The organism is Pseudomonas sp. BP6, from assembly GCF_017875935.1.
GTDB classification, from domain to species: Bacteria; Pseudomonadota; Gammaproteobacteria; order Pseudomonadales; family Pseudomonadaceae; genus Aquipseudomonas; species Aquipseudomonas putida_Y.
Genome location: NZ_JAGINI010000001.1, coordinates 3819626 through 3932596 on the forward strand (window position 1 = coordinate 3819626; position 112971 = coordinate 3932596).

Consider the following 112971-nt stretch of genomic DNA (forward strand, 5'->3'; position numbering starts at 1 on the left):
GTGCGCTTCGACGTAAGAAGTGGCCGACCGTGTTCAGTAGGTTGCGCGTGCGAAGGGTTGCGGCACGAAGCCGATCAGCCCAGCACAACCACGCAATGAGGCGGAGCTACGCCGCCTACGACGCCACTGACAGGTGGTGGGGAGTGACAGATCATGACCGGCTGCTGGCTACCACGCACGACCATGCCCGCGACTGGCGCGATGGCAAAGCGTGTGGTGGAAGGAATGGCAGGCATGACAGCGGTCTTTGAAGAAGTGAATGTTCTGGAATATAGCGAGTGATTCTTCGCGGCACAAGCCTGCTTTCACAGGTTCTGCTCATCCTTCAAGGAGGGTGATGCACTTGTGGAAGCGGGCTTGGCCCCGCGAAGAGGCCCGAACAGACTACAAAAAATCAGAACAACCAGCGATACAGCAGATACGCCACCACCGCCGCCAGTACCGGCCGTAGCACGCGGTAAGCCTTGGGGTTGGCGCGCTTGAACTGCTTCACATGGCTGCTGATCCTGTTGCTGAAGCGCTTGCTCCAGGCGTACGCCTGGTTGATCCCGCCCACGCGCTCTTCGTCAGTGTTCTGCGGCGCGGTGGCGCGGCCGAGGAAGGCACTGACCTTACGGTTGATGCGCGTCATCAGCGGGCTACTCAGCGGGCGCTCGATGTCGCAGAACAGGATCACGCGGGTTACGTCGGTTTCGTTCTTGACCCAGTGCACGTAGGTTTCGTCGAACATCACGTCTTCGCCATCACGCCAGGCGTACTGCTCACCGTCCACGTAGATGCGGCATGCGTCGGAGTTCGGCGTGGACAACCCCAGGTGGTAGCGCAGCGAGCCTGCGAACGGGTCACGGTGCGGGTTCAGGTGGCTGCCGCCGGGCAGCAGGGCAAACATTGCGCCCTTGACATTGGGGATGCTGCTGACCAGCTCGACGGTGCGCGGGCACAGGGTTTGCGCCGAAGGCAGCGGTTTGTCGTACCACTTCAGGTAAAAGCGCTTCCAGCCCTTCTTGAAGAACGAACCAAAGCCGGCGTCGTTATCCTTCTCGGCGGCACGGATATAGCCTTCGTCGAACAGGCGCATGGCCTCTTCGCGGATTTCCTGCCAGTTGTCCTTCAGCACGTCCAGCTCCGGGAAGCGCTGACGGTCCAGATAGGGCTTGGACGGCACGCCGGAAAACAGGTACATCAACGCGTTGTAGGGGGCGAACAGCGCCGAATGGTTGACGAACTGGCGCAACACCGGCAGGCGGGCCTTGCCGCGCAGGTGCACGAACAGCACGCTGCCGAAAAACACCAGCAAGACACCCGCCTTGGCTGCAAAGGAAAAGGTCATGCTTTCACTCCTTGGGGAAGAGCCAGGGCTGCGCTGCCTGCTCTCCAGAAAATCATCCTGCCATCATAAACCGATCCCGCCGCGGTAAAAACAACCCGGGCGGGATCGCATTCATGAAGATTCTGCAATAAACCCGGCCGCCGATTGTTGCGCCGGGTCAGCGGCAAGGCCGGTTACTGTTGGTTTTCCTGCTCGCTGAACATGTCGCTGAACAGCATGCTCGACAAATATCGCTCGCCCGAATCGGGCAGGATTACGACGATGGTCTTACCCTGCATTTCCGGTTTCTCGGCCAGGCGCACCGCCGCCGCCATTGCCGCACCGCAGGAAATACCACAAAGGATGCCCTCTTCCTGCATCAGGCGAATAGCCATGGCCTTGGCCGCTTCGTCGGTCACCGTCTCCACTTGGTCGACGATCGAAAGGTCGAGGTTTTTCGGCACGAAGCCGGCGCCGATACCCTGGATTTTGTGCGGGCTTGGCTTGAGCTCTTCGCCGGCCAGGGTCTGGCTGATCAGTGGCGATGCCACGGGTTCCACTGCCACCGAAATGATGGCCTTGCCTTGGGTATGCTTGATGTAACGCGACACGCCGGTGATGGTGCCGCCAGTGCCCACGCCCGCCACCAGCACGTCGATGGCGCCGTCAGTGTCGCTCCAGATCTCCGGGCCGGTGGTTTTTTCATGAATGGCCGGGTTGGCCGGGTTTTCGAACTGGCCCGGCAGGAAGTACTGGTCCGGCGCGGAGGCGACGATTTCGTTGGCCTTCTCGATGGCGCCCTTCATGCCCTTGGCCGGATCGGTCAGCACCAGCTCGGCGCCCAGTGCCTTCAGCACCTTGCGGCGCTCCAGGCTCATCGAGGCGGGCATGGTCAGTATCAGTTTGTAGCCGCGGGCGGCGGCGACGAAGGCCAGGCCGATACCGGTGTTGCCCGAGGTGGGCTCGACGATGGTCATGCCCGGTTTGAGCTTGCCGCTGCTCTCGGCGTCCCAGACCATGTTCGCGCCAATGCGGCATTTGACCGAATACCCCGGGTTGCGCCCTTCGATCTTGGCGAGGATGGTCACGCCGCGTGGGGCGATGCGGTTGATCTGCACCAGCGGCGTGTTACCGATGGAGTGGGCATTGTCTGCAAAGATACGGCTCATGGCAGGGGTCCTTGGCATGAAAAAGCAGGGAAATGCCTCAAGGGTAAGCCTGCGGCAGTGGCCCGTAAAGCCTGTTCGAACTCAGCTGGGCACGTTGCGGTCAACCGCACATCCCGCCTTGGAGACCGCCTCATGAAAGCCCGCTATCGCTGGCCGCTGGTCGGCCTGGCCAGCCTGACCGTGCTGCTGGTGGCGCTGCACCTGGCCCTGCCCTACCTGGTGCGCGACTACCTCAACGACAAGCTGGCCGACATGGGTGACTACCGCGGCCAGGTGGCCGATGTGGACCTGGCCTGGTGGCGCGGTGCGTATCAGATCAATGGGCTGAAGGTCGTCAAGACCACCGGCAAGGTGCCAGTACCGCTTCTCGACGCCCCACTGATCGACCTTTCGGTGAGCTGGCGCTCGTTGTGGTACGACAAGGCAGTGGTGGCCGAGGTGACCTTCGTGCGCCCCGAGCTGAATTTTGTCGACGGTGGTAGCAAACAGGCATCGCAGACCGGCCAAGGTACCGACTGGCGCCAACAGCTGGAAAAACTCCTGCCCATCACCCTCAACGAAGTGCGTATCGACAACGGCGTGCTGACGTTCCGTAACTTCAATTCCAAACCACCGGTCGACCTCAAGGCCACCCGGTTGAATGCCAGCATCCACAACTTGACCAATGTGCGCGACCAGAAAGGCCGTCGCGATGCCAGTTTCGAAGGTACGGCGCTCATCGCGGGTGATGCGAAGGTAGAAAGCCGTGCCACCTTCGACCCGTTCAGTGATTTCGATGACTTCGAATTCAGGCTTCGCGCCACCGGCATCGAGCTGCGCAAACTGAATGACTTTGCCAGCGCCTACGGCAAATTCGACTTCAATGCCGGGCACGGTGACGTGGTCATCGAGGCCCAGGCAGAAAACGGCCGGCTGAACGGCTATATAAAACCGTTGCTGCGCGATGTCGACGTGTTCGACTGGCAACAGGACGTCGAGGAAAAGGACAAGGGCTTCTTCCGCTCGGTGTGGGAGGCCCTGGTGGGGGCGACCGAGACGGTGCTGAAAAACCAGCCGAAAAACCAGTTCGCCACCCGGGTGGAACTCAGCGGCAGTGTGCGCCAACAGGATATCAGTGCCTTCGAGGCGTTCTTGCAGATCCTGCGCAACGGGTTTATCCAGGCGTTCAATGCACGCTACGAGCAGCCAGCGCCGAAGTCTGACTGAGAGAACGTGACGGGGCATTCAGGGACTGAATGCCCGGTCTGCGTTTGCAGCCGCCTGGCCCCGCGTTATAGTCGGAAACAAATCCAGATTATGTGCTGCCTGTTCGGGCCTCTTCGCGGGTAAACCCGCTCCTACAACCCCGTAGGAGCGGGTTTACCCGCGAGGAGGCCCGCAAAGCCCTGAATAGAGGACACCCCCCCATGAAGTTCGAAGGCACCCGCGACTACGTCGCCACAGACGACCTGAAACTGGCGGTAAACGCGGCCATTACCCTCGAACGCCCGCTGTTGGTCAAGGGCGAACCAGGCACCGGCAAAACCATGCTCGCCGAGCAGCTGGCAGCCTCGTTCGGTGCGCGCCTGATCACCTGGCACATCAAGTCCACCACCAAGGCCCACCAGGGGCTGTACGAGTACGACGCAGTCAGCCGCCTGCGTGATTCGCAGCTGGGCGTGGACAAGGTGCACGATGTGCGCAACTACCTGAAAAAGGGCAAACTCTGGGAGGCCTTCGAGGCCGACGAGCGGGTCATCCTGCTGATCGACGAAATCGACAAGGCCGATATCGAATTCCCCAACGACCTGCTGCAAGAACTCGACAAGATGGAGTTCTACGTCTATGAAATCGACGAGACCATCAAGGCCAGACAGCGTCCGATCATCATCATTACCTCGAACAACGAAAAAGAGCTGCCGGATGCCTTCCTGCGCCGCTGCTTCTTCCACTACATCGCCTTCCCCGACCGCACTACCCTGCAGCAGATTGTCGACGTGCACTACCCGAACATCAGCCAGTCGCTGGTCAGCGAGGCGCTGGATGTGTTCTTCGATGTGCGCAAGGTGCCGGGCCTGAAGAAAAAGCCGTCCACCTCCGAGCTGGTCGACTGGCTCAAGCTGCTGATGGCCGACAACATCGGTGAAGCGGTGCTGCGCGAACGCGACCCGACCAAGGCCATCCCACCGCTGGCCGGTGCGCTGGTGAAAAACGAGCAGGATGTACAACTGCTCGAGCGCCTGGCCTTCATGAGCCGGCGCGGCAACCGCTGACAGGAGCAGGGCCATGCTGCTCAATCTGTTCAATGAGATGCGTGCGGCCAAGGTGCCGGTTTCGGTGCGTGAGCTGCTCGACCTGCACCAGGCTTTGCAAAAGCGCGTGGTGTTTGCCGACATGGACGAGTTCTACTACCTCGCCCGCGCCATCCTGGTGAAGGACGAACGCCACTTCGACAAGTTCGACCGTGCCTTCGCCGCCTATTTCAAGGGCCTGGAAAACCTCGACCGGCACATCGAGGCGCTGATTCCTGAAGACTGGCTGCGCAAAGAGTTCGAGCGCTCGCTGACTGACGAAGAGCGCGCGCAGATCCAGTCGCTGGGCGGCCTGGACAAGCTTATCGAGGCATTCAAGAAACGCCTCGAAGAGCAAAAGGAGCGCCACGCTGGCGGCAACAAGTGGATTGGTACCGGCGGTACCAGCCCATTCGGCTCGGGCGGCTTCAATCCCGAGGGCATCCGCGTCGGTGACGCCGGCAAGCGTCAGGGCAAGGCGGTAAAAGTCTGGGACCAACGCGAGTACAAGAACCTCGACGACCAGGTCGAGCTGGGCACCCGCAACATCAAGCTGGCGCTGCGTCGGCTGCGCAAGTTCGCCCGCGAAGGCGCCGCCGAAGAGCTCGACATCGACGGCACCATCGACCACACCGCACGGGATGCCGGGTTGCTGAACATCCAGATGCGCCCTGAACGGCGCAACACCGTGAAGCTGCTGTTGCTGTTCGACATTGGCGGTTCGATGGATGCGCACGTCAAAGTCTGCGAAGAGCTGTTCTCGGCCTGCAAGACCGAGTTCAAGCACCTGGAGTATTACTACTTCCACAATTGCGTTTATGAGTCGGTGTGGAAGAACAACCTGCGCCGCACGTCCGAACGTTTTTCCACCTTCGACCTGCTGCACAAGTATGGCGATGACTACAAGGTGGTGTTCGTCGGTGACGCGGCCATGGCGCCCTACGAGATCACCCAGCCGGGTGGCAGCGTGGAGCACTGGAACGAAGAAGCCGGGTATGTGTGGATCCAGCGCTTCATGGAAAAATTCAAGAAAATCATCTGGATCAACCCTTACCCCAAGCAGGCCTGGGAATACACCGCGTCGACCCATCTGGTGCGGGACCTGATCGAGGACAAGATGTATCCGCTGACCCTGCAAGGGTTGGAGGAAGGGATGCGCTACCTGTCCAAGTGAGGTTGCCTGTACCGGCCCTTTCGCGGGCTCGCCCGCTCCCACAGGCCCCCACATTCACAACCCTCAAATGCAGTGCTATCCCTGTGGGAGCGGGCAAGCCCGCGAAAGGGCCAGCAGCCTTACGACCAACGCCCCAGGTAAATCTGCTGCTCACGCCAGGCCTCGTCCTGCACCACCGCCCTGAACCGCACCACCGCCCCCGGCATGCACTGCGCCAGTTGCGCCAGCGCCAGCGGCGTCAGCGCGCCCAGCCGCGGGTACCCACCAATGGTCTGCCGGTCATTGAGCAACACGATCGGCTGGCCATCCGGCGGCACCTGCACCGCCCCCAGCGGGATCCCTTCGGAGATCATCGGCGCCCCTTGGTAGACCAGCTGCGGGCCCAACAACCGGATGCCCATGCGGTCAGCCCGGCTATCCAGTGTCCACTCCCGGTTGAATGCCTCGAACAGGCTGGTACCGCTGAATTCGCCGATCTGTGCGCCTATCACCAGATCGAGCACCGGCTTTTTGGCAAACTGCGGGCACAACGCTTGCGGCACTTCGCGCAGGGGTGCATTGCTACCGGTAAAAGCCAATGCCTGGTGTTTAGCCAGCGCAGCACCCTGACCATCGATGCCACCCAAGGCTTCACGTACCACGGTGGCACAACTGCCCAGCACATCCTTGCCCTGAAACCCTCCCGGTGCCGCCAGATACGCCCGCACACCCCGTTTTGGCTGCTTCAGGGTCAAGCGCTGCCCCTTGGCCAGGGCAAAACTGCGCCATGGCACCAGGGGCTGACCATCGACACACGCATCCAGGTCGGCACCGGCCAGGGCCAGCACGCAATCCTGTTCGGCCACTACGCAAAAACCACCCAGCGCCACCTCGACCACCGGCGCCCCCAACGGGTTGCCCAGCAGCCAGTTGGCCCAGTGCATCGCCACCCAGTCCAGCGCCCCGCCCTGGGTCACGCCCAAATGACGCACGCCAAAGCGCCCGGCATCCTGTAACTGGCACAACGGCGTACTGGCCTCGATCCTCAACAGCTTCATCCCTGCGCCTCCACATCACCACCCATGGTCAGGAACTCACTGCGCGAAACCGGCACGAAGCGCACCCGGTCACCGGGTTGCAAGAGGCTGTAACCCTCACGCTCACGGTCGAACAAACGCACCGGGGTGCGCCCAATCAGGTTCCAGCCACCCGGCGATACTGCCGGATACGCTGCCGTCTGGCGTTCGGCAATGCCCACGCTGCCCGCCGCCACGCGCTTGCGCGGGGTACTCAGACGAGGGCTGGCCAGGCGCTCGTCGACCAGGCCCATGAAGCCGAAACCGGGTGCGAAGCCCAGGGCAAACACCGGGTAAACACGTTCGCAGTGCAAGCGAACAATCTCGGCTTCACTCAAGCCGCTGCGGGCCGCCAGCACAGGCAGCTCAGGGCCGACACTGGCGTCGTACCACACCGGGATCTCGTGTCGGCGGCCGCCATTGCCGGTGTCAGGCTGCAAGCCGTCCAGCGCCTGAGCGATTCGCGCCCTCGCCTCGCCCGGCGGCAGGGCCGACTGCACCATCAGCGTGGTGTAGGACGGCACCAGGTCCAGCAGGTGCTCGCCGAACGCCGCGCTCAAGCGCCGGCTGGCGGCGAGCATCCATGGCATGTTGGCCTCATCGATACGGTCGAACAGGCGTACCATCAGGCTGTCGATGGCGACCACTTCGATTCGGGGCTTCATCACGCCTCCAGCCCATCGAGGGCCTGGCGAATCTGCCGCACCGCCGCCACCGAACTCTCGTTGTCGCCATGCACGCAGAGGGTGCGGGCGGCGAGCTGCAAGGCACTGCCATCGTCAGCCACCAGCGTTTCGCCTCGGGCCAGACGCACAGCCTGCTCCACCACCCGCGCCGGGTCGTGATGCACCGCGCCCGGCAGGCGCCGCGACAGCAGATGGCCGCTGGCGGTGTATGCGCGGTCTGCGAACGCCTCGAACCACAGCTGCACGCCCATTTCATCACCCAGTGCCTGGGCGGCTCGGTTGTCGGCGGTGGCCATCAGCATCAACGGCAGGTGGCTGTCATAGGCCGCTACGGCCTCCAGTACGGTACGCAGCTTGAACGGGTCGGCCATCATGTCGTTGTACAGCGCCCCATGGGGCTTCACATAGGCCACACGGCCACCCAGCACTTTGCAGATGCCATCCAGCGCACCGATCTGGTAATGCAGCAGGTCGCGGATTTCTTCCGGGCTGCAGGCCATGGAACGGCGGCCAAAGCCGACCAGGTCCGGGTAGGCCGGATGAGCGCCGATAGTCACCCCGTGCTCCAACGCCAACGCCACGGTGCGACGCATGATACCGGGGTCACCGGCATGGTAACCGCAGGCGATGTTGGCGCAATCGATGTAAGGCATGACTTCGGCATCCAGGCCCATGCGCCAGCTGCCGAAACTCTCGCCCATGTCGCAATTGAGTAGCAGGCGTTCCACCACGCGGTCTCCCTTGTCGTTGTGCATATACCTACCTTACCGCGCCTGCAGGTGTTTGCCGCGGGTTTCTGGCAGGCTCAGCGCCGCCAAGATCACAATGCCGTAGGACACAGCAGAGAACACACCGATACCCAGGCCCAGCGGAACATTCTGGCCGAGCATGCCGATCATCAACGGGAACAGCGCGGCGATGACCTTGCCGATGTTGTAGCAGAAGCCTTGCCCCGAACCCCGAATGCGCGTGGGGAACAGTTCGGTCAGAAATGCCCCCATGCCGCTGAAGATACCCGAGGCGAAGAAGCCCAACGGGAGGCCCAGCCACAGCATCACACCATCGCTGACCGGCATCTGCGTGTACAACAGCACAATGACGAAAGAGCCCACGGCGAACAGGATGAAGTTCTTCTTGCGCCCCAGCAGGTCGGACAGATAAGCGCTGACCACATAGCCCACGTACGAGCCGAGGATCACCATGGCCAGATAGCCACCCGTGCCCAGCACACTCAGGCCGCGTTCGTTCTTCAGGAAGGTTGGCAGCCACGAGGTGATGGCGTAGTAACCGCCGAGCGCGCCGGTGGTCAGCAGGGATGCCCGCACGGTGGTCCAGAGCATGCCCGGGGCGAAGATTTCGTAGAAGCGCGAAGGTGCCTCGGCGTTTTCCACTGCCTTGGCCTTGCGATATACCTCAGGGTCCTTGACCAGGCGGCGAACGAAGATCACGAAGATTGCCGGTACCAGCCCCAGCAGGAACAACGCACGCCAGGCCTGCTCTGCCGGCAGCCAAGAGAACAGCAGCGCATAGAGGATGGCTGTGAGGCCCCAGCCGATTGCCCAGCCGGACTGCACCATGCCCACCGCCTTGCCGCGGTCCTGGGCGCGGATCACCTCGCCGATCAACACCGCACCGGCGGTCCACTCGCCACCGAAGCCAAAGCCCATCAGGGTTCGGGCAATCAGCAGTTGCTCGTAGTTCTGAGCGAAGCCACACAGGAAAGTGAAGAAGGCGAACCACAATACCGTCAGTTGCAGGGTACGCACCCGGCCGATGCGGTCGGAGAGGATACCGGCCACCCAGCCTCCTGCAGCGGAGGCGATCAGCGTGCTGGTGTGGATCAAGCCGGCTTCGGTGGTGGTGAGCCCCCACAGCATGATCAGCGTAGGGATGACGAAGCTGAGCATCTGCGTGTCCATGCCGTCCAGGCCATAGCCGATCTTGCAGCTCCAGAAGGTACGTCGTTGCTGTTTGTCGATGTCGCGGTACCAGGCGAAAGGCCCGGACGAAGGGAAGGAACTGACCTGCTGCTGCGCGCCGGTGGGGTTCATGGATGCCTCGGCTTGTTGGTATTGTTTTATGGGCGACATAAAGCGTCGCGGCCTGGGCGCCATTGTTCAGAGGCCGCCTCGCCTTCGTCCAACGAAAAAAACCGCCGGTCTGGAACAAGAAAAACTGATCATGAACCTTCGCTTCCTCGAAACCTTCGTCTGGGTCGCCCGGCTCAAGAGCTTCCGCCTGACCGCAGAAAAGCTGTTCACCACCCAGGCTTCGGTATCCAGCCGTATTGCCGCACTGGAGGCTGACCTGGGCGTTAAGCTACTGCTGCGCGACTCCCGCGGGGTCAGCCTGACCCCGGAGGGCGGCAAGGTGCTGGAATACGCCGAACGCATGCTGGAAACCGCCAAGGCCATGAAGCAGTCGCTGGACAGCGACCGGGCCAAGGTCGGACGCATTCGCATCGGGGTGATGGACACTGTGATCCACACCTGGATGAGCGCACTGGTGGCGGAGTTGAGCGAGCGCTACCCGCAGGTGGAAATCGAACTGGTGGCCGACACCGCGCTGAACTTGCGCGAGCAGTTGCAGAAGGGTTTTCTTGACGTGATTTTGCAGACCGACTTGCTGCGCGAGCAATCGATCCGCAGTATCGACCTGGCGCGCTACCCAATGGGCTGGGTGGTGGCCGCAGGCGCCCACCAGCACAGGGACTATGCGTCGCTGGCCGAACTTGGGCGCGAGCGCATCATCACCTTCTCGAAGAATTCACGGCCGCACCAGGAGGTGCTGAGCTTGCTGCAGGCTGCGGGGGCAGAGGCGCCGCGGTTGAATTGCGTGAACTCGGTGGCGGCGATTACCCGGCTGTTGCGCGACGGTTTTGGCATTGGCGCGCTACCGCCGGCGCTGGTGGATGCCGAGTTGGGCCGGGGCGAGCTGGTGCTGCTGGAAGGGTTGCAGCCGCCGCCGAGCCTGGAGCTGGTGGTGGCGTGGCAGACCGGGGTGGTGCTGGTAGATGAGGTGGTTGGGGTTTGCCGGCAGGTGCTGGAGCGGTATGCGCGGGATGTGGGTGGGCAGCGGATCGTGCTGGTCTGAACGACGGTCTCTGCCTGTACCGGCCCTTTCGCGGGCTCGCCCGCTCCCACAGGAGTCATCACAGGCCTGGCGGGCCAGGTTGTACCTGTGGGAGCGGGCAAGCCCGCGAAAGGGCCGGTACAGGTACAGCAGAACTTAGCGCCAGCTCTCTTTCACCACCCTGCGCCGCCCGCCCAGGATCAGCCAGCCAATCCCCAACAACAGGCTTTCGACCACAAAGGCCAGCACAAAACCGGCACCCACACCCCAGCCAATCGCCTCGGGCACCAGCAGAATCTGGTAGCTGTAGCCATTGAGGGTTTCTTCGCGCAACTGCGGGTCGGCCTGCACCAGCACATGCCAGGTACGCTCGGCCCATGACCCTTGCAGCACCTGCCATTCGTTTTCCAGCAGTTCGTTGCGGATCATCAGGCTTTCGATGCTGTTGGCGTCACTGTTGAACACCGGATCGTCGCTGCTGCGGTAGTGCTGCAGCAGCGCCTGCAAGTCGCCCTTGAAAAAGCGCTCGGCCGTTTGCCGGAACCCATCGAGCGCCTCGCGCGATTCGAACAGGTGCGCCTCGACCCGCTGGCTATAGTCCTTGACCAGCCCCGGGACCTGGATACCGGCCAGCAGGCCGAAGGTGAACAACAGCAATCGCAGGTAACTTCTGAACATGCAGCGTCCTTAGCTCTGGCCGTGCGCCACGCACTCGCCGTGCCGCCACAGGGCCCACTGACCCGGCGCGTAGCGGTGCCAGGTCTCGTTCTCGGTCAAGGCCTCGGTGGCAATCACCGTGACCACGTCGTTGGGGGTGGTTTCGGTATGAAAATCGACGATCAGGTCGACATCCTTCAACCGTGCGGCACCAAATGGCGCTCGGCGGGTAATGTGCACCAGCTTGGTCGAGCAAAAACAGAACAGCCAGTCGCCATCGCTGAGCATGCAGTTGAATACGCCCTGACCACGGTAGCCGGCACAGGCTTCGACCAGCACTGGCAGTAGCTGTTCCACCGGCACCGGTTCGGGGAAGGCGCTGCGGATGCGGTTGAGCAGGTCGCAGAAGGCCGCTTCGCTATCGGTGTCGCCCACTGGCCGGTAGAAACTGGCCAGGCCCTTGAAGTCACCCAATTGGCCGTTGTGCGCGAAGCACCAGTTGCGGCCCCACATTTCCCGCACGAACGGGTGGGTATTGGACAGGCACACCCTGCCGACGTTGGCCTGACGGATATGACCGATCACCACTTCGCTTTTGATCGGGTAGCGCTGCACGAGGTTGGCCACTTCCGACTCGCTGCTCGCTGCCGGGTCCTGGAACAGGCGCAGACCACGACCTTCGTAAAAGCCTATACCCCAGCCGTCACGGTGCGGGCCGGTACGCCCGCCCCGCTGCATCAGGCCGGTGAAGCTGAAAACGATGTCGGTAGGGACATTGGCACTCATGCCCAGCAGTTCGCACACAGGCGTGTCTCCGTTTACAGACGAGGCTCGACCCGGCCTGCGCCACGCGCTGCGGCTGGCGGCAAGTCGTCACGGTACCGGTCGCTGCGCTCGGCAGCCAGCGGCGCCTGGGCGCCGAGCTGATCATCCTCGGCCAGCTGACGCCTGGCGGCGGCATCGGTCTGTTCACGGCGCGTGCGCGCGCGTTTTTCCAGCGGCCAGCGAAGCAGCACGAAGAGGAAGTACAGGGCAAAGGCGATCATGCCGTACATGGCGAAATCCGACACAGCGCGCCAGGCGTTATTGCCGACCTTGAAGGCAACATCCAGTGCGGTGATGGCGATTGCAGGGGCGAAACTGTCCTTGACCGGGTCGACGATGGTCGGGGTCAGCAGCAGCACCGCCAGCACCACCCGTAGCGGTTCGCGCAGCCAGCGCCACATCCAGCCGGTGAGCTTGAAGCCCACCAGCAGGCACCCTAAGGCGGCCACTGCGTAAAGGCCCCAGGCGAAGGTGTAGTCGTTCTCGGTCATGGTGTTCGTGCAAGCCAGGCAAAGAGATGCCTATGATAAACACTTTTCCGGGCGCAGACAGTGTTTGCCTGTGCCGGCGTCTTCGCGGGCAAACCCGCTCCTACCTCGGTGCGATCCCTGTAGGAGCGGGTTTACCCGCGAAGAGGCCGGCACAGGCAACTCCAATCAAGAGACCTTCAATGCCAACCAAGCCCCAACCCCCGATTGCCCAAGCCGACCAGGCCACCGACCCGTATGCCTGGCTGCAAAAGCGCGACACCCCCGAGGTACTCGCTTACCTGCACGCTGAAAACGCCTACCAGGAAGCCTGCCTGGCCGACCAGGCACCGTTGCGTGAGCAACTGTTCGAAGAGATCAAAGGCCGCATCCTGGAGACCGACCTGTCATTGCCGGCGCCCTGGGGCCCCTACCTGTACTACACCCGTACCACCGCCGGCGACGAATACCCGCGTCACTACCGCTGCCCACGCCCCGCCGACGACTCGAACACCGTCGATGAAAACCAGGAGCAGCTGCTGCTCGACCCCAACGTCCTGGCCAACGGCGGTTTCCTTTCCCTCGGCGCGTTCAGCGTCAGCCCCGACCACCGCCTGCTGGCCTACAGCCTCGACACCAGCGGCGACGAAATCCATACCCTGTACATCAAAGACCTGGCCAGTGACCGTGTCACTACCCTGCCCTTCGACGACTGCGACGGTAGCCTGACCTGGGCCAACGACAGCCAGACGTTATTCTTCGCTGAGCTGGACGACACCCACCGCCCATGGCGCCTGCGTCGCCACACCTTGGGTACCAACGCCGCGCAAACCGTGTTCGAAGAGCCGGACGGGCGTTTCTTCCTGCACTGCTACCGCACCAGTTCCGAGCGCCAGCTGGTGCTGCTGCTGAACAGCAAGACCACCAGTGAGGCCTGGGTACTGGACGCCGAAACCCCGCAGGCGCCGTTCACCTGCCTGGCGCCGCGCGTCGAAGGCCACGAATACTTCCCCGACCATGGCCAGCTCGACGGCGAGTGGCGCTGGTTCATCCGCACCAACCAGGATGGCATCAATTTCGCCCTGTACCACGCGCCAGTCGCGCCAGTACCTAGCCGCGAACAGTGGCAGGTGCTGGTGGCGCACCGCGACACGGTCATGCTCGAAGGCCTCAGCCTGAATAGCGGTGCCCTGACCCTGAGCCTGCGCGAAGGCGGCCTGCCAATCATCGAAGTACGCCCGCAGGGTTTGCCGGCCTACCGCGTCGAGCTGCCAGATGCCGCCTACAGCCTGTACGTGCAGGACAGCCTTGAGTTTGCCAGCACTCGCATACGCTTGCGCTACGAAGCGCTCAACCGCCCGGCCCAGGTGCGCCAACTGGCGTTGTCCACGGGCGCCCAGGTGGTGCTGAAACAAACCCCCGTGCTCGGTGCATTCGATGCCGATGACTATGTCAGTGAGCGCCTGTGGGCAACCGCGGCGGACGGCACCCAGGTGCCAATCAGCCTGGTACGCCGCCGCCAGGACCTGGGCAAGACCGTGCCACTGTACCTTTACGGTTATGGCGCCTATGGCGAAAGCCTCGACCCCTGGTTCTCGCATGCGCGCCTGAGCCTGCTGGAACGTGGCGTGGCCTTTGCCATCGCCCATGTGCGGGGTGGCGGTGAACTGGGGGAGGCCTGGTACCGCGCCGGCAAGCAGGAGCACAAGCACAACACCTTCAGCGACTTCATCGCCTGCGCCGAGCACCTGATCAGCCAAGGCGTGACTGCCGCCGATCGCCTGGCCATCAGTGGTGGCAGCGCCGGCGGCCTGCTGATCGGCACGGTGCTCAACCTGCGCCCGGAATTGTTCCGCTGCGCCATTGCCGAAGTGCCATTCGTCGACGTGCTCAACACCATGCTCGACCCGGAGCTGCCGCTAACCGTGACCGAGTACGACGAATGGGGCAACCCTGAGGAGCCGGAGGTGTATGAACGGATCAAGGCTTATGCGCCGTACGAGAACCTGAAAGCGCAGGCCTACCCGGCGATGCTGGTGGTGGCGGGCTACAACGACAGCCGCGTGCAGTATTGGGAAGCCGCCAAATGGGTGGCGAGGTTGCGCACGCTCAAGACCGACAGCAACCTGCTGCTGCTCAAGACCGAGATGGGGGCTGGGCACGGTGGGATGAGCGGGCGGTACCAAGGGTTGAAGGATGTGGCGCTGGAGTATGCGTTCGTGTTTGGCGAGCTAGGTATTGCCTAAACCCAGGTTTGAGCACCCGCGCGATCACTGTGGGAGCGGGCAAGCCCGCAAAAAATTCAATGCAGTGCCCTGGCACCGGCTGCGCCGGTGTTCGCGGGCAAGCCCGCTCCCACAGCGATCGCGCCAGCTTTTAGAAGTTGAGCAAGACAGTTGCTCACACATGATGGCGGCGCAGAGTGCTCATGCTCAATCATCCTGCGCCGGCGGCTTCGGCGGCTCCGGCCGCAACCCGGGCAATGGCTGGTCCTTCGGCGGGCCGGGCACTGGCATCGGCGGCAACAACGGCGCCCCCGGCTGACTGTCATAAGCCTTGGGCGGTGTACTCGGGGTTATCTGCGGGTATGGCGTGGGCGTGGGCGTACCCGGTGCACCAGGCACTGGCGTATTGAGTCGAGGTGGCGTGCTGGCAGCTTCTGCCAGAGGCAGGCCAGCCATCAACAGCGCGGCGAGGATCGCGTGAAACATCAGCAACCTCCTGTCGGGAACCTTGCTACAGGCTACGCCTAAATCAACGCTTTCGCCTGTCCGCCTGACCTGCAAGCGCGCTAGACTCAATGGCATAACCGTCACCTGCCTGATCAGAACAAAGGAAACACCATGAGCTCCACCTCTTCTGCCGCCGCTACCGCGCGCCTCGACCGCATCCTGGCCGATGCCAAGCGCGACAAGGAAATGGGCTACCGCGACAAGGCCCTGAGAATGTACCCGCACGTGTGCGGCCGCTGCGCCCGCGAGTTCGCCGGCAAGCGCCTGAGCGAACTGACCGTGCATCACCGTGACCACAACCACGACAACAATCCTCAGGACGGTTCCAACTGGGAGCTGCTGTGCCTGTACTGCCACGACAACGAGCACTCGCGCTACACCGACCAGCAGTACTTCAGCGAAGGCTCCACCAGCACCCCGAGCATTGCCAAGGCCACGCACAACCCGTTTGCCGGGCTGGCGGGCATGCTGAAGAAAGACTGACCATCGATTCGCCCCCCGCTGCTACCGGGCAGCCCGTATAATCGCGCTTTTTTTCGCGAAGGGCCCCGGTACGTGGCAAACAAACGATACAGCTGCATCGGCCTGTTCAACCCCAAGTCGGCAGAAAACGTCGGCTCTGTGATGCGCGCCGCGGGCTGCTATGGCGTCAATTCGGTGTTCTACACGGGCAAACGCTATGAGCGCGCGCGTGACTTCGTCACCGACACCAAACGTGTGCACTACGACATCCCGCTGATCGGCATCGACGACCTGCAGCGCATTATCCCGCTGGGCTGCACGCCCGTGGCGGTGGAACTGGTGGAGGGCGCACGGCCATTGCCGGACTACACCCATCCAGACCGTGCCATTTACATCTTCGGGCCAGAGGATGGCTCGTTGAGCGAAGAGGTGAGGGGATGGTGTGAAGAGACAATCTACATACCAACCGAGGGCTGCATGAACCTGGCGGCGACGGTGAATGTGGTGCTGTACGACCGATTGGCCAAGGGGCTGAATACCCGCTCGGGACCCAAGTTCAAATAAAAAGGCCGCCACTGCGGCAGCAGGACAGGCCTGCCAACACAGGACGGCCAGGTGCTGAGCTCCGTCAGAACAGCACCGAAACCGGGCGGAACATTGCCTCGACAAACCATGGGTTGTCGCGATCAACGTTGCCGACGATGGTCGGCTGCGCGCTCCCCTTCCTCGGTTTCGCCCCGTGAACAATGCTGAGTTTCTGCTCGGCGGTGTATTCCAGGTACGACTTTACACACCTGAAATGCGACTTGCTGAAGATGTCGCCTTGCCGATTGCCAGGGGCCAGGGAGGCCTAGTGCAGCACCTTGCTCTGCAGCACATCGGAACGCCGTCCCAGCACGTTCTCGCTGATCTGGACGAAGTCTTCGGTACTGACGCTGGGCAGGCGCATCAGCCCACGCACCACATCGTCCAACGAACGCCTGGCCTGGGTGTGAATGCGGATTTCCTTGTCCAGCGCCTGCAACAGCATCACGCCACGGGCCACCTGCGCCGGACTGGCGCGCTCACCCTTGAGCCGGTTGACCTTGGCGCCCTGCTTGCTCAGGCGCGCCTGCCAGACCTGATAGCGGTCGTCACTCATCCCGCCCGAGCGGCGCAGCAACTCGTTGGCGTAATAATCGGTCAGGCTCTCTACCAGCCAATCACTACCGTCACGCCCGTGAACCTGCGCGAACAGTTGCACCAGTTCGCGCAGCAACGGGCTACTGCCGTTCTCGCTGACCATGGGCCGGGCACTGTGCAGGTACAACGAGCCCTGTGCAGCCATAGCCCCTCGCCACATGCCGTCACGCGCCCCGACCAAGAGCAGCTTGGGCGGGTTGCGCGGGAACACAGCCTGTAGTTGTGGCCAGACGAATGTGAGCAAGGTCAGGCTGTCCATGCGTCGCATGCCCTGCCCCACCGGCGCGGCCACGGTCACTTCGGTTTCGCCCAGGCGAGCGCGGCGGCTGCCCAGGTCGCCGGCAAGCATCCAGCCGGTCGGGCGATCGAACAGGCGTGACACGTTGTCGATGCGAAACTTCTCCTTGCCGATGCGCGGCCAGGACGTTTCGATGCTCTTCCAGCCCTCGGGCAGGTCGAAAGCCAGGCGCGCCACCAGCTCGGTACCGTCCTGTTGGTCGAGGTGCGCAGGAGGTATCAGCTGGTCGCCGAGGAACAGTGCCCAGTGCGGGGTGATGCGTGATGAATAGGCGCCGCTGGCAAGCTTCTGGTCCAGCTGCACGCGGTAGCTGAGGCTGGTCTTGCCGGCCGCTGGTTGCCATACACCACGCTGGCCCTTCAGCTGCCATTGCCCATCAGCCTGGAAGCCGCTGTAAACCCCAGCCTTGCTCAGGTCGAAGTCCAGGCTGCGCACCACACTGCCTTCGGCCAATGTAACGCGCACTTCAGCCTGGCCACTGGCAGGCAGCAGGCGCACCTGGTAGTCGAGGTCGACCTTTTTCGCCCAGGCCGGCGAACTGGCCATCAGGCCCAACAGCAACAACAGCTGGCAACGCATACAGAAACTCCTTGTTTCCCCGAGGCAGGCCGCGCCGGTCAGCTGGCGCGGAAGATCAGGTGGTCTTCCCAGTCGTCTTCGTGCACATCGTGTTCACTGAGCATACGCCCCGACTGGGAAATGCGCTGTTCATGGACCTGTTGGCGATCGCCACAGACCAGGTGATGCCAATCCGGCAAGTCCTTGCCCTCACTGACCAGACGGTAACCGCAGGTACTCGGCAGCCACTTGAACTGGTCGGCCTTGCCCGGGGTAAGCTGGATGCAGTCCGGCACTTGGGCAAAGCGGCTGGGGTAGTCGCTGCACTGGCACGTATCCAGGTCCAGCAACTTGCAGGCGATGCGGGTGTAATAGACGCTGTTGTCGTCTTCGTCCTCGAGCTTCTGCAGGCAGCACAGGCCGCAGCCATCGCACAGCGACTCCCACTCTTGCTGGTTGAGTTGTTCGAGGGTCTTGCGCCGCCAGAACGGCGCGTTTTCAGCGATCATCACACAGGGTTCCTGCCTTCATCTTGGGGGCCACGGCGCGCAGCGGCGCCAGTCTAGAGCCTGGCCTTCGGCAAAGCCAGACCGCTTGTCAGTCGCGACGGCACGCAGTAGCGTGCGCTTTTCCCGTCCGTTTGCAGGAGCCGCCATGAGCGCCACCCCCCGCATTGCCGATTACGCCATCAGCGAGCAGTTCATCAACCGCTGGTCGCCACGCGCCTTCACCGCCGAGCCGATCAGCGAAGAAACCCTGTTGAGCTTCCTCGAAGCCGCCCGCTGGGCACCTTCGGCCTATAACTCGCAGCCTTGGCGCTTCCTTTATGCCCGCCGCGACACGCCGAACTGGGAGCGTTACCTGAGCCTGCTGGTTCCCTTCAATCGCAGCTGGGCGCAACAGGCGTCGGCGCTGGTACTGGTCATTTCGAAGACTACCTTCGCGGCCCCGGGCGCTACGGAAGAAAAACCGGCGCTATGGCACACCTTCGACACGGGCTCTGCCTGGGGGCACCTGGCCCTGCAGGCCAGCATCAGCGGCTGGCATACCCATGGCATGGCCGGCTTCGATCAGGACCTGGCACGTCAGGAACTGAAGATTCCCGAGGGTTACGTACTGCACGCCATGGTGGCGATCGGCAAGCTGGGGGACAAGGCCAGCCTGGACGAAGCGCTGCAGGCGCGTGAAGTGCCGAGCCCGCGCAAACCGCTGAGCGAGCTGGCTGCTGAAGGCGATTTCAGCCTGTAAGGTTTGTGTTGGCAGTGCTGGCCTCTTCGCGGGCAAGCCCGCTCCTGCGGGGGGGATCACCACCCTGAGCTGGAGCGGGTTTACCCGCGACGAGGCCGGTACAGGCCACAGCGATCAGTAGCCCCGGGCGAAATCGACTTCACCCCGCAACCCCTGCCCCGCTTCATAAGCCCGCACATTCTCGACAAACAAGCGCACCATCGCTGTCGGCGAGGTGGGTGCCGAACTGTGTCCGGTCAGCAACAAGCCCCACGCGCTCCAGAACGGGTGTTGCCTGGGCAGCGGCTCTTGCCGGCAGACATCGATCACCGCACCGGCCAGATGGCCTTCTTTCAGCGCCCCTACCAAGTCGGCATCGACCACTGCTACACCGCGTCCGGCATTGATGAACAAGGCCGAGGGCTGGAAGCACTTGAACAGCGCTGCGTCATACAGGTCATGAGTGGCGGGGGTATCCGGCAGCAGGTTTAGCACGTAGTCGACCTGGCCGACCATGCGCGGCAGGTCGGCCAGCGCCGCCACCTCGACGAACGGCGCCTGCTCACGGGCGCTGCTGGCGACCCCGTAAAGCTCTACACCAAACGGCTGCAGGAACTCGGCCACACGCTGACCAATGTCGCCTACACCCACAATGAGTGCCTTGCGCCCTTCCAGGCTGCGCCCCGGGTGGTCATCCCAACGCCGCTCGACCTGGCTGACCAGACGCGCCAGCACCTCACGCTCATGGCCTAGCATATAGGTGAGCATGTACTCGGCCATCACCTGACCGAAGATACCCACTGCCCGGCTCAGGCGGTAATCACGCGGTAGGCCATCGGCCAGCAACGGCGTGATACCGGCCCATGTCGACTGCATCCAGGCAGGCTTATGGCCTTGGCGCAGCAGACTTGCCAGCAAGTCCGGCTGGCCCAGCCACACCGGGCACTGCGGTGCCTGGCGGGCCAGTTCGGCAGAGTCGCCGCTGGTCAGAACTTCCACTTCAGGCGCGGCTGCGCGCAAAAGCTCGGCGTATCGAGCATGGTCATGCTCAGCAATCAGTACGCGCATGGTCAGACGGGGTCGTTACGGCGCAGCAGCTCTTCGGGCAGGTGCTCGATGTACTCATCTTCCAGCGGCGGCATCTGCAGGTGGTAGCCTTGGCTTTCGAGGTTCTCCAGCACCTTGCTGATGTCCTCGCGGGCCAGCTTGCGCTCAGGGCTGAGCACCAGGTCGAAAGCGTGCACGGGGGTGCCGAAGAACGGCAGCAGGCCTTCAGGCACGCGCTCCAGGCCGTCAGCCTTGAGCACGTACAGGTACATTTCGTTCTTGCGTGGGCTTTTGTAGATCGAGCAAATGCGTTTCATCGGGTTTCTCCGGCGCCTGCCAGGTTGTCCAGCAGGGCCTGGCCCATGCGCTCACGGCGCCAGCCGCGCAGCGAATCGGGCAGTTGATAAGGGCCATTGGGGTAACCGCTCTTGAGCAGCGCCTCCAGGGCTTTCTTGCGCAGCATCAGCTCGGGCGCAATCCCCAGGCGCTCGCCTTCGGCCTGGCCGATGGCACGCAACTGCTTGAGGAGGCCGGCAGCCTCGATCGGCAGCGGCTCGGGCAAGGGCGCTGGCCATTGCTCGGCCGGCAGGCTGGCGGCGCGCTTGATCAGCTGGATGAGGAACTCACCGTCCTGACGAATGGTGCGCGGGTGCATCTCGTCGATCTTGGCCAAGGCCGACAGGTTGTTCGGCTGGCTCTTGGCCATGGGCCACAGCGAGTGCTCCTTGAGGATACGATTGCGCGGGACATCGCGGTTGCGCGCCTCGCGCTCGCGCCAGGCGCACAGCTCACGCAGCACTGCCAGTTGTTGAGGCGCCAGCTTCCAGGCCAGCTTGACGTCGCGGTACAGGCTTTCGGGCTCGACTTCACGGCGCAACGCAGCCACCAGCTCGGCGCCGTCTTCCAGCACCCAGGCGTACTTGTCGTCACTCAGCCGCGGGCGCAGCACGGTGAACAGCTCGGCCAGGTGCACGGCGTCTTCGGCAGCGTAGCTGACCTGGGTTTCCGAGAGCGGGCGTTGCAGCCAGTCAGAGCGGGTTTCACCTTTGGGCAATTCGATGCCCAGCACTTCCTGCACCAGGCGCGAATAGCCCATGGAGAAGCCCAGGTTCAGGTAACCGGCGGCCAGCTGAGTGTCGAACAACGGCTGAGGCAGCTTGCCGGTCAGGCGCAGCAGTACTTCGAGGTCTTCGCTGCAGGCGTGCAGCACCTTGACCACACCGCTGTCTTCCAGCAGGTCGGCCAAGGGTTGCCAGTTGCCGATCAGCAGCGGGTCGATCAGGAAGGCACGTTGGCCGTCGCCGATCTGAATCAGCCCGGCTTTCGGGTAGAAGGTGTCGACCCGCATGAATTCGGTGTCGACGGCGACGAAGGGCAGCTGGTGCCAGTCGCGGCAGTGCTCGGCCAGGCTCTGGTCGTCACGGATCCAGTGAATTTCGATGGCCACAAGGCTCTCCCACTAACATTGGCGCGCAGTATATACGGCGAGGGCACTGCTGGTGAAACTGTCCAGCTTTCAGGGGGCAGTCCACCCTGTGGGAGCGGGCGCGCCCGCGAATGAAGGCAACACGGTGTATGGCCCGGGCTTACCCGCTCCAGGGATCACCCAAGCCTGCATGACACGCGACTGACTTCAGCGCTTGGCTGCCAGCCAGGGCCGGCAACCGGCGAACATGTCCAGCGACTGCTGGTAGAGCTCGGTGTGTACCTGCAACAGGCCAAGCATCGAGTGGAACAGATTGTCCTGGGACAACGGGGTATCGCTGAGCCGGGCCAGGCAGTCGTTGTCGATACCGAAGTCCTCCTTGTAGCTGTCGGAGAACCAGGTCAGCAGCGGCACATGCTTCTGCGGCTCGGGAGCGATGGCGTACGGCGTGCCGTGCAGGAACAGGTTGTACTCGCCCAGCGACTCGCCGTGGTCGGACAGGTAGATCATCGCGGTGTCGACCTTGTCTTGCTTGCTGCGCAGGGTATCGATCAGCGAGGCCAGCACCTTGTCGGTGTAGGCAAGGGTGTTGTCGTACCCGTTGATGATTTCCTCCTGGCTGCACTGGTTCAACGCGTTGCTCTGGCACACCGGGGTGAAGCGCTCGTCTTCACTGGGGTAGCGCTTGAAGTACTCGGGGCCGTGGCTACCCATCTGGTGCAGCACCAGCACGGTGTCCTTGTCGAGGTTGTCGATCAGCGCGTCCAGGCCTTGCAGCAGGATCTGGTCATGGCATTCGCCATTGGCGCACAGCTGCGGGTCCTTGAGGTTGCTGACATCGATGAACTGCACGCGATCGCAGGTGCCTTTGCAGCCCGACTGGTTGTCACGCCACTGCACGGCCAGGCCGGCACGCTGGAGAATGTCCAACAGCCCTTCACGGTTTTTCGCTACCCGGGCATCGTAGTCCCTGCGCTTCATGCCCGAGAACATGCAAGGCACCGAAACCGCCGTTTCCGTACCACACGAGTGCACGTCGGAAAACGCCAGCAGGCCCTGTTCCTTGGCGAGATTCGGCGTGGTATCGCGGTCATAGCCCAGCACGCCGAAATGGTCTGCCCGGGCACTTTCTCCGACCACCAGCACGGTCAACGACTTGCGCTCATGTTTTTGCCAGGCCGCATCACGCTTGGCATCTTCACCATAATGCTGGAACGGGCGCGAAGCCGTACCGACACGCTCGCTGACATAACCAATGGAAGCCCCGACGATATTGCTGGGGGTGAGCATCAGGCGCAGTTCATGGTGATTGCGAAACAGCGACGACAGCCCCTGATAATTGACCAACGCGACCGAGCCGATGGTCACTACACAGGCGCCACTGACCACCAACTTGCCCAGCAGTTCGCGGTGCCAGGGGCGGTAAGCGATCTTCGCCTTCCACAGCAGCACCGAAGGCAGCACGCCCAGCAGCAGGATATACGCGGCAAACTTGAACGACATCAAGTCGCGCACTTCCGCAATATTGGTTTCGGCCATATTACGAAACATGCCGGTATCAATAAGTACGCCGTACTGGTTCATGAAGTAAGCCACGCCCGCGCCACTCATGAACAACACAATAAGTACCGGCTTCAATACATACCGGAAGGCAAGTAACGTGAGGATCAGATTGAAGGCGAAGAGCATCAGCACGGCAAACGCCAGACTCAGCCATAACCCCGACAGGCCGGCAGGAACCACCGCCTGCAGGTGCTCCCAGAGGAACATGTTGAAGCCGATCAGCAGGTAAAGACTGGCCAGCAGCGTGACCCATTCAGTCCGCAGGGATTTGAAGTTGAGCATCAGCGTTCGCAATCAAGAGTGATTTTCACCCCCCAGGCCAGAAGGCACCGTGGGAAAGTTGGGTGAACTCTAGAAAGCACGTCATCAATTTTTTGTGAAAAAGACGGTAACAATTTCGTGAAGGTGCGTCTTTTACAAGTTATCGCAAAACCATTCAGCTGCCATTCAGCCTGGACAGCCGTCACCAGCCTGCGCAAAGACAGCTATCCTCAGTGATCAGAGCCTTACCGACAACCCTGACAGAGGTGAAGAAATGCCAGTTCCGCATGATCTGCTCGCTGACCTGCACGTTACCGCTGATGCATTCCAGGCGCTCATGGACAAGGATCAGGACCTGCACAAACTGCACAAGGAGTACAACGCCAAGGACAAGGAGGTGGTCGCCGCCGAAGGCAACGGAACCAACGACGAGGCCGTCAACCGCCTGCGCAAGGAAAGGTTGCTGATCAAGGACAAGATCGAACGGATCATTCATCCGCCCAAATCCTGACAGGCATCTATTGAATCCACCGGCCTCTTCGCGGGCAAGCCCGCTCCTATACCGATGCGCAGACCGTCGTAGGAGCGGGTTCACCCGCGAAAGGGCCGGGCCTGCTGGCCAATTTCCCTGGCCGTTCACCGTTGCCGCCGCCACCGTATTCGCGGGTAAACCCGCTCCTACACCGATGCGCAGTCCAGACCGTCGTAGGGGCGGGTTCACCCGCGAAAGGGCCGGGCCTGCTGGCCAAGGTCCCTGGCCGTTCACCGTTGTCGCCGCCACCGTATTCGCGGGTAAACCCGCTCCTACGCCAATGCGCAGACCGTCGTAGGAGCGGGTTCACCCGCGAAAGGGCCGGGCCTGCTGGCCAATGCCCCTGGCCGTTCACCGTTGCCGCCGCTACCGTATTCGCGGGTAAACCCGCACCTACGCCAATGCGCAGACCGTCGTAGGAGCGGGTTCACCCGCGAAAGGGCCGGGCCTGCTGGCCAAGGTCCCTGGCCGTTCACCGTTGTCGCCGCCACCGTATTCGCGGGTAAACCCGCTCCTACGCCAATGCGCAGACCGTCGTAGGAGCGGGTTCACCCGCGAAAGGGCCGGGCCTGCTGGCCAATGCCCCTGGCCGTTCATCGTTGTCGCCGCCACCGTATTCGCGGGTAAACCCGCTCCTACGCCAATGCGCAGACCGTCGTAGGAGCGGGTTTACCCGCGAAAGGGCCGGGCCTGCTGGCCAATGTCCCTGGCCGTTCACCGTTGCCGCCGCTACCGTATTCGCGGGTAAACCCGCGAAAGGGCCGGGCCTGCTGGCCAATGCCCCTGGCCGTTCACCGTTGCCGCCGCTACCGTATTCGCGGGTAAACCCGCTCCTACGCCAATGCGCAGACCGTCGTAGGAGCGGGTTTACCCGCGAAAGGGCCGGGCCTGCTGGCCAATGCCCCTGGCCGTTCACCGTTCTCGCCGCCACCGTATTCGCGGGTAAACCCGCTCCTACGCCAATGCGCAGACCGTCGTAGGAGCGGGTTTACCCGCGAAAGGGCCGGGCCTGCTGGCCAATGTCCCTGGCCGTTCACCGTTGCCGCCGCCACCGTATTCGCGGGTAAACCCGCTCCTACGCCAATGCGCAGACCGTCGTAGGAGCGGGTTCACCCGCGAAAGGGCCGGGCCTGCTGGCCAATGTCCCTGGCCGTTCACTGTTGCCGCCGCTACCGTATTCGCGGGTAAACCCGCTCCTGCGCAGACCGTCGTAGGAGCGGGTTCACCCGCGAAAGGGCCGGGCCTGCTGGCCAATGCCCCTGGCCGTTCACCGTTGCCGCCGCTACCGTATTCGCGGGTAAACCCGCTCCTGCGCAGACCGTCGTAGGAGCGGGTTCACCCGCGAAAGGGCCGGGCCTGCTGGCCAATGTCCCTGGCCGGTCATCGTTGTCGCCGCCACCGTATTCGCGGGTAAACCCGCTCCTACGCCAATGCGCAGACCGTCGTAGGAGCGGGTTCACCCGCGAAAGGGCCGGGCCTGCTGGCCAATGCCCCTGGCCGTTCACCGTTCTCGCCGCCACCGTATTCGCGGGTAAACCCGCTCCTACGCTCAATGCGCAGACCGTCGTAGGAGCGGGTTTACCCGCGAAAGGGCCGGGCCTGCTGGCCAATGTCCCTGGCCGTTCACCGTTGCCGCCGCCACCGTATTCGCGGGTAAACCCGCTCCTACGCCAATGCGCAGACCGTCGTAGGAGCGGGTTTACCCGCGAAAGGGCCGGGCCTGCTGGCCAATGTCCCTGGCCGTTCACCGTTCTCGCCGCTACCGTATTCGCGGGTAGACCCGCTCCTACGCCAATGCGCAGACCGTCGTAGGAGCGGGTTCACCCGCGAAAGGGCCGGGCCTGCTGGCCAATGCCCCTGGCCGTTCACCGTTGCCGCCGCTACCGTATTCGCGGGTAAACCCGCTCCTACATCGATGCGCAGACCGTCGTAGGAGCGGGTTTACCCGCGAAAGGGCCAGCAGCCCTCACACAGCAACCAGCGCTTTCAACGCCCCATCCAGGTCCTCGACCAGATCACGGTAGTCCTCGATACCTACCGACAACCGCAGCAGGTTCTCGCTGATCCCCATCACCCCTTTCTGCTCCGGGCTCAGCGAGCAGTGCGACATGCTCCAGGAATGGTTGATCATGCTCTCAACCCCGCCCAGCGAGTCTGCCAGCACAAAAATCTGCAGTGCCTCCACCAGGCGGTTGAGCGCGGCGCGGTCGCCCTTGACCTTCATCGCCACCACTGCCCCGCCACTGCGCATCTGGCGTTTGCACAGTTCATGCTGTGGGTGGCTTTCCAGCCCCGGGTAATAGACCTGCTCGACCTGCGCGTGGCCTTCCAGGAAGCGCGCCACCTTCAGGGCATTGGCGCACTGGCGCTCCATGCGCACATCCAGGGTCTTCAGGCCGCGCAGGGCCAGGTAGCAGTCGAACGGCCCCTGCACCGCACCAATCGCCATGCTGATGCGGCGCAGGCGTGCCAGCAGCGCGTCATTGGCGGCGACCACCACACCGCCGGTGAGGTCGGAGTGGCCACCGATGTACTTGCTGGCCGAGTGCATCACCAAGTCCACGCCCAAGGTAATCGGGCGCTGGTTCCACGGCGAGCAGAACGTGTTGTCGATGCAGGTAAGAATCCCCCGCGCCTTGGCCAGGCTGCACACCGCCTTGATGTCGACCAGGTGCAGCAACGGGTTGGTCGGCGATTCGATCCAGATCAGCTGGGTTTCCGGCTTGATCGCAGCCGCTACGGCTTCAAGGTCGTTGAGATCGACATAAGTGGTGGTCAGCCCCGAGGTGCGGCTGCGGTAATCTTCCATGATGCGGAATGTGCCACCGTACACGCCGTTCATCACCACCACGTGGGCATCCTTGGGCAGCAGCTCAAGCACGGTTGCGGTGGCATTCACTCCCGAGGCGCAGGCCACAGCGCCCACGCCTTCTTCCAGGGCAGCGACACAGGTTTCGTAGGCATGCCGGGTGGGGTTGCCGACGCGGCTATAGGAATATTCCGGCTTGTCATCCAGGCTGCGCTTGGTGAACGAACTGGCGGTGACGATGGCCGGGAAAATGGCGTTATCGGCAACGCTGAACTGCTCGCCGGCGTGAATGGTACGGGTGGCGAAATTGCGCGGCTTGTCGGACATGGTCAGGCCCATTGGCAGAATGAAAGCTGCAACTATCGCACAACCCAAATCGTCTGGCCTTGGGGTAATCTGTGAAATATTTTTCTGCACGGCCAGCGCACGATATGGACAGTTTCGACCAGCACATTCTTACCCTGCTACAGCGTGATGCCTCGATCTCGCTGAAGGACCTGGCCGAGGCCGTCAACCTGTCCACCACACCGTGCTGGAAGCGGGTCAAGCGCCTGGAGGAAGATGGTTATATCCTCGGCCGTGTCGCCCTGCTGGACCCCGAACGGCTGGGGTTGGGGCTTACCGTGTTCGTCCAGCTCAAGACCCAGCGCCACGACAGCGCCTGGCTGGAGCAGTTTGCCGCGACCGTGACCGGGTTCGAGGAAGTGATGGAGTGCTACCGCATGTCCGGGGACTGGGACTACATGCTGCGGGTGGTGGTGGGCGATATCGCCGCGTATGACCGGTTCTACAAAAAGCTGATTACCCGTACCGATGGGCTATCGAACATCACCTCCAGTTTTGCCATGGAGCAGATGAAGTACACCACGGCTTACCCGGTGCATCGCGCCTGACCGGTGCTGGATGCTTCGCGGACAAACCCGCAGGATCACCTCAACCTCAAGCGCTGAGGGGTCCCGTAGGAGCGGGTTCACCCGCGAAGAGGCCAGCACAGGCACCCCATCAATCCGAGGCCAACACCGCCGCAATGCGGTTCCCCGCCTTGGCTTTCTCAACCTTGATCGCCACAAATTTCGAGGTCGGGGTGTAGGTGCCCTCGCCATAACTTTCCAGCGGTACCAACGGGTTGGTTTCCGGGTAATACGCCGCCGCCTGTCCCTCGGGCACGTCATACGCCACCAGGCGGAAGCCCGACACCCGCCGCTCCACGCCATCCTCCCACAGCGACACCAGGTCCACCTGCTCACCCGGCTCGAAGCCCAGGCGACGGATGTCGGCCTCATTGACGAACACCACTTCACGCAGGCCGAACACCCCCCGATAGCGGTCGTCCAGGCCATACAGGGTGGTGTTGTACTGGTCATGCGAGCGCAGGGTCTGCAGGATCAGGTCGGGTTTGTCACCCCGGGCCAGCACCTTGGCATTGACCAACTCCTCGGGCAGCGCGTGGGGCATGAACCGGGCCTTGCCCGTGGCCGTTCGGAAGTTGCGATCGGCGGCGGTGTTACCCAGGTGGAAACCGCCCGGCTGCTGCAAGCGCTCATTGAAGCTGGCGAAACCAGGGATAACGTCTGCGATCATCTGACGAATACGGCTGTAGTCGGCCACCGCAAACTCCCAGTCTATCGGCTGGTTGCCCAGCGTAGCCTTGGCCATGCCGGCGATGATCCAGGGTTCCGAGCGCATATGCGGCGAGCGCGGGCGCAACTGGCCGTTGGAGATGTGCACCATGCTGAAGGTGTCCTCCACGGTCACGCCTTGCGGCCCTTCGGCCTGCAGGTCGATTTCGGTACGGCCCAGGCACGGCAGGATCAGCGCATCGCGGCCGGTGACCAGATGCGAGCGGTTGAGCTTGGTGGAAATCTGCACGGTCAACGCGCAATTCTGCAGCGCCGCGTGGGTGCGCGCGGTGTCCGGGGTGGCTTGGGCAAAGTTGCCGCCCAAGCCGATGAACACCTTGGCCCGCCCCTCTTCCATGGCTTTGATCGCCAACACCGCGTTGTGCCCATGGGTACGCGGCACACTGAACTGGAAGCGTTTTTCGATGGCATCGAGCAGCGCCGCCGACGGCTTCTCGTCGATACCCATGGTACGGTCACCCTGCACGTTGCTGTGGCCACGCACCGGCGACAGGCCTGCGCCGGGTTTGCCGACGTTGCCGCGCAGCAGCTGCAGGTTGACGATTTCCTGCACGGTCGGCACCGAATGGCGATGCTGGGTGACGCCCATGGCCCAGCACATGATGACCCGCTCGGCCTTGCGATACATGCGTGCGGCCAGCTCGATCTCGGCCAGGGTCAAGCCCGACTGCTTGACGATGTGCTCCCAGGACGTGGCGTCCACCGCCGCCAGGTAATCGTCGACGCCGCTGGTGTGCTCGGCGATGAAGGCATGGTCGAACACCGCCGGCTCGCCCTTGGCCTGCGCCTCGCGCTCCCATTGCAACAAGTACTTGGCAATACCGCGCATTGCCGCCATGTCCCCACCCAAGGCCGGGCGGAAGTAGGCGCTGGAGGTCGGCTCGGAGCCGTTGCTGAGCATTTCGAACGGGTGCTGCGGGTGCTGGAAGCGCTCGAGGCCACGCTCTTTCAACGGGTTGAAGCAGACTACCTGGGCACCACGCTTGACCGCTTCCCGCAGGGGTTCGAGCATGCGCGGGTGGTTGGTGCCGGGGTTCTGGCCGATGACGAAGATCGCGTCGGCCAGCTCCAGGTCGTGGAACACCACGGTGCCCTTGCCCACCCCAAGGGTTTCCGACATACCCGCGCCGCTGGCTTCGTGGCACATGTTCGAGCAATCAGGGAAGTTGTTGGTGCCGTAAGCGCGCACGAACAGCTGGTAGAGGAACGCCGCCTCGTTGCTGGCCCGGCCCGAGGTGTAGAACTCGGCCTCATCTGGCGACTCAAGCGCACGCAGATGCCTGGCGACCAGCTCGAAGGCCTCCTGCCAGGTGGTTTCGACATAGTGGTCGGTGGCGGCGTCGTAACGCATCGGGTGGGTGAGGCGGCCCTGGTATTCCAGCCAGTAGTCGGTCTGTTCCTTCAGCGCGCTGACGCTGTACCTGGCGAAGAATGCCGGGTCCACCGAACGGCCAGTGGCTTCCCAGTTGACCGCCTTGGCGCCGTTTTCGCAGAACTTGACCATGTCGCTTTCCGGCGACTCGCCCCAGGCACAGCCGGGGCAGTCGAAGCCGCCGTTCTGGTTGGTCTTGAGCATGGCCCGCAGGTTCTTGAAGGCGTTGTCGCTGCCCAGCCAGCTCTTGGTCACGCTTTTCAGCGCCCCCCAGCCGGCGGCGGCGCCCTTGTAGTCCCTGATGTGTTCGTCCTGGCTCATGCGATGAATCCTCACGCTTCGATGCTTTTTTCCAGCCTATGGAGCGTGGGGAGGCCGCGTCCAATCGAAAGATCTTACGGCGTGATAAGCGGTTTCGATCACGGGCCGCCAGATGCCATACCAAGCGATAGAGGCCATCGATCAACCGGTCAGGCAAAGCAATTTGACGGCCCTGCGGCCAGGTTATAGCTTGGAGTCATGTCCCAACCCATTCGAGTGCGAACGTGGAACAGAACAGCCGGGCCCTGATCGACGGCTTCAACCGGAAAATCGACTACCTGCGGATGTCGGTCACCGACCGTTGTGACTTCCGTTGCGTGTACTGCATGGCCGAAGACATGCAGTTTCTGCCGCGCCAGCAAATCCTCAGCCTCGAAGAACTGTTCCAGGTGGCCGAACGCTTCGTCGCTCTGGGCACCCGCAAGATCCGCCTGACGGGTGGCGAGCCACTGGTACGCCAGGGCATCGTCGACCTGTGCGGGCGCATCGCCGCCCTGCCCGGCCTGCGCGAGCTGTGCCTGACCAGCAACGGCTCGCAACTCGGGCGCCTGGCTCAGCCGCTGTTCGACGCCGGGGTGACACGTCTGAATATCAGCCTGGATAGCCTGGATGCCGACCGTTTCAAGCAACTGACCCGCACCGGCGACCTTGCCCAGGTAATCGCCGGTATCGACGCCGCACGCCAGGCGGGTTTCAAACGCACCAAACTCAACTGCGTGGTCCTCAAAGGCCGCAACGACCATGAACTGGTCGATCTGGTGCGCTTTGCCATCGAACGTGAACTGGACATCACCTTCATCGAGGAAATGCCGCTGGGGGTGATAAGCGAGCATGAACGTGGCGAATCGTTCTGCTCCAGCGATGAAGTACGGGCACGCCTGGCCGAGCAGTTCACGCTGATCGAATCGACCGAATCGTCCATGGGGCCGGCCCGTTACTGGCGCCTGGCCGAAGCCGCGAATACGCGGGTCGGCTTCATTTCACCGCACAGCCACAACTTCTGCGCCACCTGCAACCGCGTGCGCCTTACCGTCGAAGGCCGCCTGCTGCTGTGCCTGGGCAACGAACACTCGGTAGACCTCAAGCACGTGCTGCGCGCCCACCCTGGCAACCCCGAACGCCTGGAAAAGGCCATTCGCGACTCGCTGCACCTCAAGCCCTATCGCCATCATTTCGAAGTCGGTGGCGATGTGCAGATCCTGCGCTTCATGAACATGACCGGCGGCTGAGCAGCCGTCTCTGGATTTCCATGATCGTCCCCCCCTCCACCGATGTGTTGCGCGTGTTGTTCACCCTCAAGGGGTCGATCGTCAAACGCATTGCCCTGCGTTGCCTGATGGTGACACTGCTAGCCGCGCTGATCGTGCTGGTCGAGCGGCATTACCCGGCGTATTTCTACCCGGTCAGCGCCACGCCGTTCACCTTGCTGGGCCTGTCGTTGTCGATCTTCATGAGCTTTCGCAACAACGCGTGCTATGACCGTTGGTGGGAGGGGCGCAAGGCCTGGGGCAAACTGATTATCGAAACCCGCTCGTTCGTGCGGGAAAGCGTGGCGATTGCCGACGAAACACTGCGCACCGAACTGCTGCGCAACTTGTGTGGTTTCGCTCATGCACTCAATGCCCGGCTGCGTAACGAGGACGAACGGGCAGCTGCCAGACCGTGGCTGGCCCAGGCCGATGCGATCAGCCCGCACAATGTGTGCGACGGCATCCTGCGTGAAATCGGTGGACACTGTTCACGGTTGGCCGCGCAGCAACAGATCAGCGAATGGCGCTACCACCTGCTGGAACAACGTCTGGTGGGCCTGACCGAAGTGCAGGCCACCTGCGAGCGGATCAAGGGCACGCCTTTGCCGTTCCCCTACACGCTGCTGCTGCACCGTACCATCTACATTTTCTGCCTGCTGCTGCCGTTTGCCCTGGCCGAGCCGCTGGGCTGGCTTGCACCGCTGTTCACCACCATCGTGGGGTACACGTTCTTCGGGCTGGATGCGATCGGCAACGAGCTGGAAGACCCGTTCGGGCGCGATGAGAACGATCTGCCGACCGATGCCATGGTGCGGACGGTGGAGCGCGATGTGCTGGCCGGATTGGGGGAACAGCAACTGCCTCCCGCCTTGTTGCCGGTGGGGTATGTGTTGAGCTGACCGTGGGTGGTTGCCTGTTCTGGCCTCTTCGCGGGTAAACCCGCTCCTACATCGGCAACAGGTGTTTGACGAAGTTGCATGGCCGGTGCCGTGCATCCAGCTGCTCGGCCAGAATCCCTTCCCAGGCGGTGCGGCAGGCTCCGGTCGAGCCCGGCAGGCAACACACCAACGTGCGGTTGGACAACCCGGCCAACGCCCGGCTCTGCACGGTCGAGCTGCCAATATCGAGAATCGACAATGCCCGGAACAACTCGCCAAACCCATCGATACGCTTGTCCAGCAGGCACTCGACCGCTTCGGGTGTGCTGTCGCGCCCGGTAAAGCCGGTACCGCCGGTGATCAGCACCACCTGCACCTGTTCATCAGCAATCCAGCTGGCCACCTGAGCGCGGATCTTGTACAGGTCGTCCTTGAGCAGCGCTCGCGCCACCAGCCGGTGACCGACCTCGACCGAGCGGTTGGCCAGCAGCTCGCCGGAAGTATCGTTGTCGTAGGTACGGGTGTCGCTGACAGTCAGCACGGCGATGTTCAGCGGTACGAAGACCGCATCAAGTTGGACGCGCACAATGAAGCTCCTTGAAGGGCATTTTCACCACGCTAGAGGCATAGCCCCAGGTGCGTCCAATCGATATGGCGTACCGGCCGATCAATGACATCTATCGCAGACGTGGGTTATGGTCTGCACAATCAGACGCCAGGCACTTCCATGGACATCAAGCAGCTCAAGTTCCTCATCGCACTCGACCAGACCCGCCACTTCGGCCAGGCGGCGGCGCTGTGCCATATCACCCAGCCGACGCTGTCCATGCGCCTGCGCAACCTGGAGGATGAGCTGGACCTGGTGCTGGTCAAGCGTGGCCAGCGCTTCGAAGGCTTCACCGAGGCCGGCGAGCGCATCCTGGCCTGGGCCCGCACCCTGCTCGCGGCCCACGACGGCCTGCAGGCCGAGGCTGCAAGTTGCCGTGGCCAAGTGGTCGGCAGCCTGCGCCTGGGCACGGTGCCGCTGGCCAGCTTCAATCCCATGCACCTGCTGCTGCCCCTGCGCGAAAAATACCCCGAACTGCACTTTCAGCTTAGCTCGCTGAGTTCGGAACAGGTCCTCGACGGCCTGAGCCGCAACCAGCTCGACCTGGGTATCTGCTACCTGGACCAGGTCAATACCAGCTTCTTCGAAGTGATCGAACTCGGCACCACCACCATGGGCCTGCTGCACGACACGCGGCACTTCCAGTTCGCCAGCGACCGACTGCGCTGGGACGAGCTCGGCGACATTCCGCTGGGGCTGCTGAGCAAAGGCATGCACTACCGCCAGTCGCTGGACCTGAGCTTCCGTAGCCGTGGTCTTGAACCCAATGCGGTGCTTGAGAGCGACTCGAGCTTCCAGCTTATCCAGGCCATCAACACCGGCATATGCTGCGCGATCATGCCATTGGACTGCGGCCTGGAAGACCTCAGCGAGCACCTGCGAATCCTGCCAGTGGCCGACGCCGCCATCCTTAGCCCGGTCGGGCTGCTGCTGCGCCGCAGCGAGCCGCGCTCGGCGATTGCCGAGCAGTGCTTTGCCGAGGCGCGTGAGCTGTTTCAGGCAACCTGATCGGCGGTAGCCTGGCGGTACTGGCGCGGCGTGAAGCCGGTCAGTTGCTTGAACTGGCGGCTGAAGGCGCTGTGATCGGTGTAGCCGCAGCGCATCGCCACTTCAGTGATCGGCAGCGCCGAATGCAGCAGTCGGTGGGCGTGCTCCAGGCGTGCCTTGTGGATCATCTGCCGGGGCGTGAGGTGGAACACCCGCTTGCAGTAGCGCTCCAACTGAGCCACGGAGATACCAGCGATGCGGGTCAGCTCGCCCATGCTGATCGGCTGATGAAAATGCCGGCGGATGTGCTCGTCCACCGCAGCCAGGCGCTGATAGGCGGGGTGGCTGTCAGCAGCTGACTGCAAGTCGACCGAGATGCCGACCAGGCCGATGATTTCGCCGGCAGGGTTGTACAGCGGGCGCTTGTGGGTCAGGCACCAGCCGGGCTCACGGCTGCCGTAGAGGTGCAGCTCCAACTGGTCCTCCAGCACCAGACCTTCCTTGAGAACACGTCGATCCTGCTCGGTATAGCCGGGGCCAAACTGTGCCGGAAACACCTCGGCGCTGGTCTTGCCCAGCAGCGGTTGCAGGCGCTTGAGGCCACAGCGCTGGACCAGTGTGTTGTTGGCCAACGCATAGCGGGCGGCAGAATCCTTGATGAAGATCGCGGCGTTGGGGATGGCGTCGAGCATCGGCAGCAACAGCGATACACCGGCAAGCAGGGCCTCGAGGGTGGCGGGGCGGTGCTGGTCCAGGGACTGGTAGAGGGTTGCCAGGGGGGTGTCGGTCATCTGTCGGTTCTCTGCTGGCTGGGCCGGCCTCTTCGCGGGTGAACCCGCTCCTACAGGGCCCCCACAGATTTCGAATTCTGCGCCGTACCTGTAGGAGCGGGTTCACCCGCGAAAGGGCCGACACTAGCACTGCATCTCTCAAACCCTTATCCGGTATGGCTTTGAGCCTATCCCCCCGCTTTGCGCCTTACCACTTTTTTTCTGCAACTGTGCCGATTTCGTCATCCCCTCTGCAGAAAACCATCAAGAACCGCCGCCCCGACCAGTTCACTCTATGCCCCACGCAAGCCGCCCAAGTCCTACAAGAGCGCGGCCCCAAAAGCCGCATCTCGTGACATCAGACCTGCCTATCCAATAACCAACAAAAAGGCGAACCCATGTCAGGCAAATTCAAAAAACAGTTATCACTGCTGGACCTCACCTTCATCGGCCTAGGCGCCATCTTCGGCTCCGGTTGGCTGTTTGCCGCCAGCCATGTCTCGGCCATCGCCGGCCCGGCAGGCATCCTCTCCTGGTTCCTGGGCGGGTTCGCCGTACTGTTGCTGGGCATCGTCTACTGCGAGCTGGGCGCCGCCTTGCCCCGCGCCGGTGGCGTGGTGCGCTACCCGGTGTACTCGCACGGCCCGCTGTTGGGCTACCTGATGGGCTTCATCACCCTGATCGCCTTTTCCAGCCTGATCGCCATCGAAGTAGTCGCCTCACGCCAATACGCCGCCGCCTGGTTTCCCGGGCTGACCAAGGCCGGCTCCAGCGACCCGACCGTGCTCGGCTGGCTGGTGCAGTTCGCCTTGCTGGGGCTGTTCTTCTTCCTCAACTACCGCAGCGTGAAAACCTTCGCCAAGGCCAACAACCTGGTCAGCGTGTTCAAGTTCATCGTGCCGCTGCTGGTGATCGGCGTGCTGTTCACCTTCTTCAAACCGGAAAACTTCGAGGTCCAGGGCTTTGCCCCGTTCGGCCTGTCCGGGGTGGAAATGGCGGTATCCGCCGGTGGCATCATCTTCGCCTACCTGGGCCTGACGCCGATCATTTCGGTGGCCAGCGAGGTGAAGAACCCGCAACGCACCATCCCCATTGCACTGATCTTGTCGGTACTGCTGTCCACCGCCATCTACGCGCTGCTGCAACTGGCTTTCCTTGGCAGCGTGCCGACCGAAATGCTGGCCAACGGCTGGGCCAGCGTGACCAAGGAATTGGCCCTGCCCTACCGTGACATCGCCCTGGCCCTGGGTGTGGGCTGGCTCGCCTACCTGGTGGTGGCCGACGCAGTGATCTCGCCAAGCGGCTGCGGCAACATCTACATGAACGCCACCCCACGCGTGATCTATGGCTGGGCGCAGACCGGCACCTTCTTCAAGTACTTCACCCGCATCGATGCAGAGTCCGGCATCCCGCGCCCGGCCCTGTGGCTGACATTTGGCCTGTCGGTGTTCTGGACCCTGCCGTTCCCATCGTGGGAAGCGCTGATCAACGTGGTGTCCGCTGCCCTGGTGCTGAGCTACGCCGTGGCCCCGGTCAGCGTCGCCGCCCTGCGCCGCAATGCACCACACATGCCGCGTCCGTTCCGGGTCAAGGGCATGGCCGTGCTCGGCCCGCTGTCGTTCATCATCGCTGCCCTGATCGTGTACTGGTCTGGCTGGAAAACCGTGTCGTGGCTGCTGGCCCTGCAGATCGTGATGTTCGTGCTGTACCTGCTGTGCAGCCGTTTCGTACCCACCCAGCACCTTTCGCTGGCCCAGCAAGTTCGCTCGTCGGCGTGGCTGATCGGGTTCTATGCGGTGACCATCCTGCTGTCGTGGCTGGGCAGCTTCGGCGGCCTGGGGGTAATCGGCCACCCGCTCGACACCGTGGTCGTGGCCGCCTGCGCGCTGGGCATCTACTACTGGGGCGCCGCTACAGGCGTGCCTGCCCACCTGGTACGCCTGGAAGGCGACGACGAAAGCGAAGCCTGCGCTGAAACCTCTAACGGCCGCCCTGTTGCCGTCGCTTCCTGATCTTTTACGCAAGGGACAAGCCCATGAAACAGATTCACGTCATCGACTCCCACACTGGCGGCGAACCGACCCGCCTGGTGATGAAGGGCTTTCCGCAACTGCACGGCCGCAGCATGGCCGAACAGCGCGACGAACTGCGCGAACTGCACGACCGGTGGCGCCGCGCCTGCCTGCTGGAGCCACGCGGCAACGATGTGCTGGTTGGCGCACTGTACTGCCCGCCAGTGTCGGCCGATGCCACCTGCGGGGTGATCTTCTTCAACAACGCCGGTTACCTGAACATGTGCGGCCACGGCACCATCGGCCTGGTCGCCTCGCTACAGCACCTGGGCCTGATCACGCCGGGTGTGCACAAGATCGACACCCCGGTCGGCCAGGTCAGCGCCACCTTGCATGAAGATGGCGCCATCACCGTCGCCAACGTGCCCTCCTACCGCTACCGCCAGCATGTGGCGGTGGACGTGCCCGGCCATGGCGTGGTGCGCGGCGACATTGCCTGGGGCGGCAACTGGTTTTTCCTTGTGTCCGAACACGGCCAGAGGATCGAGCTGGATAACCGCGAAGTGCTGACCGAGTACACCTGGGCCATGCTCAAGGCCCTGGAAGCCCAGGGCGTCACCGGCGAAAACGGCGCGCCCATCGACCACATCGAGCTGTTCGCCGACGACTCCAAAGCCGACAGCCGCAACTTCGTGATGTGCCCCGGCAAGGCCTACGACCGCTCCCCATGCGGCACAGGCACCAGCGCCAAGCTGGCCTGCCTGGCTGCCGACGGCAAGCTAGCCGAAGGCCAGACCTGGGTGCAGGCCAGCATCACCGGCAGCCAGTTCCATGGCCGCTACGTGCGCGACGGCGAACGCATTCGCCCGTTCATCACCGGCCGCGCCTATATGACCGCCGACAGCACCCTGCTGATCGACGAACAAGACCCGTTCGCCTGGGGCATCTGACCCCGGTCTTTTCCCGACTGAACTTTGCCAGGAGTGACAACAATGAATGACAACATCTTCACCGGCACCATGCCCGCCCTGATGACCCCGTGCACCGCCGAGCGCAAACCGGACTTCGACGCCTTGGTGCGCAAGGGCCGCGAGCTGATCGAGGCCGGCATGAGCGCGGTGGTGTACTGCGGTTCGATGGGTGATTGGCCGCTGCTGACCGAGGCCGAGCGCCAGGAAGGCGTGGCGCGCCTGGTGGCGGCCGGCATCCCGACCATCGTCGGCACGGGCGCGGTGAACACCCGTGAGGCGGTTTCGCATGCTGCACACGCCGCCAAGGTTGGCGCCGCCGGCCTGATGGTCATCCCCCGCGTGCTCAGCCGCGGTGCTTCGCTGATCGCCCAGAAGCACCATTTCTCGGCCATCCTCGCTGCCGCACCGAAACTGCCGGCGGTGATCTACAACAGCCCTTACTACGGCTTTGCCACCCGCGCCGACCTGTTCTTCGAACTGCGCAGCGAGTTCCCCAACCTGATCGGCTTCAAGGAGTTCGGCGGTGGCGCCGACCTGCGCTACGCCGCCGAACACATTACCTCCAAGGATGACGATGTCACCCTGATGGTCGGCGTCGACACCCAGGTGGTGCATGGCTTCGTCAACTGCAACGCCACCGGCGCCATCACCGGTATCGGCAATGCGCTACCGCGCGAAGTGCTGCAACTGGTGAGCCTGAGCAAACAGGCGGCCAAAGGCGACGCCCGTGCCCGCCGCCTGGCGCGTGAGCTGGAAGCGGCGCTGGCGGTGCTGTCGTCGTTCGATGAGGGCTGCGACCTGGTGCTGTATTACAAGCACTTGATGGTGCTGAACGGCGACACCGAGTACAGCCTGCACTTCAACGAGACCGACGTCCTGACCGACGCTCAGCGCAACTATGCCGAACAGCAGTACGCGCTGTTCCGCAGCTGGTACGCCAGCTGGTCGGCTGAGCAGAACATCGCCTGAGCAGCCACTGCTCTACCTGTGGGAGCGGGCGTGCCCGCGAATCAGGCGACCCGGTGCATGGCACCGGCTTCGCCGGTGTTCGCGGGTGAACCCGCTCCTACAGGGGTCGTAATCCCCCCCATGCATCTGCATTAGATTTCCAAGGAGGCTCCATGACCCTCACAGGCAACCTGCTGATCGGCCAGAGGCCGGTAACCGGCAGCCGCGAAGCCATCCGTGCCATCGACCCAACCACCGGTCAGGCTCTGGAACCGACCTACCTCGGCGGCACAGGCGAACAGGTGGCCCAGGCCTGCGCGCTGGCCTGGGCGGCATTCGATACCTACCGCGAAACTTCGCTCGAACAACGAGCAGAGTTCCTTGAAGCCATCGCCATACAGATCGAGGCCCTAGGCGATGCCCTGATCGACCGCGCCGTGGCCGAAACCGGCCTGCCCAAGGCGCGCATTCAGGGCGAGCGTGGTCGTACCTGCACCCAGCTACGCACCTTTGCCCGTGTGGTGCGGGCCGGCGAATGGCTGGACGTGCGGGTCGACAGCGCCCTGCCTGAGCGCCAGCCCCTCCCCCGCGCTGATTTGCGCCAGCGCCAGGTGGCCCTGGGGCCAGTCGCCGTGTTCGGCGCCAGCAATTTCCCGCTGGCCTTCTCGGTGGCCGGTGGTGACACCGCGTCGGCATTGGCCGCTGGCTGCCCAGTGGTGGTCAAGGCCCACAGCGCCCACCCCGGCACCAGCGAGCTGGTCGGCCAGGCGGTGGCGCAAGCAGTGAAGCAGTGCGGCTTGCCAGCCGGTGTGTTCTCGCTGCTTTATGGCTCGGGCCGCGAAGTGGGCATTGCCCTGGTCAGCGACCCACGTATCAAGGCCGTTGGTTTCACCGGCTCGCGCAGCGGTGGCATGGCGTTGTGCCAAGCCGCCCAGGCGCGCCCGGAGCCCATCCCGGTGTATGCCGAAATGAGTTCAATCAACCCGGTGTTCCTGTTCGACGCTGCCCTGCAAGCCCGTGCCGAAGCACTGGCACAAGGTTTCGTCGCCTCGCTGACCCAGGGCGCCGGCCAGTTCTGCACCAACCCTGGCCTGGTAATCGCCCGGCAGGGGCCGGCATTGCAGCGGTTCATCACTGCAGCCGCCGGGTACGTGCAGCAGGCCTCCGCCCAAACCATGCTCACCCCCGGCATTTTCAGTGCCTACCAGGCCGGTATCGCAGCCCTGGCAGACAACCCCTGTGCCCAGGCCATCGCCAGTGGCCAAACCGGTCAGGGCCCCAACCAGTGCCAGGCACAGTTGTTCGTAACCCAGGCCGAAGCGTTTCTCGCCGACCCGGCGTTGCAGGCTGAAGTGTTCGGTGCAGCGTCGCTGGTCGTTGCCTGCACCGACGATGAGCAGGTCCGCCAGGTAGCCGAACAGCTGGAAGGTCAGCTGACCGCCACCCTGCAACTGGACGAGGCCGACATCGACAGCGCTCGCGCCCTGCTCCCCACCCTTGAGCGCAAGGCCGGGCGTATTCTGGTCAATGGCTGGCCGACCGGCGTCGAGGTGTGCGATGCCATGGTCCACGGCGGGCCGTTCCCGGCCACTTCCGATGCACGCACCACCTCGGTGGGTACGGCGGCGATCCTGCGATTCCTGCGCCCGGTTTGCTATCAGGACGTCCCCGATGCGCTGCTGCCGCAGGCATTGAAACACGGCAACCCGCTGCAGCTGCGGCGCCTGCTTGATGGTAAACGGGAAGACTGAGCATGGTCGAAACCGCTGAAACCGATATCGCCGTGGTGGGCGCCGGCATTGTCGGCGTCGCCTGTGCCCTGCAACTGGCCCGCCAGGGCCATCGGGTAACGCTGGTCGACCGCCAGGCGCCCGGCCTCGGCGCGTCCTTCGGCAATGCCGGGCACCTGGCAACCGAGCAAGTGTTCCCGATTGCCGACCTGTCGATCCTCAAGCGCCTGCCGCGCATGCTGCTCGACCCGATGGGCCCGCTGCGCCTGGACTGGAAATACCTGCCCAAGGCCATGCCGTGGTTCACGCGGCTGCTGCTAAACCTGCGCCCGGCGCCGTTCCAGCGCAGCGTGGCTGGCATCCGCACATTGAACGAAGGCAGCCTGGGCGCCTGGCACCGGCTGTTGAGCTCGATCGGACGCAGCGAATTGTTTCAAGAGGATGGTTCGTTGCTGGTGTTCGAGAAACCTGAGTCACGCCAGGCGCTGGAGGCGTTGCGCACACGCATGCAACAGCAGGCGGTGCCGGTGGACTTCTGGTCCGCCAAAACCGTGCGCGAAGCGGCGCCGCAGCTCAGCCCGTCACTGTTGGGCGGACTGTTCTTTCCACGCACCGGGCACTTCATCGACCCTTATCGGGTGGTGTGCGAATTGTTCGAAGCGGCCAAGGCCAGCGGGGTACGCTTTGTCCAGGCGCAGGTCGATGGCGGGCAGCTACACAGTGCCGGCGTGAGCCTTGCCAGCGACCAAGGCATGCTCAATGCCCGCCAGGTACTTGTCAGCTGTGGTGCGCACTCTGCGAAACTGACCGCCGCGCTGACAGGCAAGCGGGTGCCGCTGGATACAGAACGCGGCTACCACCTGATGTTGCCAGGTGAGCACCAACGCCTGCCGTTTGCCGTCACCTCGCTTGAGCGCAAGTTCATCATGACGCCCATGGCCGAAGGCTTGCGCCTGGCTGGCACTGTGGAGTTTGCCGGGCTTCAGGCACCGCCGAGCATGCAGCGGGCTTGGCAGTTGCACCGGTTGAGCAAGGGGTTGTTCCGTCACGACTTGAGCGTCGAAGGGGCAACGCCGTGGATGGGTTTCAGGCCTTCGTTGCCAGACTCATTGCCAGTAATCGACAGGGTGTGCAATGGGCGGGTGCTGTTGGCGTTTGGGCATCAGCACCTGGGGTTGACCCAGGCGGCGGTGACGGCGGAATGGGTGGGGCGGTTGGCTGAGCAGGCTGGTGGGCCTGAGATGGGTGCATACCGACTGGATCGGTTTTAGCCTTTACCGGCCTCTTCGCGGGCAAGCCCGCTCCCACAGAGAGGGTGCAGCATCTGACACCTGTGGTGTCTCTGTGGGGACGGGCTTGCCCGCGAATGGGCTGCAAAGCAGCCCCTCCAAGCCTCAGCGGTAACGCTCGAGCCAGTGCGCATACGGTGCCGGCAAGGTCCAGGAGGCTTTTTCCACCCCCAGTTCCTTGGCCGCAAAGTAAGCCCAGTGCGGGTCGGCCAGGTGCGCGCGCCCTACCGATACCAGATCCAGCTGGTTGGCCTGCAATGCGGCCTCCGCCAACTGTGGCGTACCAAAGCCCCACGCCGACGTCACGGGCAGCTTCGCTTCGCGGCGCACGCGCTCGGCAATCGGCCCCATGAACGCTGGCCCCCAGGGGATGTTGGTGTCGGGAATGGTGAAGCCGACACTCACGCTCAGCAGGTCGAGCCCACCGGCCTTGAAGCGGCGGGCCAGTTCGATCGACTCTTCCAGGGTCTGCTCATCGCGGCCATCGTACTCCAACACACCAAAGCGCGCGGTCAGCGGCAGGTTCTCCGGCCACACTTCGCGCACGGCGGCCAGTGTTTCCAGCAGGAAGCGGCTGCGGTTGTCGAAGCTGCCACCGTAGGCATCGGTGCGCTTGTTGGAGTGCTCGGAGAAGAAACTCTGGCCCAGGTAGCCATGGGCAAAGTGCAGTTCGATCCACTCGAAGCCGGCATCACGCGCACGGCGGGCGGCATCGACGAAGTCCTGCTTGACCCGGGCGATATCGTCCAGCGTCATTTCCCGTGGCACCTTCGGCAGGTGCGCGCCAAAGGCAATGGCAGACGGGGCAATGGTCTCCCAGCCACGTGCATCGTCGGCGGCAATGTGGTCGTCACCCTCCCACGGGCGGTTGGCGCTGGCCTTGCGCCCGGCGTGGGCGATCTGGATGCCCGGCACGGAACCGGCAGCCTTGATGGCCTGCACCACCGGTACGAACGCCTGAGCGTGGGCATCGCTCCAGATCCCGGCGCAACCGGGGGTGATACGCCCTTCCGGCGCCACAGCAGTGGCTTCGACCACCAGCAAGCCCGCACCACCACGGGCCAGCCCGGCCAGGTGCACATGGTGCCAGTCGTTGATCATGCCGTCTTCGGCCATGTATTGGCACATTGGCGGAATGGCAATGCGGTTACGCAGGGTGACGTCTTTGAGGGTGTAGGGCTCGAACAGTGCGGACATGGGAAACTCCGGGTTCATTTGATTACTGTTGTTCGATCATAATCGAACTATGGCAATTAATGAAACCCCCGTTATCATGTCAACCATGCGAGCCTATAAACATCCCAACCCCGAAGACCTTATCCTTGAACGCCTGCTCTATGCGCTCAGCGACCCCGTGCGCCTGGAAATCGTCCGTCACCTGGCCGGCGTGGCCGAGGCCAGCTGTGGCGAGCTGGACGGAGGCCGGCCGAAGTCGAGCATGTCCCACCACTTCCGTGTGTTGCGTGATGCAGGGCTGGTGCAAACCCGCAATGTCGGGACTACCCATATGAATTCGCTGCGTAGCGAGATGCTGGATAAGCGGTTCCCGGGGTTGCTGGAGTGCATACTGCGCCAGCAGTGATACCTGTGCAGGCCTCTTCGCGGGTGAACCCGCTCCTACCAGGGATGGCGATAAGCCTGAGGGTTGCGCTGTGCTTGGCAACAAAAAAGCCACGAGGTCTCCCCCGTGGCTTTCTTTCACAACAATGGCCGATTACAGCGCCATGTCATTCTCGGGCTTGCTCTCGACCGGCTTGCTTGCCGCGCCACCGAATTCAACGCTGGCGTCGATCACCGGCGGTTTCCCCAGCTGCAGCACTTCAGCGGTGTAGTTCCACTCTTTCTGGGTGGCCGCTGCCGAATCGTTCAGCTTGGTGCCGTAGCTGGGCACGATTTCCTTGATCTTGGCCTGCCACTCTGGGGTAGCGACCTTCTCCTTGAACACCGTTTCCAGCACGTGCAGCATGATCGGCGCAGCAGTCGAAGCACCCGGCGAGGCACCCAGCAGGCCCGCGATGGTGCGGTCTTCGGACGCCACCACTTCAGTGCCCAGCTTCAGCACGCCGCCCTTCTCGGCATCACGCTTGATGATCTGCACACGCTGACCGGCCTGCCACAGGCGCCATTCTTCTTTCTTGGCGTTCGGGAAGTAGGCGCGCAGGGCTTCGAAGCGATCATCGTCAGACAGCATCAGTTGGCCCGCGAGGTACTCGACCAGTGGGTACTGGTCGATACCGACTTTGGTCATCGGCCACACGTTGTGGGTGGTGGTGCTGCTCAGCAGGTCCAGGTACGAGCCATTCTTCAGGAACTTGGTCGAGAAGGTGGCGAACGGGCCAAACAGGATCACGCGCTTGCCATCCAGCACACGGGTGTCCAGGTGCGGGACCGACATGGGTGGCGCACCGGTCGAGGCGATACCATAGGCCTTGGCCATGTGCTGCATGGCCACGGTCGGGTTCTCGGTCACCAGGAACGAACCGCCCACCGGGAAGCCTGCGTATTCCTTGGCTTCCGGAATACCCGACTTCTGCAGCAGCTTCAGCGCGCCGCCGCCGGCACCGATGAACAGGAACTTGGCGTCGGTGGCCGACTCGGTGCCGTCCTTCAGGTTCTTGTATTCGACGTGCCAGGAGCCGTCCTTGTTGCGGGTGATGTCCTGCACTTCGCTGGACAGCTTCAGGTCGAAGCCTTTCTGGGTCTGCAGGTGGCCAACGAACTGGCGGGTGATCTCACCAAAGTTGACGTCGGTACCGATTGGCGTCCAGGTCACGGCCAGCTTCTGCTTCGGGTCCCGGCCTTCCATCATCAGCGGGACCCACTTGGCGATCTGCGCGTGGTCCTCGGAGTACTGCATCGGGCGGAACAGCGGGCTGGTCTGCAGTGCGTCGTAGCGTTTCTTGAGGAACTTGATGTTGTCATCGCCCCACACGAAGCTCATGTGCGGGGTGGTGTTGATGAACGAGTGCGGGTTCTTCAGTACGCCCTGGCGTACCTGCCACGACCAGAACTGGCGGGAAATCTGGAAGGCTTCGTTGATTTCGATGGCCTTGGAGATGTTGACGTTGCCGTCTTTGTCTTCCGGGGTGTAGTTCAGCTCGGCCAACGCGGAGTGGCCGGTACCGGCGTTGTTCCAGCCGTTGGAGCTTTCTTCGGCCACGCCATCCAGGCGCTCGACCATTTCCATCGACCAGCTTGGCTCCAGCTCGTGCAGCCACACGGCCAGGGTCGAACTCATGATGCCGCCGCCGACCAGCAGCACGTCTACTTTCTTGGTTTCTGCAGCGTGCGCTTGCATGACGCTTGCAGCGACCGCCAGACCCAGCAAGGTCTTGCCAGCTTTCTTGAACATTGATCATTTCCAGTCAGGAGAACAGAGTGAGGGCCTGTGGCTGGCCCCGGTAAAGCGTGTTCTTCAGCGCAGGCTTGTTGTTGATCATTGTTCAGCAGCCAGAGAACCAGAAAACGACTCGGCCTTTAGTCGAATTGACCGACAAGGCTGAATCGTTTTTCCGATTGTATCTGAAATGCCAGCACAAACAAATTGCAGGCCGGGGCGTCAAGGCGACCGGTTGCCCCAGCGGCAGAATGTCACGCTAAAAACAAAAACCCCCGACCATGTACATGACCGGGGGCCTTGGATCACGCCGCACGCGTCGCGATCAGGGTACCGCCAAGATTACTGCTGCTGAGGCAGTTTATCGATCGGGCCGCAGCCACCGATGATCTTGGAGATGGAAACCGAAGGGTGGAACAGGTAGTCGTAGGTGCAGTTTTTCGGTTGGTTGTAAACTTGGCCAGTGCAACCCGACAGCAGGGCAACACCCGATACGACAGCAACGGCTACGGTGGCCTTGAACAGCTTTTTCATTACTCAGTCCTTTAAATGAATCATCTTCGACCATCGTCTGATGGCGGCCGAATGATACAGAACCCAGGCAATGGATCCAAGTCACAAAGTGCAATGACTCGTTGCAGGCGAGCAACAAAAAGCCCAGCTGCGTAGGGCCCTTTAGAGTGCGAAACGAAGGCCATGAATATGGCGCCTATCACCAGCCCCCTTCAAAGCGCCGCCCTATGAACAGCCCAATCCCGACACCCAGTGCAATAATTGACAGAGTTACCGTTTTCAACCCTGACCCTCCATCTTCGCTGGCAAAGACGCCGAATGCCCCGCCCGCCGATACCAGCGCTAGCCATTTTTTGCCGGTGTACAGGAAAGTTCGTTCGAACTTCATTTCACGCATCCCTTCGTGACAACACCGAGAATTTTTCACGCACCGGGCTTGGATGCCAACCCGCTTTTCTAGCGGCCATTTTGGCAGCCGACGATTTAGCGCTGTGGCAACTTCGCAGTGTTCTATCAACGAATGCTCGGCGTCCTGCTCGTGCGGCGCAGAACCATGTCGAGACAGCCTTCTTGCAATTGCAGATGTAGGCACATTCACCGGCGGATCTGCGCACTTTTACTTCCGCACCTTCATGCCGACTCAAGGTCACCCAGCACACTTCCAGGCGGGCGCGCGCCCCGTGCATGAGCGACCTTGCGTTACGATGGGCCTCAACTTGCTTACATATCAAATGCTGACGGTAGAACGATCATGTCCCGAATGGTCACGTTGCGCGGGCGGGTGAGCATATACATCACCGCATCCGCGATGTCGTCGGGCTCGATCAGGCTGCCGCTCTCCTTGGCCTTGCGCAGGTTTTCTTCCGGCCAATCGGCCAGCAGGGCGCTGCTGACCGGGCCAGGCGAAACCGCCCCCACGCGGATACCATGGTGCTTTACCTGCCGCCGCACAGTCTGCACAAAGCCGTTGACCGCCCACTTGGAGGCCGAGTACACCGGTTCCCAGGGCACCGGGAAATGGCCAGCCACCGAACCGGTCACCACAATGTCACCCTGGCCGCGATCGATCATGTGCGGCAGCACATCATGCACGTTCCTGACCACGGCATTGATATTGAGATTCAGCATGCGGTCGATGGCTGCCATGTCGTTTTCAACGAACTCCCCGCCCACATAGCAGCCAGCATTGGCATGCAGGATATCGAGCTGGCCGGCAACTGCCAGGATACCCGGCATCAGGGTCGCGCAGCTGTCAGGGACGAGCAGATCGATCACCAACGGGATGGCAGCCTCACCCAACTGTTCACAGGCCTTGGCAAGCAATTGCTCGTCACGGTCAACCATAACCACCCTGGCCCCTGCTGCCACCATCGCAGTGGCGGTTGCCAGGCCTATTCCGGATGCAGCACCGGTCACGGCCGCCACTTTACCCTGCAGGTGCATTCCCATCAGGCATCTCCCCGCGCCCGCTCAAGGGCGCTGTTGTCATTATTATGTAGACGTTTACATGCAGCATCACATGCGTGCCGCCATATCTGATGCCAGGGTGCATAGATATGTCAACGTCTACATTTGCATCGAAATATGTAGGCATGTCTGGCCTGCGGGGTCAGAGCAGCAACTGGCCTTCGATTATCTGACTTTGTGGTGACAGCGAAGGGTCATCTATCTGGTCCAGCAACATGTTGATTGCTCCAATCCCCAGTTTCGCGCTGCTATGGCTGATGCAAGGGATAGGTTGGCCGTAGATTTCGGCATAGCGCACCTGGTCAATGCTGAACAGCGCAATGTCGTCGCGGCTCAAGCCCAATTCGCGCATTGCCTGCAGCGCGCCCAGGGTCATCAGCGCGTTCAGGCCGAAAATGACATCGGGCCACTTGCCGCTCTGCAGGTAGTTGCGCACCGCGTCCCGGGCCGGCGCCTGGACGAAGTCGCCGTGCACAACCTCCAGAACGGTCGGTTCTGGCCACTGTTCCAGTGCCCGACGGATCCCGGCAAGGCGCGACAAGGAGATATTGGAGCGTTGCGGCCCGGCCACTACCAGCAGCCGGCGCAAGCCCTGTGCAAGCAGCGCCCGAGCGCCCTGGTAACCACTTTGCTCGTTGTCCAGGTACACGCCGGCGAATGGGGCGCCAGTCAGCTGACGGTCGATCTGCACCACCGGAATCGACGACATCACCAGCTTGGGCAGGTAGCTTGGCTGGTAGGTATCATCATCGCTGATAGCCGACAGGATCAGCCCCGCCACCTGATAGCTGAGCAGCGTATCGATCGCCCGCGCCTCCAGCTCTTCGGAGCCATCGGTATCGAACAACATCAAGGTGTAGTCGCGCTTCTTCGCCTCGCGCGTGATCGCCTTGATGATTTCACCGTAAAACGGGTTCTCCAGGCTTGCCGTCACCAGGCCGACCAACCGGCTTTCACGGTTCTTGAGGTTGCGGGCAAAGGCATTGGGCACGTAGTTGAGCTCACGAGCCACTTTCAGTATCTGCTCTAACGTCTCCTTCTTGACCTTCTCCGGCTGGTTGAGCGCACGCGAGACCGTGACGGTGGTCATGTTCACACGCTTGGCGATGTCGGTGATGGTGGCTTTGACTGGTCTGGTCATGAACGCTCGGAAAGTGGCGAAGGCGCGGGTACGTTGATGACCGGATTTTCGCCGATTCGGGGCCAACCGACAAATCGCAGCAGATTGTAGGAGAAAAGATGCTGTGTTAGCTTCCGAAATGTAAACGTTAACATTGCACTGCCCAACGCTTGATCAGCCTGTCATTGCGCAAGATCCGGCTGATCTGCTTTTGCAATGCTGACAATCACCAAAACCCAACAGACCAACAACAAGGGTGTACGCATGGATTACGTGATCGGTGTCGACATCGGCACGCAGAGTACCAAGGCACTGCTGATGTCAACGCAGGGGGAAGTGCAGGCCCAGGCATCAGCCAGCTATCAGGTGGAGCAGCCCCGCCCGTTGTGGGCACAGCAATGGCCACAAGTATGGCTGGATGCGGTGTACGACACGGTGGCCGCCAGCGTCCGCCGAAGCCAGGTGCCAGCAGCCCGGGTCAAGGCCATTTGCATCAGCAGCCTCTACGGTGGCTCGGGCATCCCGGTAGACGCCGGCATCGAGCCTCTGCACCCCTGCCTGATCTGGATGGACCGGCGGGCTATCGCCGAGGCCGAATGGGTGCGTAGCCACCTGGACGTCGAACAACTGGCGCGCATCACCGGCAACGGCGTTGACAGCTATTACGGCTACACGAAGATGCTCTGGATCAAGCGCAACCTGCCAGAGGTCTGGAGCAGGACCCGCTACTTGCTGCCTCCCAACAGCTATGTGCAATACCATCTGACCGGCGAACTGGCGGTGGACCACAGTTCTGCAGGCAATATCGGTGGCATCTATGACCTGGCGGCACGCGCCTGGTCGCCCGACATGATGGAAGCACTGGGCATCGACCCCGCGCTCATGCCACAACGCCTGGTGGCGCCCGGGCAAATCATCGGCCACCTGCTTCCGGCGGCAGCGCAGCGGTTGGGGCTGCTGCCTGGCACGGCGGTGGTCGCTGGCGGTGTCGATGCGGCGATGGCAACGCTGGCAGCCGGGGTGGTTGCCCCGGGCAACCATGTGGCGATGCTGGGCACCAGCATGTGCTGGGGCTTTATCAAACAGCACAGCGATGCAAGCCCGGGCCTGATCAACATGCCTTATGTGCACGAAACCGCCACCACCACCTACAGCTTTGGCGGCGCAATTACTGCAGGCGCTGCAATCAGCTGGTTCCGTGAGCAGTTCTGTACCGAGGAAAAGCAGGCGGCGGCCCTGGCACCCGGCGTCGAGGTGCACCAGTTGATCGAACGGGAGGCTGCCAAGACTCCCGCAGGTGCAGAAGGCCTGCTGTTCTTGCCGTACCTCATGGGCGAGCGCACCCCCATCTGGGACGCCAGGGCTTCGGGTGCCTATGTAGGCCTGTCGCTGTTCCATCACAAGGCCCATCTGTACCGCGCGGTACTCGAAGGCCTGGCCTTTGCCTTGCGCCACAACATGCAACAAGGCGGTGATGCGGGGTGCAACCTTGACCCGCAACTGATCGTGGTAGGCGGTGGCACGGCATCAGACCTGTGGATGCAAATCATCGCCGATGTTACCGGGTATGACGTGTTCACCATCGAAGAGCAAGTGGAAGCACCTTTAGGCGGCGCCGTCCTCGCGGCCATGGCAATAGGCGCGGTCGAAAATGTCGAGGTCATCCGCCAGTGGCGCACCCTGCGCCTGAGGGCCCGACCAGACCCTGCGAACACAGCCTTGTATGACCAGATGTTTGCCCATTACTGCGCTTCCTATGACGCATTGAAACCGATCATGCATCGCCTGGCCGACCTGGCAAGGCAGCAGCCAGCACCTGCGCCTGCCACCCTGTCACGCACCGCCCAGCCACTTGCCGACTGAGATCAATCACAAGAGAGATGCCAACATGTCCACATGGCTTAGCCAGCTGAAGCAACACAGCACAGTGGTCGCCGACACCGGCGATGTCCAGGCGGTACGCCGTTTCGCGCCGCAGGATGCCACCACTAACCCTTCATTGGTGCTCAAGGCCATGAAGTCGGGCCAGTACGACACCTTGCTCGAAGACCTGTGCACCACTGCCGTCGCCTCCGGCTTGCCCACGCCGGAGGCGATCGAATATGTCTGTGACCGCCTGGTGGTAGCCTTGGGCTGCAGCTTGATGCAGTACGTCCCAGGCCGGGTATCGAGTGAGGTAGATGCAAGACTGTCGTTCGACACACAGGCAAGCATGATGAAAGCCCGGCGGTTGACCGCACTGTATGAGGCCGCCGGCGTCTCACGCGACCGCATCCTGATAAAGCTGGCGGCAACCTGGGAAGGTATCCGCGCGGCGGCTGAACTGGAGCGCGAGGGTATTCAGTGCAATCTGACGCTGATCTTCAGCCTGGCCCAGGCCCGCGCGTGTGCGGAAGCCGGGGTGTTCCTGATTTCGCCATTCGTGGGCCGGGTACTGGATTGGCATCGCCAGGCCCTGCCTGAAACAACGTTCATGCCAGCACAGGAGCCGGGGGTCGGGTTGGTCATGGCCTGTCAGCACTTCATGCGCCGCCACGGTTACGCCACATCGGTGATGGCGGCGAGCTTTCGCAACGTGGGTGAAATCGTTGCGCTGGCAGGATGCGATCGGCTGACGATCAGCCCGGCACTGCTTGAGGAGCTGGCTGCCACCGAGGGTAGTCTACCGGTTGCCCTCGTCGAAAACGCAGAATGCGAGACGCCGCCAGCACCACTGAGCGAGGCTGATTTTCGCTGGCAAATGAATGAGGACGCGATGGCGACCGAAAAGCTGGCTGAAGGGATACGCGGCTTCACCCACGATCAGCGGGCGCTGGAGGCACTTGTTGGGCAACGTTTCGGGGGATGAGGACGGGTGCTCACCCAGTTGCCTGAGCCAAACTGACAGCGGGGCTATGCCCTCGGCAATGTATGGTCGCCGAGGGCTTTGCTCATCAGCCATCAACCGTCAATTGGTTTCCAGCTGATATGCCTTGCTCACGAACAACGCCGCAAACAGGCTCTTGCCTTCCTTGAAGGTGTACTGCTCTTCGAACTTGCCCTCCTCGACCAACTTCTGCCCGATGGCACATTCCGAGTCACTGTGGTTCTTGCCCTTGGAGCCAAAATCACTGCTCCACGATGACAGCCCAACCTCCTGGCAAAAAGCTGCGAACTTCGCCTTGGGGACTTGCTGCTGGTAATCGCTGAAAGCCTCTTTCAGCGGTTTGAAGCCGCTGTAGCTCACCGAGTAGTTCTCGACCTTTGCCTTGCGCGCAAAACCACTCACTGTTTCGGCCAATACCGACTGGCCGGTGTAAGGGCTGTATGCCCCGATCAGCATGGCACTGAGCGCACTCTTGAGCAGGGTTTCGACATCGTCCAGCTCCGGCAGCGACTGGAAGTCGGCCTTGCGCACGATCTCACCTACCTTGGAGCCATCGTTACGGTGGGTCACGACAAACGCCATCGAGCCTTCACCGTCACTGGAGCGCTTGATGGTGAAGTCCAGGTCAACCGTGGTGCCAAAATCGCCCGTACTGCTGACCAGAAACGCGCCTGTCACCGGCTGGCGGACCGCCATGTTGCCCCCCCAGGCGAACCCCGACTCAGTGGCCCGGCCATTGGCGGTCAGCTCTGCACGTGGCTGGATCTCGTCGCTGACATCAGCCACCAGAACCACTTCGGCGCCCTTGCTGGCAACGTAGGGGTTGGCCATCTGCATGCCGAGCAGCTGGATGTGAATGGTACCGTCCTTGCTGTCACCGTCGTGAGACAGCTTCAGCGAATCGGCTTTCAGGTATATGCCGGCAACCTTACGGCTGACGTTGAGCTGGTACTTGGCCCAACCCGCCAGGCCTTCTTCCGTCGAACTGCCGCGGACCGATTCCATCAAGCCTGACAGGCCGCGCATGAACTGTTGGGCGCCATTGGTCTGCGCCGCAGCTACACGGATCTCGGGCTCGGCGACGGTCAGGTTGCCCGAGAACGCCGAGTAGGAAATGTCACCCTCAGACAGTACATCCTCAAGGAAGTAACGCTCCTTGAAGTCGTCGTAGTAGGCCAGCGCAGCCTTCTTGCCCGAGCTGGAGACCATTGCATAACCACCGCCGAGCACCAGCACCGCCGCGGCCACACCGCCAATCAGCAGCTGCTTCTTGTTCATCTGTTTGATCATGGTGTTTGCCTCACTGGACCATCGCGGAAGCGTTGTTCCAGTCGTTCACGTACTTTTGGGAGACCTCGGGGGTCCAGCTGAAATCGATACCGGCGTTGGGGAATTCCTTGGCCAGTACGGCACCGAACGACACGCGGTCAGCACAGTGGTCCTGCTTGCAAGCCTCGGGCTCACCCACGCTGTAGGCCCGGTAGGTAGGCACGGCACGGCCGTCGTCCAGCGGGTAGTACGGCGTGGCGTTGGCCACCTGGGTCACGTACCAGCCTTCGCTGTATTCCTCGTCAGCGACCAGACGGCCCTTGCTCGGGAAGTCGATGGTGTAGAAGTCGCCCTGCGTGCCGGTAACGTGCACCATCATCGGCGCCACGCTGGCCGAGGTCGCAGGGTTTTGCTGCTCCAATGGCGAAGCGAAGCGCACCTTGATGCCGGCCATTTGTGCCAGCGCCTCGGTTTCACGCCCCTTGAAGTCGCTCATGCCATCCTGCAACTGCTGGTAACGCTCCAGTACGCGGGTATGCACGCGGGCCAGTTCCTGTTGGCGCTGACGCTCTTCACGCACCCGCCGCTGCTCACGCTGAACCGCCCAGTTCGTACCCTCGCGCACATCGAAGAACAGGCCCTGACGGTTGATGCCGATGCGGTTGCGGGTAATCTTCTGCGCGTCATTGCCCCAGATGTTGTTCGAGATCGCCGACAGGTCCTTGACGATGAACAGAGTGGCCACATCAGTGGTGGTCGGCGAGGTGGTCTTGATCAGGTCGAAGATTTCCAGCGCGGCTTCCTTGTACTTGACCGCGTCCAGTGCAAACGACTCGTCCGGGGTGACCACCACGTAGTACGGGTCGCTGCCGAACGGGCGCAGTACGCCGTAGCTGGAACGGCTGAAGGTCAGGTACACCTTCATCTGCCGGCCGGGGATTTCGCCCACCAGGAACGCGGCTTGGTCAGCTTGCGCGGTGAGGTAGGAAACAGCCTTGTTCTTCACCGCAGGCTCGAGGTTCCTGATGAAGATCAGGCCGCTCGGGTGCGCGTAGACGCGGTTCCAGTTATCACCCCGGTAGGTGCCCACGGCCTTCCAGCTGATTTTTTCGAAGCTGCCTTCGCCAAAGCCGGAGGCCGGGCACGGCATGGCCGGGGTGGTGCCGAACGACAGGGTGTCGCCGTCGCCGATGATCGACTTGCTGAGCACCCATTTGCAGCCGGCGCCGTCTGTTACCTGCATCAGGTTGCGGTTTTCCAGGACCACCGAGCGGCCGAAGTCCGAGGTGGGGGCTGCTGCTACTGCTGTGGCAGGGGCCGGGGCTTTGGTGGCCGGCGCAGGGGCCGGTTCTGCAGCTACGGCTGGGGCAGGCGCGGGAGCCGGGGCAGCTTCTGCTTTCGCGGGTGCGGCTTCAACTACCGCCGGGGCTGGCTCAGCAGCAGGGGCTGAAGCCGCTGCAGCAGCAACCGGTGCTTCTGGCTGCACAGGTGTCGGCACTGGCGCAGGTGCTGCAGCCGGCGCAGGGCCAGCTGCGGCAGGCGCGGCCGCCAGGGTCACCAGCCCCAGGTTGCTGGCATTGCCCGAGCCGCTGGCGTACAGGTTGCCCTTGGCATCGACCGCCTTCCAGCTCACCTTGGCGGTCGAGCAGTCCTTGGCGAACACGAACGGCAGCTTGGTCAGCAGGCCCGACAGCAGTTCCTGGTTATCCCAGGCCGGGCGGGTAATGGTCAGGTCGACCTGGGGCTTGCACCAGGTGGTGGCATCCCCAGGCACTTCGACCTTGATGTTGTCTTTCTTGGAAAAGGCCAGCTCGTGGGCGAACGCCTGCGGTACCAGACCACAAGCGCCGATCACTGCCAGCGCGAGCGCGTGCTTTTTCATGGAGTTCCTCAGATCAGTTCCCAGGTGCCATTGGCTTGTTTGCAGAAGGTGTTCTGCTCTTGCTCAGTCTTGCCGCTTTGCGATTTCAGGCTGACGGTGACCGGGCGGCAGGCCGCTTCGGCGGCAACTGTCTGGGTCGGCAGCGACTGCACCGAGTCCAGGTCGAAGCCTTGGGTTTCCTTGCTGGCAGCAACGTCCAGCTCGTCCAGGTTGACGGCTGGCGTTACGCGCTTGGCGACCGCTTGCGCCTTGGGCTCGACGTAGTTCTTGTGCACGTAGCCCACAGTCACGCCCTTGCGCCCGACCAGGATCCAGTCACCGGTGGAGCCCACGGCAGTGAATTCGGTGTGGTTCTTCAGGCTGCCGACCTTCTCGCCAGTCTGATTGGGCGCGGCGCGCACATTGAGGTTGTCGCTGGTGGTCACATACGGCTCATTGATCAGCTTCATCGACGGCACCGCCTGGATCTTCGGCGCGCGCTTGACCTCGACCTGCTTGGTCTTGGTGTATTCCTTGCCCGGCACGATCTGCGCGGTGGCGCCCGAATGGTCGGACTTCCAGGTCACCGGCTGGGCGCTGGCGGTGGTCTGCTGCTGGCTCAGCACCTCCTGGGTGCGCAGCGCCAGAGCCTGCTGGTCCTTCTCGTCCAGCATGTGGCCGATACGGTTGCCCATGTAGGCACCGATGCCACCTGCGATCAGGGCTGCGGCGATCTTGCCGTTACCACTGCCCATGGTCGAGCCGATGGCCACACCGGCCAGGCCACCGATCACGGTGCCCGCTTGCTCTTTGCTGATCCCGAGCTGTGCACAGGCCGTGGTAGAGGCGATGGCGACCGCCAGAAGGGACGCGACGAATTTCTTACGCAAGTGGAGCACTCCATTTTCGGTGGGGCGCACAGCCGCGTACCGCAGCCAATGGTTGGCGGCAGCATTCGAGTTTGTGCGGGGTTTTCAGAAAGTGTGCAGCACTGGCCGCAGACGACAATTCAGCCGTCCAGCGAGAGGCGCAGGGGGAGACCAGTACGGCGCAAAGCATCCAACGAATCCATGTCAGGAAGAGTTCATCGCCCAGCGCGCGTAATCATTACGGCGTGTGGCCTGGGCGTGAGTGGCGTATCAGAGGGCCGCATTGTAGCCCAAGGTGCCATTGGCAGTTCAAGACAAAATGTTGCAGGAAGCCTGTCTGATTGATTAGTAGAAATCCGTCCTACAACTTGTACTCAGAATTATCCCCTTCCTTGTAGGGCGTTTCCCAAACATACTGCCAACCCGCTCAAACGGTTGCGACGGATTCGGTCGCGCTCTAGTCTCGGCTCGTCGTTGTGAAATCAGCGACCGGCTTTGACAGGCCGACTACTCAAGTTTCCGTTGCAGCGCTTAATGGCAGCTGTGCATGGGGCACATTCGTGTGCGCCGGGTCCTTGGGTACCGGTCTGTCAACCCATGTATAGCTGCCTCCATTCGTTTGACAGCGTTGCCAGGCGGCTCCACTACCCAAGGAGCTTACATGCGCAAGACAGTCCCCGATCCACCCTACTCCCCCCATTCCACCCAGATCCTGCAAGACACCCTGGTCCAGTCCTCAGAGTACGTGCTCTGCGCCCTGTCCGTGGCCCGCCAATCCGTGCAACTCAAACCTACCGCCCACAGCTCGATCGTGATGCAGGCCGTGATCCATGAAATGGAAGCGGTACAGGGGCTGGTCGAGTCGGCGTTGATGCAGTTGCAGATGCGGCCGCATTTACCCACAGAGCCTTACACCTTGCATTAGCAGGTCAGGCCTCTTCGCGGGCACGCCCGCTCCCACAGGGTCATCACAGCCGTCACGCACTGCACAGTACCTGTGGGAGCGGGCGAGCCCGCGAAGAGGCCAGCCCAGGCAACCCAGAATCCAGGGAAACAAAACAATGCCCACCGACAACACACCAGAACCCACCACAGTCGGCAAGACCTGCTTCTACCAAGGCGAAAACAACACCCACCCGCTGTTCCGCATCGAACCCGGCATCCCCTGCCAGGACGCCCGCGAACAGGCTTCCGAACTGATGGGTTACGTGCGCGACCTGATCATCACCGGCCTGATGGACGGCGACCAGAAACTGATCTGGGCCTCGCATTACCTGAGCGCAATGGCCAAGGCGTTGTTGGATGATGCTGAGTTGGGGATGATGAAAAAGTAAGTACGAGGAAGCCCTGGAAACGCAAAATATCCCGGGGCTTCACCGATTGCATCATGTCGCAAGCGCACCTAAGCGAGCCCCCACGCTGACAGCTGGAGTGCGACATTCTCTACCGCCATGTAGTCCATTTCCCAAACGCTCAGCAAACCCGCGCTATCCGTTGCCAGCGCTCCGCTCGCGCCCTAGCCTCATCACGTCGCGGCCAAACCAAGCGCCGACGATGGGAGGCGAACATCGCTGCAGGCGTATACACCCGTTGCGTAATGGGCAACCCACTCCGTTTATAGAGCCGCAGGCCCACTCGGCCGCTCACTCATCGACAAGGAGTAGCCAGTAGGCTACATTCAATGCATGCCGAATCAGATAGACACAACGTCTGAATTTGACGATTGGCTAGATGGCCTAAAAGATCCAATTGGCAGAGGTGCTGTTTCCTTGAGGATTGCCCGAGCAGAAAACGATTGCTTCGGTGATATCGAATCCGTTGGCGAGGGTATCAGTGAGATGCGCGTATTTGTAGGCCCCGGATATCGAATCTACTTCGTTCGAACGGGCGCAATCCGCTACCTGATGCTCTACGGTAGCGATAAAACAGATCAACGCAGAGCCATCAAACGAGCAAAGGAAATTTTTGATGCTTTAAGAGGTAAAAAATGATGAGCAAAAAAATTTCGCCGCAAGACATGCCAATCCTTGATCTGGATTTGAGCAAAACAAAACGCTTCGAGGCCTCCCGGTTTCTCGACAGCCCGGAAACCATCGCGGCATTTCTGGCAGAGGCAATGAAGGCTAATGACGCTCAAACCCTGATGCATGCATTGGGTGAAGTGGCAAAAGCCAAGGGCGTGAATCAGTTTGCGCAAGACGCAGGGGTCAATCGAGAGTCTCTTTATAAAACGCTGAAGGGCGGAGAAAAGACCCGTTTCGCTACTATTCAAAAACTGATGGTTGCCTTAGGTGTAGAGCTCACGGTCAGGCCGCTCGAGAAGCTTCCGGGCTCTTGATTTAACCGCTCGGGCAATTAGCATGCTGGCTGTAAATCTTTGCCTTCCATAACGAAAAAGCCCCCGGAAGCTTTCGCTTCCAGGGGCTTGATCTTGTATGGCGGAGAGATAGGGATTTGAACCCTAGGTACTGTTGCCAGTACAACGGATTTCGAATCCGTCCCGTTCGACCACTCCGGCATCTCTCCAATGCCGCGCATCATACCAGCGTTCTTTTAAAACGCAAATCTTTTTTTCAAAAAAACCGCGTGGTATCAGGCGCTTGCGTGAACGCGTCGCTTACAGCGGCACGCCCAGGCGCTTGGCAACTTCTTCGTAGGCTTCGATCACGTCGCCCAGGCCCTGGCGGAAGCGGTCCTTGTCCATCTTCTTGCGGGTTTCTTTGTCCCACAGGCGGCAGCCGTCCGGGCTGAACTCGTCGCCCAGCACGATCTGGCCGTGGAATACGCCGAACTCCAGCTTGAAGTCGACCAGCAGCAGGCCGGCGTCATCGAAGAGCTTGCTCAGCACTTCGTTGACCTTCAACGACAGCTTCTTCATTTCCACCAGTTGCTCGGCGGTGCCCCAGCCGAACGCGACAACGTGGGATTCGTTGATGAAGGGGTCGCCCTTCTCGTCGTTCTTCAGGAACAGCTCGAAGGTGGACGGCTCCAGCTTGATGCCCTCCTCCACGCCCAGGCGCTTGACCAGGCTGCCGGCAGCGTAGTTGCGCACCACGCACTCGACCGGAATCATGTCCAGCTTCTTCACCAGGCACTCGTTGTCGCCCAGCAGCTTGTCGAACTGGGTCGGCACGCCGGCTTCTTCCAGTTTCTGCATGATGAAGGCGTTGAACTTGTTGTTCACCATGCCTTTGCGGTCGAGTTGTTCGATACGCTTGCCGTCGAACGCCGACGTGTCGTTACGGAACAGCAGGATCAAGCGGTCGGCGTCGTCGGTCTTGTAAACCGATTTGGCCTTGCCGCGGTAAAGTTCTTCGCGTTTTTCCATGATTGGGCTCCGCTTGCTTGAGGTGTTGGGCTAGGCGATTTCGCGCCAGTCGAGCCCGTGTTCCTGATTCGCCACCTGGAGCCAGTCCGGGTCGCACCCAAGGGTGTCGACGAAGCACTGGCGGGCCAAGTGTGGCAGGTTGTTCTTGCTGCTGAGGTGGGCCAGCACCAGGTGTTGCAGGTTGTTCCAGCCCAACTCGTGCACCAGGCGCGCGGCCTGGTGGTTGTTCAAATGCCCTTGCATGCCACCCACCCGCCGCTTCAAGAAGGCCGGATAGTGGCCGCGCGCCAGCAGGTCGCGGCAGTGGTTGGCCTCGATCAGCAGTGCATCCAGGCCCTGGTAACGCTCCAACAGCAGCGCGTCGTACGAGCCCAGGTCAGTAAGCATGCCAAAACGCCGCTGACCATCGCTCACCACGTACTGCAATGGCTCGTAAGCATCGTGCTCGACCCGCGCTGCGGTCACTTCCAGGCTCCCGATGCGCAGGCTTTGGCCACAAGCGAGAAAACCGGCCACCTCGACCGGCTTGCGCATGCCGCGCAAGGTCCCTTGGCTGAGGTAGACCGGTACATTGTAGCGCCGTGACAGCAAGCCGACCCCATGCACGTGGTCGGCATGTTCGTGGGTGACCAATACCGCACTGAGCTGGGCCGCCGACACACCGAGCAGCGCCAGGCGCCGCTCGGTTTCGCGCAGGGAAAAACCGCAATCGACCAGGATGAACGTGTCACCACTGGCGATCAGCGTGCCGTTCCCTTGGCTGCCGCTTCCGAGTACCGCGAAGCGCACTTAGCCCAGGTGGTCCTGAATGGCGCTCAGCACGCGGCGGGCGACATCGGCCGGAGCCACGGTGTTGATGTTCTTCTCGACCGTGACCTGCACGGTCTCACCCACCTTGCTCAGGCGAACCTGGTAACGCTCGGCACGGGCTTCACGCTCTTCCTTGGTCGGCTCGCTGCCGAACAGGCGGCTGAAGAAGCCAGGCTGGTTCTGCTTGTCGTCAGGCTTCTCGGACAGGTTGATGTAGTACAGGCCCAGGCTGCGGTTGATGTCTTCAACACGCCATTCGCCACCCTGCTCCAGGGCACGGCCCACGCCAGACCAGGCGCGGTCCAGGTCGGAGCCCAGATACAGTACCGGGTTGCCGCTGCCGTCTTCGCTCAGGCTGACGCGGCTGGGTGCGTCGAAATCGCGCGCGGCCAGCAGCGACACCGAACCACCCTTCTCGGCGCTGCGGTTCATGCTGGCAAGCATTTCGTCGACCAGCAGGGCATCGGTGCCGGTATTGCTGGAGGTGGACGGGAACGCAGGATCGGCAGTGCTGCCCGCCGGGCGCTCGACGCTGACCACATACACTTCGGAGGTGTTGCGCTGCACGCCAGGCTCCATGCGCACACGCACACGCACCTCGCTGTCACCGCTGCTGGCAGTGCTGGCCAGACGCTGGCCAAGCGATGCCGACAGCTCATCGAAACGCTGCCAGGTGGTATTGAACTCACCTGTCTGCGGACGCTCTTCAGCAATGCGGAAGCCGTTGTCCTCGAAGAACTGCCGGGCTACCGGCCACACTTCGGCTGGCGAATGCTGGGCCAGTACCCAACGGCTGCTGCCACTGCGCTGCAGGCTGTAGTCGGTGAGCTGGGCGGCACCGCCGGTCAGCGGTTGCGGGCGCGGCACTTCGAACTCACCCGCGACGTTATCGTCAGCGACGTTACGCGGAATCGGCAGCAGCGGGTCAAGGCGCTTGACGTTGCTGGCGTCCGGCGGCAGTTGCATCGGCGCGGTCGGGTGGGCCTGCAGGTAGTCACTGCCGCGGTCGCGGAAATAGCCATCCTCGCCCCACAGCCAGCCACACCCGCTGGTGCTGGAGATAATCAGGGCAAGGGCGGAAAGACCAGCCAGTCGCTTCATGCGGTGTACTTCCTCTTAAACCAGTACGCCGGACTGGCGCAAGGCAGTACGGACTTTTTCGTGGCAGCCTTCGCTCAGCCAGGTCAGGGGCAGGCGAATACCTTTTTGCATCAGGCCCATTTCGACGAGCGCCCATTTCACCGGGATCGGGTTGGACTCGCAGAACAGGTCTTTGTGCAGCGGCATGAGTTTTTCGTTGATTGCGCGGGCCTTCTCGGCATTGCCCTCAAGGGCGGCCTCGCACAGGTCGGCCATTTCGCGCGGAGCGACGTTGGCGGTGACGGAGATGTTGCCCTTGCCCCCCATCAGGATCAGCTCGACGGCAGTCGGATCGTCGCCGGACATGACGATGAAGTCCTTGCTGACGCCATCGAGGATGGCCTTGGCGCGGGCCAGGTCGCCCGTGGCTTCCTTGATGCCGATGATGTTCGGCACGGTCGACAGGCGGATCACGGTCTCGGCCTGCATGTCGCAGGACGTGCGGCCGGGAACGTTGTAGAGGATCTGCGGGATGTCGACGGCTTCGGCAATGTGCTTGAAGTGCTGGTACAGGCCTTCTTGCGTCGGCTTGTTGTAGTACGGCACTACCAGCAGGCAGGCGTCGGCGCCAGCGTTCTTGGCGTTCTGGGTCAGGTGCACGGCTTCGGCGGTGGAGTTGGCACCGGTGCCGGCGATGACCGGAATCGGCTTCTTGCTGTGCTTGACGCGCTCGACCACATGCTTGATGACCAGGATGTGTTCTTCGACATCCAGCGTGGCGGACTCACCGGTGGTGCCGACAGCGACGATCGCATGGGTGCCGTTTTCCAGGTGGAAGTCTACAAGTTTGTCGAGGCTAGCCCAATCAAGACGCCCTTGTGCATCCATGGGTGTGACCAATGCCACCATACTGCCCGCAATCATGTAACTGCTCCTGCCGGAAAAAGAGAGCGGTAATGGTACTGGGGGCATCGACCTTGCACAAGCGAAGCAGGCGGGTGGAGCATTCCCCTCGGCGGCTTATTTCGCTACCCTTGGCCCTTTGATCGGTGCAGCGCGGCCCGCCGGGCCGTCGACCTTGCTCCCCGCCAGCGTCCAAGACCTCGCATGCGAGCCCCGGGCCCTGCCGACAGGAGGCTTTTGCCCGTCCTGTGCCGACCGCTCATCGCTTTAGGAATGCTGCATGTCCACCCCCACCGTCCGCGAACAATTCCTTGTCATCAGTGCCCTGGGCCCGAACCCCATGGAGCTGGCCAACGTCCTCAGCCGCGCTGCCTTCGAAAACCGCTGCGCGGTGGTCACCTCGCGCCTGAGCCGCCACGGCGAGACCAGCGCTCTGGTGCTGCAGGTTGGCGGCAGCTGGGACGCCCTGGCACGCCTCGAATCCACCCTGCCAGGCCTGGGCAAGAAGCACGGCCTGACCCTCGACGTGGTCCGCAGCGCCGACCAGGAAGTGCGCCCGCAGGCCCTTCCGTATGTGGCCTACGTCAGCGCTGCCTACCGCCCCGACATCATCAACGAGCTGTGCCAGTTCTTCCTCGACCACCGCGTCGAGCTGGAAGCCATGACCTGCGACACCTACCTGGCACCGCAAACCGGTAGCAGCATGCTCAACGCCCAGTTCACCGTGATTCTGCCAGCAGGCACGCAGATCAGTTGGCTACGCGACCAGTTCCTGGACTTTGCCGATGCCCTGAACCTCGACGCACTGATCGAGCCATGGCGGCCACAGAACCCAATGTAAGGAAACCGATCATGGCTGTAGCACTCGATCAACCTGTCGCCGACTTCCAGGCCCAGGCCACCAGCGGGCAAACCGTCAGCCTTGCCGAACTCAAGGGCCAGCAGGTGGTGGTGTACTTCTACCCCAAGGACAGCACCCCAGGCTGCACCACCGAGGGCCAGGGCTTCCGCGACCAGCATGACGCCTTCGCCGCGGCCAACACCGTGGTATTCGGAGTGTCGCGTGATGGCATCAAGTCCCACGAGAACTTCAAGGCCAAGCAAGGCTTCCCGTTCGAACTGATCAGCGACAAGGACGAGGCCCTGTGCCAGCTGTTCGACGTGATCAAGCTGAAGAAGCTGTATGGCAAGGAATACATGGGCGTTGACCGCAGCACTTTCCTGATCGACAAGGACGGGGTGCTGCGCCAGGAATGGCGTGGCGTGAAAGTGCCCGGGCATGTGGATGCCGTATTGGCGGCCGCCCAAGCCTTGAACAAGGCTTGAAATTGAATGGGGCTGCCTTGCAGCCCTTCGCGGGCACGCCCGCTCCCACTGGAATTGTGCAGGGCCCAGTGGGAGCGGGCGTGCCCGCGAAGGGCCGCAGAGCGGCCCCAATTACATTCAAAGCATCGGTGAAACGCTAGGCTCCTGCTTGGGCCACGCATCCAGCACGGCCTTGATCAGCGTCGCCAGCGGGATGGCGAAGAAAATCCCCCAGAACCCCCATAGCCCGCCAAACAGCAGCACCGCGCAAATAATCGCCACCGGGTGCAGGCTCACCGCTTCGGAGAACAGCAGCGGCACCAGCACATTACCATCCAGCGCCTGGATGATCGCGTACACCGTCATCAGGTAGATGAACTGGTCGCCCCAGCCCCACTGGAACAGCGCAATCAAGGTGACCGGCACAGTCACGACCACCGCGCCCACGTAAGGCACCACCACCGACAGCCCCACCAGCAAGGCCAGTAGCGCTGCGTAATTGAGCCCCAGGCTGATGAAGGCAATGTAAGTGGCAATGCCGCAGATCAAGATCTCGATGCCCTTGCCGCGGATGTAGTTGGCGATCTGCCGGTTCATCTCGCTGCCCACCCGGCTCAGCAAGGTGCGCTGGCGCGGCAGGTAGCCGCTAACCCAGCGGCCAATGAGTTCGCGATCCTTCAGGAAGAAGAACACCAGAATCGGCACCAGCACCAGATAGATCATGGCATTGACCAGCAGTGGCAGGCTGGACAGCGAGAAGGTCAGCGCCCATTGACCAAACTTGCCAATTTCACCGCGCACCGACTCGATGGCGTGCAACACCTGCTCGTCCGACACCAGGTGCGGATACCGCTCCGGCAGCAGCAGCAACAACGACTGCCACTTGCCAAGCATCCCCGGCAGCTCGTTGAACAGCGTAATCAGCTGGTGCCACAGCAACGGCACCAGCACCAGCATGAACACCGCCAGCGCGCCCATGAACAGGGCGAACACCAGCATCACTGCCAGCCGTGTCGGTACCCGCACGCGCTCCAGGGCGTTGACCAGCCCCTGCATCAGAAACGCCAGCACCATGCCCGCCAGCACCGGCGCGAGCATGCCGCCCAGGGTGAGCACTGCGGTAAATGCCAGGAACAACAGGACCGCCAGCACCACTGCTTCCTCATCGGAGAAGTAGCGCTGCACCCAGTCGCGAAAGACTTTGAACATTGACGATCCTTGGAAAAGACTCAGGCCTTGCGCAGCCAGTAAGTGTAGGTACCGGCCTCGGCCGTTTCATGCAGCAGGGTATGACCGGCCAACTGGGCGAAAGTGCGGAAGTCGCGCTGCGAGCCTGCGTCAGTGGCGATGACCTTGAGCACCGCACCACTGGCCAGGCGATTGAGCTCCATCTTGGCCTTGAGCAGTGGCAAAGGGCAATTCAGCCCGCTGGCGTCCAGTTCGGCGTCGCAGGTCAGGGTGTTACTCATCGCAGGGTCTCCAAAGGCGTCGCCAGGCTGCTTCCTGGCATGGCTGGCTAGGATAGCGCCACTGGTCGTCAACGTGTGAGCCCGCTACAGTAGGTATCTTTGATCCGACGCGAGCTTCATGCATGAATCTACTGCGCCCTACCCTGCTGACGCTGGCCTGCCTGATGGCCCTTCCCGGCCATGCTGACGACCTGCCATCACTGGGTGATGCCAGTTCTGCGATCGTCTCGCCGCAACAGGAGCACCAACTGGGCCGCGCCTGGCTCAGCCTGCTGCGCGGCCAGGTCAATCAGCTCAATGACCCACAGCTCAAGGACTATGTCGAAACCAGCGTGTACAAGCTGGCCGAAACCAGCCAGCTGCAGGACCGGCGCCTGGAATTCATCCTGATCGACAGCCGCGAGCTGAACGCCTTCGCCGCCCCGGGTGGCATTGTAGGGGTCAACGGTGGGCTGTTCCTCAACGCCCAGACCGAGGGCGAATATGCCTCGGTGCTGGCCCACGAACTGGCGCACTTGTCGCAACGCCACTTCGCGCGGGGTGTCGAGGCTCAGCAGCGCATGCAGCTGCCGATGATGGCGGCGCTGCTGGCCGGCATCGTGCTGGCCGCAGGTGGCGCCGGCGATGCGGGCATCGGCATGATTGCCGGCACCCAGGCAGCGGCCATTCAGGAGCAGCGGCGCTTCTCGCGCCAGAATGAACAGGAAGCCGACCGCATCGGTATCCAGAACCTGGAAAAGGCCGGCTACGATCCACGCAACATGCCGACCATGTTCGAGCGCCTGGCACGCCAGTACCGGTATGACGCCAAACCGCCGGAATTCCTGCTGACCCACCCGGTGACCGAATCACGTATTGCCGACACCCGTAACCGCGCCGACCAGGCGCCCAAGGGTGGCATTGAAGACAGCATGCGCTACCAACTGATCCGCGCCCGGGTGGCACTGATCTACGAGGGCACACCGGGGCTTGCCGCCAAACGCTTCCGTGCCCAACTGGACGAAGACCCAAAGCTGGACGCTGCACGTTATGGCCTGGCCTTGGCGCAGATCAAGGGTGGGCGATTGAACGAGGCGCGTGAAATGCTCAAGCCGCTGCTGGCCAAGGCGCCCAACGACATCACCTACAACCTGGCACAGATCGACCTGGACATCACCAACAACCGCCTGGCCGACGCCCAGCAGCGCGCTGAGCGGATGCAGGGGCTGTACCCGGGCAACTACCCGTTGAAACAGGTGCGTGCCGACCTGCTGGTGAAACAGAACAAGCCGGCTGAGGCCGAGAAGGTGTTGAACGAGCTGGTGAAGAGTCGGCCGGATGACCCGGATGTGTGGTACGACATGGCCGAGGTGCGTGGCTTGTCGGGCAATACCATTGGCTTGCACCGGGCGCGGGCCGAGTACTTCACGCTGGTCGGCGACTTTGACCAGGCAATCCAGCAGCTGGATTACGCCAAGCGTCGGGCAGGCGGTAACTTCCCGCTGGCCTCACAGATTGACCAGCGCCAGCGCGAGATCATGGAGCAGCGGCGCATGGTTCAGGAAATGATGGGGCGCTGAAGGCGATTCGCGGGCAAGCCCGCTCCCACAGGTACTCCACCGCCTTGGTAAACGGTGCAATATCTGTGGGAGCGGGCGAGCCCGCGAAGAGTATGACGCGGTCTGGCGTCAGGCATTACCAGACAGCTTCAGCCGCGCCGCCTGGGTAAAGTCCAGCATGCGATTAAGCGGCTTGATCGCCTTGGGCACCAGCGCCGGGTCGACGAAAATCTCGTTGGTGCCGTTACGCAGGCAATCCAGCACCCGCTCCAGGGTGTTCATCGCCATCCACGGGCAGTGCGCGCAACTGCGGCATGCCGCGCCGTTGCCGGCGGTGGGGGCTTCGACGAATTCCTTGTCCGGGCACAGCTGCTGCATCTTGTAGAAGATGCCGCGGTCGGTGGCGACGATGAAGGTTTTGTTCGGCAGGGTCTGGGCAGCCTTGATCAGCTGGCTGGTGGAGCCCACCGCGTCGGCCAACTCGATCACCGCTTCCGGCGACTCGGGGTGCACCAGGATCGCAGCATCCGGGTACAGCGCCTTCATGTCGGCCAACTGGCGCGACTTGAACTCCTCGTGAACGATGCAGGCACCGTCCCACAGCAGCATGTCGGCACCGGTTTGCTTCTGGATGTAACGGCCCAGGTGCTGGTCCGGGCCCCAGATGATGGTTTCGCCGTTGTCCATCAGGCTTTCGACAATTTCCAGCGCGCAGCTCGACGTCACTACCCAGTCGGCGCGTGCCTTCACCGCTGCGGACGTGTTGGCGTAGACCACCACGGTGCGCTCAGGGTGCTGGTCGCAGAAGGCCGAGAACTCTTCTACCGGGCAGCCCAGGTCGAGCGAGCAGGTGGCCTCCAGGGTCGGCATTAGCACGCGCTTTTCCGGGGTGAGGATTTTTGCCGTCTCGCCCATGAAGCGCACACCGGCCACGATGACCGTTTCGGCCGGGTGGTTCTTGCCGAAACGGGCCATTTCCAAAGAGTCGGATACACAGCCGCCGGTTTCTTCAGCCAGTGCCTGGATGACCGGGTCGCAGTAATAGTGGGCAACCAGCACCGCATTCTGGGCTTTGAGCTCGGCAGCGATGGCCGCACGGTATTCGGCCTCCTGCTCGGCTGTCAGCGGGTTGGGCTGCTTGGCGTCGAGGTGGGCCTGAACCAAAAGGCGTTCGGAAATCTGGGTCATGATCGCTGGACCTGCAGGCGCGCTTGCGCGTCAAATCGAGTGTATCACCCGGCCCTGGCAGATCGGCTAAGGGTGCCGGACGGCACACTGACCGCCACGGCCCTCTGCGGGCGCGGATTATTATCGGAGGCCGAAGGCTACAGACAATCCAGCGATTACTAAAGTGGTTTTTGTGTTGCCTGTACTGGCCTCTTCGCGGGTAAACCCGCTCCTACACTGTGAAATCCTTGTAGGAGCGGGTTCACCCGCGAAGAGGCCGCAACAGGAGAAACCATCACCCCTGCGGCGACAGGGCCGCCAGATGCGCCGCCATGAACATGGCAAATTCTTCCACGGTCATTTTTCTGCCATTGAACTCGACCATGCCATCGGCATAGTGCAGGCTGCTGACCACATCATCGCCCTGCACGATAGCCATGCCGCTCTGCAACGCCATCATGCCGACCATCTCCCCCGCCTGACTCGACTGCATGGCTATCGCTTGGGTGTCGGTCTGGCCATCCAGCAATGCCTGCAAGGTCGCCAGGTCACCAATCATCGGCTTGGACAGCGACAGCTTGCCTTTCACCTCAGTGATAATCTGCTTGCTCAGCTGGTCCGGCGGCAGGTCGAAGCTGGTCGGCGCGGCAAGGTCCATCGACAGGTTGAAGCGGCTCTCGCCATTGGCGGTCTTGAACGACAGGTTTTCCACCGCCAGCTTGGGCTTGGCGGCCAGCAATTTCTGCAAGTCACCCTGGAAGCGGGCCTTTTCGGCATCGTCCATCTGGATCTGCGGCACCGGCTGGCCAGCCGCACTGGCGGCCTCGAACTCCGGCAAGTGCGACTGGTACCACTTCGACAATGCCTGCAGCGCCGGGGCGTTGACAGACGTCACGCTCACCGCCATCTGCGCCTTGCCTACCGCGCGGCCATCCCAGCTGATGTCGCCGACCTTGTACTCCGCGCGGCCACCCACGGTGTCCGCGCCCTCGAGGGTTTGCAAGGCCTTCTGCTCCAGCCCCTTGATCAACAGCACCTGCTGTTTCGGCCCAAGTGTGACCTTGGTTTCAGCCAACGCCAGATCGACGTTGCCCACATAGATGGCGTCGTGCGCGGTGGCTGCGAGGTTACCGCCAAACTTCAGCCCTTTGAGCTCGAACGTGGCCGGCGGCTGGTCGTCTTGCACCCTTTTAATCACGAGACTGTCGGCCTGGCCGTGGAACGTCGAGGCCTTGCCCTCCTTGTCCCCGCTGACTTCGAACTGCATGCCCGAGAAGTCCAGGCTGTTGCCATCCGCTTCATCCAACTTGAGCGGCGCCAGCTGAACCTGGCTGACCACACTGCCGCTGTAACCCAGGCTGGTCTGCGCACTGATCGGGGCCTTTTCACCCGCAGCGGCGAACCATGGCGCGACGGCCTCATCCTTCTGCAGCGTGCTGTTGCTGACCGCCATTACCGGCATCAGCTTCAGCGCCCTGACCCTGGACCAGGGAAACGGGCCGTGCTCGATCTGGTCGGTCACGCCCACGTCAAAATTGATCACTTCGCCCTCACCCACGTTGATGTCGCGAGCCTTGAGCCGGTACTGGGCAGTACTGCTGAAGAGATGCTGCTCCAGCGACACACGCTCGATGCTCATGCTACCACCGGTACTGACCAGGGCCTTTCCGAGTTCGGCGTTGCTGCGTGCAAGGGCGTTGTCCAGCTCTGCAGGCAGCTGCTTGCCGGTGTACCAGGCGCCTGCGGTAGTTGCGACGGCAATGGCGATAGCCAGGCCGGAAAGGATGCCAACTGATTTCTTCATGAATAGAACCGATTGCTGTCCGTAAGGGCTTCGAAGGCGGCCAGAGGCCACGCAGAAAACGAAGAGTACCACCCCCGATTGGACCGAGCGCTGGCCCAGGTCGAGAAATGCCATTTTTCGGACACGTCTGACACCGAGGCAAGCAAGCAAAGGATTCGTTAATTTTTACGAACACGCCAGTTGATCATAATCGCAAATAAACGCGCAAAAACCGAACAAAACCCGTATTTAATCGATAAATATTTCAATTTAGCAACATCTTGTCATGTTTAACTTGACACCCACCTACCCATCGTTTTTTATTTTCACCACTTTGCGCGCTCCCCCGCGCCTCCCGCCGCTCCAACATAAAAGGTGAACAATATGGAGCCCATCCGCTCGCCCTTGCCGCATGCGCAATACACCGTGCCCGTCGTTTACGCCCAGCAGCAGGAGCCATGCCAGCATGCAGCCTGACCAGAGCGCTTCCGGCAACGGCCAACTCCGCAAAACCCTGCGCCTCTGGCACGTGATCATCATCGGCCTGGCCTACCTGACCCCGATGACCGTGTTCGACACCTTCGGCATCGTCAGCGGGATTACCGCCGGCCACGTACCCAGCGCCTACATTCTGGCGCTGGCCGGCATCCTGTTCACCGCCGTAAGCTATGGCACCCTGGTAAAGCGCTTTCCGCAGTCGGGTTCGGCTTACACCTACACCCAACGCGCAATCAACCCGCATGTGGGCTTCCTGGTCGGCTGGTCTTCGCTACTGGACTACCTGCTGCTGCCAATGGTCAACGCACTGCTGGCCAAGCTTTACCTTTCAGCCATGTTCCCGGAAGTGCCGGAGTGGATGTGGGTGGCCGGCTTCGTCACCCTGATCAGCCTGATCAATATGCGCAGCGTGAACCTGGTGGCGCACTTCAACCTGCTGTTCGTGGGTGTGCAGGTGGCGATCATCGCCGTGTTCATCTACCTGTGCGTGCGCGGCCTGGACCATGGTGAAGGGCTGGGTACCACCTGGAGCCTGATACCGTTCGCCGACAGCCAGACCCAGTTCAGCGCCCTGGCCGCCGGTGCGACCATCCTGTGCTTCTCGTTCCTGGGCTTTGACGCTGTCACCTGCCTGTCCGAGGAGACCCGCGACCCGGCCAAGACCATCCCCCGGGCGATCTTCCTCACCGCATTGATCGGCGGCGTGGTGTTCATCACTGTGTCGTATTTCATCCAGGCCTACTTCCCGACCATGGCCCGTTTCCACGACCAGGAAGCGGCCCTGCCGGAAATCGCCCTGTACGTTGGCGGCAAGCTATTCCAGTCAATCTTCATCGCCTGCACCGTAATCAACACCATCGCCTCGGGCCTGGCCTCGCAAACCAGCGTGTCGCGCCTGCTGTATGTAATGGGCCGCGACAACGTGATCCCGGCCAGGGTCTTCGCCCGCCTGCATTCGCGCTACAAGACACCCGTGCTGAACATTGCCGTGGTCGGCGTCATTTCGCTGTCGGCGATCTTCTTCGACCTGGTGACTGCCACCTCGATCATCAACTTCGGCGCCCTGGTCGCGTTCAGCTTCGTCAACCTGTCGGTGATCAACCACTGCTACCTGCGTGAAGGCAATCGCAAAGGCCTGTCCAACCAGTTGAAGTACCTGGTACTGCCTACCATCGGCTTCTGCATCATCGTCTCGCTATGGCTGGACCTGAACGCACATTCGCTGATGTTTGGCGGCATCTGGGCTGCGCTCGGGCTGGTCTACCTGGGCTGGCTGACCAAAGCCTTCCGCTCGGCACCACCCAACTATGTCGCCGAATGAACCCTGCTGCCCACAACGCCCGCGCCTGACCGCGGGCGTTGTACTTGACCGATAAGGAAAGCCCTCATGCCGCTGCGTCGCCTCTCCATCCAATGGAAGATCACCCTGCTCGCCGGGCTGTGCCTGCTGGCCATTGTCGCCTTGCTGGTAGCCACCTCGCTGACCCAGGCGCATCGCAGCGCTGCCCTGGTCAACCAGGCCAACACTGCCATGCTTGAAAACAGCGCCCGCCAGCGCCTGCAGGCCCAAGCCGAAACCCAGGCCTTGCGTATCCAGCGCTACTTCATGGACGCCTACCAGTACGGCAATGGGTTTGCCCGCCTGGTGCAAGTGCTGAAGGCCCGTGGTGGTAGCGACCTGCGCGCCGAACTGACCCGCCAGGCGCGTGCCAGCCTGGCCGGCAATCCGGATGTGATCGGTCTGTACCTGGTGTTCCAGCCCAATGCCCTGGACCAGCAGGACAGCCAGTACCTCGGCCAGGACGCCGTGGGCAGCAATGAGAGCGGGCGTTTCTCGCTGTACTGGTCACAACCCAGCCCCGGCACCCTGGAACTTGAAGCCATGCCGGAAACGATGCTCGGTGACAACAGCATTGGCAGCAACGGCGCGGCGAAGAACCGCTGGCTGACCTGCCCGCAGGACACCGCCAGAACCTGCATGCTCGAGCCGTACCTCGACGAGGTCAACGGACGCCAGGTGCTGATGACCAGCATCGCCCTACCATTGCTGGAACACGGCAAGGTCATCGGCGTGGTCGGCATTGACATCGGCCTGGCCAACCTGCAGCAACTGAGTGTGGACGGCCGCCGCGATCTGTTCGACGGCCAGGGCCAGGTGAGCATCGCCACCGCCGCCGGCCTGCTGGCCGGCAACAGTCGCGACGACAGCGCACTCGGCAAGCCCATGGACAAGGCGGTAGCCGACGGGCTGCTGCGCGTGGCCCACCCCTTCATGCCCATCCCTGACACAGCCCAGTGGCAGGTATTGCTGGAGTTGCCGGAAAGCGTGCTGCAGGCCCCTGCCGTAGCCCTCAACCAGCGCCTTGATGCCCATAACCAGAACGCCAACCGCATCAGCCTGCTGATAGGCCTTGGCACGGCAATCGCCGGCTTGCTGCTGGTATGGCTGACCGCGCGCGGCGTTAGCCGGCCAATCCTGGCCGTGGCTGCACGCCTGGAAGACATTGCCAGTGGCGAGGGCGACCTTACTTGCCGCCTGGACTACGCCCGCCAGGATGAACTGGGCCAGCTCACCAGCTGGTTCAACCGCTTCCTCGACAAGTTGCAACCGACTATTGCCCAGGTCAAAGGGTCGCTGCAGGAGGCACGCGACACCGCCGACCAATCGGCCGCCATTGCCAGCCAGACCAGCAACGGCATGCAGCAACAGCACCGCGAAATCGAACAGGTGGCCACAGCGGCCAACGAAATGAGCGCTACAGCCCTGGATGTCGCCCACAACGCCTCGCAGGCGGCCCAGGCCGCACGTGCTGCGGATCAGGCCAGCCAGGAAGGCTTGCAACTGGTGGACAGCACGCGCCAGGGCATCGACCGCCTGGCCGCAGGCATGAACACTGCCATGGACGAGGCGCGCGCACTGGAAGACCGCAGCGGGCAAATCGGCTCGGTGCTTGAAGTGATCCGCACCATTGCCGAGCAAACCAACCTGCTGGCACTGAATGCCGCCATCGAAGCGGCCCGCGCAGGCGAAGCCGGGCGTGGCTTCGCCGTGGTTGCCGATGAGGTCCGCGGCCTGGCCCAGCGCACGCAGGTCTCGGTGGAGGAAATTCGCCAGGTCATCGAAGGCCTTCAACAAGGTACACAGGACGTTGTCGGGGCCATGCATGCAGGCCAACGCCAGGCCCAGGACAGCGCCGCACGCATGGAGCAGGCATTGCCAGCACTGCAGCGCATTGGCGAGGCGGTGGCGGTCATCAGCGACATGAACCTGCAGATTGCCTCGGCGGCGGAAGAGCAGAGCGCGGTGGCCGAGGAAGTGAACCGTAACGTGGCCGGCATTCGAGACGTGACAGAATCACTGGCCGGGCAGGCCGATGAATCAGCACGCATCAGCCAAGCCCTGAACCGGCTGGCCAACCAGCAGCAAGCGCTAATGGAGCAGTTTCGCGTCTAGCCTGTGAGGGCCTCTTCGCGGGTAAACCCGCTCCTACACGGGATTTGCACTGCTCTTGTAGGCGGCGCCAGCCCCTGTAGGAGCGGGCTTGCCCGCGAAGAGGCCGGTACAGACACCACAGCATCATCGTTTTTACTGAGCACTATTCATGCAAACCGCAACCCGATCCACTTTCTTCGACATCACCAGCGAACAAGGGCTTTTACGCACCTCGATCGCCGCCACCCTGTTCATCGCCACCATCGGCATCGCCTTCGGCCTGGCCTCCGGCTCGTTTTCCATCGTCTTCGACGGCGTCTACTCGCTGGTCGACGCCAGCATGAGCGGGCTGTCGCTGGTGGTGGTCAAGCTGATCACTTCGCACACCACCAGCGTGCAGATGTCGCGCAAGCTGCGCGAACGCTTCACCATGGGTTTCTGGCACCTGGAGCCCATGGTACTGGCGCTCAACGGCATCCTGCTCAGCGGCGTGGCCATCTACGCGCTGATCAACGCCGTCAGCAGCCTGCTGCAAGGCGGGCGCCACCTGGAGTTCGGCATTGCCATGGTCTACGCAATGCTGACGGTGATCACCTGCGTGACCATCGCCGTCGTCGAGGCCCGCGCCAACCGCAAACTGAAGTCAGACTTCGTACGCATGGACGTCAAGGGCTGGGTGATGTCGGCCAGCATCACTGCCGCACTACTGATCGCCTTCTGCTTTGGCTATGCCGTGCAGGGCACTTCGCTTGAATGGGTATCACCGTACATCGACCCGGCGGTGCTGGCGCTGGTGTGCCTGGTGATCGTGCCGTTGCCGATGTCGGTGGTGCGTCAGGCGCTGTCTGAAATCTTCCTGGTCACCCCCGGCGACCTCAAACTGCACGTGGATGAAGTGGCCAAGGCCTTCGTCGCCCGCCACGGCCTGCAGTCTTACCGCGCCTATGTCGCCAAGGTCGGGCGCTCGAGGGAGATTGAGCTGTATTTCATCGTGCCCAAAACCATGGCGGCGAAGACCATCGATGAATGGGATGCCTGGCGCAACGAGATTGGCGACGCGGTAGGCGGCGAAGGGCCGGACCGTTGGCTGACGGTGGTATTTACCGGGGATCCTGAGTGGGCCGAGTAAATCGAGGCGCTTTGCGCCCCAGCATTCCAAAAAACGAAAAAGCCCGCGACCATTTCTGATTGCGGGCTTTGACGTACTGAGTATGGTGGGTCGTGTAGGATTCGAACCTACGACCAATTGGTTAAAAGCCAACTGCTCTACCAACTGAGCTAACGACCCGTTGGATGGCGCGTATAATACTGATTTCTAACGAGAAATCAATACCCCATCAAACTTTGTTCAAAAATACCGCGTTGGGTCTTCGATACCGGCTGCCTTGAAGCCATCGGCGCGCAGGCGGCAGCTGTCGCATTTGCCACAGGCGCGGCCGTCATCGTCGGCCTGGTAGCAGGAAACGGTCAGGCTGTAGTCCACACCACGGGCCATACCAGCCTGCACGATCTGAGCCTTGCTCATGTTCTGCAACGGCGCCTGGATGCGGAAGCCCTGCCCTTCTACGCCAGCCTTGGTCGCCAGGTTGGCCATGCGCTCGAAGGCCTCGACGAACTCGGGCCGGCAATCCGGGTAGCCGGAGTAATCCACGGCATTGACGCCAATGAAGATGTCGCACGCTTCCAGCACTTCTGCCCAACCCAGGGCCAGCGAAAGGAACACAGTATTGCGCGCCGGCACGTAAGTGACCGGAATGCCTTCACCCGGCGCTTCCGGCACGTCGATGCTGCTGTCGGTCAATGCCGAACCGCCGATGCCGTCGAGGTTCAGCCCAATCACCTTGTGCTCGACCACGCCCAGGTCGCGGGCCACGCGGGCAGCGGCGTTCAGCTCGGCACGATGACGCTGGCCGTAGTCAAAGCTCATGGTGTAGCAGCTGTAGCCTTCGGCTTTGGCCATGGCAACCACGGTGGCTGAGTCCAGGCCGCCGGACAACAGGATTACTGCGCGTTTTTCAGTCATGTGTACGTGCTCCTCAATCAACGTCCGGGCTCGTCGTTCCACAGCAGCTTGTGCAGCTGCAGCTGGAAGCGTACGGGCAAGTTGTCAGCAACGATCCAGTCTGCCAGGTCACTGGCGTTCACCTGATGATGGCTGGGTGAGAACAACACCTCACCGGCACGCTCAGCCAGGTTGTACTGGATCAGCTTGGATACCGCCCAGTCATAATCCTCGCGGGAACAGATGACGAACTTGACCTGGTCGTTACGTGTCAGCTGCTCGATGTTCTCGTAGCGGTTACGGTGCGACTCTTCGGAGCCTGGGGTTTTCAGGTCGACCACACGGCTGACGCGGGTGTCGGTGCCGGCAATATCCAGCGCGCCGCTGGTTTCCAGCGACACCTCGTAACCGGCGTCACACAGCCGCTGCAGCAACGGCAAGGCGTTGGGCTGGGCCAGTGGTTCGCCACCGGTGACACAGACGTAGCGCGGCTTGAAGCCGGCCACTTGCTCAAGGATCGAATCAAGGGTGCGTACGGTACCACCACTGAAGGCATAGGCACTGTCGCAATACTGGCAACGCAGGGGGCAACCGGTGAGGCGCACAAATACCGTGGGCAGCCCGGCCGTTCGCGTCTCACCCTGCAAAGAGTAAAAGACTTCGGTGATGCGTAATGTGTCTTGCATGCTCGCCACGGGCGTGACAGCTAAACAGGCTGTCCGCCTCCGTCAGGCACTGTCGCGGACTCGACATAGCGTTATCCGCAGCAGCGTGTTTACGAAAAAAGGGCAGTGATTCTAACGAAAAAACCCGCGACTGGCGCGGGTTTCTTTCTAGCGGTACAGCGGCAACGCCTAGAGCCTTTGCAGGTCACGCTGGGCCAGTTGAGCGGCAGAGGTGCCGGGGTACTGGGTGATGACCTGCTGCAGGATGCCCTTTACCTTGTCGGTGTGGCCCATACGGCGCTCGACATCAGCCAGTTTGTACAGCGAATCTGGCACCTTGCTGTGCTTTGGGTACTTCTGGCTGACCTGGGCAAAGGCCTGGCTGGCGCCTTGCAGGTCGCCCTTGGCCAGGTTCACCTCACCCAACCAGTATTGGGCATTACCGGCATACTGGCTGTTGGGGTACTTGCGCAGGAAGGCATTGAACGCCTGACTGGCCTTGTCGAAGTCTTTCTGTTTGATCAGGTCGAACGCAGCATCATAGTAGAGCTTTTCTTTCGCCGGATCGCTGGGCTGGCTACTGCCGGCCGGTTGTTGCGCAGCAGCACCTGCTGCGGCATCGGGGGCGGCATTGGACGCACCACCACCGGAGGAATTGTCAGGGGTTGCGGCAGGCGCAGCGCCACTGTTGATGCGACGGTCCAGGTCCTGGTAACGCTCCAGGCTTTCCTGCTTCATGCGCGACACATCGTTTTGCAGCTCTTCGATGATGCCTTGCTGGCGGGAAATCTGATCCTGCATCTGTTGCAGCTGCATGAACAGCTGACCCTGTGCAGAGGCAGGGGCCGAAGCCCCTGACCCGGCATAGGCGCCGCTCGTGCCATAACCCGCAGGCGGATAGCTGCCTGCGTTGTCATCTACTACAGGGACCTCAGCCCAGGCCGCAAGCGGCAGGCTGAGTGCGAGGACGGTTACTACACGGCGGCACATACGCATAAGAACTTACTTACGCAGTTCTACGCGACGGTTTTGAGCCCAGGACTGCTCGTCGTTGCCGGTAGCAACTGGACGCTCTTCGCCGTAGGAAACCAGTTCCAGCTGAGCAGGGGAAACGCCCTGCAGAACCAGGTAGCGCTGAACGGCTTTCGCACGACGCTCACCCAGAGCCATGTTGTACTCGCGGGTGCCGCGCTCGTCGGTGTTACCTTCCAGAACAACACGGTTGCCGTTGGCTTTCAGGTCCTTGGCGTGAACGTCCAGAGCGCGCATGGCTTCTGGCTTCAGGTCCGAGCTGTCGTATTCGAAGTAGAAGGTGGTGATTGCGCGCAGGGCGGCTTCTTCGCTCAGGGAGCCGTCAACAGCGCCAGTGTTGGCACCGTAGCCAGCGTTAGGATCTACAGCAGCGCCTTCGCCTGCGTTGTCACCGCCCTTCGAGGAGCAACCTACAGCTACGGCCATGGCCAGGGCCAGCGCAGCAAATTTACCAAACTTCAGCATTTCCATCGTGAAACTCCTAATGAAACCCCAGTGTGTTAAGCAAAATGTATTACGCCGCAATCAGTTCAGGTAAGGGGACCAGGACGGTTCTCTGACTTCGCCTTGAGCGGTAGGAAGTGGGAGCCTCACGCGGCCATTAAGCGACACGAGCATCAAGACTCCCCGGCCCTGCTGGCGGGTGGCGTAGATTAGCATGGTGCCGTTTGGCGCAACAGTGGGAGACTCATCAAGACTTGTTTCAGACAGAATCTTTACACTTCCGCGCTGCAAGTCCTGTGCCGCCACTTTGAAGTTGGTAAAACCTTGTTGGCGATGAATCATTACCAGGGTCTTTTCGTCCGCCGAAAGTTTCGGGTTGGCGTTGTAGTTACCCACGAACGTTACGCGCTCGGCACCACCACCACTGACCGACTGTTTATAAATCTGCGGTTTGCCGCCACGGTCGGAAGTGAAGTAAAGGGTGTTGCCATCTTTGCCCCAGAACGGCTCGGTATTGATACCCGGGCCTGCAGTAACACGGCTGATCTGGCGCGAAGCCATATTCATCACGTAGATGTCCGGGTTGCCGTCCTTGGACAGCACGAACGCCAGGCGCGAACCGTCCGGCGACCAGGCTGGCGCGCCGTTCAGGCCCTCGAAGTTGGTGACCTGCTCGCGACGGCCAGTATCGATGTTCTGCACGAAGATACGCGGGCGCTTCTGCTCGAACGAAACGTAGGCAATACGCTTGCCATCCGGCGCAAAGCGCGGCGACAGGATCGGCTCACGCGATTGCAGCAGGGTCACCGCACGCGCTCCGTCATAGTCCGAACGCTGGAGGGTGTAGCGGGTGTTGTTGGTGGAGAAACGCTCGGCCGTCACGTACAGCATGCGCGTAGAGAACGCGCCCTTGATGCCGGTGAGCTTCTCGAACGACTGGTCGGCAATGTAGTGCGCCATGTCGCGCAACTGGTCGGTGCTGCCCGCTACGCTGCCGGTCAGCACTTGCTGCTCGGTAGCGACGTTGAACAGCGCGTACTGCACCTGCAGGCGACCGCCCGACGGCACGATGCTGCCGACCATTACGTACTGGGCTCCCAGCGCTTTCCAGTCACGGAAGATCACTTCGCTGGCCTGCGACGGCTGGCTGATCATGTTCTGCCGCGGAATTGGCGAGTAGTAGCCAGAGTTGCGCAGGTCGTTGCCGATGATGTCGGCGATGTCTTCCGGCAGCACGCTGCCGCCCTGCAGACCGAACGGCACTACCGCGATGGGCGTAGCCCGGTCGCTGCCGCTGGTGACCAGGATGTTCTTTTCCTCTGCCACCGCCATGCCTGCCACGCAGCACAGCATGACCAGCAGTCCTCTCAGACGTTTAATCACAACGCTAGATCCTCAGGTGTAAATGTCATCTTGAACGAACGATAACGGTTGAAATCGCTCGGCTTCATACCCTGCATCTCGGTCAGACGACCAATGTTCTTGACCGCAGCCACTGCCGAACTGTCGTACGGGCCGTCACCACTGGAACGGGCCACGCTGACACTGGTAATGGTACCGTCCGGCAACATGCTGACCTGCAGGGTCACCGTCATGCCCTTGCGCGCGGAAGGCGGACGCGCCCAGCCCTCGGCCGCGCGCATACGAATCAGGTCGTCGAAGTCGCCAGCCACCTGATCGCCCTGCTCGTCGGCCAGTGCCTGCTGCCGCTCGGTGGTGTCAGACAACAGCTCGGCCAAGGCCTGGGCTTTCTTGTCTTCTGCCGCCTTGCGGGCCGCTTCCTGTGCCTTTTTCTTCTGGGCGTCTGCAGCGGCCTTCTTCTTGGCCTCTTCAGCTGCCTTCTTCTTCGCATCCTCGGCCGCCGCTTTCTTCTTGGCGTCCTCGGCTGCTTTCTTCTTGGCCTCTTCGGCTGCCTTCTTCCTGGCGTCCTCGGCGGCTTGTTTCTTCGCCTCTTCAGCGGCCTTTTTCTTGGCCTCTTCTTCGGCTTTTTTCTTGGCGATGTCGGCCTGCTGCTTCTCGGCGGCTTTCTTCGCCTCATCGGCCTTCTTGGCTTCGGCGGCTTTCTTCGCCTCGGCAGCCTTGGCAGCTTCCTTGGCAGCTTCAGCGGCCTCGGCTTTTTTCGCTTCAGCCGCCTCGCGAGCCTCTTCGGCCTTTTGAGCAGCGTCGGCCTTCTTTTGTTCCGCGGCCTTCACGGCCTCTTGCTCGACCTTCTTCTGTTCCAATTGCTCGACTTCGGTCTGGCGCGAAGCGGTTTTCTTCGCCTCCCCGGCAATTTTCTGATTGGTCTGGGTGGTCGCCTGGCTCTTGGACTTGAGCTGATACAGGGTAGCCTGAACAATCGGCTTGGATGGCGGCAGCTCAGGCGTCATGGCAAAACTGACGAACAGCAGGGCGAACACCAGCACATGCAGGCCGATGGCCCAGACACTGGGCCAGAAGTAGCTTTCCGAGGCGGATGGCTCTCGCTGTTGCATCAGGGCGCCTCGGTAATCAGGCCAACGTTACCGACACCGGCCTTCTGCAACCCGCCCATGGCACCCATGACCGCGCCATAGTCGACAGCCTTGTCGCCACGAATGAACACCTGGGTCTGCTTGCCCTGGTCACGGCCGGCAGCAATGATCTTGGTGACGGCGTCGGTCATGGCCGGCAAGGTCATGGCCTTGTCCATCTGCTTGTCGGTATCGACTTCACTGCCGAGGTTCCAGTAATAGGTTTTATCGGCCTTGATGGAGATGGTGAGGATCTGGACGTTGTTGTCCTGCGGCAAGGCTTCGCTGGAAACCTTGGGCAGGTCGACCTTCACGCCCTGGTTGAGCATGGGCGCCGTCACCATGAAGATGACCAGCAGCACCAGCATCACGTCGATGTAGGGCACCACGTTCATCTCGGCGACGGGCTTGCGTTTGTGGCGAACTCGGGCCATGGGCTTCTACCTGATTACTCTTCGCTGGTGTGCACTTTGCGGTGCAGGATCGCCTGGAACTCGTCGGCGAAGGTGTAGTAACGGCCGATCAGCACTTCACTGCGCGCGGCGAAACGGTTGTAGGCAATGACAGCCGGGATTGCCGCGAACAGGCCGATGGCGGTAGCGATCAGCGCTTCGGCGATGCCCGGAGCAACGGTGGCCAGGGTGGCCTGCTGGGCGCTGGCCAGGCCACGGAAGGAGTTCATGATGCCCCACACAGTGCCGAACAGGCCGATGTACGGGCTGGTCGAACCAACGGTGGCCAGAAACGGCAAGCTTTGCTCGAGTTTTTCTTCCTCCCGCGAGATGGCCACACGCATGGCACGGCCAACACCTTCCATGACGGCATCCGGGTCAACACCCGGCTGCTGGCGCAGGCGCGAGAACTCTTTGAAACCGGCACGGAACACCTGCTCCACGCCGGAGTCCGGGTCTGGGTTGCTGCCTGCCTGGCGGTACAGCTTGGACAGGTCGATGCCCGACCAGAAGCGCTCTTCGAAGGCATCCAGCGCACGACGACCGGCGCGCAGCATGGTGCTGCGCTGGAAGATCATGATCCATGAGGTGACCGAGGCGGCCACCAGGGTCAGCATTACCAGCTGTACCACCACGCTGGCATTGCTGACCAGACTCCACATGGAGGTATGGTCGACGACGTTAGCTTCCACGCTTATTCTCCTGCATTCGATTGATTACCCGAGCCGTCCGCCGCAAAGGCGTCGCGCAGCTGGGGGGGTATGGCTCGGGGTTTGAAAGTGTCGGCGCGCACGGCGGCCACCAGGAACTGCCCTTCGCAAAGCAGCGTTTCATCCTTTTCCCGCCACACCTGCTGTACGAAACGCAGGCTGGCGCGATTGAGTTCAAGTACTTGCGCGGTCACCCGCAATTCGTCATCAAGCCGCGCCGGCGCGTGATAGCGCGCTTCGCTGGAGTGGACCACGAACAGCAGGTTGTCTTCAGCCAGCTGCGACTGGGAAAAGCCCAGGTGCCGCAGGCGTTCGGTGCGCGCGCGCTCCATGAATTTCAGGTAGTTGACGTAATACACCACGCCGCCCGCATCGGTATCTTCGTAATAGACGCGACACCGATGTGCGAACGGTTCGAGCTGATTTTGCGCGCGCATACTCTAGTGCTTACTCCTCAGCTTGCCAATCCGCTATGGCAACTGTTTTTCTTCATTAATGTCTTATTGCCAGCGCACCAAGGGCATGCCAGCGGTAGGACCACAAAAAGTCGCTTTTGATCTGTCATTCATCGCCTGGCTCGGAAAAATCGCCCCCCTCCCCCAAGCGCCCGGGGATATTCAGCCCAAAGTGCAGGTAGGCATGCCGGGTGACCACGCGGCCGCGTGGTGTGCGCATGATGTAGCCCTGCTGGATGAGGTACGGCTCAAGCACATCCTCGATGGTATGACGCTCTTCACTGATGGCCGCAGCCAGGTTGTCCACACCCACCGGGCCGCCATCGAACTTCTCGATCATGGTCAGCAGCAGGCGACGGTCCGAATGGTCGAAGCCACGCTCGTCGACGTCCAGCAGGTTCAGCGCCATGTCAGCCACGGCCTTGGTGATCTGGCCCTTGCCGCGCACCTCGGCGTAGTCACGCACGCGGCGCAGCAGGCGGTTGGCGATGCGCGGCGTGCCACGGGCACGGCGGGCAATCTCGTAGGCGCCCTGGTCCTCGATGGCCAGGCCAAGGATGTTGGCCGAGCGGCTGACGATGGTACTCAGATCCTTGTCGTTGTAGAACTCCAGGCGCTGGACGATACCGAAGCGGTCACGCAGCGGGTTGGTCAGCATGCCGGCACGGGTAGTAGCCCCCACCAGGGTGAAAGGTGGCAGATCAAGCTTGATGGAACGGGCGGCCGGGCCTTCGCCGATCATGATGTCGAGCTGGAAGTCCTCCATGGCCGGGTACAGCACTTCTTCGACAACAGGCGACAGCCGGTGGATTTCATCGATGAACAGCACGTCGTGCGGCTCGAGGTTGGTCAGCATGGCTGCCAGGTCCCCAGGGCGCTCGAGAATCGGCCCTGAAGTGCTCTTCACCGACACCCCCATTTCATGGGCGATGATGTTGGCCAGGGTGGTCTTGCCCAGGCCGGGAGGGCCGAAGATCAGCGTGTGGTCAAGCGACTCGCCGCGGCCGCGGGCAGCCTGGATGAACAGCGCCATCTGCTCTCGCACCACTGGCTGACCGATGTACTCGTCCAGGCTCAGGGGGCGAATCGCACGGTCCTGGACTTCTTCGCGGTCGCGGCCACTGGCGGCAATCAGGCGGTCGGCTTCGATCACTTGGTAATCATCCCTTTCAGGCTGCGGCGGATCAGCTCTTCACTGCTCAGGCCGGCCTTGTCCTTGATCGCGGCGATGGCCTTGCTGGCTTCCTGCGGCTTGTAGCCCAGCGAAACCAGGGCACTGACTGCATCGGCCTCGGCACTGGACTCGCTGGCGACCGGTAAAGGCCCATCGGAGACCAGGGTGAACATGGCCGGCGAGGTTTCCCAGGCCTTGAAACGGTCCTTGAGCTCGACCAGCAAGCGCTCGGCGGTTTTCTTGCCGACGCCTGGCACGCGCACCAGGGCCGAGGTGTCCTGGGCCTGCACGCAGCGCACCAGTTCATCCACTTCCAGCCCGGACATCAGCGCCAGGGCCAGCTTCGGCCCTACGCCGTTCAGGCGGATCAGCTCGCGGAACAACTCGCGCTCGCGTTTTTCGGCAAAGCCGTAGAGCAAGTGGGCATCTTCGCGCACGACCAGATGGGTATGCACCGTGACGGGTTCCCCCACTTTGGGCAGACGGTACAGCGTGGTCATGGGAACTTCCAGTTCGTAACCCACGCCGTTGACGTCGATAATCAGGTGAGGCGGTTGTTTTTCCGCCAGGGTGCCGCGCAAACGTCCAATCACGTTCCGATCCTTCCTCTCGGGGAGCCGGTCAAAGACCGCTCAACCCTATCAGCAAATGCAGCAGGTGAACGTATCACCCGAACAAAATGTGTATCAGCGCATGAAGCGCTTACAGACGCAAGCGCCCGCCGCGTCGCCGCGCGGTGGTCAAGCCATGCGGCACCAGACTGGAGCGGGTGTGTGCGTGGCACAGCGCGATGGCCAAGGCATCGGAAGCGTCAATCTGCGGCTTTTGCGTCAATTTCAGCAGGTGCATGACCATCATCATCACCTGCTCCTTGTTGGCACCACCTGTGCCGGCCACGGCCTGCTTGACCTGGGTGGCGCTGTACTCGGCGATCTCCAGGCCAGCCTCGGCGGCGGCGACGATAGCCGCGCCCCGCGCCTGGCCAAGCTTGAGCGCCGAATCGGCGTTGCGGGCCATGAACACCCGTTCGATGCCCATGGTCACCGGGCCGTGCTGGGCAATGATTTCACTGACACCACGAAAAACAATCTGCAGCCGCTCGTGCAGCTCACCGCTGCCGGTGCGGATGCAGCCCGACGCCACGTACTCGCAACCACGGGCAGTCTGGCGTACCACGCCATAGCCGGTGATGCGCGAGCCAGGGTCGATACCTAGAATCAGAGTCATAAAGCCCGTCGAAAAAATGATGCATCTCTACAAACTGCGCCGGCCCTTTCGCGGGTAAACCCGCTCCTACAGTTACTGCACCACATTTGAAATGGGCGTAATACCTGTAGGAGCGGGTTTACCCGCGAAAGGGCCGGCACAGGCGCTATCAAACGCTCAGCGTTGGCACAAAATGCCAAATCACCTTAGCCTAGGTTTTCCATGATCTCGTCGGAAATCTGGGCATTGGAATAGACGTTCTGCACGTCGTCCAGGTCTTCGAGCATGTCGATCAACTTGAGCACCTTTTCGGCACCGTCCTGGTCGAGCTCGGCGCTGGTGGTCGGTTGCATGACGATTTCCGCGTCAGCGGCCTTGAAGCCAGCCTCTTCCAGGGCGTTACGCACGGCATAGAAGCTGTTGAACGAAGTGAATACGTCGAACGAGCCATCGTCGTTGGCCACCACGTCGTCGGCATCGGCCTCCATAGCCGCTTCCATCAACGCGTCCTCTTCCACGCCCGGGGCAAAGCTGATCTGGCCTTTGCGCTCGAACAGGTAAGCCACCGAGCCGTCAGTACCCAGGTTGCCGCCACACTTGGTGAAGGCATGACGCACGGCGGCAGCGGTACGGTTGCGGTTGTCGGTCATGGCTTCGACCATGATCGCCACGCCACCCGGGCCGTAACCCTCGTAGCTGAGCTCTTCGACGTTGTCGCTTTCGTTGGTGCCGGCACCACGGGCCACGGCGCGATCGATGATGTCGCGGCTCATGTTGGCGCCCAGGGCCTTGTCCAACGCCAGGCGCAGGCGCGGGTTGGATGCCGGATCAGGGCCACCCTGCTTGGCAGCGACCGTCAGTTCACGGATCCACTTGGTGAAGACCTTGCCTCTTTTGGCATCCTGGCGCTCTTTGCGGTGCTTGATGTTCGCCCACTTGGAATGACCAGCCATAACGACTCCGAATCCTTTGAATCACAAACAGCCCCGCCCCATGACGGGGCGGGACGGGAAAATACCTGCGTCGAAACGCAAAGGCGCATCCATGTGGATGCGCCCGGGGACTGCTTACTCGACCTTGGTCTGTTCGCGCAGTCGGATGTGCAACTCGCGCAGGGCCTTGGCGTCGACCATGCCAGGGGCCTGGGTCATGACGCACGCGGCGCTCTGGGTTTTCGGGAACGCGATCACTTCACGGATCGACTGGGCGCCGGTCATCAGCATGACCAGACGGTCCAGACCGAACGCCAGGCCACCGTGAGGCGGCGCCCCGAACTTCAGAGCGTCGAGCAGGAAGCCAAACTTCTCTTCCTGCTCTTCTGCCCCGATACCCAACAGGCGGAATACCGCCTGTTGCATCTCTTTACGGTGGATACGGATCGAACCGCCACCCAGCTCGGTACCATTCAGAACCATGTCGTAGGCACGGGACAGGGCGGTGGCCGGGCTGGCCTCGAGCTCTTCCGGGGTGCACTTCGGCGCGGTGAACGGGTGGTGCAGAGCAGTGAAGCTGCCGTCTTCGTTCTCTTCGAACATCGGGAAGTCGACGACCCACATCGGCGCCCACTCGCAGGTCAGCAGCTCGAAGTCGTGACCCAGGCGAATACGCAGCGCGCCCAGGGCTTCGCTGACCACCTTGAACTTGTCGGCACCGAAGAACACGATGTCACCGTCTACGGCGCCAACGCGATCGAGGATGTTGTTGAGGTTGGCCTCAGGGATGTTCTTGACGATCGGCGACTGCAGGCCTTCGACGCCCTTGGCGCGCTCGTTGACCTTGATGTAGGCCAGACCCTTGGCACCGTAGATACCGACGAACTTGGTGTACTCGTCGATTTTGCTGCGCGGCATGCTGGCGCCGCCTGGCAGACGCAGGGCAGTAACGCGGCACTTCGGATCGTTGGCCGGGCCGGCGAACACTTTGAAGTCGACATCCTTCAACTGGTCGGCAACGTCGACCAGTTCCAGCGGAATACGCAGGTCTGGCTTGTCGGAGCCGTAGCGGCGCATGGCCTCTTCGAAGGTCATGTGCGGGAACTCACCGAATTCCAGGTCGAGCACTTCCTTGAACAGCTTGCGGATCATGCTTTCGGTCAGGCCCATGATCTCGCTTTCATCGAGGAAACTGGTCTCGATGTCGATCTGGGTGAATTCCGGCTGGCGATCGGCACGCAGGTCTTCGTCACGGAAGCACTTGGCGATCTGGTAGTAGCGGTCGAAGCCGGCGACCATCAGCAACTGTTTGAACAGCTGGGGCGACTGCGGCAGGGCGAAGAAGCTACCGGCATGGGTACGGCTTGGCACCAGGTAGTCGCGCGCGCCTTCCGGAGTGGCACGGGTGAGGATCGGCGTTTCGACATCGAGGAAGCCGTTGTCGTCCATGAAGCGACGGATGCTGCTGGTGATGCGCGAACGCAGGCGCAGCTTTTCAGCCATTTCCGGGCGACGCAGGTCGATGAAGCGGTAGCGCAGGCGGGTTTCCTCGCCGACGTCGGAGTACTCGTTCAGCGGGAACGGCGGGGTTTCCGCCTCGTTGAGCACAGTCAGCTGGTAGCCGAGGATCTCGATGGCACCGGAGGCCATGTTGGCATTCACCGCACCTTCAGGGCGCTTGCGGACCTTGCCGGTGATCTGTACGACATATTCGCTGCGCACGCGGTCTGCGGCGGCGAAGGTTTCGGCGCGATCCGGGTCGAACACGACCTGGGCCATGCCTTCGCGGTCACGGATGTCGAGGAAGATCACCCCGCCGTGGTCGCGGCGACGATGGACCCAGCCGCAAAGGGTGACTTCCTGGCCGTCCAGGCTCTCGTTCAGTTGGCCGCAATAATGGCTGCGCATCATGATGGTGGTTTCGCTTCTCGTGATTCGTGTATTCGGTGGAGGCCTTGGCCGCCCGGAGGGCTAATACTGCAAGACCCGGTCACAGCATTCAACTCAGTCGGCCTTGTCGCCGCCTGCCAGATTCTTTTTCGCCCCGGTCTTGAAGTCGGTTTCGTACCAACCGTTACCGCTCAGGCGAAAGCCTGGCACCGACAGCAGCTTTTTCAGTGCCGGTGCCTGACAGGCCGGACAATCGATCAGCGGCGCGGCGCTGATCTTCTGCAGCACTTCCATGCGGTGCTCGCAGGACGCACATTGATAGTCATAAAGGGGCATGGGTGTCTCTCGTCAACCATAACGCTGGCTGCCGGGGCAGCAAAAAGCGGGATTATATATGGTTAGCAAGCACTGCGCAGCCCGCCAGGCGATCAGCGCGCACTTGGCGAGTCCTGCAGCCACGCCACGCAGATTACCCGGATCAGCCCGCTGAAGTTGCGCACACCGCCCTGGCGCAGGTGCACTTCACGGTCCACGTAGGACAACACGGCACTGACCGAACAACGGTTGGCGGCGGCGATGCGTTCCAGGATATCCCAGTAGACAGCCTCCAGGCGCAGACAGGTAGAAAAGCCGTTGAGCCGCACGGAACGTGACACCGGCTGCGTCTGCAACATGTCGAAGTCCGCCTTGAACGGGTCAATGCACTGTTTTCCTGGCCAACTGCCCTGGCCAACCATACGCTTGCTCGCTTGCATCATGCGCCACACCTCCTCGTCACAGGTACCAGGTGGCCTATGAAGCGCTGACGGGCGAGCTTAAAGCAGCGGCAAAGTCTTCCTGCACAACATGAGAAACCCGGCCGGACATACCGACCGGGGCTGTTTGCTCGATAAGCCTCAGTTGCCGTCGAGCAGTACCCGCAGCATCCAGGCAGTTTTCTCGTGCACCTGCATACGCTGCGTCAGCAGATCTGCGGTCGGCTCGTCACTGACCTTGTCCACCACAGGGAAAATGCTGCGCGCAGTGCGCACCACGGCCTCCTGCCCCTGAACCAACTGGCGGATCATCTCGTCTGCCGGGGGGACACCTTCCTCCTCCTTGATCGACGAGTGCCGTGCATAGAATGCATACGAACCCGGTGCCGGGAAGCCCAGGGCACGGATGCGCTCGGCGATCGAGTCGACTGCCAGCGCCAGTTCGTTGTACTGCTCTTCGAACATCAGGTGCAGGGTGCGGAACGACGGGCCGGTGACGTTCCAGTGAAAGTTATGGGTTTTCAGATACAGCACGTAGGTATCCGACAATAGGCGGGACAACCCATCGACGATGGACTTGCGATCTTCTTCACTGATACCGATATCGATTGCCATGAAGCTCCCCTTTCCATAAGGCTTGAGACTCAAGCGGACTCCGACCACTGTAGCAACACTTGGCGCATGCAGCATGTGACATGGTGCAACACATCGCCCGCTGGGCGGCCTGCGGTTTGAGTAGGCTGCGGCTTTACTGTTAAATAGGCACTGTGCCACCCGTGCGGACTGTCATTGCCGGGTGCATAGGCTGGCCTGCAACGTGTTCGCGCCCTATACCTCATGCGCACCGTGCTGCCAGCTCTTCCTGTGATCGGCCTTATCAACAGTGAGCCAACCCCATGTTCAAGATCGTCCATCTGGTGACGGGCGTGGCAGCTTTGCTGCTATCGCTCATACCCAGCCTGAAAACCGATGCGACACCCTTCCTGCAACAACCCGAAGCGGTCTACCTGGCCCTGCTCGGCCTGCTCAACCTGGTGCTGGCGCCGGTGGTGCCACTGTATCATCGCGGCGCGCGGCAACAACTGCAGCACCTGGCCTGCGCCCTGCTGGTGGTTGCCGTCGTGCTACAGACCCTGACACTCCTGGCCCGCCCGGAAATGGGCAACCTGGCAGCCCTGGTCTGTGCGGCGCTGGCCGTGGCCATGCATCTGGCCGTGGGCTTTGCTCGCAGCCCGCGCAAGGCGCGCAGCAGTCAACACGTGACACAGGACGCCGGCAACCGTGATACCGGCACCGTCAAATGGTTCAACACATCGAAAGGCTTTGGTTTCATTTCCCGCGACTCGGGTGATGACATCTTCGTGCACTTTCGGGCCATCCGCGGTGAGGGCCACCGCATCCTGGTCGAAGGCCAGCGCGTGGAGTTTTCGGTGATGCACCGCGACAAGGGCCTGCAGGCCGAAGACGTGGTTGCGGTAACCCGCCGCTGACCAACGGCTGACCGGCTGACGTTATCAACGGCAAGCCAGGCTCCACAAGGTCCGCGCTGCTCCTGAGGGCAGCATCATACCTGTGGTGGCTGGTTTGCCGGCGATAGCAGCCTGGAAGCACTCAATAATGGGGAGGCGGCGCCTCTTCCCCTTCACTGCCATACTGACCAACCATCTCTTCATGACGCTTGATCAGCTCGGCCATCTGCAATTGCAGACGCTCGATCACCCGCGCTTGCTCCACCACCACGTCATTCAGCGCCTGGATAGCGTCATCCTGAAACGCCTGACGGGTTTCCAGTTCGACCATACGCATTTCCAGTGTCATCTCAGGCCTCTTGGTAACCAGCAAGTTGCAGCCCGCGCAGGCGCTGGCGAACAGCTTGCAGTTGATCATCGGTGTAGCTTACAGGTGCACACTTGCCCCATACCGGAGCCGGCCACGCAGCGTCGTCGCGCTGGCGCACGATCACATGCATGTGCAACTGGCTGACCACGTTGCCCAAGGTAGCCACGTTCATCTTGTCGGCTGCGTAGCTGGCCTTCAGCGCTTCTGCCAACAGGGTGGTTTCCTGCCACAACTGCTGTTGCTCTGCCGCATCCAGCTCGAAAAGCTCATTGATACCAGCGCGCTTGGGCACCAGAATGAACCATGGGTAATTGGCATCCTTGCTCAGCAGCAGCTGGCAAAGCGGAAACTCCCCCAGCACCAACGAATCCTGCTGCAAACGCGAATCGAGGACGAACACGGCATATCTCCTTCAGGTAATACCATCCCGCGTCAGGCGGAAAACAGGCCAGCAAGGATACCTTGCACACTCCCGGTAACACAGCGCTACTTTTCGCACCAAAATGAGGCCGCCTGCCCGCCCTCCCCACACCCGCCACCCCACAAACGACGCCGGATGAACAAGTTACGGTAACACCCTGACTCTAAAGGCAGCTTTTTAAATTCTAATGATTCTCGATCGCAAAAGTCACGCGAACAGCCTTCGTCCCGCATTTACGGGACTTTCCGACCCTCGGTAGCAGGTTTTGTGAAAATTTCATGAACTGTTGCGAATTTTGAGCACGCTTGTTGCATTCCCTTCACGCCAAGTCGGCACGACATCTGCAGTAGCAGGTGTACGCGACAAATAACAACAGCGACATGGGTTACCAGGGAGTTTCCTCAACCGGAATCGGCAGTTACAGATTCGTTACGGTGACAGGAACAGCGCTGAGGTTATACGGCCCCTGAACCGGGGCGTGATTTGCGACATGGAAATACTTAAAAGCGACACGGTGAAAAAGTTCCGCAAAGAGTGCTTATAGCCATATCGCCAACAACAGTCTGCGTGCTATACATTTTCGCCGACATAACAAGAAAGAGCTGCCCCATATAACTAAAAGACTTGGACGCAGCGGTACTCTTCCTAAAAACCAAAGGAGCAAATCACGATGCGCGTGATGAAGTGGAGCATGATCGCCCTGGCCGTTGCGGCAGGGACCTCGCAGTTGGCAATGGCCTCGGCACAGGACGAGTCCAAAGGTTTCATCGAAGACAGCAAGCTGAACGTCAAGACCCGCATGCTGTATTTCAGCCGTGACTTCCGTAACAACGATAGCGGCAAGAGCCGCGTTGAAGAAACCGGCCTTGGCTTCCTCGGCACCTTCGAGTCGGGCTTCACCCAAGGCACCGTAGGCTTCGGTATCGACGCCATCGGCATGCTGGGCCTCAAGCTGGACAGCGGTAAAGGCCGCGCCGGCACCGGCCTGTTCCCGACAGGTGCCGACGGCCGTTCGCAAGACGACTACTCCGAAGGCGGCGGCGCAGTGAAAATGCGCATTTCCAACACCGTGCTCAAGTTCGGCGACCAGTTCACCGCCCTGCCAGTACTGGCTACCGACGACAGCCGACTGCTGCCGGAAGTGGCTGAAGGCGGCCTGATCACCAGCAACGAAATCGATGGCCTGACCCTGCATGCCGGTCACTTCACCGCGCTCAACGCCCAGGCTCAGACCTATCACGACAGCCTGAACCTGACTGAAGCCAACGTCTTTGGTGGCACCTACGCCATTACCGACAGCCTCAGCACCAGCGTCTACTACTCGCGTGTCGAAGATCACTTCCGCAAGTGGTACGGCAACATCAACTGGGCGCTGCCGATCAGCGACAAGCAAGGCCTGGTGTTCGACTTCAACATCTATGACACCAAGTCGATTGGCAACAACCTGACCGGCGCCTACGTCAGCAAGTCCGACGGCACCAATGAGCTGGACAACATCGCAGCCAGCCTGTCGGGCGCCTACAACATTGGCGCCCACACCTTCACCCTGGCCTACCAGAAAGTCAGCGGCGACGGTGATTACGCGTACGGCGTGGACGGTGGCGGTACCGTCTTCCTGGCCAACTCCGTTGCCCGTTCCGACTTCAACGCCGAAGACGAAAAATCCTGGCAAGCGCGCTACGACCTGAACTTCGCCGAGTTCGGTGTACCTGGCCTGACCTTCATGACCCGTTACGTTCGCGGTACCGGTGCCACCACCCGCACCACCGACAGCGGCAAGGAATGGGAACGCGACATCGACGTCAAGTACGTGATGCAGAGCGGCCCGGCCAAGGACCTGAGCTTCCGCGTGCGTCAGGCCACCTACCGCTCCAGCGACGGTGTGTACTACGGCTCCTCGTCGATCGACGAACTGCGCCTGATCGTGGAGTACCCGCTGAGCATCCTGTAAGCCTGGCTTGCAGTGCCCCGCACCTGAAAAAGCCCGGCAATCACGCCGGGCTTTTTCTTGGCTGACAAGTGTCACGCCCTGGGGCATCCTGTACGCCTTCGTTTCCCCCCCGTACAATGCGGGGCTATTTCAACGTCTTAGGCAATCGACACGGCTAACCATGCGCACCAGTCAATATTTGCTCGCCACCCAGAAAGAAACCCCTGCCGACGCAGTGGTCATCAGCCATCAGCTCATGCTGCGTGCCGGCATGATCCGCAAACTGGCCTCCGGCCTGTACACCTGGCTGCCGATGGGCTTGCGGGTAATGCGCAAGGTCGAAGCCGTGGTGCGTGAGGAAATGAACGCCGCCGGCGCCCTGGAAGTGCTGATGCCGAGCATCCAGCCCGCCGAACTGTGGCAGGAATCCGGTCGCTGGGAGCAATACGGCCCTGAGCTGCTGCGCGTGAAAGACCGCCACCAGCGCGATTTCTGCGTCGGCCCAACCCACGAAGAAGTGATCACCGACCTGGCCCGTAACGAGCTGTCCAGCTATAAACAGCTGCCACTCAACATGTACCAGATCCAGACCAAGTTCCGTGACGAGATCCGCCCGCGCTTCGGCCTGATGCGTGGCCGCGAGTTCATCATGAAGGACGCCTACTCGTTCCATGCCGACCAGGCTTCCCTGCAGGAAACCTACGATCGCATGCACCAGGCGTACAGCAATGTGTTCACCCGCCTGGGCCTGGACTTCCGCCCTGTGCAGGCCGACACCGGCTCGATCGGTGGCAGCTACTCGCACGAGTTCCACGTACTGGCCGAGTCCGGCGAAGATGATGTGATCTTCAGCGACAGTTCCGACTATGCCGCCAACATCGAGAAAGCCGAGGCCATCCCGCGTGAAACCGTGCGTCCAGCACCTACCGAGGAGCTGCGCCTGGTCGATACCCCGAACGCCAAGACCATCGCCCAGCTGGTGGAGAACCACGGCCTGCCGATCGAAAAGACCGTCAAGACCCTGATCGTGCGCGGCGCCGAAGAGGGCAAGCTGATTGCCCTGATCGTCCGTGGCGACCACGAACTGAACGAAATCAAGGCCACCAAGCTGGAACAGGTTGCCGACCCGCTGGTCATGGCCACCGAAGCCGAGCTGCGCGATGCCATTGGCGCCGGTGCCGGCTCGCTCGGCCCGCTCAACCTGCCACTGGAAATCATCATCGACCGCTCGGTTGCCCTGATGAGCGACTTCGGCATTGGCGCCAACATCGACGACAAGCACTACTTCGGTGTGAACTGGGAGCGCGACCTGCCGGTTCCGCAGGTCGCCGACCTGCGTAACGTGGTCGAGGGCGACCCGAGCCCTGACGGCCAAGGCACCCTGGTTATCAAACGCGGCATCGAAGTGGGCCACATCTTCCAGCTGGGCACCAAGTACAGCGAGGCGCTGAAGTGCCAGGTGCTGGGCGAGAACGGCAAGCCGGTCGTACTGTCGATGGGTTGCTATGGCATTGGCGTGTCCCGCGTGGTTGCTGCTGCCATCGAGCAGAGCTATGACGACAAAGGCATCATCTGGAACGACGCCCTGGCTCCGTTCCAGATTGCCCTGGTACCGCTGCGCTACGAAACCGACGTGGTCCGCGACGCAACCGACAAGCTGTATGCCGAACTGACTGCCGCCGGCTATGAAGTGCTGCTGGACGACCGCGACAAGAAGACCAGCCCAGGCATCAAGTTTGCCGACATGGAGCTGATCGGCATCCCACACCGCATCGTCGTCAGCGATCGCGGCCTGGCCGAAGGCAACCTGGAGTACAAGCACCGCACCGAGCAGGACGCCCAGACGTTGCCGCTCAATGAAGTGCTGACCTTCCTGCAGGCCCGCGTTCGCCGCTGACAACCAATGCACGAGTGATCATGTTCAAGCGAAGTACCTTTACCCTGGGGAGTGCCGCACTGTGCGGCACCCTGCTCGTCAGCGGCTGCGCCAACCAGATGTCCCAGCGCAGCGACCATGAGGAGCGCGTCGAGCGCAAACTGCTCGAGCACACCCTGCAGATCGATGTCGGCGAGCCGAAGGTGATGGAGCTTCCGCAGCGACGTGTGCGCGTGCACGAGCAAAAGCGCTTCGAAGTCACCGAATTCGAAGTGACCCGTCGCTATGACCGCTACACGCCTTACCAGCCCTGGCGGGAGATCTACGAGATCCCGCTGGGTGCAGTGGCCGTGGTGGCGGGCGTCGGCGCCAATGTGGTCAACGTCTTCGCCCTGGGCAACCTGCCGCAAAGCATCACGCACGACTGGCTCAGTTATGGCGTGGATGGGCTCAACCCGTTCATGAACGTGCCATCCAACGGTCGCGCCCAGCAGAACCTGGCCGGGATCAGCGAAGTGCAAAAAGGCAAGCGCGAGGAATTCACCAGCCTGCCCTGGAGCGAGCGCCTGGTGGAGGTCAAGGCCGGCAAGATGACCCACGAGCTGACCACCGACCGTAACGGCGTGCTGCGCCTGAACCTGCTCGACAGCCCGTTTTCCGAGCAGAACCTCAACCACGTCGGTACCTTGCACCTGCAGGTACATGACGAGGACAATGCGGTACGAGGCGATGCCAGCCTGCTGGTCAGCGCCACCCTGCGCAACAAGCTGCTTGAGGCCCATGAACTGATCTTCGATGACCTCGAAGATGATGAAGTCGGCCAGTGGGTGCACCGGGTCAAGCGCTTGTCCGAGCTGGGCCTTGAAGAGGAAGCCAGTGAAATGGAACAGAGCCTGATCGAGCTGACCCGCAATGATCCGGAACTGCAGCAGGAGTTCTTGCAGTCGCTGACCAAGGCCACTGGCCGGTTGGTGGCCGATCCGGGCGTGCATTAACAGAAGGGGCTGCATTGCAGCCCCTTTCATTTATTAGGCGGGAACAGCTCCAGCTGTTCATGCGCACCCCGCAAGTCACGCAATCGCACCCCTACCCCTAGCAAGCGTACCGGCTTGCCACCACGGGCGAACGCCTGCCCCAGCAACTGCCGATAACTCTCCAGGTCCCGGCCCGCCCCCGCCTGCTCCATGGTGGTTTGGCTGAAGTCATGGAACTTGACCTTGACGAATGGTTTGTCTGGCCGGTAGCTGCTGTCCATGCGGGCGATGCGTTCGTTCAGACTGTCCAGCAGCTCTGGCAGCCGCGCCAGGCAAGTGGCCAGGTCTGGCAGGTCGGCGTCGTAGGTGTTTTCCACACTCACCGACTGGCGTCGGCTGTCGTTATGCACCGCACGCTCATCGATCCCCCGCGCCAGCCCCCACAACCGCTCGCCAAAACTGCCGAACTCGCGCACCAACGCCAGCCGTGACCACTCACGCAAATGCAGGCAGGTTTCGATGCCCAGCCGCGTCAGTTTGTCGGCCGTCACCTTGCCCACCCCATGCAACCTGGCCACTGGCAAGGCGGCAACGAACGCTTCCACTTCATTAGGGGTAATCACGAACAGTCCATTGGGTTTGCGCCAGTCACTGGCGATCTTGGCCAGAAACTTGTTAGGCGCCACACCAGCCGACACGGTGATATGCAGGGTACGGGCAACCCGCCGGCGAATGTCCTCGGCGATGCGCGTGGCGCTGCCCGAGTACCACTGGCTTTCGCTTACATCCAGATAGGCTTCGTCCAGCGACAAAGGCTCGATGAGCTCCGTGTAGTCGCGAAAGATCGTGTGGATTTCCCGTGAGGCCTCACGGTAGGCCTCGAAGCGCGGCTTGACGATCAACAGATCGGGGCAGAGCTTCAGCGCATGCCGTGACGACATGGCCGAGCGCACTCCATAGGCACGCGCTTCATAGTTGCAGGTGGCGATTACCCCGCGGTGGTCGGGCGAGCCCCCCACCGCCATGGGCCGGCCGGCCAGGCGCGGGTCGTCACGCATCTCGATCGCAGCGTAAAAACAATCGCAGTCGACGTGAATGATCTTGCGCAAGGACATGGACGACCGTCAGCACTGTAAATTCATACAGATAGTATCGCATGCGCCCTGCTCTGAAACAGCTCACCGGCCTGACTACACGATAATCGGCCTGAAAGCCCCGCCGTGCCTGAGCTGGATACTGTTATCAAGCGCTAAGGGTTTGAACAAAAAAGGTTTTTCCAAAACAATTGCTTGACATCGGAGCGCAAATCCGTAGAATTCGATCTCACAGGCGCGGGATGGAGCAGCCTGGTAGCTCGTCGGGCTCATAACCCGAAGGTCGTCGGTTCAAATCCGGCTCCCGCAACCAGATTCGAGAAAAGGCCACTGTTAACGCAGTGGCCTTTTTCTTTGCCCGCAGAAAAGCTTTTTCGAAAAAGCTCGAGAAATCAATGCCTAGCGCTTGACATATAAACCGTACGCTGTAGAATTCGCCCCACTGACGCGGGATGGAGCAGCCTGGTAGCTCGTCGGGCTCATAACCCGAAGGTCGTCGGTTCAAATCCGGCTCCCGCAACCAGATTCAAGAAAAGGCCACTGTTAACACAGTGGCCTTTTTCTTTGCCTGTTGGTTAGCGTTTTCGAAAAAACATCGACAAATCAAAGCCTAGCGCTTGACATACAACCTACACACTGTAGAATCCGCCCCACTGACGCGGGATGGAGCAGCCTGGTAGCTCGTCGGGCTCATAACCCGAAGGTCGTCGGTTCAAATCCGGCTCCCGCAACCATATTCGTCAGAACAAACCCCGCCTGTGTAAGCAGCGCGGGGTTTGTTGCTTTTTACCCTCCTGACTTTTGCCACCTCGATTTTCCCTTCCCTCATGCCACTCCGCAGGCTTGAGATGTCGCGCCCTGGATGAACTATCTTTAACCCTGCCAAGCCGCTGCAAACGCCTGAGGCCGGAGTACCATTGGATACGTTTTCCTAAGGGACTTTCACTTGGCCGCACCTTTCCCTCACCTCGCGCTGCATGCCCGGGGCAACTCATGACTTCGCACAATCCCGAACCTGCGGTGCCACTCGCTACGGCACTACCCGGTGCTGTGCAGCGTCTGCCCTTACTCGAACGCCTGAGTCGCTACCGCCAGCCCATAGGCCTGATGGTGACCCTGTTATTGTTCACGATGGCCTTGATTGCCTGCCGCCACCTGCTGAACGAGCTAGACATCTATGCCTTGCACGATGCCATGCTCAGCGTGCCGACCCAGTCATTGCTGGGCGCCTTGCTGGCAACGGGGGTCGGCTTTGTGATCCTGCTGGGCTACGAGTGGTCGGCCAGCCGCTATGCCGGCGTGAAGCTGCCAGCACGCAGCTTGGTACTGGGCGGCTTCAGCGCCTTTGCCATCGGCAACGCCATCGGCCTGTCGATGCTCTCTGGCGGCTCGGTTCGCTATCGCCTGTACGCACGCCTGGGGCTGGGTGCTGGCGAAGTCGCACGCATGACTGTGTTTGCCAGCCTGTCACTGGGCTGCGCGCTGCCGCCCCTGGCCGCCCTGGCGACATTGAGCAACCTGCCGGCGGCCTCGACAGCACTCGGGTTGGCGCCCGGCCTGCTGGCAGCTGTCGCCAGCGCCGTGCTGGTGCTGTCTGCCTTGCTGGTCATTGGCTTGTACCACCGACGCCTGGCCGAGCAACCGTTGTCCGATAACCTGCTCGTTCAACTGGGCCGGCGCACACTTCGCCTGCCCAATGCGCGCCTGGCGGCCCTGCAACTGCTCATTACCGCGCTGGATGTAGGGGCGGCTGCCACCGTGCTCTACCTGTTGCTGCCAGAAGCCCCTCCTTTCGGCGCATTCGTACTGGTATACCTGCTGGCCTTGGCTGCGGGCGTGCTCAGCCACGTACCGGGCGGCGTCGGGGTATTCGAAGCGATCCTGCTGGCGGCCTTTGCCGACCAACTCGGTGCCGCACCGCTGGCCGCTGCCTTGCTGCTGTACCGGCTGATCTATGTGGTATTGCCACTGCTGCTGGCCTGCGTGTTGCTGCTGGCCAATGAAGCCCGGCGCCTGCTGTTTGCACAACAGGCCATCAAGGCCGCTTCGGGTCTGGCCGCACCGGTCCTGTCTATTCTGGTGTTCCTGTCCGGCATGGTGCTGCTGTTTTCCGGTGCCACGCCCGAGATAGACACGCGCCTGGAGCACATGGGCTTCCTGGTGCCACACCGGCTGATCGATGCCTCTCATTTCGGCGCCAGCCTGATCGGTGTGCTATGCCTGCTGCTGGCCCAAGGCCTGCGTCGGCGCCTGTCCGCCGCCTGGCTACTGACCACCGTGCTGTTGCTGGTCGGCGCCCTGCTGTCGCTGTTGAAGGGTTTTGACTGGGAAGAGGCTTGCCTGCTGACCTTTACCGCCGCCCTGCTCGCTCTGTTCCGCCGCTCGTTCTATCGCCCCAGCCGCCTGCTGGAGCTACCCTTCTCGCCGGTGTTCCTGGTGGCCAGCGCCTGTGCAGTAGGCGCATCGGTGTGGCTGCTGCTGTTCGCTTACCAGGATGTCCCTTACAGCCATCAGCTATGGTGGCAGTTCACCCTGGATGCCGACGCACCACGGGGCCTGCGCGCTGCCATGGGCAGTGCCTTGCTGCTGGCTGCCGTGGCTCTGACGTGGCTGCTGCGCACAGCGCCGCCGGTGATCCACCTGCCCGATGAAGAAGAGCTGCAACGCGCCAACCGTATCCTGCAGGCCTCCGACCAGCCAGACGGTGGCTTGGCGCTGACTGGCGACAAGGCGTTGCTGTTCCACCCGCGTGATAACGCGTTCCTCATGTACGCCCGGCGCGGCCGCAGCCTGGTGGCGCTGTACGACCCGATAGGCCCAGCCCAGGAGCGTGCCGAAATGATCTGGCAGTTCCGCGACCTGTGCGACCTGCACCACGCACGGCCAGTGTTCTACCAGGTGCGCGCGGAGAACCTGCCGTTCTACATGGACATCGGCCTGACCGCATTGAAGCTGGGCGAAGAAGCCCGGGTCGACTTGCGCCGCTTCGACCTTGAAGCCAAAGGCAAGGAGATGAAGGACCTGCGCTACACCTGGAACCGCGGCGGACGCGATGGCCTGAGCCTTGAGATCCATGAGCCCGGCCACGCCCCGCTGGCTGAGCTGAAGGAAATTTCCGATGCCTGGCTCGGCGGCAAGAGCGTACGCGAGAAAGGCTTCTCGCTGGGACGCTTCAGCCCGGACTACCTGCAGCACTTCCGCATAGCCCTGATTCGCTTCCAGGGCCGCCCGGTAGCTTTCGCCAACTTGCTGGAGACCCATGGAAACGAGCTGGCCAGCCTCGACCTGATGCGTGCGCACCCCGAAGCGCCAAAGCTGACCATGGAGTTCATGATGATCGGCTTGATCCTGCACTACAAAAGCCATGACTACGGGCGTTTCAGCTTGGGCATGGTGCCGCTTTCCGGCCTGCAACCAAGGCGTGGCGCCCCCTTGACCCAGCGCTTGGGTTCGCTGGTGTTCCGCCGTGGTGAACAGCTTTACAACTTCCAGGGGCTTCGACGCTTCAAGGACAAGTTCCAGCCGGACTGGGAACCCCGCTACATGGCCGTGCCAGCCGGGCTCGACCCGCTGGTGGCGCTGGCCGACACCGCCGCCCTGATTGCAGGCGGCCTGACTGGATTGGTGAAACGCTGATGACCCGACGCTTTTGGCTGTACCTGCTGGTTCCCCTGTTGCTGGCTGCCTTGGGTGGCGCGCTGGCCTTCTGGCTGTGGACGCGCCCGGCCCCCGAGGCACGCCTGGAACAAATGAGCATCAATGACACCAGCATCACCCTTGTTACCCCTGGCGTGCCCCCCAAGGTCCGGGTGGCCATCGGTGTGCCACAGGACCAGGCACTGACGGGCAAGCAACTGCTCGACCTGAGCCAGGCCGGTGAAGCCCAGCTGGTGCAGGTGACTCTGCCCCCTAATGATTGCAGCAAGCAGCAACAGGCCATGGACCAGGCGCTGGCCCAACTGCAGGAAAAACCAACCTTGGTCGCCGGTATCGGCCCCGGTGCCGCTCAGGCCTGGCGTTGGCTGGCAAGCCAGAACGATGACCAGGCGCGGGCCATTTCCGTGGGCTTCACCCTCGAACAGCCTGGCTGCCGGGCACCGCTGCCCAAGTCGGCGGCCCATGGCCACTGGAACGTCGCCTGGAACGACAACCCGGATGACGCCAGCGCCGCCTTCGTGCGCGACCAGGCCAACGCCGAAACCAGCATCAGCGACTACGACATCCACTTGCCACAAGTGCTCAAGGCGCAACTGACCCAAGCCTTGGTCGGCCACGACGGTAACGCACTGGCCATGCCGGTGGTCGAGGTGCCGGCCGGGCAAACGACAGACACGGTCACCTTGTTCCTCTCTGGTGATGGCGGCTGGCGCGACCTGGACCGCGACGTGGCCGGGGAGATGGCCAAGCTGGGTTACCCGGTGGTGGGCATCGACACGCTACGCTACTACTGGCAGCACAAGACCCCGGAACAAAGCGCCGCCGACCTTTCCGAGCTGATGCATCACTACCGGCAGAAGTGGGGTACCAAGCGCTTCGTATTGACCGGCTATTCGTTCGGCGCCGACGTGCTGCCGGCGATCTACAACCGCCTGCCAGTCGAGGACCAGCAGCGTATCGACGCGGTGATGCTGTTAGCCTTCGCGCGCAGTGGCAGCTTCGAGATCGAGGTCGAGGGTTGGCTGGGCAAGGAAGGCCAGGAAGCCCCAACCGGGCCGGAAATGGCCAAGCTGCCAACGTCCAAGGTCGTCTGCGTGTATGGCGTAGAGGAAACAGACGAGAGCGGTTGCACGGAAAACACAGCAGTCGGTGAGCGCCTGAAACTGCCTGGCGGGCACCACTTCGACGAGAACTACCCGGCACTCGCCAAGCGGTTGATTGGCGAGATCGAGACGCGCCAGGGCAAGTCCCGCGTAACTGAGCAGAATTGACAAGCATCAGGGCCGCCCTGCGGCCCTGACAGTGCTGTATGAACCACTCAGATCTCGACCTGCGTTCCCAGCTCGATCACCCGGTTCAACGGCAGGTTGAAGAAGCGCAGGTTGCCGTTGGCATTCTTCAGCAAGAACGCGAACAGGTTGCCCCGCCAGCGCGACATCCCCTCCAGCCGTGACGCGATCACCGTCTCGCGGCTAAGGAAGTAGGTGGTGCGCATCGGCGTGAAGTCCAGGCCTTCCAGATGGCACAGCTTCAACGCGGCAGGCACGTCCGGCTCATCCATGAACCCAAAGTGCAGCAACACACGGAAGAATCCGTCGCCATAGGCTTCCACCTCGAAACGCTCATGTTCCGGCACCCGGGGCCGGTCTTCGCTGACCACAGTCAGCAGCACCACCTGGCTGTGCAGCACCTGGTTGTGCAACATGTTGTGCAGCAGCGCATGCGGCACGGCATCGGAGCGTGCAGTCAGAAACACTGCCGTACCCTCGACCCGGTGCGGTGGCTGAATACGGATGCTGCTGATGAACAATGGCAATGGCAGCGCACCTTCATCGATGCGCTCGACCAGAATCTGCTTGCCGCGCTTCCAGGTGCTCATCAGCAGGAACAGCACACCGCCGGCCAACACCGGGAAGGCACCACCCTGGGCGATTTTCGGCACGTTGGCGGCGAAAAACAGCCCGTCGACAAACAGGAAGCCGACCAGAATCGGCACTGCGAGCAGCGGCGGCCACTTCCACAGCAGCAGCATCACCGCGGATACCAGAATGGTGGTCATCAGCATGGTACCGGTGACCGCAACCCCATAGGCAGCCGCCAGAGCGCCCGACGAGCCGAAGCCGATGACCAACAGCACCACGCCCACCATCAGCGTCCAGTTCACCGCACCAATGTAGATCTGCCCCTGCTCGTCGCTTGAGGTGTGCTGAATGTGCATACGTGGGATGTAGCCCAGCTGGATGGCTTGACGGGTCAGGGAGAAGGCCCCGGAAATCACCGCCTGCGAGGCGATAACCGTGGCCATGGTTGCCAGCCCGACCAAGGGCAGCAGCGCCCAGTCCGGTGCCAGCAGGTAGAACGGGTTGCGCGCGGCCTCCGGGTTTTGCAGCAGCAGTGCACCCTGGCCAAAATAGTTGAGCAGCAGCGCCGGTAGCACCAGGAGGAACCAGGCCCGGGCAATCGGCTTGCGGCCAAAGTGCCCCATGTCGGCGTACAGCGCCTCGGCACCGGTCAGCGCCAGCACGACCGCGCCGAGAATGGCCACGCCGATGCCTGGGTGCACCACGAAGAAGTTGACTGCCCAGCCCGGGTTGAACGCCTTGAGCACTTCCGGGCTCTGCGAGATGCCATGCACACCCAACGCGCCCAGCGCCACGAACCAGGTAACCATGATCGGACCAAACAGCTTGCCGATCTTCTCGGTGCCGTGCCGCTGCACCAGGAACAGTGCCACCAGCACCACCAGCGAAATTGGCACCACCCAATGGTCGATGCCGTCGAAGGCCAGGCCTACGCCCTCCACCGCCGACAGCACCGACACCGCCGGAGTGATCATACTGTCACCATAGAACAGCGAAGCGCCGATCAAGCCACAGATCACCATCAGCGTGCGCAGCCGCGGGTAGGCCGCCGTGGCCCGCCGCGCCAGTGCAGTCAGCGCCATGGTGCCGCCCTCACCCTGGTTATCAGCACGCAAGATGAACATCACGTACTTGAACGACACCACCCACAGCAGCGACCACAGGATCAGCGACAGGATCCCCAGCACGCCATCATGGTTGACCGAGACCCCATAGCCGCCGGTAAAGACTTCCTTGAGGGTATACAACGGGCTCGTGCCGATATCGCCATAAACTACCCCGACCGCCGCCACGAGCAGGCCCAACGACCGCGAAGCCCCCTGCCTCCCTGCGTGCTCGCCCTCAGCGTGACTGCTTGCCTGAACCATCGACCACTCCTGCAAACGGCCCTCACGGCCCTTGGTAATCACTTTGCCACCAGCCCCCCGGCGCAACGGCGCGAAGCATAGCGCAGCGTTCGTCGTATTTCTGCTGGTCAAGCGCCCTTGCGCTCGCTAGGATTGCGCACTTTTTGATCAAAGGCGCCAAAATCGCCCGTCAAGTTCGCCCCGATTCCGGCCGGGCGACCTGCATTCAATACCGAGGTCAGTCATGTCCACCACGCCCGCCCCCAAGGCAGGTTTCGGTTTGGAGGGCTTGGGTTGCCCTGATGACTCTCAATCTACACTTGAACGTTGATCCTACCTCTCCTATACCGCTCATCCCCTGATCAAGAAAAATCACACGCTGAGACAAGCGTCACCTTGTACAACGTAGATGAACCCCCTATCATCCAGCTACGCCATTGACGCACACAAGGGACTGCATGATCTTCATCGAGACCCCAGTATTCACCTCCGATCTCAAGGAGCATCTGGATGATGAAGAATACCGGGCTTTGCAGGCCTATCTGGCCGAGCATCCCGAAGCAGGTTCTCTCCTAGAGGAAACCGGCGGCCTCAGAAAAATCCGCTGGGCAGCCAAGGGCAAGGGCAAGAGTGGGGGTGTACGAGTGATCTACTACCACGTCACTGCAGCCCACCAGATCCGTATGATTCTGATCTATCGCAAGGGAATCGTGGATACCTTGGCGAGCAGTCAGAAAGCGCAGCTTCGCGCACTAAACAAAGGGTGGAAATAATGGATAAGAATCTCTTCGATCGTCTTGTGGAAAGCATGACTCAGATGGATGAGATCGATCGCGGTGAGCGTCAGCCCTCGCGTGAATTCCACGTAGACGCAGTTCAAGTCAAAAAGATTCGTCAAGCCACCGGCCTCTCACAGGCTGCGTTTGCCAAACGTATCGATGTCGCAGTAGGGACTTTACGGAATTGGGAACAGGGCCGTCGCGAGCCTGAAGGACCAGCTCGTGCCTTGCTTCGAGCGATTCATAACGATCCTGAGCATGTACTTGCGGCATTGAGCTAAGTACATAAAAGCCCACAGTAGCGCTTTTTAAGCACACAGCCCGACAGGAAACTCACCTTACCTCAGCGTGACCACTTGCCTGAACCATCGCCCCCTCCCGCAAACGGCCCTCACGGCCCTTGGTAATCACTTTGCCACCAGCCCCCCGGCGCAACGGCGCGAAGCATAGCGCAGCGTTCGTCGTATTTCTGCTGGTCAAGCGCCCTTGCGCTCGCTAGAATTGCGCACTTTTTGATCAGAGGCGCCAAAAGCGCCCGTCAAGTTCGCCCCCGATTCCGGCCGGGCGACCTGCATTCAATACCGAGGTTAGTCATGTCCACCACGCCCGCCACCCCCAAGGTAGGTTTCGTAAGCCTGGGTTGCCCAAAAGCCTTGGTCGACTCTGAACGCATCCTGACCCAGCTGCGCATGGAAGGCTATGAAGTCGTGCCCACCTACGAGGACGCCGACGTGGTGGTGGTCAACACCTGCGGCTTCATCGACAGCGCCAAGGCCGAATCGCTGGAAGTGATCGGCGAAGCGATCAAGGAAAACGGCAAGGTCATCGTTACCGGCTGCATGGGCGTCGAGGAAGGCAACATCCGTGACGTGCATCCAAGCGTGCTGTCGGTCACCGGCCCACAGCAGTACGAGCAGGTAGTCAACGCGGTGCACGAAGTGGTGCCGCCGCGTCAGGACCACAACCCGCTGATCGACCTGGTGCCGCCACAGGGTGTCAAGCTGACCCCGCGCCACTATGCCTACCTGAAGATTTCCGAAGGCTGCAACCACAGCTGCAGCTTCTGCATCATCCCGTCGATGCGCGGCAAGCTGGTCAGCCGCCCGGTGGGTGAAGTGCTGAGTGAGGCCGAGCGCCTGGTCAAGGCCGGGGTCAAGGAGATCCTGGTGATTTCCCAGGACACCAGCGCCTACGGCGTCGACGTCAAGTACAAAACCGACTTCTGGAACGGCCGCCCGGTCAAGACCCGTATGCTTGAGCTGTGCGAAGCGCTGAGCAGCCTGGGCGCCTGGGTACGTCTGCACTATGTGTACCCTTACCCGAACGTTGACGACGTGATCCCGCTGATGGCTGCCGGCAAGATCCTGCCGTACCTGGACATCCCGTTCCAGCACGCCAGCCCGAAAGTGCTCAAGTCGATGAAGCGCCCTGCCTTCGAAGACCGCACCCTGGCACGCATCAAGAACTGGCGCGAGCAATGCCCTGAGCTGGTGATCCGCTCCACCTTCATCGTCGGCTTCCCGGGCGAGACCGAGGAAGACTTCCAGTACCTGCTGGACTGGCTGACCGAAGCCCAGCTCGACCGCGTGGGCTGCTTCCAGTACTCACCGGTAGAAGGCGCCCCGGCCAACGACCTGGGCCTGGAAGAAGTACCGGACGACGTCAAGCAGGCGCGCTGGGACCGCTTCATGGCCCACCAGCAGGCCATCAGTGCTGCCCGCCTGCAATTGCGCATCGGCAAGGAAATCGACGTGCTGATCGACGAAGTCGAGGAGCAAGGCTCGGTTGGCCGCAGCTTCTTCGATGCACCAGAAATCGACGGCAGCGTGTTCATCGATGGCGACCATGGTTTCAAGCCTGGCGACAAAGTGCGTTGCCGTGTGGTGGATGCCGACGAGTACGACATGTGGGCTGAACCCATCTAAAACGGCTGAAGCCAGCAAAGCCCCTGCCCCGGCGTTCTCCATAGGGAATGACCGGTGCAGGGGCTTTTTTCGTCAAACCGTGTGGAACCGCATCAGGCGGCCCTCAACTGCATTCGGCTTTCTCAACCTTCTCGACTTTCTCAACTTGTTCGGGCCTTTCGACAACCCTACTTTTTGGCCCCTTTCGACCTGTTCAATAAACCTCCACCCTCCGGGGCTCGACGTGTGGTTGGCCTGCTATGTTTTCCCTATCGCCCCAGAGGAACACCGGCATGTCTGCGCTACTGACGCTGCAAACCCCGCGCTTGTGCGACTACAGCGAGCTGGTACAAGTGTGGGAGGACTCGGTACGCGCCACTCACGACTTCCTGCCAGAGGGCTATATCCTGCTGCTGCGCGAACATGTGCTGCGCCGTTATCTCGACGCAGTGATGCTGGTCTGCTGCAAGGACCGTCAGCGCATCTGTGGTTTCGCCGGTGTCGCCAACGGGCGGGTGGACATGCTGTTCGTCGCACCTGGCTACCGTGGCCAAGGGGTAGGCAAGCGCCTGCTGCGCTATGCCATCAGCGAACTGAATGCCGAGTACCTTGACGTCAACGAACAAAACCCGAAAGCGCTGGGCTTCTACCTGCATGAAGGTTTCGAGGTCATCGGCCGTTCGGAAACCGACGGCCTGGGCCAGCCCTATCCTCTGCTGCACATGAGGCTAATGCGTACAGTGACTTGAGGCGGCGCCTGAATGTACCGCGCTATGTGTCCAAAATGGCGCATCTGACACAGATTCCCATCATCTACCGCTTGCAGGCAGGTACAATGGAGGCCTTTCCCTGCCTTGCGAATTGCCCCATGTCCGAACCCGTCCGCCTGTCCAAACGCCTCATCGAGCAGCTCGGCTGCTCCCGCCGCGAGGCCGAGCAGTACATTGAAGGAGGCTGGGTAACGGTCGATGGTGTGGTGGTCGAGCAGCCGCAATTCAAGGTTGAGCAGCAGCGCGTCGAGCTGCTGCCGGGCGCCCGTGCCGAAACCCTGGAGCCGGTCACCCTGCTGCTGAACCAGCCGGCCGGCATGGACAGTGAAGTCGCCCGCGCCAGCATGAACATGGGCAGCCTCAGCGAAGCCCACCGCGAAGGCGTGCGCGCCCTGCACGGGCATTTTGCCCGGCAGACCTGCGTGGCACCGCTGGAGCGTGGCGCCAGCGGCCTGCAGGTGTTTACCCAGGACTGGCGGGTATCCCGCAAGATCGAGGCCGACCTGCGTCGCCTGGAACAGGAGTTCATCATTCAAGTGCGCGGCGAAACCACCCCCCAGGCGCTGGAACGCCTGGCGCGTGGGGCCATGCGCAATGACCGCGAATTGCCTAAGGCCAAGGCCAGCTGGCAGAACGAGACACACCTGCGCATGGTATTGAAAAACCCACAACCAGGGCAGATTTCCGAACTATGCGCCTACCTGCGCCTGGAGCTTTTAGGCATGCGACGCATTCGCCTGGGTGGTGTGTCGATGGGCAAGCTGCCCTTGGCCCAATGGCGCTACCTGGCTACCTCCGAACGTTTCTAAGCAATACGCCGCGCTGGAACGCGCGGCACCTGAACAGGATTCTGCTGCAATGAACCACAACGACGTCCTGCGCAGCCTGCGCTACATGCTCAAGGTGAACGACGCCAAGATGGCCGAGATCATCGGGCTCTCTGGCCTCGAAGTGCATCCTCTGGTGCTGGCCACCTACCTGAAAAAAGAAGAAGAGGAAGGCTTCGTGCGCTGCCCGGAACGGGTAATGGCGCACTTCCTTGACGGCCTGGTGATCTACCGCCGAGGCAAAGACGATAGCCGCCCGCAGCAGCCGATCGAGCTGCCGGTAACCAACAACCTTATCCTCAAGAAGCTGCGTGTGGCCTTTGAGCTCAAGGAAGACGACCTGCACGCGATTCTCAAGTCGGTCAACTTCCCGGTCAGCAAACCTGAGCTCAGCGCGCTGTTCCGCAAGGCGGGCCACGACAACTACCGCCCCTGCGGCGACCAGTTGATGCGCAACTTCCTCAAGGGCCTGACCCTGCGCGTGCGCGGCTGAGTGGCCATGCAGCATACGGTTGTCCCGGTCGGCATCGTCCACTCCTGTTTCAAGGAAAAGTTCGCCATTCCGCGCCAGCCGCAGCTGGCGCCTGCCGCCCGGGGCGTACTCGAACTGTTGCCGCCGTTCGATCAAGGTGACGCGGTCGAGGGCCTGGAGCAGGTCAGCCATGTCTGGCTGCTGTTCCTGTTCCACCAGGCCCTGGAAGAAAAGCCGCGCCTGAAAGTGCGACCACCGCGTCTGGGCGGCAACAAGAGCATGGGGGTGTTCGCCACCCGCGCCACCCACCGGCCCAACGGTATCGGCCAGTCGGTGGTACGCCTGGAGGGCGTGGAGCCCGGGCGCCTGCTGCTGTCCGGGATCGACCTGCTCGACGGCACGCCGGTGCTGGACATCAAGCCGTATGTGCCCTATGCCGACAGCATCGCTGGCGCCAGCAACCAGATGGCCAACGCAGCGCCGGTGGCAATTGCCGTGCACTGGGCCGACAACGCCCTGCTCCAGGCCCGCGAGCATGCGCTGCGCCTGAGCGAGCCGCTGGTGGAACTGATCGAGCAATGCCTGGCGCAGGACCCACGGCCGGCCTACCAGATACCACCGGCCGAGCGGGTGTACGGGGTGAAGTTCTGGGACGTGCAAGTAAGGTGGCATTACCCGCAGCCGGACGTCATCCGGGTGTTGGAAGTGGTACTGGGCTGAGGGCCACGGGCTTCGCCCGTGTTCGCGGGCAAGCCCGCTCCCACAGGGATCGCGCCAGCTTTTAGAAATTGAGCAAGACAGTCACAAGGGACCGCGCAGACACGAAAAAGGCGACCTTGGGTCGCCTTTCTCATTTCAACTAGCTATCAACGAGCCGGGCCTTCAGCCACGCCCAGATCGTCGGTCGGGCGGGTATCGATCAACGGCGCACCACCGGAGGCCAATTCCGAAGCCAGCTTGTCGTCGTCCATTTCCTTGACCCACTTGGCCACCACCACGGTGGCAACGGCGTTGCCCACCAGGTTGGTCAGGGCGCGGGCTTCGGACATGAAGCGGTCGATGCCGAGGATCAGCGCCAGGCCGGCAACCGGCAGGTGGCCAACAGCCGACAGGGTCGCGGCCAGCACGATGAAGCCCGAACCGGTAACGCCGGCAGCACCCTTGGAAGCCACCAGCAGTACCAGCAGCAGGGTGATCTGGTGAGTGATGTCCATGGTGGTGTCAGTGGCCTGAGCGATGAACACCGCAGCCATGGTCAGGTAGATCGAGGTACCGTCCAGGTTGAACGAGTAGCCGGTAGGGATAACCAGGCCGACTACCGATTTCTTGGCACCCAGGCGCTCCATCTTGGCCAGCATGCGCGGCAGGGCCGACTCCGAGGACGAAGTACCCAGCACGATCAGCAGTTCTTCACGGATGTAGCGGATCAGCTTGAGCACGCTGAAGCCGTGGGCACGGCAGATACCGCCCAGCACCACCAGTACGAACAGCAGGCAGGTGATGTAGAAGCAGGCCATCAGATAGCCCAGTTGCACCAGCGAGCCAACACCGTACTGGCCGATGGTGAAGGCCATGGCGCCAAACGCGCCGACCGGGGCCAGCTTCATGATCATGTTGATGATGTTGAACATGACATGGGCGAAGCGGTCGATCAGGTCCAGCACCGGCTTGCCGTAGCTGCCCAGGCGGTGCAGGGCGAAACCGAACAGCACCGAGAACATCAGCACTTGCAGGATGTCGCCGTTGGCGAAGGCGCCGACGACCGTATTGGGGATGACGTTAAGCAGGAAACCGACGGTAGTCTGCTGCGAGCCGGCGGCGGCGTAGGCAGCCACGCTACTGGCGTTCAGGGTGCTGACGTCGATGTGCATGCCAGCGCCTGGCTTGACCACGTTGACGACGACGAGGCCAATGATCAGCGCGATGGTGGAGACGATTTCAAAGTACAGCAACGCGTAGCCGCCGGTTTTGCCGACCGACTTCATGCTCTGCATGCCGGCAATGCCGCTGACCACGGTACAGAAGATGATCGGGGCGATGACCATCTTGATCAGTTTGACGAAGCCGTCACCCAAGGGTTTGAGGGCAACGCCCGTTTCCGGGTAGTAGTGGCCGAGCAGGATGCCGATGGTGATGGCGACCAACACCTGAACATACAGGGATTTGTACAGCGGCTGACGTGTCGTCATGGCTAATTTTCCTCAAGTGTGCCGGTTCACCCTTTCCAGGGTAATGGGGCACCTGAATCGCTAACCCTCCTGCACTTGGAGGGATTTGTCGTTGTGTTCGAGCTGCCTGGGCAGGCCTCTGCGAGGATCAATAGCAAGGGTGGTGCCAAAATGCCCATGAAGGGTGCAAAGCCCGTATTTGCTAGGGATAAATGCCCAACGACAGGGCGATATTCCCGGGACGGATTGGCGGATTTCCGCCCGGTGGCGGAATTTGTACAGGGAGGAATGGCGGAAATCCGCCCATTATGGATTGCCTGTGCCGGCCCATTCGCGGATTTACATGCGGATGGGCCGGCACAGGCTGCGAGTCAATCCAGGTTGAAGGTGATTCTGAACGCGGCGCCCCCCAGCGGAGAATCGCCAAGGCTCAGCTCGGCGTCATAGCTGTCAACGATATCCTTGACCACCGCCAAGCCTATGCCCTGCCCCGGGTGCTGGCTGTCCAGCCGCTCCCCGCGCTCCAGAATGCGCTCGCGCTGGTCGGCGGGCACCCCCGGCCCATCGTCCTCGATGCACAAGGTCAGATACCCCGGCGCCTTCATCAGGCTCACCCGCACTTGGCCCAGGCTCAGCCGGTAGGCGTTCTCCAGCAGGTTGCCGAGCATTTCCAGCAACGCGCCCTGCTCCATCGGTACCTGCGCCGCATCCGGCAACTCCAGCACCACGTTCACACGTTTGTCCCGGTACACCTTGGCCAAGGTGCTGCACAGGCTGTCGAGCAACGGCCGCAGCAGTACGCTGTGGCGCACCAGGCCACTCTTGCGCAGGCTGGCGCGTTGCAGTTGATAGTCGATCTGCTGGCTCATGCGCTCGATCTGGCTTTGCAGCACCCGCGCCTGTTCGCGCTCGCCGCTGCGTTGCTGCAAGCTTTCACCCACACCCTGCAACACCGCCAGCGGCGTCTTCAGGCTGTGTGCCAGGTCGTCCAGCGAATCACGGTAGCGCGTGCGCTGCTCACGCTCACTGCGCAACAGACGGTTGAGCGAGCGGGTCAGGCGCAGCAACTCGCGTGGGTGCTCGCCGCTCAGGCCGTCACGCGCACCTGATTCCACTTCATCCAGTTCGTGGCTGAGGCGTCGCAACGAGCGCAGCCCCCAGGTCAGGCCTGCCCACAACAACACCATGAGCGCCAGCAATGCAGCGCCGAACCCCAGGTAGAGTTTTTCGCGCAGGCCATTGAGGGTGGCCTTGTACTCGCTCACGGGCTGCAGGGCGACAATGCTGTAGGCGGCGCTCTGCCCGCCCAGCAGTTTAATCTCGACGTCGTACACGAAGAACTCTTCGCCATCGGACTGGTGAATGCGGGCAAACTCGTTGCCGCGCCCGTCATAGCGCGGCCGGTAGTTGATGTGCCGCTCGGCGGTGGCACGCGACTGCCAGACCAGTTTGCCGTCGCGGTCAAAGATATAGCCGAGCAGGCCTGTGTAGGGCAGGTTGTAGCGCTCGTCCGGCAGCAGTGTCGGCATCTGCAACTGGCCATGCTCGATACGCGCAGCGGAAATCAGCGTGGTCACATCAGAGGCCAGACGCTGCTCGATCGATTCCTGCAGAGCCAGGCTGAAGGCCTTCTGCAAAGCCGGCAGCAGCGCCAGCATGAACAGCAGCGCCAGCACTGCGGCGGCCAGCATCAGGCGCACCCGCAGCGAACGGATCATCGGCAGCGCTCAGTGAACAGGTAGCCCAGGCCGCGCACCGTGTCGATGGGCTTGAAACCGTGCTCGCCTTCAAGCTTGCGGCGCAGACGGCCAACCAGCACTTCGATGACATTGGGGTCACGCTCTTCGTCACCTGGATACAACTGCTCCATCAGGCGATCCTTGGCCACCACCTGCTGGTGATGGCGCATGAGGTATTCGAGGATGCGGTATTCGTAGGCAGTGAGGGCAAGGGCTTGTTCGTCCAGGGTGGCCTGCTTGCGGTTGAGGTCAAGCACCAAGGGGCCAGCGGCGATGGTCGACTGGGTGAAACCACTGGAGCGGCGCAACAGGGCATTGAGCCGAGCTTCAAGCTCCTCGAACTGAAACGGCTTGACCAGGTAGTCGTCGGCACCGGCGGCCAGGCCCTCGACCTTGTCTTGCCAGTTGCCACGGGCCGTGAGGATAAGAATGGGGAAGGTCTTGTCCTGGCTGCGCAAGCGTGTGATCAGCTCCAGGCCGCTGATACCGGGCAGGCCCAGGTCGATGATGGCAAGGTCGAAATGGTACTGCTCGGCCTGGTACAGCGCCTCTTCGGCGTCAGCGACCGCCTCGACCACATGGCCGCTTTCGCCCAGGCGGGTGTAGAGGTGATGACGAAGCAGGGCTTCGTCCTCGACCACCAGCAGTTTCATGTGCAGCTCCTTATGTGTATTGCCTGTACCGGCCCTTTCCCGGGCACGCCCGCTCCCACAGCAATCGCACAGCTTCTGAAACTTGTGCAGCACCTGTGAAGCCAAAGGCACTGCACGGTTTCTGAGGTTTGCGCAGTACCTGTGAAGCCAAAGGCACTGCACGGTTTCTGAGGTTTGTGCAGCACCTGTGGGAGCGGGCGTGCCCGCGAAGAGGCCAGTACAGGATAACGCGGCTCGTCCGTCAGAACTTGTATGAAGCAGCCAGGTAGGTCTGGGCGCTGCTGGTCAGACGCAGGGTGCCGTCCTTCGGCCCGCCATGTGCGCCCACCTCGGTCGCGGCATTGGTGCGCAGGTAACGGTAGCCCAGTTCGACCGAGGCCTTGTCGGTGATGTCCTGGATCACACCGGCCTGCAGGCCGTAGGCATAACCGTAGTCAGTATCCCGGCTGGCACCGGGCGAGTCCTGGGTGAGCTTGGTCACACCCAGGCTGCCCCCACCGAAAAGCTTGGTGGTATCGCCCACCGGCAGGAACAAATCGTAGCTGCCCAGCAGGTTTTCCTGGCGCAACTTCAGGCCGCTGTGGTCGCCCGAGACATTGTCATAGGTCATGTAGTAGCGGCCCTGGTCGTTGATCTTGCCCAGACGCACACCCCAGGTATCGTCCTTGCCGATAATACCGTCGGCATTGAGGTGGTCGGTGTTGCGTTGCAGCAGGCCGGACTTGCGGACTTTGTCGCTGGTCTGGCCGTAGGTGAGGCTGGCGAAGTTGTCGTCCGCGGCCTGGGCGGTGGTAATGCCAGCGGCACAGACGGCCATGGCGGCAAGCAGGGTATTGAAGGTTTTCATGGCTGGATACTCCAGTTGGGTGCGCTGTTTCGGTCTGGAAGCTAGAGTAATCAGGGCACCCTGAACCGCGACTGAACCCTGGCTGAACCCCGGCTGAACGAACCGACAGCAAAACAAGGAGTAGTGAACATGCGAGCCCTGCTGGCCCTGACCCTGATGTGCAGCGCCGCCCTCGCCCAAGCGGCGGTAGTGACCCGTGAAATTCCTTATCAGGACGACGATGGCAACCGCCTCGTCGGCTACTACGCCTACGATGATGCGCTGGACGGCAAACGCCCAGGCATCGTTGTGGTGCATGAATGGTGGGGCCTGAACGACTATGCCAAGCGCCGCGCGAGAGATCTTGCCGCCCTGGGCTACAAAGCGCTGGCCATCGACATGTATGGCGATGGCAAGCACACCGAGCACCCGCAGGATGCCCAGGCATTCATGGCCGAAGCGATGAAGGATCCGGCCGCAGCCGCAGCGCGCTTCGACGCGGGCCTGGACCTGTTGAAAAAGCAGCCGAATGTGAACAAGCATCAACTGGGCGCTGTCGGCTACTGTTTTGGCGGTAAGGTGGTGCTCGATGCCGCACGTCGTGGAGAGAAACTGGACGGCGTGGTGAGTTTCCATGGCGCGTTGTCCACCAAAACGCCGGCCAAGCCTGGCGTAGTGCGCGCGGACATCCTGGTTGAACATGGCGCTGCGGACAGCATGGTCACCCAACAGCAGGTGGACGCGTTCAAGGCGGAAATGGATGCGGCCAAGGTCAACTACCAGTTCGTCAACATTGAAGGGGCCAAGCACGGCTTCACCAACCCCGATGCCGATCGGCTGAGCCATGGTGAGCATGGGGGGCCGGACATTGGCTATAACAAGGCAGCGGACGAGCGTTCCTGGGCGGATATGCAGGCGTTCTTCAAGAAGGTGTTCAAATAAAAGATTGTGCAATCGTTGTAGCAGCAACTGTCTTGCTCAATTTCTAAAAGCTGGCGCGATTGTGGGAGCGGGCTTGCCCGCGAACACGGGCGAAGCCCGTGCCATCCACCGCGGTGTATTCTTCGCGGGTAAACCCGCTCCCACACGGATCACGCTGTGATCTGCGCCATGTTTTCATGGCTGCGGTAAGTCATCCTGCCACGCCACCTCCCTTAGCGCCTGCACAGCTGGCACAATAGCCGCCATGAACACACTTCCCGCCTGCTGCGCCCCGCTCCAGCACCACTGGCCCCTGCCCCACCCATTGCCCGGCGCGGTGCTGGTCAGTTGCGCCTTCGACCCTGCCCACCTGGCAACCGACGACTTCCAGCGCGCTGGCGTACTGCCCAGTGCCAGCCTGCTGCGCTCGGTGGCCAAGCGCCAGGCCGAGTACCTGGCCGGTCGCGTATGTGCCCGTGCCGCGCTGCAGCGCCTGGACGGTCGCGACTACGTCCCCGGCACCCATGAGGAC

The 112971-nt window shown here is 62.0% G+C and carries 109 protein-coding genes and 5 tRNA genes (1 of these 114 running past the window's edge); 50 read left to right on the forward strand and 64 right to left on the reverse strand.

The annotated features are described in order from the left end of the window. Nucleotides 1–153: 153 nt before the first annotated feature. Nucleotides 154–282 (forward strand): hypothetical protein, encoded by a 129-nt coding sequence (locus tag J3A98_RS27110; RefSeq protein ID WP_256122406.1) that lies wholly within the window; start codon nt 154–156, stop codon nt 280–282. 112 nt (nt 283–394) lie between these two features. Here the strand turns inward: J3A98_RS27110 and J3A98_RS17325 are convergent, their stop codons facing one another. Beyond that, entirely contained in the window at nt 395–1330 is a 936-nt protein-coding gene (locus J3A98_RS17325; protein ID WP_209967522.1) for an aspartyl/asparaginyl beta-hydroxylase domain-containing protein, read from the reverse strand. Between the two features lie 173 nt (nt 1331–1503). Continuing rightward, nucleotides 1504–2478 carry a cysteine synthase A gene (gene cysK / locus J3A98_RS17330; protein WP_209967523.1) on the reverse strand — a complete coding sequence of 325 codons (975 nt, stop codon included), beginning with the start codon at nt 2476–2478 and terminating at the stop codon, nt 1504–1506. A 132-nt stretch (nt 2479–2610) separates the two neighbouring features. On the opposite strand from cysK, the gene J3A98_RS17335 reads away from it, so the two are divergent. The 3 genes from J3A98_RS17335 (at nt 2611) to J3A98_RS17345 (ending at nt 5922) form a co-directional block, all read left to right on the forward strand. Next, nucleotides 2611–3684, forward strand: a complete 1074-nt coding sequence (locus J3A98_RS17335) for a DUF748 domain-containing protein (RefSeq protein WP_176685596.1) — start codon at nt 2611–2613, stop codon at nt 3682–3684. Between the two features lie 200 nt (nt 3685–3884). Continuing rightward, nucleotides 3885–4730, forward strand: coding sequence for a MoxR family ATPase (locus J3A98_RS17340; protein ID WP_016488585.1), 846 nt, complete (start codon nt 3885–3887; stop codon nt 4728–4730). Between the two features lie 13 nt (nt 4731–4743). Then, nucleotides 4744–5922, forward strand: a complete 1179-nt coding sequence (locus tag J3A98_RS17345; protein WP_021783384.1) for a VWA domain-containing protein — start codon at nt 4744–4746, stop codon at nt 5920–5922. A gap of 119 nt (nt 5923–6041) precedes the next feature. Here the strand turns inward: J3A98_RS17345 and J3A98_RS17350 are convergent, their stop codons facing one another. Genes J3A98_RS17350 through J3A98_RS17365 form a run of 4 tightly spaced genes read right to left on the reverse strand, consistent with a single transcriptional unit; the run spans nt 6042 to nt 9714 of the window. Further along, on the reverse strand, nt 6042–6959 hold the full coding sequence (locus J3A98_RS17350) for a biotin-dependent carboxyltransferase family protein (protein WP_209967525.1): 918 nt from the start codon (nt 6957–6959) through the stop codon (nt 6042–6044). Then, nucleotides 6956–7642: a 5-oxoprolinase subunit PxpB gene (pxpB, locus tag J3A98_RS17355; protein ID WP_209967528.1), complete on the reverse strand. Its 687-nt coding sequence runs from the start codon at nt 7640–7642 to the stop codon at nt 6956–6958. Before pxpB ends, J3A98_RS17350 begins: the two co-directional genes overlap by 4 nt. After that, complete coding sequence (locus J3A98_RS17360) at nt 7642–8418, reverse strand: 5-oxoprolinase subunit PxpA (RefSeq protein WP_209967530.1); 777 nt, start codon at nt 8416–8418, stop codon at nt 7642–7644. Before J3A98_RS17360 ends, pxpB begins: the two co-directional genes overlap by 1 nt. Before the next feature lie 9 nt (nt 8419–8427). Continuing rightward, nucleotides 8428–9714 carry an MFS transporter gene (locus tag J3A98_RS17365; RefSeq protein WP_209967533.1) on the reverse strand — a complete coding sequence of 429 codons (1287 nt, stop codon included), beginning with the start codon at nt 9712–9714 and terminating at the stop codon, nt 8428–8430. Nucleotides 9715–9844: 130 nt separating this feature from the next. On the opposite strand from J3A98_RS17365, the gene J3A98_RS17370 reads away from it, so the two are divergent. Beyond that, nucleotides 9845–10756, forward strand: a complete 912-nt coding sequence (locus tag J3A98_RS17370) for a LysR family transcriptional regulator (protein ID WP_209967534.1) — start codon at nt 9845–9847, stop codon at nt 10754–10756. Nucleotides 10757–10891: 135 nt separating this feature from the next. Here J3A98_RS17370 and J3A98_RS17375 read toward each other — a convergent pair whose 3' ends face one another. The 3 genes from J3A98_RS17375 to J3A98_RS17385 are packed head-to-tail and all read right to left on the reverse strand — an operon-like array spanning nt 10892 to nt 12708. Next, nucleotides 10892–11413, reverse strand: a complete 522-nt coding sequence (locus tag J3A98_RS17375) for a DUF2937 family protein (protein WP_003254669.1) — start codon at nt 11411–11413, stop codon at nt 10892–10894. Nucleotides 11414–11422: 9 nt separating this feature from the next. Further along, on the reverse strand, nt 11423–12196 hold the full coding sequence (locus tag J3A98_RS17380) for a class II glutamine amidotransferase (protein WP_003254671.1): 774 nt from the start codon (nt 12194–12196) through the stop codon (nt 11423–11425). Between the two features lie 14 nt (nt 12197–12210). Beyond that, nucleotides 12211–12708 (reverse strand): MFS transporter, encoded by a 498-nt coding sequence (locus J3A98_RS17385; RefSeq protein ID WP_209967536.1) that lies wholly within the window; start codon nt 12706–12708, stop codon nt 12211–12213. A 179-nt stretch (nt 12709–12887) separates the two neighbouring features. Between J3A98_RS17385 and J3A98_RS17390 the strand changes: the two genes are divergently transcribed. Continuing rightward, nucleotides 12888–14930, forward strand: coding sequence for a S9 family peptidase (locus J3A98_RS17390; protein WP_209967538.1), 2043 nt, complete (start codon nt 12888–12890; stop codon nt 14928–14930). Between the two features lie 186 nt (nt 14931–15116). Here the strand turns inward: J3A98_RS17390 and J3A98_RS17395 are convergent, their stop codons facing one another. After that, complete coding sequence (locus J3A98_RS17395; protein WP_176685788.1) at nt 15117–15395, reverse strand: hypothetical protein; 279 nt, start codon at nt 15393–15395, stop codon at nt 15117–15119. A gap of 132 nt (nt 15396–15527) precedes the next feature. On the opposite strand from J3A98_RS17395, the gene J3A98_RS17400 reads away from it, so the two are divergent. Together J3A98_RS17400 and J3A98_RS17405 are read left to right on the forward strand one after the other, a co-directional pair. Then, on the forward strand, nt 15528–15899 hold the full coding sequence (locus J3A98_RS17400; protein ID WP_003254676.1) for a YajD family HNH nuclease: 372 nt from the start codon (nt 15528–15530) through the stop codon (nt 15897–15899). Between the two features lie 72 nt (nt 15900–15971). Further along, entirely contained in the window at nt 15972–16442 is a 471-nt protein-coding gene (locus J3A98_RS17405; protein ID WP_003254677.1) for an RNA methyltransferase, read from the forward strand. 286 nt (nt 16443–16728) lie between these two features. Here the strand turns inward: J3A98_RS17405 and J3A98_RS17410 are convergent, their stop codons facing one another. Together J3A98_RS17410 and J3A98_RS17415 are read right to left on the reverse strand one after the other, a co-directional pair. Then, nucleotides 16729–17937, reverse strand: a complete 1209-nt coding sequence (locus tag J3A98_RS17410; RefSeq protein ID WP_176685787.1) for a hypothetical protein — start codon at nt 17935–17937, stop codon at nt 16729–16731. A gap of 38 nt (nt 17938–17975) precedes the next feature. Further along, the gene (locus J3A98_RS17415) at nt 17976–18425 is read right to left on the reverse strand and encodes a YcgN family cysteine cluster protein (protein WP_176685786.1); all 450 of its coding nucleotides are present in this window, start codon (nt 18423–18425) and stop codon (nt 17976–17978) included. A gap of 145 nt (nt 18426–18570) precedes the next feature. Between J3A98_RS17415 and J3A98_RS17420 the strand changes: the two genes are divergently transcribed. Next, nucleotides 18571–19164, forward strand: coding sequence for a nitroreductase family protein (locus J3A98_RS17420; RefSeq protein WP_209967541.1), 594 nt, complete (start codon nt 18571–18573; stop codon nt 19162–19164). 114 nt (nt 19165–19278) lie between these two features. Here J3A98_RS17420 and J3A98_RS17425 read toward each other — a convergent pair whose 3' ends face one another. The 4 genes from J3A98_RS17425 to J3A98_RS17440 form a co-directional block, all read right to left on the reverse strand. Further along, entirely contained in the window at nt 19279–20211 is a 933-nt protein-coding gene (locus J3A98_RS17425) for a D-2-hydroxyacid dehydrogenase (RefSeq protein WP_209967543.1), read from the reverse strand. Nucleotides 20212–20213: 2 nt separating this feature from the next. Continuing rightward, nucleotides 20214–20507 (reverse strand): YcgL domain-containing protein, encoded by a 294-nt coding sequence (locus J3A98_RS17430; RefSeq protein ID WP_021783370.1) that lies wholly within the window; start codon nt 20505–20507, stop codon nt 20214–20216. Continuing rightward, on the reverse strand, nt 20504–21637 hold the full coding sequence (rnd, locus tag J3A98_RS17435) for a ribonuclease D (protein WP_064491840.1): 1134 nt from the start codon (nt 21635–21637) through the stop codon (nt 20504–20506). Before rnd ends, J3A98_RS17430 begins: the two co-directional genes overlap by 4 nt. 186 nt (nt 21638–21823) lie before the next feature. Beyond that, nucleotides 21824–23461, reverse strand: a complete 1638-nt coding sequence (locus J3A98_RS17440; RefSeq protein ID WP_209967545.1) for a phosphoethanolamine--lipid A transferase — start codon at nt 23459–23461, stop codon at nt 21824–21826. Nucleotides 23462–23714: 253 nt separating this feature from the next. Here J3A98_RS17440 and J3A98_RS17445 point away from each other — a divergent pair, with 253 nt between their 5' ends. After that, nucleotides 23715–23951, forward strand: coding sequence for a YdcH family protein (locus J3A98_RS17445; protein ID WP_209967547.1), 237 nt, complete (start codon nt 23715–23717; stop codon nt 23949–23951). Between the two features lie 1987 nt (nt 23952–25938). On the opposite strand, the gene J3A98_RS17450 is transcribed toward J3A98_RS17445, so the two are convergent. Further along, complete coding sequence (locus J3A98_RS17450) at nt 25939–27120, reverse strand: aminotransferase class I/II-fold pyridoxal phosphate-dependent enzyme (protein WP_209967548.1); 1182 nt, start codon at nt 27118–27120, stop codon at nt 25939–25941. A gap of 92 nt (nt 27121–27212) precedes the next feature. On the opposite strand from J3A98_RS17450, the gene J3A98_RS17455 reads away from it, so the two are divergent. Then, nucleotides 27213–27674: an Lrp/AsnC family transcriptional regulator gene (locus tag J3A98_RS17455; protein ID WP_003254691.1), complete on the forward strand. Its 462-nt coding sequence runs from the start codon at nt 27213–27215 to the stop codon at nt 27672–27674. 109 nt (nt 27675–27783) lie between these two features. On the opposite strand, the gene J3A98_RS17460 is transcribed toward J3A98_RS17455, so the two are convergent. Beyond that, on the reverse strand, nt 27784–30114 hold the full coding sequence (locus J3A98_RS17460) for an FdhF/YdeP family oxidoreductase (protein ID WP_176685824.1): 2331 nt from the start codon (nt 30112–30114) through the stop codon (nt 27784–27786). A gap of 224 nt (nt 30115–30338) precedes the next feature. Here J3A98_RS17460 and moaA point away from each other — a divergent pair, with 224 nt between their 5' ends. Beyond that, complete coding sequence (gene moaA / locus J3A98_RS17465; protein ID WP_176685823.1) at nt 30339–31343, forward strand: GTP 3',8-cyclase MoaA; 1005 nt, start codon at nt 30339–30341, stop codon at nt 31341–31343. Between the two features lie 20 nt (nt 31344–31363). Next, nucleotides 31364–32263: a bestrophin family protein gene (locus J3A98_RS17470; protein WP_209967551.1), complete on the forward strand. Its 900-nt coding sequence runs from the start codon at nt 31364–31366 to the stop codon at nt 32261–32263. A gap of 46 nt (nt 32264–32309) precedes the next feature. On the opposite strand, the gene moaB is transcribed toward J3A98_RS17470, so the two are convergent. Continuing rightward, a complete protein-coding gene (gene moaB / locus J3A98_RS17475; RefSeq protein ID WP_102885781.1) occupies nt 32310–32828 on the reverse strand; it encodes a molybdenum cofactor biosynthesis protein B in 519 nt (172 codons plus the stop codon). Between the two features lie 141 nt (nt 32829–32969). Between moaB and J3A98_RS17480 the strand changes: the two genes are divergently transcribed. Then, nucleotides 32970–33857 carry a LysR family transcriptional regulator gene (locus J3A98_RS17480; RefSeq protein ID WP_209969894.1) on the forward strand — a complete coding sequence of 296 codons (888 nt, stop codon included), beginning with the start codon at nt 32970–32972 and terminating at the stop codon, nt 33855–33857. Here the strand turns inward: J3A98_RS17480 and J3A98_RS17485 are convergent. Beyond that, nucleotides 33845–34627 carry an AraC family transcriptional regulator gene (locus J3A98_RS17485; protein ID WP_209967553.1) on the reverse strand — a complete coding sequence of 261 codons (783 nt, stop codon included), beginning with the start codon at nt 34625–34627 and terminating at the stop codon, nt 33845–33847. The two genes, J3A98_RS17480 and J3A98_RS17485, sit on opposite strands and share 13 nt — an antisense overlap. Nucleotides 34628–35004: 377 nt before the next feature. Between J3A98_RS17485 and J3A98_RS17490 the strand changes: the two genes are divergently transcribed. The 5 genes from J3A98_RS17490 to J3A98_RS17510 all read left to right on the forward strand — a co-directional run bounded on the left by J3A98_RS17490 (nt 35005) and on the right by J3A98_RS17510 (nt 41538). Next, nucleotides 35005–36618 (forward strand): APC family permease, encoded by a 1614-nt coding sequence (locus tag J3A98_RS17490; protein WP_176685074.1) that lies wholly within the window; start codon nt 35005–35007, stop codon nt 36616–36618. A gap of 23 nt (nt 36619–36641) precedes the next feature. Further along, a complete protein-coding gene (locus J3A98_RS17495) occupies nt 36642–37568 on the forward strand; it encodes a 4-hydroxyproline epimerase (protein ID WP_209967556.1) in 927 nt (308 codons plus the stop codon). A gap of 42 nt (nt 37569–37610) precedes the next feature. Beyond that, the gene (locus tag J3A98_RS17500) at nt 37611–38558 is read left to right on the forward strand and encodes a dihydrodipicolinate synthase family protein (RefSeq protein WP_176685076.1); all 948 of its coding nucleotides are present in this window, start codon (nt 37611–37613) and stop codon (nt 38556–38558) included. Nucleotides 38559–38710: 152 nt separating this feature from the next. Then, nucleotides 38711–40288, forward strand: a complete 1578-nt coding sequence (locus J3A98_RS17505; protein ID WP_209967558.1) for an aldehyde dehydrogenase (NADP(+)) — start codon at nt 38711–38713, stop codon at nt 40286–40288. Nucleotides 40289–40290: 2 nt separating this feature from the next. Continuing rightward, a complete protein-coding gene (locus J3A98_RS17510) occupies nt 40291–41538 on the forward strand; it encodes an FAD-dependent oxidoreductase (protein ID WP_209967560.1) in 1248 nt (415 codons plus the stop codon). Nucleotides 41539–41661: 123 nt separating this feature from the next. Here J3A98_RS17510 and xenA read toward each other — a convergent pair whose 3' ends face one another. Continuing rightward, entirely contained in the window at nt 41662–42753 is a 1092-nt protein-coding gene (gene xenA, locus J3A98_RS17515) for a xenobiotic reductase XenA (RefSeq protein WP_010952388.1), read from the reverse strand. Nucleotides 42754–42802: 49 nt separating this feature from the next. Between xenA and J3A98_RS17520 the strand changes: the two genes are divergently transcribed. Then, nucleotides 42803–43138, forward strand: coding sequence for a helix-turn-helix domain-containing protein (locus J3A98_RS17520; RefSeq protein WP_021783354.1), 336 nt, complete (start codon nt 42803–42805; stop codon nt 43136–43138). Nucleotides 43139–43270: 132 nt separating this feature from the next. Here J3A98_RS17520 and mqo read toward each other — a convergent pair whose 3' ends face one another. The 5 genes from mqo to J3A98_RS17545 form a co-directional block, all read right to left on the reverse strand. Then, nucleotides 43271–44908 carry a malate dehydrogenase (quinone) gene (mqo, locus tag J3A98_RS17525; RefSeq protein ID WP_209967562.1) on the reverse strand — a complete coding sequence of 546 codons (1638 nt, stop codon included), beginning with the start codon at nt 44906–44908 and terminating at the stop codon, nt 43271–43273. Nucleotides 44909–45235: 327 nt separating this feature from the next. Beyond that, the gene (locus tag J3A98_RS17530) at nt 45236–45427 is read right to left on the reverse strand and encodes a YhfL family protein (RefSeq protein WP_003254720.1); all 192 of its coding nucleotides are present in this window, start codon (nt 45425–45427) and stop codon (nt 45236–45238) included. A 178-nt stretch (nt 45428–45605) separates the two neighbouring features. Then, the gene (locus J3A98_RS17535; RefSeq protein ID WP_209967564.1) at nt 45606–45794 is read right to left on the reverse strand and encodes a hypothetical protein; all 189 of its coding nucleotides are present in this window, start codon (nt 45792–45794) and stop codon (nt 45606–45608) included. A 332-nt stretch (nt 45795–46126) separates the two neighbouring features. Continuing rightward, a complete protein-coding gene (locus tag J3A98_RS17540) occupies nt 46127–46855 on the reverse strand; it encodes an SDR family oxidoreductase (RefSeq protein ID WP_209967566.1) in 729 nt (242 codons plus the stop codon). Between the two features lie 160 nt (nt 46856–47015). Further along, complete coding sequence (locus tag J3A98_RS17545) at nt 47016–48014, reverse strand: LacI family DNA-binding transcriptional regulator (protein WP_209967569.1); 999 nt, start codon at nt 48012–48014, stop codon at nt 47016–47018. 243 nt (nt 48015–48257) lie between these two features. On the opposite strand from J3A98_RS17545, the gene J3A98_RS17550 reads away from it, so the two are divergent. Together J3A98_RS17550 and tal are read left to right on the forward strand one after the other, a co-directional pair. Further along, nucleotides 48258–49856 (forward strand): FGGY-family carbohydrate kinase, encoded by a 1599-nt coding sequence (locus J3A98_RS17550; protein ID WP_209969896.1) that lies wholly within the window; start codon nt 48258–48260, stop codon nt 49854–49856. Nucleotides 49857–49881: 25 nt separating this feature from the next. Beyond that, a complete protein-coding gene (tal, locus tag J3A98_RS17555; RefSeq protein ID WP_209967571.1) occupies nt 49882–50841 on the forward strand; it encodes a transaldolase in 960 nt (319 codons plus the stop codon). A gap of 99 nt (nt 50842–50940) precedes the next feature. On the opposite strand, the gene J3A98_RS17560 is transcribed toward tal, so the two are convergent. Genes J3A98_RS17560 through J3A98_RS17570 form a run of 3 tightly spaced genes read right to left on the reverse strand, consistent with a single transcriptional unit; the run spans nt 50941 to nt 54879 of the window. Next, entirely contained in the window at nt 50941–52149 is a 1209-nt protein-coding gene (locus tag J3A98_RS17560) for a hypothetical protein (protein ID WP_209967573.1), read from the reverse strand. A gap of 10 nt (nt 52150–52159) precedes the next feature. Next, a complete protein-coding gene (locus J3A98_RS17565) occupies nt 52160–54010 on the reverse strand; it encodes a hypothetical protein (RefSeq protein WP_209967574.1) in 1851 nt (616 codons plus the stop codon). Nucleotides 54011–54018: 8 nt separating this feature from the next. Then, on the reverse strand, nt 54019–54879 hold the full coding sequence (locus J3A98_RS17570) for an SH3 domain-containing protein (RefSeq protein WP_176685087.1): 861 nt from the start codon (nt 54877–54879) through the stop codon (nt 54019–54021). A 640-nt stretch (nt 54880–55519) separates the two neighbouring features. On the opposite strand from J3A98_RS17570, the gene J3A98_RS17575 reads away from it, so the two are divergent. From J3A98_RS17575 to J3A98_RS17590, 4 genes are all read left to right on the forward strand, one after another. Then, on the forward strand, nt 55520–55783 hold the full coding sequence (locus J3A98_RS17575) for a hypothetical protein (RefSeq protein WP_108190684.1): 264 nt from the start codon (nt 55520–55522) through the stop codon (nt 55781–55783). Between the two features lie 136 nt (nt 55784–55919). Further along, the gene (locus J3A98_RS17580) at nt 55920–56192 is read left to right on the forward strand and encodes a DUF3077 domain-containing protein (RefSeq protein ID WP_021783348.1); all 273 of its coding nucleotides are present in this window, start codon (nt 55920–55922) and stop codon (nt 56190–56192) included. Between the two features lie 351 nt (nt 56193–56543). Then, nucleotides 56544–56849, forward strand: coding sequence for a type II toxin-antitoxin system RelE/ParE family toxin (locus J3A98_RS17585; protein ID WP_041168334.1), 306 nt, complete (start codon nt 56544–56546; stop codon nt 56847–56849). Next, nucleotides 56846–57196, forward strand: coding sequence for an addiction module antidote protein (locus J3A98_RS17590; protein WP_176685088.1), 351 nt, complete (start codon nt 56846–56848; stop codon nt 57194–57196). Before J3A98_RS17585 ends, J3A98_RS17590 begins: the two co-directional genes overlap by 4 nt. A 98-nt stretch (nt 57197–57294) precedes the next feature. Here the strand turns inward: J3A98_RS17590 and J3A98_RS17595 are convergent. The 5 genes from J3A98_RS17595 to dapA all read right to left on the reverse strand — a co-directional run bounded on the left by J3A98_RS17595 (nt 57295) and on the right by dapA (nt 61000). Then, a tRNA-Ser gene (locus J3A98_RS17595) sits at nt 57295–57384 on the reverse strand. Nucleotides 57385–57475: 91 nt separating this feature from the next. Continuing rightward, nucleotides 57476–58186: a phosphoribosylaminoimidazolesuccinocarboxamide synthase gene (gene purC, locus J3A98_RS17600; RefSeq protein WP_003254733.1), complete on the reverse strand. Its 711-nt coding sequence runs from the start codon at nt 58184–58186 to the stop codon at nt 57476–57478. A 30-nt stretch (nt 58187–58216) separates the two neighbouring features. Further along, entirely contained in the window at nt 58217–58975 is a 759-nt protein-coding gene (locus tag J3A98_RS17605) for an MBL fold metallo-hydrolase (protein ID WP_209967576.1), read from the reverse strand. Next, nucleotides 58976–60097 carry an outer membrane protein assembly factor BamC gene (gene bamC, locus J3A98_RS17610; RefSeq protein WP_209967578.1) on the reverse strand — a complete coding sequence of 374 codons (1122 nt, stop codon included), beginning with the start codon at nt 60095–60097 and terminating at the stop codon, nt 58976–58978. A 15-nt stretch (nt 60098–60112) separates the two neighbouring features. Then, entirely contained in the window at nt 60113–61000 is an 888-nt protein-coding gene (gene dapA, locus J3A98_RS17615; RefSeq protein WP_176685091.1) for a 4-hydroxy-tetrahydrodipicolinate synthase, read from the reverse strand. A 259-nt stretch (nt 61001–61259) separates the two neighbouring features. Between dapA and J3A98_RS17620 the strand changes: the two genes are divergently transcribed. Beyond that, nucleotides 61260–61820: a glycine cleavage system protein R gene (locus tag J3A98_RS17620; RefSeq protein WP_003254741.1), complete on the forward strand. Its 561-nt coding sequence runs from the start codon at nt 61260–61262 to the stop codon at nt 61818–61820. Between the two features lie 11 nt (nt 61821–61831). Next, nucleotides 61832–62305: a peroxiredoxin gene (locus J3A98_RS17625; RefSeq protein ID WP_003254742.1), complete on the forward strand. Its 474-nt coding sequence runs from the start codon at nt 61832–61834 to the stop codon at nt 62303–62305. Between the two features lie 117 nt (nt 62306–62422). On the opposite strand, the gene J3A98_RS17630 is transcribed toward J3A98_RS17625, so the two are convergent. Together J3A98_RS17630 and J3A98_RS17635 are read right to left on the reverse strand one after the other, a co-directional pair. Then, nucleotides 62423–63493 (reverse strand): AI-2E family transporter, encoded by a 1071-nt coding sequence (locus tag J3A98_RS17630; protein ID WP_021783345.1) that lies wholly within the window; start codon nt 63491–63493, stop codon nt 62423–62425. A gap of 20 nt (nt 63494–63513) precedes the next feature. After that, nucleotides 63514–63753, reverse strand: coding sequence for a sulfurtransferase TusA family protein (locus J3A98_RS17635; protein ID WP_021783344.1), 240 nt, complete (start codon nt 63751–63753; stop codon nt 63514–63516). 122 nt (nt 63754–63875) lie between these two features. On the opposite strand from J3A98_RS17635, the gene J3A98_RS17640 reads away from it, so the two are divergent. After that, nucleotides 63876–65312 (forward strand): M48 family metalloprotease, encoded by a 1437-nt coding sequence (locus J3A98_RS17640; protein WP_209967580.1) that lies wholly within the window; start codon nt 63876–63878, stop codon nt 65310–65312. Between the two features lie 108 nt (nt 65313–65420). On the opposite strand, the gene nadA is transcribed toward J3A98_RS17640, so the two are convergent. Together nadA and J3A98_RS17650 are read right to left on the reverse strand one after the other, a co-directional pair. Beyond that, nucleotides 65421–66479, reverse strand: a complete 1059-nt coding sequence (nadA, locus tag J3A98_RS17645; RefSeq protein WP_003254747.1) for a quinolinate synthase NadA — start codon at nt 66477–66479, stop codon at nt 65421–65423. A 274-nt stretch (nt 66480–66753) separates the two neighbouring features. Then, nucleotides 66754–68262, reverse strand: a complete 1509-nt coding sequence (locus J3A98_RS17650) for a YdgA family protein (RefSeq protein ID WP_209967582.1) — start codon at nt 68260–68262, stop codon at nt 66754–66756. A gap of 445 nt (nt 68263–68707) precedes the next feature. Here J3A98_RS17650 and J3A98_RS17655 point away from each other — a divergent pair, with 445 nt between their 5' ends. The 3 genes from J3A98_RS17655 (at nt 68708) to J3A98_RS17665 (ending at nt 73301) form a co-directional block, all read left to right on the forward strand. Beyond that, nucleotides 68708–70060: an APC family permease gene (locus tag J3A98_RS17655; RefSeq protein ID WP_209967584.1), complete on the forward strand. Its 1353-nt coding sequence runs from the start codon at nt 68708–68710 to the stop codon at nt 70058–70060. 66 nt (nt 70061–70126) lie between these two features. Next, on the forward strand, nt 70127–72193 hold the full coding sequence (gene mcpU / locus J3A98_RS17660; RefSeq protein WP_209967586.1) for a methyl-accepting chemotaxis protein McpU: 2067 nt from the start codon (nt 70127–70129) through the stop codon (nt 72191–72193). A gap of 148 nt (nt 72194–72341) precedes the next feature. Next, on the forward strand, nt 72342–73301 hold the full coding sequence (locus J3A98_RS17665; RefSeq protein WP_209967588.1) for a cation transporter: 960 nt from the start codon (nt 72342–72344) through the stop codon (nt 73299–73301). Between the two features lie 83 nt (nt 73302–73384). Here J3A98_RS17665 and J3A98_RS17670 read toward each other — a convergent pair. The 18 genes from J3A98_RS17670 to J3A98_RS17755 form a co-directional block, all read right to left on the reverse strand. Further along, nucleotides 73385–73460: transfer RNA gene (locus J3A98_RS17670), tRNA-Lys, on the reverse strand. Between the two features lie 60 nt (nt 73461–73520). Further along, on the reverse strand, nt 73521–74213 hold the full coding sequence (queC, locus tag J3A98_RS17675; protein WP_209969899.1) for a 7-cyano-7-deazaguanine synthase QueC: 693 nt from the start codon (nt 74211–74213) through the stop codon (nt 73521–73523). Beyond that, nucleotides 74213–74860: a 7-carboxy-7-deazaguanine synthase QueE gene (queE, locus tag J3A98_RS17680; RefSeq protein WP_003254753.1), complete on the reverse strand. Its 648-nt coding sequence runs from the start codon at nt 74858–74860 to the stop codon at nt 74213–74215. Before queE ends, queC begins: the two co-directional genes overlap by 1 nt. A 168-nt stretch (nt 74861–75028) precedes the next feature. After that, nucleotides 75029–75835: a tol-pal system protein YbgF gene (gene ybgF / locus J3A98_RS17685; RefSeq protein WP_176685098.1), complete on the reverse strand. Its 807-nt coding sequence runs from the start codon at nt 75833–75835 to the stop codon at nt 75029–75031. A 6-nt stretch (nt 75836–75841) separates the two neighbouring features. Continuing rightward, nucleotides 75842–76342: a peptidoglycan-associated lipoprotein Pal gene (gene pal / locus J3A98_RS17690; protein WP_003254755.1), complete on the reverse strand. Its 501-nt coding sequence runs from the start codon at nt 76340–76342 to the stop codon at nt 75842–75844. Nucleotides 76343–76396: 54 nt separating this feature from the next. Further along, nucleotides 76397–77668: a Tol-Pal system beta propeller repeat protein TolB gene (gene tolB / locus J3A98_RS17695; RefSeq protein ID WP_021783335.1), complete on the reverse strand. Its 1272-nt coding sequence runs from the start codon at nt 77666–77668 to the stop codon at nt 76397–76399. Between the two features lie 26 nt (nt 77669–77694). Further along, nucleotides 77695–78789, reverse strand: a complete 1095-nt coding sequence (gene tolA, locus J3A98_RS17700) for a cell envelope integrity protein TolA (RefSeq protein WP_209967590.1) — start codon at nt 78787–78789, stop codon at nt 77695–77697. Continuing rightward, the gene (tolR, locus tag J3A98_RS17705) at nt 78789–79241 is read right to left on the reverse strand and encodes a protein TolR (RefSeq protein WP_003254760.1); all 453 of its coding nucleotides are present in this window, start codon (nt 79239–79241) and stop codon (nt 78789–78791) included. Before tolR ends, tolA begins: the two co-directional genes overlap by 1 nt. Before the next feature lie 14 nt (nt 79242–79255). Next, a complete protein-coding gene (tolQ, locus tag J3A98_RS17710; protein WP_010952367.1) occupies nt 79256–79951 on the reverse strand; it encodes a protein TolQ in 696 nt (231 codons plus the stop codon). Nucleotides 79952–79953: 2 nt separating this feature from the next. Continuing rightward, on the reverse strand, nt 79954–80406 hold the full coding sequence (ybgC, locus tag J3A98_RS17715; RefSeq protein ID WP_016711994.1) for a tol-pal system-associated acyl-CoA thioesterase: 453 nt from the start codon (nt 80404–80406) through the stop codon (nt 79954–79956). 124 nt (nt 80407–80530) lie between these two features. Next, nucleotides 80531–81577, reverse strand: a complete 1047-nt coding sequence (ruvB, locus tag J3A98_RS17720; protein ID WP_003254766.1) for a Holliday junction branch migration DNA helicase RuvB — start codon at nt 81575–81577, stop codon at nt 80531–80533. Next, nucleotides 81574–82191, reverse strand: a complete 618-nt coding sequence (gene ruvA, locus J3A98_RS17725) for a Holliday junction branch migration protein RuvA (RefSeq protein ID WP_051099711.1) — start codon at nt 82189–82191, stop codon at nt 81574–81576. The genes ruvB and ruvA overlap by 4 nt, the downstream gene beginning before the upstream one ends. Nucleotides 82192–82300: 109 nt before the next feature. Next, nucleotides 82301–82825 carry a crossover junction endodeoxyribonuclease RuvC gene (ruvC, locus tag J3A98_RS17730; protein WP_010952366.1) on the reverse strand — a complete coding sequence of 175 codons (525 nt, stop codon included), beginning with the start codon at nt 82823–82825 and terminating at the stop codon, nt 82301–82303. 185 nt (nt 82826–83010) lie between these two features. Beyond that, nucleotides 83011–83757, reverse strand: a complete 747-nt coding sequence (locus tag J3A98_RS17735) for a YebC/PmpR family DNA-binding transcriptional regulator (RefSeq protein ID WP_003254770.1) — start codon at nt 83755–83757, stop codon at nt 83011–83013. Nucleotides 83758–83871: 114 nt separating this feature from the next. Beyond that, the gene (aspS, locus tag J3A98_RS17740) at nt 83872–85647 is read right to left on the reverse strand and encodes an aspartate--tRNA ligase (protein ID WP_209967592.1); all 1776 of its coding nucleotides are present in this window, start codon (nt 85645–85647) and stop codon (nt 83872–83874) included. Nucleotides 85648–85740: 93 nt separating this feature from the next. Further along, a complete protein-coding gene (locus J3A98_RS17745) occupies nt 85741–85962 on the reverse strand; it encodes a zinc ribbon domain-containing protein (RefSeq protein WP_010952365.1) in 222 nt (73 codons plus the stop codon). A gap of 92 nt (nt 85963–86054) precedes the next feature. Further along, complete coding sequence (locus tag J3A98_RS17750) at nt 86055–86384, reverse strand: ribbon-helix-helix domain-containing protein (protein ID WP_176685101.1); 330 nt, start codon at nt 86382–86384, stop codon at nt 86055–86057. Nucleotides 86385–86522: 138 nt separating this feature from the next. Next, nucleotides 86523–86996 (reverse strand): Dps family protein, encoded by a 474-nt coding sequence (locus J3A98_RS17755; protein WP_084854477.1) that lies wholly within the window; start codon nt 86994–86996, stop codon nt 86523–86525. Nucleotides 86997–87277: 281 nt separating this feature from the next. Between J3A98_RS17755 and J3A98_RS27115 the strand changes: the two genes are divergently transcribed. Next, complete coding sequence (locus J3A98_RS27115) at nt 87278–87871, forward strand: cold shock domain-containing protein (RefSeq protein ID WP_281067763.1); 594 nt, start codon at nt 87278–87280, stop codon at nt 87869–87871. 121 nt (nt 87872–87992) lie between these two features. On the opposite strand, the gene J3A98_RS17765 is transcribed toward J3A98_RS27115, so the two are convergent. Both J3A98_RS17765 and J3A98_RS17770 read right to left on the reverse strand, forming a co-directional pair. Next, nucleotides 87993–88199 carry a SlyX family protein gene (locus J3A98_RS17765; protein WP_012051473.1) on the reverse strand — a complete coding sequence of 69 codons (207 nt, stop codon included), beginning with the start codon at nt 88197–88199 and terminating at the stop codon, nt 87993–87995. Between the two features lies 1 nt (nt 88200). Beyond that, on the reverse strand, nt 88201–88620 hold the full coding sequence (locus J3A98_RS17770) for an HIT domain-containing protein (protein WP_209967594.1): 420 nt from the start codon (nt 88618–88620) through the stop codon (nt 88201–88203). Between the two features lie 691 nt (nt 88621–89311). Between J3A98_RS17770 and J3A98_RS17775 the strand changes: the two genes are divergently transcribed. From J3A98_RS17775 to J3A98_RS17785, 3 genes are all read left to right on the forward strand, one after another. After that, nucleotides 89312–90592, forward strand: coding sequence for an OprD family porin (locus J3A98_RS17775; protein ID WP_209967595.1), 1281 nt, complete (start codon nt 89312–89314; stop codon nt 90590–90592). A gap of 160 nt (nt 90593–90752) precedes the next feature. Continuing rightward, a complete protein-coding gene (locus J3A98_RS17780) occupies nt 90753–92468 on the forward strand; it encodes a proline--tRNA ligase (protein ID WP_176685105.1) in 1716 nt (571 codons plus the stop codon). A gap of 20 nt (nt 92469–92488) precedes the next feature. After that, a complete protein-coding gene (locus J3A98_RS17785; protein WP_176685106.1) occupies nt 92489–93442 on the forward strand; it encodes a hypothetical protein in 954 nt (317 codons plus the stop codon). A gap of 26 nt (nt 93443–93468) precedes the next feature. On the opposite strand, the gene dinB is transcribed toward J3A98_RS17785, so the two are convergent. After that, the gene (gene dinB, locus J3A98_RS17790) at nt 93469–94530 is read right to left on the reverse strand and encodes a DNA polymerase IV (RefSeq protein WP_209969904.1); all 1062 of its coding nucleotides are present in this window, start codon (nt 94528–94530) and stop codon (nt 93469–93471) included. 221 nt (nt 94531–94751) lie between these two features. On the opposite strand from dinB, the gene J3A98_RS17795 reads away from it, so the two are divergent. The 5 genes from J3A98_RS17795 to J3A98_RS17815 all read left to right on the forward strand — a co-directional run bounded on the left by J3A98_RS17795 (nt 94752) and on the right by J3A98_RS17815 (nt 99443). Then, nucleotides 94752–94828 (forward strand) — tRNA-Met (locus J3A98_RS17795). A gap of 133 nt (nt 94829–94961) precedes the next feature. Next, nucleotides 94962–95038, forward strand: a tRNA-Met gene (locus tag J3A98_RS17800). Nucleotides 95039–95172: 134 nt separating this feature from the next. Continuing rightward, nucleotides 95173–95249 (forward strand) — tRNA-Met (locus J3A98_RS17805). A 259-nt stretch (nt 95250–95508) separates the two neighbouring features. Then, nucleotides 95509–98151, forward strand: a complete 2643-nt coding sequence (gene mprF, locus J3A98_RS17810) for a bifunctional lysylphosphatidylglycerol flippase/synthetase MprF (protein WP_209967597.1) — start codon at nt 95509–95511, stop codon at nt 98149–98151. Further along, a complete protein-coding gene (locus J3A98_RS17815) occupies nt 98151–99443 on the forward strand; it encodes a virulence factor family protein (RefSeq protein WP_176685108.1) in 1293 nt (430 codons plus the stop codon). The genes mprF and J3A98_RS17815 overlap by 1 nt, the downstream gene beginning before the upstream one ends. Nucleotides 99444–99490: 47 nt before the next feature. On the opposite strand, the gene J3A98_RS17820 is transcribed toward J3A98_RS17815, so the two are convergent. After that, nucleotides 99491–101401, reverse strand: a complete 1911-nt coding sequence (locus tag J3A98_RS17820; RefSeq protein WP_176685109.1) for a potassium transporter Kup — start codon at nt 101399–101401, stop codon at nt 99491–99493. Between the two features lie 437 nt (nt 101402–101838). Between J3A98_RS17820 and J3A98_RS17825 the strand changes: the two genes are divergently transcribed. The 7 genes from J3A98_RS17825 to tsaA all read left to right on the forward strand — a co-directional run bounded on the left by J3A98_RS17825 (nt 101839) and on the right by tsaA (nt 106852). After that, nucleotides 101839–102153 carry a hypothetical protein gene (locus J3A98_RS17825; protein WP_209967600.1) on the forward strand — a complete coding sequence of 105 codons (315 nt, stop codon included), beginning with the start codon at nt 101839–101841 and terminating at the stop codon, nt 102151–102153. Further along, nucleotides 102153–102440 (forward strand): helix-turn-helix domain-containing protein, encoded by a 288-nt coding sequence (locus J3A98_RS17830; RefSeq protein WP_103462107.1) that lies wholly within the window; start codon nt 102153–102155, stop codon nt 102438–102440. The genes J3A98_RS17825 and J3A98_RS17830 overlap by 1 nt, the downstream gene beginning before the upstream one ends. Nucleotides 102441–102752: 312 nt before the next feature. Continuing rightward, nucleotides 102753–104084 carry a 30S ribosomal protein S12 methylthiotransferase RimO gene (rimO, locus tag J3A98_RS17835; protein WP_209967602.1) on the forward strand — a complete coding sequence of 444 codons (1332 nt, stop codon included), beginning with the start codon at nt 102753–102755 and terminating at the stop codon, nt 104082–104084. Nucleotides 104085–104356: 272 nt separating this feature from the next. Then, complete coding sequence (locus J3A98_RS17840; RefSeq protein WP_176685110.1) at nt 104357–104812, forward strand: GNAT family N-acetyltransferase; 456 nt, start codon at nt 104357–104359, stop codon at nt 104810–104812. A gap of 119 nt (nt 104813–104931) precedes the next feature. After that, nucleotides 104932–105642: an rRNA pseudouridine synthase gene (locus J3A98_RS17845; protein ID WP_209967604.1), complete on the forward strand. Its 711-nt coding sequence runs from the start codon at nt 104932–104934 to the stop codon at nt 105640–105642. Nucleotides 105643–105691: 49 nt separating this feature from the next. After that, nucleotides 105692–106153 carry a DUF1456 family protein gene (locus tag J3A98_RS17850; RefSeq protein ID WP_003254807.1) on the forward strand — a complete coding sequence of 154 codons (462 nt, stop codon included), beginning with the start codon at nt 105692–105694 and terminating at the stop codon, nt 106151–106153. Between the two features lie 6 nt (nt 106154–106159). Continuing rightward, a complete protein-coding gene (tsaA, locus tag J3A98_RS17855) occupies nt 106160–106852 on the forward strand; it encodes a tRNA (N6-threonylcarbamoyladenosine(37)-N6)-methyltransferase TrmO (protein ID WP_101196305.1) in 693 nt (230 codons plus the stop codon). Nucleotides 106853–106998: 146 nt separating this feature from the next. On the opposite strand, the gene J3A98_RS17860 is transcribed toward tsaA, so the two are convergent. From J3A98_RS17860 to J3A98_RS17875, 4 genes are all read right to left on the reverse strand, one after another. Next, nucleotides 106999–108321, reverse strand: coding sequence for a dicarboxylate/amino acid:cation symporter (locus J3A98_RS17860; protein WP_021783312.1), 1323 nt, complete (start codon nt 108319–108321; stop codon nt 106999–107001). Nucleotides 108322–108671: 350 nt separating this feature from the next. Then, nucleotides 108672–110018, reverse strand: a complete 1347-nt coding sequence (locus J3A98_RS17865) for an ATP-binding protein (RefSeq protein WP_176685112.1) — start codon at nt 110016–110018, stop codon at nt 108672–108674. Continuing rightward, nucleotides 110015–110692: a response regulator gene (locus J3A98_RS17870; RefSeq protein WP_176685113.1), complete on the reverse strand. Its 678-nt coding sequence runs from the start codon at nt 110690–110692 to the stop codon at nt 110015–110017. The genes J3A98_RS17865 and J3A98_RS17870 overlap by 4 nt, the downstream gene beginning before the upstream one ends. Before the next feature lie 241 nt (nt 110693–110933). Further along, complete coding sequence (locus tag J3A98_RS17875) at nt 110934–111539, reverse strand: outer membrane beta-barrel protein (RefSeq protein WP_010952338.1); 606 nt, start codon at nt 111537–111539, stop codon at nt 110934–110936. 129 nt (nt 111540–111668) lie between these two features. On the opposite strand from J3A98_RS17875, the gene J3A98_RS17880 reads away from it, so the two are divergent. Both J3A98_RS17880 and J3A98_RS17885 read left to right on the forward strand, forming a co-directional pair. Continuing rightward, nucleotides 111669–112460, forward strand: coding sequence for a dienelactone hydrolase family protein (locus J3A98_RS17880; protein ID WP_021783309.1), 792 nt, complete (start codon nt 111669–111671; stop codon nt 112458–112460). A 244-nt stretch (nt 112461–112704) separates the two neighbouring features. Beyond that, nucleotides 112705–112971: the 5' end (the start) of a 4'-phosphopantetheinyl transferase superfamily protein gene (locus J3A98_RS17885; protein ID WP_176685115.1), read on the forward strand. It continues 435 nt past the right edge of the window; the window shows 267 of its 702 coding nt (coding positions 1–267); its start codon is at nt 112705–112707; the stop codon falls past the right edge of the window.

Bases quoted from the DNA above. Each gene is read 5' to 3' on its own strand.
- J3A98_RS27110 (WP_256122406.1), top strand. From the start codon at position 154: ATGACCGGCTGCTGGCTACCACGCACGACCATGCCCGCGACTGGCGCG.
- J3A98_RS17325 (WP_209967522.1), bottom strand. From the start codon at position 1,330: ATGACCTTTTCCTTTGCAGCCAAGGCGGGTGTCTTGCTGGTGTTTTTC.
- cysK (WP_209967523.1), bottom strand. From the start codon at position 2,478: ATGAGCCGTATCTTTGCAGACAATGCCCACTCCATCGGTAACACGCCG.
- J3A98_RS17335 (WP_176685596.1), top strand. From the start codon at position 2,611: ATGAAAGCCCGCTATCGCTGGCCGCTGGTCGGCCTGGCCAGCCTGACC.
- J3A98_RS17340 (WP_016488585.1), top strand. From the start codon at position 3,885: ATGAAGTTCGAAGGCACCCGCGACTACGTCGCCACAGACGACCTGAAA.
- J3A98_RS17345 (WP_021783384.1), top strand. From the start codon at position 4,744: ATGCTGCTCAATCTGTTCAATGAGATGCGTGCGGCCAAGGTGCCGGTT.
- J3A98_RS17350 (WP_209967525.1), bottom strand. From the start codon at position 6,959: ATGAAGCTGTTGAGGATCGAGGCCAGTACGCCGTTGTGCCAGTTACAG.
- pxpB (WP_209967528.1), bottom strand. From the start codon at position 7,642: ATGAAGCCCCGAATCGAAGTGGTCGCCATCGACAGCCTGATGGTACGC.
- J3A98_RS17360 (WP_209967530.1), bottom strand. From the start codon at position 8,418: ATGCACAACGACAAGGGAGACCGCGTGGTGGAACGCCTGCTACTCAAT.
- J3A98_RS17365 (WP_209967533.1), bottom strand. From the start codon at position 9,714: ATGAACCCCACCGGCGCGCAGCAGCAGGTCAGTTCCTTCCCTTCGTCC.
- J3A98_RS17370 (WP_209967534.1), top strand. From the start codon at position 9,845: ATGAACCTTCGCTTCCTCGAAACCTTCGTCTGGGTCGCCCGGCTCAAG.
- J3A98_RS17375 (WP_003254669.1), bottom strand. From the start codon at position 11,413: ATGTTCAGAAGTTACCTGCGATTGCTGTTGTTCACCTTCGGCCTGCTG.
- J3A98_RS17385 (WP_209967536.1), bottom strand. From the start codon at position 12,708: ATGACCGAGAACGACTACACCTTCGCCTGGGGCCTTTACGCAGTGGCC.
- J3A98_RS17390 (WP_209967538.1), top strand. From the start codon at position 12,888: ATGCCAACCAAGCCCCAACCCCCGATTGCCCAAGCCGACCAGGCCACC.
- J3A98_RS17395 (WP_176685788.1), bottom strand. From the start codon at position 15,395: ATGTTTCACGCGATCCTCGCCGCGCTGTTGATGGCTGGCCTGCCTCTG.
- J3A98_RS17400 (WP_003254676.1), top strand. From the start codon at position 15,528: ATGAGCTCCACCTCTTCTGCCGCCGCTACCGCGCGCCTCGACCGCATC.
- J3A98_RS17410 (WP_176685787.1), bottom strand. From the start codon at position 17,937: ATGCGTTGCCAGCTGTTGTTGCTGTTGGGCCTGATGGCCAGTTCGCCG.
- J3A98_RS17415 (WP_176685786.1), bottom strand. From the start codon at position 18,425: ATGATCGCTGAAAACGCGCCGTTCTGGCGGCGCAAGACCCTCGAACAA.
- J3A98_RS17420 (WP_209967541.1), top strand. From the start codon at position 18,571: ATGAGCGCCACCCCCCGCATTGCCGATTACGCCATCAGCGAGCAGTTC.
- J3A98_RS17425 (WP_209967543.1), bottom strand. From the start codon at position 20,211: ATGCGCGTACTGATTGCTGAGCATGACCATGCTCGATACGCCGAGCTT.
- J3A98_RS17430 (WP_021783370.1), bottom strand. From the start codon at position 20,507: ATGAAACGCATTTGCTCGATCTACAAAAGCCCACGCAAGAACGAAATG.
- J3A98_RS17440 (WP_209967545.1), bottom strand. From the start codon at position 23,461: ATGCTCAACTTCAAATCCCTGCGGACTGAATGGGTCACGCTGCTGGCC.
- J3A98_RS17445 (WP_209967547.1), top strand. From the start codon at position 23,715: ATGCCAGTTCCGCATGATCTGCTCGCTGACCTGCACGTTACCGCTGAT.
- J3A98_RS17450 (WP_209967548.1), bottom strand. From the start codon at position 27,120: ATGGGCCTGACCATGTCCGACAAGCCGCGCAATTTCGCCACCCGTACC.
- J3A98_RS17455 (WP_003254691.1), top strand. From the start codon at position 27,213: ATGGACAGTTTCGACCAGCACATTCTTACCCTGCTACAGCGTGATGCC.
- J3A98_RS17460 (WP_176685824.1), bottom strand. From the start codon at position 30,114: ATGAGCCAGGACGAACACATCAGGGACTACAAGGGCGCCGCCGCCGGC.
- J3A98_RS17470 (WP_209967551.1), top strand. From the start codon at position 31,364: ATGATCGTCCCCCCCTCCACCGATGTGTTGCGCGTGTTGTTCACCCTC.
- J3A98_RS17480 (WP_209969894.1), top strand. From the start codon at position 32,970: ATGGACATCAAGCAGCTCAAGTTCCTCATCGCACTCGACCAGACCCGC.
- J3A98_RS17485 (WP_209967553.1), bottom strand. From the start codon at position 34,627: ATGACCGACACCCCCCTGGCAACCCTCTACCAGTCCCTGGACCAGCAC.
- J3A98_RS17490 (WP_176685074.1), top strand. From the start codon at position 35,005: ATGTCAGGCAAATTCAAAAAACAGTTATCACTGCTGGACCTCACCTTC.
- J3A98_RS17495 (WP_209967556.1), top strand. From the start codon at position 36,642: ATGAAACAGATTCACGTCATCGACTCCCACACTGGCGGCGAACCGACC.
- J3A98_RS17500 (WP_176685076.1), top strand. From the start codon at position 37,611: ATGAATGACAACATCTTCACCGGCACCATGCCCGCCCTGATGACCCCG.
- J3A98_RS17505 (WP_209967558.1), top strand. From the start codon at position 38,711: ATGACCCTCACAGGCAACCTGCTGATCGGCCAGAGGCCGGTAACCGGC.
- J3A98_RS17510 (WP_209967560.1), top strand. From the start codon at position 40,291: ATGGTCGAAACCGCTGAAACCGATATCGCCGTGGTGGGCGCCGGCATT.
- xenA (WP_010952388.1), bottom strand. From the start codon at position 42,753: ATGTCCGCACTGTTCGAGCCCTACACCCTCAAAGACGTCACCCTGCGT.
- J3A98_RS17520 (WP_021783354.1), top strand. From the start codon at position 42,803: ATGGCAATTAATGAAACCCCCGTTATCATGTCAACCATGCGAGCCTAT.
- mqo (WP_209967562.1), bottom strand. From the start codon at position 44,908: ATGTTCAAGAAAGCTGGCAAGACCTTGCTGGGTCTGGCGGTCGCTGCA.
- J3A98_RS17530 (WP_003254720.1), bottom strand. From the start codon at position 45,427: ATGAAAAAGCTGTTCAAGGCCACCGTAGCCGTTGCTGTCGTATCGGGT.
- J3A98_RS17535 (WP_209967564.1), bottom strand. From the start codon at position 45,794: ATGAAGTTCGAACGAACTTTCCTGTACACCGGCAAAAAATGGCTAGCG.
- J3A98_RS17540 (WP_209967566.1), bottom strand. From the start codon at position 46,855: ATGGGAATGCACCTGCAGGGTAAAGTGGCGGCCGTGACCGGTGCTGCA.
- J3A98_RS17545 (WP_209967569.1), bottom strand. From the start codon at position 48,014: ATGACCAGACCAGTCAAAGCCACCATCACCGACATCGCCAAGCGTGTG.
- J3A98_RS17550 (WP_209969896.1), top strand. From the start codon at position 48,258: ATGGATTACGTGATCGGTGTCGACATCGGCACGCAGAGTACCAAGGCA.
- tal (WP_209967571.1), top strand. From the start codon at position 49,882: ATGTCCACATGGCTTAGCCAGCTGAAGCAACACAGCACAGTGGTCGCC.
- J3A98_RS17560 (WP_209967573.1), bottom strand. From the start codon at position 52,149: ATGATCAAACAGATGAACAAGAAGCAGCTGCTGATTGGCGGTGTGGCC.
- J3A98_RS17565 (WP_209967574.1), bottom strand. From the start codon at position 54,010: ATGAAAAAGCACGCGCTCGCGCTGGCAGTGATCGGCGCTTGTGGTCTG.
- J3A98_RS17575 (WP_108190684.1), top strand. From the start codon at position 55,520: ATGCGCAAGACAGTCCCCGATCCACCCTACTCCCCCCATTCCACCCAG.
- J3A98_RS17580 (WP_021783348.1), top strand. From the start codon at position 55,920: ATGCCCACCGACAACACACCAGAACCCACCACAGTCGGCAAGACCTGC.
- J3A98_RS17585 (WP_041168334.1), top strand. From the start codon at position 56,544: ATGCCGAATCAGATAGACACAACGTCTGAATTTGACGATTGGCTAGAT.
- J3A98_RS17590 (WP_176685088.1), top strand. From the start codon at position 56,846: ATGATGAGCAAAAAAATTTCGCCGCAAGACATGCCAATCCTTGATCTG.
- purC (WP_003254733.1), bottom strand. From the start codon at position 58,186: ATGGAAAAACGCGAAGAACTTTACCGCGGCAAGGCCAAATCGGTTTAC.
- bamC (WP_209967578.1), bottom strand. From the start codon at position 60,097: ATGAAGCGACTGGCTGGTCTTTCCGCCCTTGCCCTGATTATCTCCAGC.
- dapA (WP_176685091.1), bottom strand. From the start codon at position 61,000: ATGATTGCGGGCAGTATGGTGGCATTGGTCACACCCATGGATGCACAA.
- J3A98_RS17620 (WP_003254741.1), top strand. From the start codon at position 61,260: ATGTCCACCCCCACCGTCCGCGAACAATTCCTTGTCATCAGTGCCCTG.
- J3A98_RS17625 (WP_003254742.1), top strand. From the start codon at position 61,832: ATGGCTGTAGCACTCGATCAACCTGTCGCCGACTTCCAGGCCCAGGCC.
- J3A98_RS17630 (WP_021783345.1), bottom strand. From the start codon at position 63,493: ATGTTCAAAGTCTTTCGCGACTGGGTGCAGCGCTACTTCTCCGATGAG.
- J3A98_RS17635 (WP_021783344.1), bottom strand. From the start codon at position 63,753: ATGAGTAACACCCTGACCTGCGACGCCGAACTGGACGCCAGCGGGCTG.
- J3A98_RS17640 (WP_209967580.1), top strand. From the start codon at position 63,876: ATGAATCTACTGCGCCCTACCCTGCTGACGCTGGCCTGCCTGATGGCC.
- nadA (WP_003254747.1), bottom strand. From the start codon at position 66,479: ATGACCCAGATTTCCGAACGCCTTTTGGTTCAGGCCCACCTCGACGCC.
- J3A98_RS17650 (WP_209967582.1), bottom strand. From the start codon at position 68,262: ATGAAGAAATCAGTTGGCATCCTTTCCGGCCTGGCTATCGCCATTGCC.
- J3A98_RS17655 (WP_209967584.1), top strand. From the start codon at position 68,708: ATGCAGCCTGACCAGAGCGCTTCCGGCAACGGCCAACTCCGCAAAACC.
- mcpU (WP_209967586.1), top strand. From the start codon at position 70,127: ATGCCGCTGCGTCGCCTCTCCATCCAATGGAAGATCACCCTGCTCGCC.
- J3A98_RS17665 (WP_209967588.1), top strand. From the start codon at position 72,342: ATGCAAACCGCAACCCGATCCACTTTCTTCGACATCACCAGCGAACAA.
- queE (WP_003254753.1), bottom strand. From the start codon at position 74,860: ATGCAAGACACATTACGCATCACCGAAGTCTTTTACTCTTTGCAGGGT.
- ybgF (WP_176685098.1), bottom strand. From the start codon at position 75,835: ATGCGTATGTGCCGCCGTGTAGTAACCGTCCTCGCACTCAGCCTGCCG.
- pal (WP_003254755.1), bottom strand. From the start codon at position 76,342: ATGGAAATGCTGAAGTTTGGTAAATTTGCTGCGCTGGCCCTGGCCATG.
- tolB (WP_021783335.1), bottom strand. From the start codon at position 77,668: ATGCTGTGCTGCGTGGCAGGCATGGCGGTGGCAGAGGAAAAGAACATC.
- tolA (WP_209967590.1), bottom strand. From the start codon at position 78,789: ATGCAACAGCGAGAGCCATCCGCCTCGGAAAGCTACTTCTGGCCCAGT.
- tolR (WP_003254760.1), bottom strand. From the start codon at position 79,241: ATGGCCCGAGTTCGCCACAAACGCAAGCCCGTCGCCGAGATGAACGTG.
- ybgC (WP_016711994.1), bottom strand. From the start codon at position 80,406: ATGCGCGCGCAAAATCAGCTCGAACCGTTCGCACATCGGTGTCGCGTC.
- ruvC (WP_010952366.1), bottom strand. From the start codon at position 82,825: ATGACTCTGATTCTAGGTATCGACCCTGGCTCGCGCATCACCGGCTAT.
- J3A98_RS17735 (WP_003254770.1), bottom strand. From the start codon at position 83,757: ATGGCTGGTCATTCCAAGTGGGCGAACATCAAGCACCGCAAAGAGCGC.
- aspS (WP_209967592.1), bottom strand. From the start codon at position 85,647: ATGATGCGCAGCCATTATTGCGGCCAACTGAACGAGAGCCTGGACGGC.
- J3A98_RS17745 (WP_010952365.1), bottom strand. From the start codon at position 85,962: ATGCCCCTTTATGACTATCAATGTGCGTCCTGCGAGCACCGCATGGAA.
- J3A98_RS17750 (WP_176685101.1), bottom strand. From the start codon at position 86,384: ATGATGCAAGCGAGCAAGCGTATGGTTGGCCAGGGCAGTTGGCCAGGA.
- J3A98_RS17755 (WP_084854477.1), bottom strand. From the start codon at position 86,996: ATGGCAATCGATATCGGTATCAGTGAAGAAGATCGCAAGTCCATCGTC.
- J3A98_RS27115 (WP_281067763.1), top strand. From the start codon at position 87,278: ATGTTCAAGATCGTCCATCTGGTGACGGGCGTGGCAGCTTTGCTGCTA.
- J3A98_RS17765 (WP_012051473.1), bottom strand. From the start codon at position 88,199: ATGACACTGGAAATGCGTATGGTCGAACTGGAAACCCGTCAGGCGTTT.
- J3A98_RS17775 (WP_209967595.1), top strand. From the start codon at position 89,312: ATGCGCGTGATGAAGTGGAGCATGATCGCCCTGGCCGTTGCGGCAGGG.
- J3A98_RS17780 (WP_176685105.1), top strand. From the start codon at position 90,753: ATGCGCACCAGTCAATATTTGCTCGCCACCCAGAAAGAAACCCCTGCC.
- J3A98_RS17785 (WP_176685106.1), top strand. From the start codon at position 92,489: ATGTTCAAGCGAAGTACCTTTACCCTGGGGAGTGCCGCACTGTGCGGC.
- mprF (WP_209967597.1), top strand. From the start codon at position 95,509: ATGACTTCGCACAATCCCGAACCTGCGGTGCCACTCGCTACGGCACTA.
- J3A98_RS17815 (WP_176685108.1), top strand. From the start codon at position 98,151: ATGACCCGACGCTTTTGGCTGTACCTGCTGGTTCCCCTGTTGCTGGCT.
- J3A98_RS17820 (WP_176685109.1), bottom strand. From the start codon at position 101,401: ATGGTTCAGGCAAGCAGTCACGCTGAGGGCGAGCACGCAGGGAGGCAG.
- J3A98_RS17825 (WP_209967600.1), top strand. From the start codon at position 101,839: ATGATCTTCATCGAGACCCCAGTATTCACCTCCGATCTCAAGGAGCAT.
- J3A98_RS17830 (WP_103462107.1), top strand. From the start codon at position 102,153: ATGGATAAGAATCTCTTCGATCGTCTTGTGGAAAGCATGACTCAGATG.
- rimO (WP_209967602.1), top strand. From the start codon at position 102,753: ATGTCCACCACGCCCGCCACCCCCAAGGTAGGTTTCGTAAGCCTGGGT.
- J3A98_RS17840 (WP_176685110.1), top strand. From the start codon at position 104,357: ATGTCTGCGCTACTGACGCTGCAAACCCCGCGCTTGTGCGACTACAGC.
- J3A98_RS17845 (WP_209967604.1), top strand. From the start codon at position 104,932: ATGTCCGAACCCGTCCGCCTGTCCAAACGCCTCATCGAGCAGCTCGGC.
- J3A98_RS17850 (WP_003254807.1), top strand. From the start codon at position 105,692: ATGAACCACAACGACGTCCTGCGCAGCCTGCGCTACATGCTCAAGGTG.
- tsaA (WP_101196305.1), top strand. From the start codon at position 106,160: ATGCAGCATACGGTTGTCCCGGTCGGCATCGTCCACTCCTGTTTCAAG.
- J3A98_RS17860 (WP_021783312.1), bottom strand. From the start codon at position 108,321: ATGACGACACGTCAGCCGCTGTACAAATCCCTGTATGTTCAGGTGTTG.
- J3A98_RS17865 (WP_176685112.1), bottom strand. From the start codon at position 110,018: ATGATCCGTTCGCTGCGGGTGCGCCTGATGCTGGCCGCCGCAGTGCTG.
- J3A98_RS17870 (WP_176685113.1), bottom strand. From the start codon at position 110,692: ATGAAACTGCTGGTGGTCGAGGACGAAGCCCTGCTTCGTCATCACCTC.
- J3A98_RS17875 (WP_010952338.1), bottom strand. From the start codon at position 111,539: ATGAAAACCTTCAATACCCTGCTTGCCGCCATGGCCGTCTGTGCCGCT.
- J3A98_RS17880 (WP_021783309.1), top strand. From the start codon at position 111,669: ATGCGAGCCCTGCTGGCCCTGACCCTGATGTGCAGCGCCGCCCTCGCC.